At 63.1% G+C, this 110540-nt stretch carries 114 protein-coding genes, 2 tRNA genes and 2 pseudogenes (1 of these 118 running past the window's edge); 55 read left to right on the forward strand and 63 right to left on the reverse strand.

From position 1 onward, the window contains the following. Positions 1-173 precede the first annotated feature (173 nt). From NKI49_RS14925 to NKI49_RS14950, 6 genes are all read right to left on the reverse strand, one after another. Complete coding sequence (locus NKI49_RS14925) at positions 174-1784, reverse strand: NTP transferase domain-containing protein (RefSeq protein WP_352602315.1); 1611 nt, start codon at positions 1782-1784, stop codon at positions 174-176. Between the two features lie 84 nt (positions 1785-1868). Next, on the reverse strand, positions 1869-2606 hold the full coding sequence (locus NKI49_RS14930; protein WP_352602317.1) for an XdhC family protein: 738 nt from the start codon (positions 2604-2606) through the stop codon (positions 1869-1871). 6 nt (positions 2607-2612) lie between these two features. Beyond that, a complete protein-coding gene (locus NKI49_RS14935) occupies positions 2613-2951 on the reverse strand; it encodes an XdhC family protein (RefSeq protein ID WP_352602319.1) in 339 nt (112 codons plus the stop codon). 54 nt (positions 2952-3005) lie between these two features. Further along, complete coding sequence (locus NKI49_RS14940) at positions 3006-4256, reverse strand: vWA domain-containing protein (protein ID WP_352602321.1); 1251 nt, start codon at positions 4254-4256, stop codon at positions 3006-3008. Between the two features lie 7 nt (positions 4257-4263). Next, positions 4264-5193: an AAA family ATPase gene (locus tag NKI49_RS14945; protein WP_027028140.1), complete on the reverse strand. Its 930-nt coding sequence runs from the start codon at positions 5191-5193 to the stop codon at positions 4264-4266. Between the two features lie 25 nt (positions 5194-5218). Beyond that, positions 5219-5713, reverse strand: coding sequence for a flavin reductase (locus NKI49_RS14950; RefSeq protein WP_352602323.1), 495 nt, complete (start codon positions 5711-5713; stop codon positions 5219-5221). A gap of 179 nt (positions 5714-5892) precedes the next feature. On the opposite strand from NKI49_RS14950, the gene NKI49_RS14955 reads away from it, so the two are divergent. Further along, entirely contained in the window at positions 5893-6966 is a 1074-nt protein-coding gene (locus NKI49_RS14955; protein WP_352602325.1) for a branched-chain amino acid ABC transporter substrate-binding protein, read from the forward strand. Further along, positions 6966-7991 carry a P1 family peptidase gene (locus NKI49_RS14960; protein ID WP_352602327.1) on the forward strand — a complete coding sequence of 342 codons (1026 nt, stop codon included), beginning with the start codon at positions 6966-6968 and terminating at the stop codon, positions 7989-7991. The genes NKI49_RS14955 and NKI49_RS14960 overlap by 1 nt, the downstream gene beginning before the upstream one ends. Positions 7992-8006: 15 nt before the next feature. Here NKI49_RS14960 and NKI49_RS14965 read toward each other — a convergent pair whose 3' ends face one another. After that, the gene (locus tag NKI49_RS14965; protein ID WP_352602329.1) at positions 8007-8261 is read right to left on the reverse strand and encodes a DUF2171 domain-containing protein; all 255 of its coding nucleotides are present in this window, start codon (positions 8259-8261) and stop codon (positions 8007-8009) included. 131 nt (positions 8262-8392) lie between these two features. Here NKI49_RS14965 and NKI49_RS14970 point away from each other — a divergent pair. The 3 genes and pseudogenes from NKI49_RS14970 to purB all read left to right on the forward strand — a co-directional run. Beyond that, positions 8393-8599: pseudogene (locus NKI49_RS14970) on the forward strand (DUF2259 domain-containing protein); the annotation flags it as partial. A gap of 101 nt (positions 8600-8700) precedes the next feature. Beyond that, positions 8701-9165, forward strand: coding sequence for a hypothetical protein (locus tag NKI49_RS14975; protein WP_352602331.1), 465 nt, complete (start codon positions 8701-8703; stop codon positions 9163-9165). A 59-nt stretch (positions 9166-9224) separates the two neighbouring features. Next, positions 9225-10532 carry an adenylosuccinate lyase gene (gene purB, locus NKI49_RS14980; protein ID WP_352602333.1) on the forward strand — a complete coding sequence of 436 codons (1308 nt, stop codon included), beginning with the start codon at positions 9225-9227 and terminating at the stop codon, positions 10530-10532. A 51-nt stretch (positions 10533-10583) separates the two neighbouring features. Here the strand turns inward: purB and NKI49_RS14985 are convergent, their stop codons facing one another. Then, entirely contained in the window at positions 10584-11396 is an 813-nt protein-coding gene (locus tag NKI49_RS14985; RefSeq protein WP_352602335.1) for a VOC family protein, read from the reverse strand. A gap of 242 nt (positions 11397-11638) precedes the next feature. Here NKI49_RS14985 and NKI49_RS14990 point away from each other — a divergent pair, with 242 nt between their 5' ends. Both NKI49_RS14990 and NKI49_RS14995 read left to right on the forward strand, forming a co-directional pair. After that, positions 11639-12187, forward strand: coding sequence for an RBBP9/YdeN family alpha/beta hydrolase (locus tag NKI49_RS14990; protein ID WP_352602337.1), 549 nt, complete (start codon positions 11639-11641; stop codon positions 12185-12187). A 170-nt stretch (positions 12188-12357) separates the two neighbouring features. Further along, the gene (locus tag NKI49_RS14995; RefSeq protein ID WP_352602339.1) at positions 12358-13527 is read left to right on the forward strand and encodes an acyltransferase family protein; all 1170 of its coding nucleotides are present in this window, start codon (positions 12358-12360) and stop codon (positions 13525-13527) included. Between the two features lie 39 nt (positions 13528-13566). On the opposite strand, the gene NKI49_RS15000 is transcribed toward NKI49_RS14995, so the two are convergent. Both NKI49_RS15000 and NKI49_RS15005 read right to left on the reverse strand, forming a co-directional pair. Further along, positions 13567-14340, reverse strand: a complete 774-nt coding sequence (locus NKI49_RS15000) for an HpcH/HpaI aldolase family protein (RefSeq protein WP_352602341.1) — start codon at positions 14338-14340, stop codon at positions 13567-13569. Positions 14341-14444: 104 nt separating this feature from the next. Then, complete coding sequence (locus NKI49_RS15005) at positions 14445-14765, reverse strand: DUF1476 domain-containing protein (RefSeq protein WP_027028128.1); 321 nt, start codon at positions 14763-14765, stop codon at positions 14445-14447. Between the two features lie 274 nt (positions 14766-15039). On the opposite strand from NKI49_RS15005, the gene purC reads away from it, so the two are divergent. Genes purC through NKI49_RS15040 form a run of 7 tightly spaced genes read left to right on the forward strand, consistent with a single transcriptional unit; the run spans position 15040 to position 18823 of the window. After that, a complete protein-coding gene (purC, locus tag NKI49_RS15010) occupies positions 15040-15834 on the forward strand; it encodes a phosphoribosylaminoimidazolesuccinocarboxamide synthase (protein WP_352602343.1) in 795 nt (264 codons plus the stop codon). A gap of 29 nt (positions 15835-15863) precedes the next feature. Continuing rightward, positions 15864-16106, forward strand: a complete 243-nt coding sequence (gene purS, locus NKI49_RS15015; protein WP_352602564.1) for a phosphoribosylformylglycinamidine synthase subunit PurS — start codon at positions 15864-15866, stop codon at positions 16104-16106. An 18-nt stretch (positions 16107-16124) separates the two neighbouring features. Further along, positions 16125-16379, forward strand: a complete 255-nt coding sequence (locus NKI49_RS15020) for a hypothetical protein (RefSeq protein WP_352602345.1) — start codon at positions 16125-16127, stop codon at positions 16377-16379. Next, entirely contained in the window at positions 16376-17044 is a 669-nt protein-coding gene (purQ, locus tag NKI49_RS15025) for a phosphoribosylformylglycinamidine synthase subunit PurQ (protein WP_027028124.1), read from the forward strand. Before NKI49_RS15020 ends, purQ begins: the two co-directional genes overlap by 4 nt. 56 nt (positions 17045-17100) lie before the next feature. Then, positions 17101-17766 carry a glutathione S-transferase family protein gene (locus NKI49_RS15030; RefSeq protein WP_352602347.1) on the forward strand — a complete coding sequence of 222 codons (666 nt, stop codon included), beginning with the start codon at positions 17101-17103 and terminating at the stop codon, positions 17764-17766. A gap of 5 nt (positions 17767-17771) precedes the next feature. Continuing rightward, positions 17772-18170, forward strand: coding sequence for a hypothetical protein (locus tag NKI49_RS15035; protein ID WP_352602566.1), 399 nt, complete (start codon positions 17772-17774; stop codon positions 18168-18170). Positions 18171-18172: 2 nt separating this feature from the next. Further along, positions 18173-18823: a Pr6Pr family membrane protein gene (locus NKI49_RS15040; RefSeq protein ID WP_352602349.1), complete on the forward strand. Its 651-nt coding sequence runs from the start codon at positions 18173-18175 to the stop codon at positions 18821-18823. Here the strand turns inward: NKI49_RS15040 and NKI49_RS15045 are convergent. Continuing rightward, a complete protein-coding gene (locus NKI49_RS15045; RefSeq protein WP_352602351.1) occupies positions 18804-19055 on the reverse strand; it encodes a DUF1127 domain-containing protein in 252 nt (83 codons plus the stop codon). The genes NKI49_RS15040 and NKI49_RS15045 overlap by 20 nt on opposite strands. A gap of 93 nt (positions 19056-19148) precedes the next feature. Between NKI49_RS15045 and NKI49_RS15050 the strand changes: the two genes are divergently transcribed. From NKI49_RS15050 to NKI49_RS15075, 6 genes are all read left to right on the forward strand, one after another. Next, the gene (locus tag NKI49_RS15050) at positions 19149-20564 is read left to right on the forward strand and encodes an aminotransferase-like domain-containing protein (protein ID WP_352602353.1); all 1416 of its coding nucleotides are present in this window, start codon (positions 19149-19151) and stop codon (positions 20562-20564) included. A 163-nt stretch (positions 20565-20727) separates the two neighbouring features. Beyond that, positions 20728-22959, forward strand: coding sequence for a phosphoribosylformylglycinamidine synthase subunit PurL (purL, locus tag NKI49_RS15055; protein WP_352602355.1), 2232 nt, complete (start codon positions 20728-20730; stop codon positions 22957-22959). 70 nt (positions 22960-23029) lie between these two features. Further along, positions 23030-23563 (forward strand): hypothetical protein, encoded by a 534-nt coding sequence (locus NKI49_RS15060; RefSeq protein ID WP_352602357.1) that lies wholly within the window; start codon positions 23030-23032, stop codon positions 23561-23563. A gap of 121 nt (positions 23564-23684) precedes the next feature. After that, on the forward strand, positions 23685-23918 hold the full coding sequence (locus NKI49_RS15065) for a BolA/IbaG family iron-sulfur metabolism protein (protein ID WP_010909092.1): 234 nt from the start codon (positions 23685-23687) through the stop codon (positions 23916-23918). Between the two features lie 186 nt (positions 23919-24104). Then, a complete protein-coding gene (grxD, locus tag NKI49_RS15070; protein ID WP_010909091.1) occupies positions 24105-24440 on the forward strand; it encodes a Grx4 family monothiol glutaredoxin in 336 nt (111 codons plus the stop codon). A 140-nt stretch (positions 24441-24580) separates the two neighbouring features. Continuing rightward, a complete protein-coding gene (locus NKI49_RS15075) occupies positions 24581-25834 on the forward strand; it encodes a multidrug effflux MFS transporter (RefSeq protein ID WP_352695669.1) in 1254 nt (417 codons plus the stop codon). 5 nt (positions 25835-25839) lie between these two features. Here NKI49_RS15075 and NKI49_RS15080 read toward each other — a convergent pair whose 3' ends face one another. The 3 genes from NKI49_RS15080 to rpsD form a co-directional block, all read right to left on the reverse strand. Next, a complete protein-coding gene (locus NKI49_RS15080) occupies positions 25840-26667 on the reverse strand; it encodes an inositol monophosphatase family protein (RefSeq protein ID WP_352602362.1) in 828 nt (275 codons plus the stop codon). Continuing rightward, positions 26657-27550: a tRNA 2-thiocytidine(32) synthetase TtcA gene (ttcA, locus tag NKI49_RS15085; protein WP_352602364.1), complete on the reverse strand. Its 894-nt coding sequence runs from the start codon at positions 27548-27550 to the stop codon at positions 26657-26659. The genes NKI49_RS15080 and ttcA overlap by 11 nt, the downstream gene beginning before the upstream one ends. A 129-nt stretch (positions 27551-27679) precedes the next feature. Beyond that, positions 27680-28297: a 30S ribosomal protein S4 gene (rpsD, locus tag NKI49_RS15090; RefSeq protein ID WP_013895883.1), complete on the reverse strand. Its 618-nt coding sequence runs from the start codon at positions 28295-28297 to the stop codon at positions 27680-27682. Positions 28298-28673: 376 nt separating this feature from the next. Between rpsD and NKI49_RS15095 the strand changes: the two genes are divergently transcribed. Then, entirely contained in the window at positions 28674-28871 is a 198-nt protein-coding gene (locus tag NKI49_RS15095) for a hypothetical protein (protein WP_027042433.1), read from the forward strand. Positions 28872-28983: 112 nt separating this feature from the next. On the opposite strand, the gene NKI49_RS15100 is transcribed toward NKI49_RS15095, so the two are convergent. The 3 genes from NKI49_RS15100 to NKI49_RS15110 are packed head-to-tail and all read right to left on the reverse strand — an operon-like array spanning position 28984 to position 30933. Beyond that, positions 28984-29172 (reverse strand): DUF3008 family protein, encoded by a 189-nt coding sequence (locus tag NKI49_RS15100; RefSeq protein ID WP_352602367.1) that lies wholly within the window; start codon positions 29170-29172, stop codon positions 28984-28986. A gap of 59 nt (positions 29173-29231) precedes the next feature. Then, positions 29232-30020, reverse strand: a complete 789-nt coding sequence (murI, locus tag NKI49_RS15105; protein WP_352602369.1) for a glutamate racemase — start codon at positions 30018-30020, stop codon at positions 29232-29234. Further along, entirely contained in the window at positions 30013-30933 is a 921-nt protein-coding gene (locus tag NKI49_RS15110) for an RNA methyltransferase (RefSeq protein ID WP_352602371.1), read from the reverse strand. Before NKI49_RS15110 ends, murI begins: the two co-directional genes overlap by 8 nt. A 214-nt stretch (positions 30934-31147) precedes the next feature. Between NKI49_RS15110 and NKI49_RS15115 the strand changes: the two genes are divergently transcribed. Together NKI49_RS15115 and NKI49_RS15120 are read left to right on the forward strand one after the other, a co-directional pair. Further along, the gene (locus NKI49_RS15115) at positions 31148-32359 is read left to right on the forward strand and encodes an NADP-dependent isocitrate dehydrogenase (protein WP_352602373.1); all 1212 of its coding nucleotides are present in this window, start codon (positions 31148-31150) and stop codon (positions 32357-32359) included. Between the two features lie 21 nt (positions 32360-32380). Next, entirely contained in the window at positions 32381-33007 is a 627-nt protein-coding gene (locus tag NKI49_RS15120; protein WP_352602375.1) for a glutathione S-transferase family protein, read from the forward strand. Between the two features lie 241 nt (positions 33008-33248). On the opposite strand, the gene alaS is transcribed toward NKI49_RS15120, so the two are convergent. Further along, entirely contained in the window at positions 33249-35915 is a 2667-nt protein-coding gene (gene alaS / locus NKI49_RS15125; RefSeq protein ID WP_352602377.1) for an alanine--tRNA ligase, read from the reverse strand. Positions 35916-36178: 263 nt separating this feature from the next. After that, on the reverse strand, positions 36179-37276 hold the full coding sequence (gene recA, locus NKI49_RS15130; RefSeq protein ID WP_027028105.1) for a recombinase RecA: 1098 nt from the start codon (positions 37274-37276) through the stop codon (positions 36179-36181). 279 nt (positions 37277-37555) lie between these two features. Between recA and NKI49_RS15135 the strand changes: the two genes are divergently transcribed. Continuing rightward, positions 37556-38500, forward strand: coding sequence for a carbohydrate kinase family protein (locus tag NKI49_RS15135; RefSeq protein WP_352602380.1), 945 nt, complete (start codon positions 37556-37558; stop codon positions 38498-38500). Between the two features lie 75 nt (positions 38501-38575). Next, positions 38576-39493 (forward strand): pseudouridine-5'-phosphate glycosidase, encoded by a 918-nt coding sequence (locus NKI49_RS15140; protein ID WP_352602382.1) that lies wholly within the window; start codon positions 38576-38578, stop codon positions 39491-39493. Positions 39494-39605: 112 nt separating this feature from the next. Here NKI49_RS15140 and NKI49_RS15145 read toward each other — a convergent pair whose 3' ends face one another. Then, on the reverse strand, positions 39606-39929 hold the full coding sequence (locus NKI49_RS15145; RefSeq protein ID WP_352602384.1) for a TfoX/Sxy family protein: 324 nt from the start codon (positions 39927-39929) through the stop codon (positions 39606-39608). 92 nt (positions 39930-40021) lie between these two features. On the opposite strand from NKI49_RS15145, the gene NKI49_RS15150 reads away from it, so the two are divergent. Further along, the gene (locus NKI49_RS15150) at positions 40022-40519 is read left to right on the forward strand and encodes a GFA family protein (protein ID WP_352602386.1); all 498 of its coding nucleotides are present in this window, start codon (positions 40022-40024) and stop codon (positions 40517-40519) included. Positions 40520-40645: 126 nt separating this feature from the next. Here the strand turns inward: NKI49_RS15150 and sufA are convergent, their stop codons facing one another. From sufA to NKI49_RS15190, 8 genes are all read right to left on the reverse strand, one after another. Beyond that, on the reverse strand, positions 40646-41026 hold the full coding sequence (gene sufA / locus NKI49_RS15155) for a Fe-S cluster assembly scaffold SufA (RefSeq protein WP_352602388.1): 381 nt from the start codon (positions 41024-41026) through the stop codon (positions 40646-40648). Between the two features lie 112 nt (positions 41027-41138). Beyond that, complete coding sequence (locus NKI49_RS15160; RefSeq protein WP_027028098.1) at positions 41139-41531, reverse strand: SUF system Fe-S cluster assembly protein; 393 nt, start codon at positions 41529-41531, stop codon at positions 41139-41141. A gap of 5 nt (positions 41532-41536) precedes the next feature. Next, positions 41537-42778, reverse strand: a complete 1242-nt coding sequence (locus tag NKI49_RS15165) for a cysteine desulfurase (RefSeq protein WP_352602391.1) — start codon at positions 42776-42778, stop codon at positions 41537-41539. 45 nt (positions 42779-42823) lie between these two features. Further along, on the reverse strand, positions 42824-44092 hold the full coding sequence (sufD, locus tag NKI49_RS15170) for a Fe-S cluster assembly protein SufD (protein ID WP_352602393.1): 1269 nt from the start codon (positions 44090-44092) through the stop codon (positions 42824-42826). A gap of 40 nt (positions 44093-44132) precedes the next feature. Beyond that, positions 44133-44888 (reverse strand): Fe-S cluster assembly ATPase SufC, encoded by a 756-nt coding sequence (gene sufC / locus NKI49_RS15175; RefSeq protein WP_352602395.1) that lies wholly within the window; start codon positions 44886-44888, stop codon positions 44133-44135. Positions 44889-44968: 80 nt separating this feature from the next. Then, on the reverse strand, positions 44969-45310 hold the full coding sequence (locus tag NKI49_RS15180; RefSeq protein WP_352602397.1) for a GIY-YIG nuclease family protein: 342 nt from the start codon (positions 45308-45310) through the stop codon (positions 44969-44971). Between the two features lie 226 nt (positions 45311-45536). After that, entirely contained in the window at positions 45537-47054 is a 1518-nt protein-coding gene (gene sufB / locus NKI49_RS15185) for a Fe-S cluster assembly protein SufB (protein ID WP_352602399.1), read from the reverse strand. Between the two features lie 188 nt (positions 47055-47242). Then, complete coding sequence (locus NKI49_RS15190; protein WP_352602401.1) at positions 47243-48406, reverse strand: cysteine desulfurase family protein; 1164 nt, start codon at positions 48404-48406, stop codon at positions 47243-47245. A gap of 238 nt (positions 48407-48644) precedes the next feature. Here NKI49_RS15190 and NKI49_RS15195 point away from each other — a divergent pair, with 238 nt between their 5' ends. Further along, positions 48645-49319, forward strand: a complete 675-nt coding sequence (locus NKI49_RS15195; RefSeq protein ID WP_027028091.1) for an alpha/beta hydrolase — start codon at positions 48645-48647, stop codon at positions 49317-49319. A gap of 24 nt (positions 49320-49343) precedes the next feature. Continuing rightward, a complete protein-coding gene (locus NKI49_RS15200; protein WP_352602404.1) occupies positions 49344-49994 on the forward strand; it encodes an FMN-binding negative transcriptional regulator in 651 nt (216 codons plus the stop codon). Positions 49995-50064: 70 nt separating this feature from the next. Here the strand turns inward: NKI49_RS15200 and NKI49_RS15205 are convergent, their stop codons facing one another. The 4 genes from NKI49_RS15205 to NKI49_RS15220 form a co-directional block, all read right to left on the reverse strand. After that, positions 50065-50886, reverse strand: coding sequence for a phosphatase PAP2 family protein (locus NKI49_RS15205; protein WP_352602406.1), 822 nt, complete (start codon positions 50884-50886; stop codon positions 50065-50067). Between the two features lie 45 nt (positions 50887-50931). After that, a complete protein-coding gene (locus tag NKI49_RS15210; protein ID WP_352602408.1) occupies positions 50932-52581 on the reverse strand; it encodes an ArnT family glycosyltransferase in 1650 nt (549 codons plus the stop codon). Between the two features lie 96 nt (positions 52582-52677). Further along, positions 52678-53013 carry a lipid-A-disaccharide synthase N-terminal domain-containing protein gene (locus tag NKI49_RS15215; protein ID WP_027028088.1) on the reverse strand — a complete coding sequence of 112 codons (336 nt, stop codon included), beginning with the start codon at positions 53011-53013 and terminating at the stop codon, positions 52678-52680. Beyond that, a complete protein-coding gene (locus NKI49_RS15220) occupies positions 53006-53740 on the reverse strand; it encodes a glycosyltransferase family 2 protein (protein WP_352602410.1) in 735 nt (244 codons plus the stop codon). Before NKI49_RS15220 ends, NKI49_RS15215 begins: the two co-directional genes overlap by 8 nt. A 364-nt stretch (positions 53741-54104) precedes the next feature. On the opposite strand from NKI49_RS15220, the gene tyrS reads away from it, so the two are divergent. Further along, positions 54105-55358 carry a tyrosine--tRNA ligase gene (gene tyrS / locus NKI49_RS15225; RefSeq protein WP_352602412.1) on the forward strand — a complete coding sequence of 418 codons (1254 nt, stop codon included), beginning with the start codon at positions 54105-54107 and terminating at the stop codon, positions 55356-55358. Positions 55359-55642: 284 nt separating this feature from the next. Here the strand turns inward: tyrS and NKI49_RS15230 are convergent, their stop codons facing one another. The 8 genes from NKI49_RS15230 to NKI49_RS15265 form a co-directional block, all read right to left on the reverse strand. Further along, a complete protein-coding gene (locus NKI49_RS15230) occupies positions 55643-56200 on the reverse strand; it encodes a hypothetical protein (protein WP_352602414.1) in 558 nt (185 codons plus the stop codon). After that, the gene (locus NKI49_RS15235) at positions 56197-56988 is read right to left on the reverse strand and encodes a DsbA family protein (RefSeq protein ID WP_352695671.1); all 792 of its coding nucleotides are present in this window, start codon (positions 56986-56988) and stop codon (positions 56197-56199) included. Before NKI49_RS15235 ends, NKI49_RS15230 begins: the two co-directional genes overlap by 4 nt. 38 nt (positions 56989-57026) lie before the next feature. Next, on the reverse strand, positions 57027-57710 hold the full coding sequence (locus NKI49_RS15240; protein ID WP_352602418.1) for an SCO family protein: 684 nt from the start codon (positions 57708-57710) through the stop codon (positions 57027-57029). A gap of 57 nt (positions 57711-57767) precedes the next feature. Beyond that, a complete protein-coding gene (locus NKI49_RS15245; protein WP_352602420.1) occupies positions 57768-58313 on the reverse strand; it encodes a TlpA disulfide reductase family protein in 546 nt (181 codons plus the stop codon). Between the two features lie 6 nt (positions 58314-58319). Then, a complete protein-coding gene (locus NKI49_RS15250) occupies positions 58320-58760 on the reverse strand; it encodes a DUF411 domain-containing protein (protein ID WP_352602422.1) in 441 nt (146 codons plus the stop codon). 37 nt (positions 58761-58797) lie between these two features. Further along, positions 58798-60279: a multicopper oxidase family protein gene (locus NKI49_RS15255; protein WP_352602424.1), complete on the reverse strand. Its 1482-nt coding sequence runs from the start codon at positions 60277-60279 to the stop codon at positions 58798-58800. A gap of 92 nt (positions 60280-60371) precedes the next feature. Beyond that, a complete protein-coding gene (locus NKI49_RS15260) occupies positions 60372-60749 on the reverse strand; it encodes a hypothetical protein (protein WP_352602426.1) in 378 nt (125 codons plus the stop codon). A gap of 160 nt (positions 60750-60909) precedes the next feature. Further along, positions 60910-64308, reverse strand: a complete 3399-nt coding sequence (locus tag NKI49_RS15265) for a YhdP family protein (protein ID WP_352695673.1) — start codon at positions 64306-64308, stop codon at positions 60910-60912. 95 nt (positions 64309-64403) lie between these two features. On the opposite strand from NKI49_RS15265, the gene NKI49_RS15270 reads away from it, so the two are divergent. The 7 genes from NKI49_RS15270 to NKI49_RS15300 all read left to right on the forward strand — a co-directional run bounded on the left by NKI49_RS15270 (position 64404) and on the right by NKI49_RS15300 (position 71579). Next, a complete protein-coding gene (locus NKI49_RS15270; RefSeq protein WP_352602430.1) occupies positions 64404-64871 on the forward strand; it encodes a peroxiredoxin in 468 nt (155 codons plus the stop codon). 220 nt (positions 64872-65091) lie between these two features. Then, entirely contained in the window at positions 65092-66396 is a 1305-nt protein-coding gene (locus tag NKI49_RS15275; RefSeq protein ID WP_352602432.1) for a peptidoglycan DD-metalloendopeptidase family protein, read from the forward strand. Positions 66397-66672: 276 nt separating this feature from the next. Continuing rightward, complete coding sequence (locus NKI49_RS15280; protein WP_352602434.1) at positions 66673-67839, forward strand: ROK family transcriptional regulator; 1167 nt, start codon at positions 66673-66675, stop codon at positions 67837-67839. Next, entirely contained in the window at positions 67836-68600 is a 765-nt protein-coding gene (locus NKI49_RS15285; RefSeq protein ID WP_352602436.1) for an ATP-binding cassette domain-containing protein, read from the forward strand. The genes NKI49_RS15280 and NKI49_RS15285 overlap by 4 nt, the downstream gene beginning before the upstream one ends. A 39-nt stretch (positions 68601-68639) precedes the next feature. Then, entirely contained in the window at positions 68640-69680 is a 1041-nt protein-coding gene (locus NKI49_RS15290) for a sugar ABC transporter substrate-binding protein (RefSeq protein WP_352602438.1), read from the forward strand. A gap of 119 nt (positions 69681-69799) precedes the next feature. After that, positions 69800-70795: an ABC transporter permease gene (locus NKI49_RS15295; protein WP_352602440.1), complete on the forward strand. Its 996-nt coding sequence runs from the start codon at positions 69800-69802 to the stop codon at positions 70793-70795. Positions 70796-70808: 13 nt separating this feature from the next. Then, positions 70809-71579 (forward strand): SDR family oxidoreductase, encoded by a 771-nt coding sequence (locus NKI49_RS15300; protein WP_352602442.1) that lies wholly within the window; start codon positions 70809-70811, stop codon positions 71577-71579. Between the two features lie 65 nt (positions 71580-71644). Here NKI49_RS15300 and NKI49_RS15305 read toward each other — a convergent pair. Next, positions 71645-71720, reverse strand: a tRNA-Val gene (locus tag NKI49_RS15305). 217 nt (positions 71721-71937) lie between these two features. Here NKI49_RS15305 and NKI49_RS15310 point away from each other — a divergent pair. Next, a tRNA-Asp gene (locus tag NKI49_RS15310) sits at positions 71938-72014 on the forward strand. A 126-nt stretch (positions 72015-72140) separates the two neighbouring features. On the opposite strand, the gene rbsK is transcribed toward NKI49_RS15310, so the two are convergent. From rbsK to NKI49_RS15325, 3 genes are read right to left on the reverse strand one after another with little or no spacing between them, the layout of a single operon-like run. Continuing rightward, positions 72141-73061 (reverse strand): ribokinase, encoded by a 921-nt coding sequence (rbsK, locus tag NKI49_RS15315; protein WP_352602568.1) that lies wholly within the window; start codon positions 73059-73061, stop codon positions 72141-72143. A gap of 28 nt (positions 73062-73089) precedes the next feature. Beyond that, on the reverse strand, positions 73090-73542 hold the full coding sequence (locus NKI49_RS15320; protein WP_352602444.1) for an RbsD/FucU family protein: 453 nt from the start codon (positions 73540-73542) through the stop codon (positions 73090-73092). 28 nt (positions 73543-73570) lie between these two features. After that, on the reverse strand, positions 73571-74620 hold the full coding sequence (locus NKI49_RS15325) for an ABC transporter ATP-binding protein (RefSeq protein ID WP_352602446.1): 1050 nt from the start codon (positions 74618-74620) through the stop codon (positions 73571-73573). 268 nt (positions 74621-74888) lie between these two features. Between NKI49_RS15325 and NKI49_RS15330 the strand changes: the two genes are divergently transcribed. The 3 genes from NKI49_RS15330 to NKI49_RS15340 all read left to right on the forward strand — a co-directional run bounded on the left by NKI49_RS15330 (position 74889) and on the right by NKI49_RS15340 (position 78701). Continuing rightward, positions 74889-76553 carry an ABC transporter substrate-binding protein gene (locus NKI49_RS15330; RefSeq protein WP_352602448.1) on the forward strand — a complete coding sequence of 555 codons (1665 nt, stop codon included), beginning with the start codon at positions 74889-74891 and terminating at the stop codon, positions 76551-76553. 96 nt (positions 76554-76649) lie between these two features. Then, complete coding sequence (locus tag NKI49_RS15335; protein ID WP_352602450.1) at positions 76650-77771, forward strand: carbohydrate ABC transporter permease; 1122 nt, start codon at positions 76650-76652, stop codon at positions 77769-77771. Between the two features lie 12 nt (positions 77772-77783). After that, positions 77784-78701, forward strand: coding sequence for a carbohydrate ABC transporter permease (locus tag NKI49_RS15340; protein WP_352602452.1), 918 nt, complete (start codon positions 77784-77786; stop codon positions 78699-78701). A 190-nt stretch (positions 78702-78891) separates the two neighbouring features. Here the strand turns inward: NKI49_RS15340 and NKI49_RS15345 are convergent, their stop codons facing one another. Both NKI49_RS15345 and NKI49_RS15350 read right to left on the reverse strand, forming a co-directional pair. Continuing rightward, the gene (locus NKI49_RS15345; RefSeq protein WP_352602454.1) at positions 78892-79635 is read right to left on the reverse strand and encodes a creatininase family protein; all 744 of its coding nucleotides are present in this window, start codon (positions 79633-79635) and stop codon (positions 78892-78894) included. A 3-nt stretch (positions 79636-79638) separates the two neighbouring features. Further along, positions 79639-80205 (reverse strand): SIS domain-containing protein, encoded by a 567-nt coding sequence (locus NKI49_RS15350; protein WP_352602455.1) that lies wholly within the window; start codon positions 80203-80205, stop codon positions 79639-79641. Between the two features lie 160 nt (positions 80206-80365). On the opposite strand from NKI49_RS15350, the gene NKI49_RS15355 reads away from it, so the two are divergent. Continuing rightward, positions 80366-81388 (forward strand): aldo/keto reductase, encoded by a 1023-nt coding sequence (locus NKI49_RS15355; RefSeq protein ID WP_352602457.1) that lies wholly within the window; start codon positions 80366-80368, stop codon positions 81386-81388. A gap of 77 nt (positions 81389-81465) precedes the next feature. Here the strand turns inward: NKI49_RS15355 and NKI49_RS15360 are convergent, their stop codons facing one another. From NKI49_RS15360 to NKI49_RS15380, 5 genes are all read right to left on the reverse strand, one after another. Further along, on the reverse strand, positions 81466-81738 hold the full coding sequence (locus NKI49_RS15360; RefSeq protein ID WP_023674657.1) for an HU family DNA-binding protein: 273 nt from the start codon (positions 81736-81738) through the stop codon (positions 81466-81468). Between the two features lie 196 nt (positions 81739-81934). After that, entirely contained in the window at positions 81935-84346 is a 2412-nt protein-coding gene (gene lon, locus NKI49_RS15365; protein WP_352602459.1) for an endopeptidase La, read from the reverse strand. A gap of 273 nt (positions 84347-84619) precedes the next feature. Then, the gene (clpX, locus tag NKI49_RS15370) at positions 84620-85894 is read right to left on the reverse strand and encodes an ATP-dependent Clp protease ATP-binding subunit ClpX (RefSeq protein WP_013532190.1); all 1275 of its coding nucleotides are present in this window, start codon (positions 85892-85894) and stop codon (positions 84620-84622) included. A 296-nt stretch (positions 85895-86190) separates the two neighbouring features. Beyond that, the gene (clpP, locus tag NKI49_RS15375) at positions 86191-86820 is read right to left on the reverse strand and encodes an ATP-dependent Clp endopeptidase proteolytic subunit ClpP (RefSeq protein ID WP_013895939.1); all 630 of its coding nucleotides are present in this window, start codon (positions 86818-86820) and stop codon (positions 86191-86193) included. Positions 86821-87154: 334 nt separating this feature from the next. Further along, positions 87155-88258: an NAD(P)/FAD-dependent oxidoreductase gene (locus NKI49_RS15380; protein WP_352602462.1), complete on the reverse strand. Its 1104-nt coding sequence runs from the start codon at positions 88256-88258 to the stop codon at positions 87155-87157. 103 nt (positions 88259-88361) lie between these two features. Here NKI49_RS15380 and NKI49_RS15385 point away from each other — a divergent pair, with 103 nt between their 5' ends. Next, the gene (locus tag NKI49_RS15385; protein WP_352602464.1) at positions 88362-89612 is read left to right on the forward strand and encodes a cytochrome P450; all 1251 of its coding nucleotides are present in this window, start codon (positions 88362-88364) and stop codon (positions 89610-89612) included. A gap of 55 nt (positions 89613-89667) precedes the next feature. Here the strand turns inward: NKI49_RS15385 and NKI49_RS15390 are convergent, their stop codons facing one another. The 6 genes from NKI49_RS15390 to NKI49_RS15415 form a co-directional block, all read right to left on the reverse strand. Then, complete coding sequence (locus NKI49_RS15390; protein ID WP_352602466.1) at positions 89668-90015, reverse strand: cupin domain-containing protein; 348 nt, start codon at positions 90013-90015, stop codon at positions 89668-89670. 87 nt (positions 90016-90102) lie between these two features. After that, a complete protein-coding gene (locus NKI49_RS15395) occupies positions 90103-91383 on the reverse strand; it encodes an O-acetylhomoserine aminocarboxypropyltransferase (protein ID WP_352602468.1) in 1281 nt (426 codons plus the stop codon). A 158-nt stretch (positions 91384-91541) separates the two neighbouring features. Further along, a complete protein-coding gene (locus NKI49_RS15400; protein WP_352602470.1) occupies positions 91542-92063 on the reverse strand; it encodes a CoA-binding protein in 522 nt (173 codons plus the stop codon). Then, entirely contained in the window at positions 92060-92842 is a 783-nt protein-coding gene (locus NKI49_RS15405) for an AAA family ATPase (protein ID WP_352602472.1), read from the reverse strand. The genes NKI49_RS15400 and NKI49_RS15405 overlap by 4 nt, the downstream gene beginning before the upstream one ends. Continuing rightward, positions 92842-93264, reverse strand: coding sequence for a VOC family protein (locus NKI49_RS15410; protein ID WP_352602474.1), 423 nt, complete (start codon positions 93262-93264; stop codon positions 92842-92844). The genes NKI49_RS15405 and NKI49_RS15410 overlap by 1 nt, the downstream gene beginning before the upstream one ends. Before the next feature lie 16 nt (positions 93265-93280). After that, positions 93281-94102 (reverse strand): enoyl-CoA hydratase, encoded by an 822-nt coding sequence (locus NKI49_RS15415; RefSeq protein WP_352602476.1) that lies wholly within the window; start codon positions 94100-94102, stop codon positions 93281-93283. Between the two features lie 145 nt (positions 94103-94247). On the opposite strand from NKI49_RS15415, the gene NKI49_RS15420 reads away from it, so the two are divergent. The 5 genes from NKI49_RS15420 to rpsI all read left to right on the forward strand — a co-directional run bounded on the left by NKI49_RS15420 (position 94248) and on the right by rpsI (position 96555). Next, the gene (locus NKI49_RS15420) at positions 94248-94697 is read left to right on the forward strand and encodes a PaaI family thioesterase (protein WP_352602478.1); all 450 of its coding nucleotides are present in this window, start codon (positions 94248-94250) and stop codon (positions 94695-94697) included. A 48-nt stretch (positions 94698-94745) separates the two neighbouring features. Beyond that, positions 94746-94934, forward strand: a complete 189-nt coding sequence (locus NKI49_RS15425) for a type II toxin-antitoxin system HicA family toxin (RefSeq protein WP_352602480.1) — start codon at positions 94746-94748, stop codon at positions 94932-94934. Between the two features lie 22 nt (positions 94935-94956). Continuing rightward, entirely contained in the window at positions 94957-95355 is a 399-nt protein-coding gene (locus tag NKI49_RS15430; protein WP_352602482.1) for a type II toxin-antitoxin system HicB family antitoxin, read from the forward strand. A gap of 251 nt (positions 95356-95606) precedes the next feature. After that, positions 95607-96071, forward strand: coding sequence for a 50S ribosomal protein L13 (gene rplM, locus NKI49_RS15435; protein WP_010915638.1), 465 nt, complete (start codon positions 95607-95609; stop codon positions 96069-96071). A gap of 1 nt (position 96072) precedes the next feature. Further along, positions 96073-96555, forward strand: coding sequence for a 30S ribosomal protein S9 (gene rpsI, locus NKI49_RS15440; RefSeq protein WP_027028053.1), 483 nt, complete (start codon positions 96073-96075; stop codon positions 96553-96555). A gap of 229 nt (positions 96556-96784) precedes the next feature. Here the strand turns inward: rpsI and NKI49_RS15445 are convergent, their stop codons facing one another. Then, positions 96785-97843, reverse strand: coding sequence for a glycerophosphodiester phosphodiesterase family protein (locus NKI49_RS15445; protein ID WP_352602485.1), 1059 nt, complete (start codon positions 97841-97843; stop codon positions 96785-96787). A 95-nt stretch (positions 97844-97938) separates the two neighbouring features. Next, entirely contained in the window at positions 97939-98286 is a 348-nt protein-coding gene (locus tag NKI49_RS15450) for a hypothetical protein (RefSeq protein ID WP_352602487.1), read from the reverse strand. Here NKI49_RS15450 and speB point away from each other — a divergent pair. After that, positions 98270-99277 (forward strand): agmatinase, encoded by a 1008-nt coding sequence (gene speB / locus NKI49_RS15455; protein WP_352602489.1) that lies wholly within the window; start codon positions 98270-98272, stop codon positions 99275-99277. The genes NKI49_RS15450 and speB overlap by 17 nt on opposite strands. A 30-nt stretch (positions 99278-99307) precedes the next feature. After that, complete coding sequence (gene argC / locus NKI49_RS15460) at positions 99308-100234, forward strand: N-acetyl-gamma-glutamyl-phosphate reductase (RefSeq protein WP_352602491.1); 927 nt, start codon at positions 99308-99310, stop codon at positions 100232-100234. An 88-nt stretch (positions 100235-100322) separates the two neighbouring features. Here the strand turns inward: argC and NKI49_RS33385 are convergent. Beyond that, positions 100323-100403, reverse strand: a pseudogene (locus tag NKI49_RS33385) (aminoglycoside phosphotransferase family protein); the annotation flags it as partial. Positions 100404-100505: 102 nt separating this feature from the next. Beyond that, positions 100506-101597 (reverse strand): COX15/CtaA family protein, encoded by a 1092-nt coding sequence (locus NKI49_RS15470; RefSeq protein WP_352602493.1) that lies wholly within the window; start codon positions 101595-101597, stop codon positions 100506-100508. Between the two features lie 152 nt (positions 101598-101749). Here NKI49_RS15470 and NKI49_RS15475 point away from each other — a divergent pair, with 152 nt between their 5' ends. Then, positions 101750-101965, forward strand: coding sequence for a DUF2842 domain-containing protein (locus NKI49_RS15475; RefSeq protein WP_352602495.1), 216 nt, complete (start codon positions 101750-101752; stop codon positions 101963-101965). Positions 101966-101988: 23 nt separating this feature from the next. Here NKI49_RS15475 and NKI49_RS15480 read toward each other — a convergent pair whose 3' ends face one another. After that, a complete protein-coding gene (locus NKI49_RS15480) occupies positions 101989-103047 on the reverse strand; it encodes a polysaccharide deacetylase family protein (protein WP_352602497.1) in 1059 nt (352 codons plus the stop codon). Between the two features lie 90 nt (positions 103048-103137). Here NKI49_RS15480 and NKI49_RS15485 point away from each other — a divergent pair, with 90 nt between their 5' ends. Further along, entirely contained in the window at positions 103138-104364 is a 1227-nt protein-coding gene (locus tag NKI49_RS15485; RefSeq protein WP_352602499.1) for a GNAT family N-acetyltransferase, read from the forward strand. Positions 104365-104412: 48 nt separating this feature from the next. On the opposite strand, the gene NKI49_RS15490 is transcribed toward NKI49_RS15485, so the two are convergent. After that, positions 104413-106665 (reverse strand): GumC family protein, encoded by a 2253-nt coding sequence (locus tag NKI49_RS15490; protein WP_352602501.1) that lies wholly within the window; start codon positions 106663-106665, stop codon positions 104413-104415. A gap of 257 nt (positions 106666-106922) precedes the next feature. On the opposite strand from NKI49_RS15490, the gene NKI49_RS15495 reads away from it, so the two are divergent. The 4 genes from NKI49_RS15495 to NKI49_RS15510 form a co-directional block, all read left to right on the forward strand. Further along, positions 106923-107486, forward strand: a complete 564-nt coding sequence (locus NKI49_RS15495) for a polysaccharide biosynthesis/export family protein (protein ID WP_352602503.1) — start codon at positions 106923-106925, stop codon at positions 107484-107486. A gap of 10 nt (positions 107487-107496) precedes the next feature. After that, the gene (locus NKI49_RS15500; RefSeq protein ID WP_352602505.1) at positions 107497-108627 is read left to right on the forward strand and encodes a glycosyltransferase; all 1131 of its coding nucleotides are present in this window, start codon (positions 107497-107499) and stop codon (positions 108625-108627) included. Between the two features lie 95 nt (positions 108628-108722). Then, complete coding sequence (locus NKI49_RS15505; RefSeq protein ID WP_352602507.1) at positions 108723-110258, forward strand: undecaprenyl-phosphate glucose phosphotransferase; 1536 nt, start codon at positions 108723-108725, stop codon at positions 110256-110258. Beyond that, positions 110255-110540: the 5' portion of an O-antigen ligase family protein gene (locus NKI49_RS15510; RefSeq protein WP_352602509.1), read on the forward strand. Its footprint extends 962 nt past the window's final position; only the first 286 of its 1248 coding nucleotides appear in the window; the start codon lies at positions 110255-110257; the stop codon falls past the right edge of the window. The genes NKI49_RS15505 and NKI49_RS15510 overlap by 4 nt, the downstream gene beginning before the upstream one ends.

Here is a 110540-nt window from a genome sequence, read left to right on the forward strand (position 1 = left end):
CCCGCCCGCCCGGGGCCGCCGGCCGCCCCCCGCCCCCCCGCCCCCCCGCCCGCCCCCCCCCCCCCCCCCCCCCCCCCCCCCCCCCCCCCCCCCCAGGAGGGTAGAAGTGCAAAGGTGGACGCAAGGAAACGAATAGCCATGCCAGCAGGCATGCGTAATTCAGCTTGCGTTTGTCAATCCTGCAGCACGCCGCCGGCGTTTTCGAGCGCCTCTCGGGTGTCGACATCGACCGATGCCGCATCGCCGATCTCGATATCGATGACATCGAGCCCCTCGGCCTCGACCAGGTGGCGCGCGCCGGTATCGCCCTCAAGATGAGCGATGGCCCCAAAGAGCGAGCGCGGCAACAGAACAGGGTTGCCACGCTTGCCCCCGTGCGATGCGCGGACAACCGAAGTGCCGCCGGCCTTGCGGAACGCATCGATCAGCCTGTCGAGATCGTCGGACGAAACACCCGGCATGTCGCCGAGAACGATCATGGCGCCGGCGGCATCTTCAGGCAGACAAGCAATGCCCGCCTTCAGCGATGTCGACAGGCCGTCGGCAAAATCCGGGTTGTCGGCGAAGACCACATCAAGTCCGGCCAGCGCAGTGCGCACTCTCTCGTCCTGATGGCCGGTGACGACAATCGTGCGGGACGCCTCCGAGGCCACGGCGCGCTCGGCGGTGCGGCGCACCAGCGGCTTGCCGTCGAACAGCGCCAGGAGCTTGTTCGGCCCGCCCATACGGCTCGACCGGCCGGCCGCCAGAAGCACGATGCCGACCTTGAGTTGGTTTTTGCCCGGCAGCGGTTCGCGCGGCTGCGGCCGTGTCGGGATCTCCATCAGCAGACCGCCGACCCCCATGCCGGCAATATCCTTGGCGGTAACGTCGAGACCGGCAATCAACCGATCCAGCACCCAATCGAAACCGTTCTCCTTGGGGCTGCGGGCGCAGCCCGGCGCACCGATGACGCGCTTTCCGCCGAGCGTGCCGAGCACCAGAAGATTGCCGGGGTCGACCGGCATGCCTGCCCGGATGACGGTGCCACCAGCCTTCTCGATCGCCGCCGGAACGACATCCGCGAAATCGCTCATCGCCGAGGCGCCGAAGATCACCACGAGGTCGTTGTCGTGCGCAAGCGAGGCCGCGGCTTCCGCCACCGCCGCGATCTCGTGCGGCGTGCGGCGTTCCGCCGTCAGCCTGCCGCCCGAGCGCGCCAGCCGCGCTTCGGTGACACGCAGCGTCTTGTCGAGCACGCTCGGCTTGATGCCCGGCAGCACCGTCTGGATGACGCCGACACGCACCGCCTGCCAGGCGTTGACGGCAAAGATTTCGCCGCCGCCGCAAATCCTCGTCACGGCGTCGACCAGCACGGAGCCGACCGCGAAGGGGATGATCTTCACCGTGGCCACCATCTGCCCCTTCTCGACCGGCGCATGCTGGGGCAGCGTGGCGATGGTGATGGCGGGATCGATGGCGTTGATGGCGTCGATCATCGCGGCATCGACCGTAAAGATGCCGGACGACCGCGCATGAAGGTTGACGCGCCCGGTCGCCGCCGGCCTGGCCTCGATGCCGCGAACGATCATGTTCTCGGCAATTCTTTGGGCGGCGGAGTCCTCGTCCAGATCGTCGGCAGCGAGCACCGCCGCGACGACTTCAGAAATGCCCGCCGTCTTAAGTACCGCGACATCTTCGGCGCTCAGCCTGTGAGCCTTGCGAAAACGCCGCTCGCCGGCGGTGGTGGCATGCGCCAGCACGGCACCCTCGGCCGCCTCGATCGGGATCGGGCCGAATTTCACGCCGCTGCACCCGCAGGGTGCCGCGCGTCCTTCTGGACGCGCAAAGGACGCTCTACCGTTCTTTTGAATCTACGCATCGTGCTTTTACGCATCGTGCTTTTCCAAAATCGACTCCGATTTTGGAGCCGATGCGGCGGCGTCGAGGCCGCGCGAACGGAAGGCCTGGATGGTCTGCGCGAGAATGGCGACGGCGATCTCGGCGGGGCTGGCAGCTCCGATGCCGAGCCCGATCGGCGCGTGGATACGAGCGATCTGGTCGGCGCTCGCGCCGAGCGCCAGCAAGCGCTCGACCCGCTTGGCGTGGGTCTTTCTGCTGCCGAGCGCGCCGACATAGAAGCATCCGGCGTCGAGCGCCGCCTTCAAGGCGAAGTCGTCGATCTTCGGATCATGGGTTACCGCGGCGAGCGCGGTATAGCTGTCGAGCGGCTGGCGTTTCAGCACATCCTGCGGCCAGTCCGCATGCAGCGCCACATCGGGAAAGCGGTCCGGTGTGGCGAAGGCGGTGCGCGGGTCGATGATCTCCACGGGATAGCCGGCGATCTTCGCCATCGGCGCCAGCGCCTGGCTGATGTGGACAGCACCGATCACCACCAGGCGTGGCTGCGGCAGATGCGCATTGAGAAAGAAGGTCCGCCCCTCAGCCTCGACCGAACTCGAACTGCCTGATCGAAACGCCTTGGCGATCGCGGCTCCGAGATCTCCGGCGACCTGATCGCCCTCGCGCACGATGCGGTCGCGACCATCACCGAGATCGGTGACAAGGATCGCCGCGCGGCGGGCGCGGCGTTCGGCGTTCAAAGTTTTTAAGGCGTATGGATCCATCTGCGATCAGCCCAATCTTTCAACATAGACCTTGATGCGCCCGCCGCAGGACAGGCCGACCTGCCATGCGGTTTCGTCGGCGACACCAAACTCCAGCATCCTGGGCTTGCCGCTGTCGATCACGTCGATGGCCTCCGTCACCACGGCGCCCTCGACGCAGCCGCCCGAGACGGAACCATGGAAATTGCCGTCGGCGTCGATGACCAGGTGACTGCCTGCCGGCCGAGGCGCCGACCCCCAGGTCTCGACCACGGTGGCGACGGCCACATCCTTGCCTTCCTTCATCCAGCCTTCCGCGATGATCAGGGGGTCGCGGGCCTCATCGAGATAGATGCTGTTTTCCATGATCGCTTCTCCGAGAGTCTGTTTTTCCGGGAGTCTTTCTTCGCAAACATATGGTCATGCGGCGTGCCGTGCGCCAGCGTCCAACCATCGGCGCGGGTCGACGGAACGGGCCGATTTCTTGTCCAGCGAAGCACAGAGATCGGCGAGCGCATCGAGGTTGTGCACCGAGCGGAATTCATCGACATGCGGCAGCATCGCCTTGACGCCGCGCGCGCGCGCCTGGAAGCCGTCAAAGCGCAGCAACGGGTTGAGCCAGATCAGCCGCCGGCATGATTTATGCAGGCGCTCCATTTCCTCGGACAGGCCGGCGACATCATCGCGCTCGAGGCCGTCAGTGATCAGCAAGACCACAGCGCCTTGGCCCAGCACGCGCCGCGACCATGTCAGGTTGAACTCGGCGAGCGCGTCGCCGATGCGCGTGCCGCCCGACCAGTCCCTGACCGCAACGGAACAGTCCGCGAGCGCGGCATCAGGATCGCGATGGCGCATCTGCCGGGTCAAATTGGTCAGCCGGGTGCCGAAGACGAAAGTGTGCACGCGCCGGCGTTTTTCGGTCAGCGCATGCAGGAAATGCAGGAAGATGCGTGTGTACTGGCTCATCGAGCCGGAAATGTCGGCGAGCACCACCAATGGCGGATGGACCTCGCGCGGTGAGCGGAATTTCGGCAGGATCAGCTCTCCGCCGGTACGCGCGGCCGAACGCATCATGGCGCGCGGATCGATGCGGCGGCCATGTGCATCGGACTTGAAGCGCCGGGTCCGCACCAGGTCGAAAGGCAGCCGCAGCTGGGCGATCGCCCTCCTGGCGTCCGCCATTTCCGCGGCATCCATCTGGGCAAAGTCCTTGCCCCGCAGCACCTCGTTGCCGGAAAAGGTGAAGCGGGCATCGACCTCGATTTCGGGGGGTTCCTGCGCCGGCTGGTTCTTCCGGTGACCCTCGAACATCGCCTGGCTGACGCGATTTTCCGCAGGGCGCGGCTTTTGCTTTTCCCTGACATCGGGCGCCACCGGCGAGAACATCGCCAGCAGCTTTTCGATCAGTTCGCGCGATTTCCAGAATAGCCGGAAGGCTTCGTCGAAAATGGCGTGGTCTTCGTGACGCGACACCAGCACTGCGTGCAGCGTCCAGTAGAAATCATCACGCGAGCCGATGCCGGCGACGAGTACCGCCTCGATGGCGTCCTTGACCGATGCCGGTCCGACCCGCATTCCCGCCTTGCGCAAGGTGCGGCCGAAGTAGACGATGTTGTCGGCGATGCGCCCGTCCGCTGTCGCCATTTTCGGTTCGGCGCGGAAGATTGCCATGGCCCTACTACTCCGCCGCCGAGAGTTCGGCCTTCACCTCGTTGAGGATGCGCCTGCCCTCGCCCTCGCCGATACGGGCGATGTCGTCTTGGTATTTCAGCAGCACGCCGATCGTGTCGGACACGGTTTCCGGATCGAGCGCCACCTTGTCGAGTTCGGTCAGCGCACCGGCCCAGTCTATGGTCTCGGCGACGCCCGGCACCTTGAACAGCTCGATCTGGCGCAACTTCTGGATGAACGAGACCACTTCGGCCGAAAGCCGCTGGTTGGCCTGCGGCACCTTCCGGCGCACGATCTCCAGCTCGCGTTCGGCGTTGGGATAATCGACCCAGTGATAGAGACAGCGCCGTTTCAGCGCGTCATGGATCTCGCGGGTGCGGTTCGTGGTGATGATGACGATAGGCGGTTCCTGTGCCTTGATCGTGCCGAGTTCGGGCACCGTCACCTGGAAATCGGAAAGGATCTCGAGCAGGAAGGCTTCGAACGCCTCGTCGGTGCGGTCGAGTTCGTCGATCAGGAAGACCGGGGCAGCGCCCCCTTCGCCGGTCAGCGCGTCGAGCACCGGGCGGCGGATCAGGTATTTTTCGGAGAAGACATTGCGCTCCATGGCGGAGCGGTCGACCTTGCCGGCCGCCTCCTCCATGCGGATCTCGATCATCTGCGCGGCATAGTTCCACTCGTAGACGGCGGAGGAGACATCGAGGCCCTCATAGCATTGCAAGCGGATCAGCCGGCGGCCGAGCGCCTGCGCCAGCACCTTGGCGATCTCCGTCTTGCCGACGCCGGCCTCGCCCTCGAGGAACAATGGCCGCTTCATGCGCAGCGACAGGAACAGCACGGTCGCCAGCGACCGGTCCGCCACATAATCCGCGCCGGTCAGGAGATCGAGCGTCTCGTCGATCGTCCGCGGCACGGCTCGCGCCTTCAACTCGGCCATTCTCTCTCCGTGAATGCAACCATCGTCAGAGAACGTGATAGCCGCGGTCGTGATAGATCAGCGGCCGCAAATTATCGCCCATGCGCAGGCCTGTCACCTTGCCAAAAAGCACACGATGCGTGGCCAGATCCTTGGTGTCGATCAGCTCGCAGTCGAACACGGCGAGCGCGTCTTTCAAGGTTGGCGATCCCGTGGAGATGACGTCCCATTCGGCAAGCGCGAAACGCTCCCCGACCGGCAGGCCGGTGATGCCGGAAAAGCCGATCGACAGCGGCTCCTGGTGCGAAGCCAGCGTGTTCAGGGCAAATCTGCCATTCTTCACGAACGGTTCGTTCTTGGGATTCTCGCGGTTGAGGCAAACCAGAATGGTCGGCGGCGTATCCGATACCGAACAGGCAGCGATCACGGTCGCGCCGCGCTTGCCGGCGGGCCCGTCGGTGGTAACCACATGGACGTGACCGGCAAAATGGCTCATCGCGTCGCGATAGGCCTGCGGTCCAATATCATTCTTCTTCAGCAACAGAATTTTCCACGGCCAGAAACACCACCGCTATATATGGCGAGATATGACATGCCACAAGCGAAGTGCTTGGCCCATATCCCGAATTCGCGTGTTGCACCTAGAGCGGGCAGCCTTTAGGTCTTGGCGGGAAATGACGCTTGCGAAATGCCGCAGGCTTGGAGGAACACTTCAACAGGATGCGATCCGGGGCAACGATATCCGCCGCACTGGCCTGGCTGTTCCTGACCGGCGGCGCCAGCGCCCAGACGCTAACGGTCGGCGTCGCCGCCCCTTTGTCGGGACCATTGGCCATCCTCGGCAAGCAGATCGAGGCCGGTGCCGGGCTCGCAGCGGAAGCGAACGGCATCGATCTCAGGACCGTGGATGACGCCTGTACCGCGGATGGCGGCAGGGCCGCGGCCGGGGAATTCGCCGCCGCCAAGGTTAATGTGGTGGTCGGCTTTCTCTGCACCGAGGCGATCGAGGCGGCGATGCCGATCCTGAAGGACGCCAACATTCCCGTGATCACCGTCGGCGTGCGAACCGAAAGCCTGACCGACCGCCGCGCCAAGACCGGCTGGCCGGTCTATCGCCTCGGGCCGCGCGGCGACGACGAGCGCAAAGCCGTCGCCTCTAGCCTCACCCGCCTGTGGCAGAACGAATTGTTCGCCGTCATCGACGATGGCACCATCTATGGCCGCGAGCTCGCCGAGACATTGCGCGCCGCGGCGGAGCAGGCGGCATTGAAGCCGGTCTTCGTCGACACGTTCCGACCGCAGCTCGACAACCAGATCGGGATGATTGGCCGGCTGAAGAAAGCCGGCGCGACGCACGTCTTTGCGGGCGGCGACGGCGAAGACATCGCAATCATGGGCCGCGATGCGGCGCAACTCAACGCCGGCATGGTCTTTGCCGGCGGCGAAAACCTGCGCGCACCGCCCGGCGATGTGCCGTATGCGACGGGCACGTTGATGATCGCACCGCCCGAGTGGGCCGATGTCGCCGATCCAAAAGTACTCGGCGCCTTTGCCACGCAAAGGGTCGCGCCGGACGGCTACACATTGCCGGCCTATGCTGCGGTCGAGATCGCCAAAGCGGCTTCAAGCCTGGCCGAAAGTTCAGGCAAGCCGATGACCGACGCGCTGACCGGGCAGGATTTCACCACTGCAATCGGACCGATCCGCTTCGACGCGAAAGGTGACCTCAGCCAAAACCCCTACCGCGTCTTCCGCTTCGACGGCACGCGCTTCGCGCCATTTGAAAGCAACTGATGTTCCGTACCGGCCCGCGCAATCTGATCACCGACGTTGCCGGCCTGCGCGTCGGCAACGCTTCGGATGGCAAGCTGAAATCCGGCGTCACGGCGATCCTTTGCGACGAACCGGCGGTGGCTGGCGTGCAGATCCTGGGCGGTGCACCGGGCACCCGCGAGACCGATCTGCTCGAACCGCACAACTCGGTCGAGGCGGTCCACGCCGTGGTGCTTTCTGGCGGCTCGGCTTTCGGCCTGGACGCGGCGTCCGGCGTGCAGGCGGCGCTGCGTGAACGTGGCATCGGCTTCGAGGTCGGTGGTTTTCGCGTGCCGATCGTGCCGGCGGCGATCCTGTTTGACCTGCGCAATGGCGGCGACAAAGATTGGGGCCGCTATCCGCCCTATCGCGACCTCGGCTATGAGGCGGCGCAAACCGCCGCCCCCGATTTCCAGCTCGGCACGATCGGCGCCGGCACCGGTGCGCTCACCTCGGGGTTGAAGGGTGGCTTGGGGTCGGCTTCGACACTGCTCGACAGTGGCGTCACCGTCGGCGCCCTGGCCGCCGTCAATCCCACCGGCTCGGTGACCATCAGCCGAAGCCGCCATTTCTGGGCGGCGCCGTTCGAGATCGGCGACGAATTCGGCGGGATTGGCTATCCCTCGCCAATGCCGGTCGACGCAAAGAAGATCCTGCTGAAGTACCGCGACAAACATCTCGGAAGCCAGATGGAGACCGGCGGCAACACCACCATCGCCGTCATCGCCACCGACGCCGTCCTCACCAAGGCCGCAGCAAAACGCCTGGCGATCTCGGCCCATGATGGTTTCGTGCGCGCGATATGGCCCACGCACACGCCAGCCGATGGCGATCTGGTGTTTGCGCTGGCGACGGGGACGAGTGGGGTCGAACTCACGGCCGACGCGGCGATCGATCTCTATGCGATGGCCGGCGCCACGATGGCGCGCGCCATCAGCCGCGGCGTGTTTGCCGCGACGCCAGCCGCGGGTGATCTGTTTCCAGTCTGGTCGTCCCGCTCGAGGTGAAGCGAAGGATGCCGATCAGACCCGGCCGGATTTTTCTTCCTCGAACGTCACCGCGACATCGGCATTCGCCGACAGCCACACCTTGTTGCCATCGGCCTCGGCAATCAGGCTCAGGGGAATGTAGTGATGATGACCCTTGTGAGCGCCCTCGCCGCTGTCGACCTTGGTCAGCTTGATGCGCTCGCCCTCGATCCTGTCGACGGTGCCGACATGCACGCCATCGGCGCCGACGACTTCCATATGTTCACGAATTTTGCTGGTGTCGGTCATGGTGGTTCTCCATTGGGACTGCCGACAATAACAAATGACCGGCCGATTGGATGCATCGGCTTCGACCGCACGACGTTTCGATCCAGTCGTGGTAGGGGATTGCAACGACTACGGCTGCCGGAGTGAGAAGAATGCGACTGCTTTTCCTGTTCGCCCTTTCCCTGCTCGCACAGTTTGCAATGTCCATCGCCGTTCGTGCCGGCGATGTCGCCGAGCTCGAAATCCTGGGCTTCAACAAGAACAGCAGCGTGTTCGCCTTCGAGGAGTATGGCGTCCAGGACGGATCGGGCTTTCCCTACGCCAATCGCTATTATATCGACGTGCGCCAATATGGCTTCGAGGGGCCGGACTTTCGCTGGATCGCGGTGACCGGCCGCCCGTGATACCGCTCATCCAGCCCGCCAGGCGCCATCGCGCCCTGAACCGCCTCCGGAGCGCGGTGCCGAGGCTCCATACAGCGTTTTTCGGCGCCTTGTTGTGGGCCGTGGCGATGGGCGCCAGCGCGCTGGCCAACCTGCTGTTGGGCGACTGGGAGACGCCGGAGAAAATCCGCACCGTGTCGCTGCTTTTTGCGAGCGGCGGTGCACTCGCCTTTCCGGCGGGTTTGTTTGCGGCGCGGCTGGTCTCGCTCGGCAGAGGCTCGGAGGTCGGTTTCGCCGCGGCTTTCGCATGCCTCGCTGGCGCGACGGTCGGCCTGACCAGCGGGCTGTTTGCGCTGCAATACCGATCCTATTACGCCGAATGGCATGCACCTGCCTTCACCCTCACCTGGGGCTTCCAGTTGGTCTTCACGATGCTGGTGGCGCTCTACCAGTTCGTGGTGCTGGGCATCCGGCTTTATTTTCCGCTTGGTTTCGTCGCCTTGTTTGCCGCCAGCGTCTGGTTTGCGCGGCAGCAGCGTTGAGCATTTGGTCCACCTCTGTTAGGACGCGGGCTAACCCTCCGACACATCAGGACTGACCGATGATCCCTCGCTATTCCCGGCCGGAAATGGTCGCCATCTGGTCGCCCGAAACCCGGTTTCGCATCTGGTTCGAGATCGAGGCCCATGCCTGCGACGCGCTGGCCGAACTCGGCGTCATTCCGAAGGAAGCGGCAAAAACCATCTGGCAAAAAGGCGGCGCGGCGCAATTCAACGTCGAGGCGATCGACGAGATCGAGCGCGTCACCAAGCATGATGTCATCGCCTTCCTTACTCACCTTGCCGAATTCGTCGGACCGGACGCTCGCTTCATCCACCAGGGCATGACGTCTTCGGACGTTCTCGACACTTGCTTTGCGGTTCAGCTCACCCGGGCAAGCGACATCCTGCTCGCCGATATCGACGGCCTGCTTGCGGCGCTCAGGCGCCGTGCCTTCGAGCACAAGGACACCGTCACCATCGGCCGCAGCCATGGCATTCATGCCGAGCCTACGACCTTCGGCGTCAAACTGGCGCAGGCCTATGCCGAGTTCTCGCGCTGCCGCGAGCGGCTGGTGCATGCCAGGGAAGACGTCGCCACCTGCGCGATTTCGGGCGCGGTCGGCACCTTCGCCAACATCGATCCCTATGTAGAGGAACATGTGGCGGCAAAGCTCGGCCTGAAACCGGAGCCGGTGTCGACGCAGGTGATCCCGCGCGACCGCCATGCCATGTTCTTCGCCACGCTCGGCGTCATCGCCTCGTCGATCGAACGGCTCGCGATCGAGGTCCGGCATCTGCAGCGCACCGAGGTGCTGGAAGCGGAAGAGTATTTTTCGCCGGGCCAGAAAGGCTCGTCGGCGATGCCGCACAAGCGCAACCCGGTGCTGACCGAAAACCTCACCGGCCTTGCCCGCATGGTGCGCTCCATGGCGCTGCCGGCGATGGAGAATGTGGCGCTCTGGCACGAGCGCGACATCTCGCACTCCTCTGTAGAGCGGATGATCGGCCCGGACGCCACCGTGACGCTGGATTTCGCGCTGTCGCGGCTGACCAGCGTCGTCGACAAGCTGGTCGTCTATCCCGAGAACATGCTGAAGAACATGAACAAGTTCCGTGGCCTCGTGCATTCGCAGCGCGTGATGCTGGCACTGACCCAAGCGGGCCTGTCGCGTGAGGACTCCTATCGGCTGGTGCAGCGCAACGCCATGAAAGTGTGGGAGCAAGGCGCTGATTTTCTTGAAGAACTGCTGGCCGACAAGGAAGTGACTGCGGCGCTGCCCGAGGCGGAAATTCGCGAGAAATTCGACTTGGCCTATCACACCAAGCACGTTGACACGATTTTCAAGCGGGTGTTTGGGGAAGCCTGAGGTCCCCTTTCTCCCTGTTCACGGGAAGAAAGGGGCTGTCGCCACCTCCGCTCACGCCTTGCCAGGCACAGTCCTGATCACCGTACCCCAGGGATCCTCGCGGGTCGTCTCGCCGGTCACATTGTCCGAGCGCATTTCGACCCATGCTAGACCCGCGCGCGAGGCGTCTCGCCGGCCAGCACCTGGGCTGCGCCAGGCATTGGCGCCGATGTGGTGGTGATAACCACCGGATGACAGGAACACCGCCTGGCCACCGTATTTGGCCACCGTGTCGAAGCCGAATTCCTGGTTCCACCAGGCCTCGGCGTCTTCCGGCCTGCCGACGCGCAGGTGGACATGGCCGACAATGCTGTTTTCCGGCGCGCCCTGCCAGCCGGCATCGCCCGCCGGCACATCGGCGACGACGGAGGGAATGTTCAGCCGTTCGGTTGCCATGGCGATCTTGTCGCCATTCCATTTCCAGTCCTGCGGACGGCGGTCGGCATAGATTTCGATGCCGTTGCCCTCGGGATCCGTCAGGTACAGCGCCTCGCTGACCAGATGGTCCGAGGCACCCTCGATGGCGATGTTGTCGGCGATCGCGTGATTGATCCAGCGGCCGAGATCGGCGCGGCTGGGCAGCAGGAAAGCCGTATGGAACAGGCCGGCGCTCTGCGGATCGTCCGGCTTGGCCGAAGGATCCGCCTCGATGACCAGCAGCGGACGGTTCGCAGCGCCAAGCGTGATCGCACCACCGGCACGGCTCAATTCCCTGAGCCCGACGACGCTGCGATAGTAGGCGGCGAGACCCTCGGCGTCGCGCGCTTTCAGGCCGACGCGCGACACGCTGACCGGCGTGGTCGCGGCAAAAGGCAGTTCACTCATCAGACTCTCCGTTCGGCCGGCCCTGAAATTCCCAAAACCGGGAGCCCCGCGCCGCCGCTCATTATACGTCGTGTCAGTTCCAAAGGAGGATTCTGCACACGGCTGTTTCTTGTCTTGACGTAAATCGTCTATCGGCATCGTTCACACAAGGCTTGAAGAAGCGAACATCGTGTTCACTATTGTGATCAAGAGCGCGGTCCAGGACCGTTGCACGAAGCGATGCCGCTCGCTATCTCAGCGCCATGAAGGTCAAAGACGCAGATATTCTCATCGTGCCCGGCTACACCAACTCCGGACCCGAGCATTGGCAAAGCCGCTGGCAATCGAAACTGTCGACCGCGCGGCGCGTCGAGCAGGCGGAGTGGTCGAAGCCCGTGCGCGAGGACTGGACCGCAAGCGTGGCCAAAGCCGTCAATGAGGCCGACAGGCCGGTTGTCATCGTCGCCCACTCGCTTGGCGTCGCCGCGGCCGTGCAGGCCATCCCGCAGTTCGTGAAGCCGGTCGCCGGCGCCTTCTTCGTGGCGCCACCCGATGTTGCCAATCCCAAGATCAAGCCGAAGCATCTGATGACCTTCGGCCCCTACCCGCGCGAGCCGCTGCCTTTCCCTTCGATCGTGATCGCCAGCCGCAACGACCCGTTCTGCGCCTTCGATGTCGCCGAGGACATCGCCGGCACCTGGGGCTCGCTGTTCATCGATGCCGGCGAAACCGGCCATCTCAACGCCGATTCAGGCTTTGGCCCGTGGCCCGAAGGCTCAATGACCTTCGCCAAGTTCCTGACGGACCTGTGATACAGACTGCCAAAGTCTGCGCGGAGAGCACAGGAAGAAGTCTTTGGGCTCCAATAAACAATAATTTAAGGCGGATCGCCATAATCTCTTCAGACATAGCGCAATGTGTCTGAATAAATATGCGCTACAGCTAAAATAACAATTCTTCGCCGTCAAACAAAGGCCAACACGTGCGCAAGGATGCTTCCCTCGAACTCTTGAGAGGCGTCGCGGCGCTCGTCGTTGTGAACGGGCATACTCTGCGTGCTTTTGCGCCGTCGGCGGACGGCGCTGGAGACAAGGCCGCGCAATCGCTCAAAACAAGTCTCGCTTTCATCGCCTTCAATGGCAGCTCTGCCGTCTGCTTGTTCTTCGTCCTTTCGTCCTATGTGCTTGTGAAGCGTTATTTTCAGTCCCGCAAAGCAGAAGATCTTCTGCTGGGCGCGATCAAGCGCTTGCCGCGCCTGGCTGGTCCAGTGGTTGTCGCGGTTCTGTCGTCCTGCATCATCTTCAAGCTCGACCTGTACTTTTTCGAGGATGCGGCCGCTCTCACCCAGTCTGAGTGGCTGAGCAGCTTCGGCAATGCCTCAAAGGTGCTTTCGCGAGAGACCGCGAGTTTCGCCGACGCGTTCCTGCAAGGGGCCTGGCGGACGTTCGTTTACGGTGACCGGTATTATGACAGCAGCCTTTGGACCATGATGTTCGAGTTCTGGGGCAGCATGCTGACCTTCGCCCTCGCCCCCATTATCTTTTTCGTCCAAGACCGCTCGGCGCTGCTGTCCTGGTTCGGCATCGCAATAGGCATATTCCTGACGTTGCAAGTCAGTTTCTTTTTTTGCGCCTTTCCGGCCAGCCTCCTGCTCTATTCTTTTCTTGCCATGGGTTTTCGTCCGAATCGGTGGCTGTCAGGTGCCATGGTGACGTTTTCCCTGGCGCTTCTGGGCTATGCCGGGAGTTCTGTAGGCATATACAGCCCCTTCGCCGTGCTTGAGATTGCAGTTTCCGATGTAGGCTTGCGGCAAGCCTGCGTGGCCATCCCGGCAAGCATCATGTTGGTCTACGCCATGCTGAGTATGGATGACCCACCGTCATGGCTCTCTGGTAAGGCAGCACGTTTCCTGGGCGATCTGTCTTTCCCGCTGTACCTCGTGCATGTGCCGGTCATCTGCTCACTGGGATCATGGGTCCTGTTGACCAGCGGCTCCGCCGCACTCGGCGCCACCGCGGCCATACTGGGTTCGATCCTGGCGGCTTTGCCGCTGATGGCCTTCAACAACTGGTGGGTCCGGACGATCGCTGCCCCGTTCGACAAATTGAGACGCGACCGGTCCGTCGCAGCGGCGCTCGCGGCGAAGGCCTGACCACATGATACTCGCGGCGGCCGTTCGTCCGGTTCGGATTCAGGCTTCGATCGAGTCCCGAATGCCCTTCAGCAGGGTCTTTGCCCCCAGTGAAATCAGCGAATGCTCGGATCCGGTGGCCAGCAGGCGATAGCCCATCGCCACGACGCGGCCGGCGATGGCCGGTTCGATGACATAGATCGCCGCGTGCTTGCCGGCCTTGCGGGTACGCTCGGCGATCGAGCCCACGGTTTCCATCATGCTTTCGAGCGTCGAATTGACGGTTGCGCCGTTCGACCAGGCGATCGAGAAATCCGACGGTCCGAGGAAAATGCCGTCAATGCCCGGCGTGTCGAGAATGCCGTCGAGCGCGTCGAGTGCGGCGCGCGTCTCGACCATGGCGAAGGCCATGGTGCGCTGGTTGGCGTCGCGCAGCCACTCGGCCTGGTCGCCCTTGCCATGGCGCGGGAAGGCATAGGTCGGGCCCCAGGAGCGCTCGCCGAGCGGCGGATATTTCATCGCCGCGGCGAAGAGTTTTGCATCGGCGACCGAGTTCACCATCGGCGCGATGACCGCTTCGGCGCCGAAATCGAGCGCCCGGCTCGCCATATCGAAACGGCCGACGGGAATACGCACCAGCGCCGGCTTGCCGGTTGCCAGCACCGGCGCGAGCCCCCGCAGAACGCTGTCTTCGTGATGCCCGCCATGCTGCATGTCGAGGGTGACGGCATCGAAGTCCTGTCTGGCGAGGATCTCGACGGTCAAGGCGTCCGGTACGCCCGACCAGGCGGTGATCAGCGTTTCATCGGCGGCAAGGCGGGACTTCAGGGACATCGGAGCTTTCCTTGTTAATCACCGCAGTTTCAGCTTGAAATCGCGGCAAAGGCAAAGAAAAACCGCCCGGGCGAACCGGGCGGTCGATTGGTCCAGCGGCCGGATCAGGTGTTCTTGATCTGCTCGATCGCCTGCGCCATCAGTTCGTCCATGGTGCGGCGGATCTGATGATCGGACTGATCGACACCGGCGGCATCGAAATCCTTGCGGATCTTGCGGAACACGTCGTGGTCGCCTGCTTCCTCGATATCGGAAACAACCACTTCCTTGGCATAAGCGTCGGCATCAGCGCCGGATTTTCCGAGCTTTTCGGCGGCCCACAGGCCGAGCGCCTTGTTGCGGCGCGCCGCAGCCTTGAACCGAAGTTCCTCATCGAAGGCGAACTTGCGCTCAAACCCCTCTTCGCGATCCTTCATGCTGCTCATGGCGTCCCTCCGGGTCAAATCCGATTCGTTGAAGGCGAATATGTGTGTCGCCGAAGCACAAACCAAAAGGTCGCGAGCCGGTCAATATGCTTCATTGCATGCTGCGCTGCGGCATTTCAGTCCCGAAAGCGGTTGATTGAAAGGATTTGCCGATTGAGCAAACGGTGCGATTGGGATAGACCCGGCATTGAACCCTACCGTAGCCGCACTATTTCAGGCCCACGGACAGGAAATGGTTGCTTGCCGCCTGCCCGGAAATCCAGAGAAAAATCAGATGAAAAATCGCCGCCGCATTTATGAAGGCAAGGCCAAGATCCTCTATGAGGGCCCCGAGCCGGGCACGCTCATCCAGTTCTTCAAGGATGACGCGACCGCATTCAACAAGAAGAAACACGAGGTTGTCGACGGCAAGGGCGTGCTCAACAACCGCATTTCCGAGCACATCTTCAATCATCTTAACCGCATGGGCATCCCGACCCACTTCATCCGCCGGCTCAACATGCGCGAGCAGTTGATCAAGGAAGTCGAGATCATCCCGCTCGAAGTGGTCGTGCGCAATGTCGCCGCCGGTTCGCTGTCGACGCGCCTCGGCATCGAGGAAGGCACCGTTCTGCCGCGCTCGATCATCGAATTCTATTACAAGGCCGACGCGCTCGACGATCCGATGGTGTCGGAAGAACACATTACCGCCTTCGGCTGGGCAAGCCCGCAGGAAATCGACGACGTCATGGCGCTTGCCATCCGCGTCAACGACTTCCTCTCCGGCCTGTTCATGGGCGTCGGCATCCAGCTTGTCGATTTCAAGATCGAATGCGGCCGCCTGTTCGAGGGCGACATGATGCGCATCGTCGTCGCCGACGAGATTTCGCCGGACTCCTGCCGCCTGTGGGACGTGGCGACGCAGGACAAGCTCGACAAGGACCGTTTCCGCCGCGACATGGGCGGCCTCGTCGAAGCCTACCAGGAAGTTGCCCGCCGCCTCGGAATCATGAACGAGAACGAGCCGCCGCGCCCCATGGGCCCGGTGCTTGTCGCCTCGACCGAAGGCATCAAAGGCAAGCCGCACTGACCAGGGATTCGAACAGGAGCATGTCCAGCGTGATCAAGGCCCGCATTACCGTGACCCTCAAGAACGGTGTCCTCGACCCGCAAGGCAAGGCGATCGAGCACGCGCTGTCCGGGCTGGGGTTCGGCGGCGTCGGTGCGGTGCGCCAGGGTAAGGTGTTCGACGTCGAACTGGCGGAAAGCGACAAGACCAAGGCCGAGGCCGATCTGAAGGCGATGTGCGACAAGCTGCTGGCGAATACCGTGATTGAGAACTATAGTGTGACACTTACCTGAGGTTGTACCGGAGGCATGATGTCGGAAGTCACGAATGAATTGATGTTCGAACTTCTGAAGCGCGTGCATCACGAAGTCGCTGAACTCCGTCAAGATGACGCCAAGGTTAAGCGGGAGTTGAATGTGATACGCGGCCACATGGTCGCGACCCAAAACGATATCCATAACATATATGGCATTCTCACTCGTCACGACGATCGGATCGAACGCATAGAACGCCGTACCGACCTGCGCGAACGCGCCAAAGCCCAGAGGCCTTACGAACCACAATGAAATCAGCCGTCGTCCTCCTGCCTGGTCTCAACCGCGACCGCGACATGATCGCGGCGCTGACCAAGATTTCCGGAAAGCCGCCGGTCACGGTGTGGCAGACCGACACCGAGATCCCGGACGTCGACCTGATCGCCATTCCGGGGGGCTTTTCCTTCGGCGACTATCTGCGTTGCGGCGCGATCGCGGCACGCATGCCCATCATGCGGGCGGTCGCCGAAAAGGCAGCTGCGGGGGTGACGGTCATCGGCGTCTGCAACGGCTTTCAGATCCTGGTTGAGGCCGGCCTGCTGCCAGGCGCCTTGATGCGCAACACTTCGCTGAAGTTCGTCTGCCGGCAGGTGAAGCTTGAGATCACCAACGCCAACACCATGTTCACCCGCCGCTATCAGCCGGGCCAGATCATCCGCTCGCCGGTCGCCCATCATGACGGCAACTACTTCGCCGATGCCGACGCGCTTGCCCGCCTCGAAGGCGAGGGACAGGTGGTGTTCCGCTATGCGGAAGGCACCAACCCCAACGGCTCGATCAACGACATTGCCGGTATCATCAACGAACGCGGCAATGTGCTCGGCCTTATGCCGCACCCGGAAAACCTGATCGAAGCGGCCCATGGCGGCAGCGACGGTCGTGGGCTGTTCGAGAGTGCGCTCGGCATTGCCGCCTGACATCATTCCAGCCCGCTTCATTGGGCAAGTCCGTTTTATGGGGGAGAGAGACGGTCATGAAACTCTATTCGCGGCCGTTGTCGCCCTATTCATCCATCGTGCGGGCGCTGGCCTACATCAAGGACGTGCCGCTCAAGATCATCGCGCCGCCGCCCGGCTTTCCGATCCCCGAAGCGTTTCGCGCCATTTCACCACTCAACCGGATTCCGGTACTGATCACCGGCTCGGGCGAGACGATCGTCGAATCGGTGGTCATCGCCGAATATCTGGAAGAGCGCTTTCCCGAACCCGCGCTGCTGCCGCCCGATTCCAAGGACCGTGCGCTGGTGCGCATGTTCGCCCGCATCACCGATCTCGATGTGCTGACACCGACGATGAAGCTTTTCGAGCTGCATTTCGTGCCGAAGCGCGACAGCGCACAGATCGACGCCCAATTCGCCCGCCTGCATCACGGACTGGCGGCAATCGAGACGCGCATGGCGCAGGGCCCGTTCGCACTCGGCAACGACATCAGCTTCGCCGACGCATGGCTAACCCCGACGCGATTCATCTTGAACAATTTCCGCGCCATGACCGGCCGCCACGACCTGCTCGACGCCTATCCCAAATTCGACGCCTATGAACAGATCGCGTCGCAGCACCCGGCATTGTCGCGAGTGTGGGGGGAGATGACCGACGGCTTGAAGATCTTTCTGTCCGAACTCGAGATGGGTGCCGCTTGATCAAGATGAAGACGATCGCCCTCGTTGTCGCGGCGGGCTTCACCCTTGCATCCTGCCAATCGACCCCAAAGAGCGCACCTGTCCCTTCTGGCAAAAGTGCCTCGCTGCTCGCCATGGAACAGGTGGCGATATCAGCCCATAAATGCTGGATCGCCAGCAAGGACCCGGCCTTCAAGCAATATCAAATGGCCAACGAACTGAACTCTTTCAGCGGCACGCCGCGTTTCCTGCTGGTGCCGGCCAAGCACTATGGCGGCAAACCCTTGCTCGTCGTGCAGGCGCAAGGCAATTCGAGCCGCGTCGAGGCGTTCGGACCACTGATGAACGACCCGCTGGGCGCGCGCATCGGCTTGGACATCGCACGCTGGCAAACGGGCAATCCCGCCTGCGCCGCAGCCGCATAGCGGTGGGCCGCTTTCTGCAGGTCGCGGGCCTGGCCATAGGTCTGGCCGGGCTTGTCCTGCAGTTCTGCATCACCATTCCGGCGTCGATGGAAGCGGGCCGCGGCCTGCCTGGTTCGATAGTCTTCTATTTCAGCTTCTTCACTATCCTGACCAATTTCGGCGCGGTGCTGGTGCATATGTCGCTGCTGTCGCCAGCCGCGCACCCATGGCTGCCTGCCTTCGCCGGCCCCCGGATCCGGGCCGGAGTCGCGGTTTCAATCACTCTGGTGTTCATCGTCTACGCCACGGTGCTGGCCCGGCTCTGGCATCCGCAGGGCTTGTTCCTGCTCTGCGATGTCCTTCTGCACTATGTGACACCGGTGCTGTTCGTGCTGTGGTGGCTGACAGCGGGCGCAGACGGCAGGACCCGCTGGGCCGACATATCCTGGTGGATGCTCTACCCCATTGCCTATCTGGCCTATGCGCTGGCGCGAGCGCCATTTGCCGGCGAGGTGCCCTACCCGTTCCTCGATGTCGCCAGGAACGGAGCGGCCAGCGTCGCATTGGCGGCGCTCGCTATCACCGGGCTGTTCCTGGTGATATGCGTCGTCGCCGTTCCCGTCGATCACGGTGTCGCGCAGCTCAGGACCAAGGCTAATCCCAGAAGGGCCTGATGCCCTCCCGATGGGCATCGCAGCGCGAGACGCCGATATCCTTGAGCTGATCGTCGGTCATTTCGAGCAGCGCCAGCCGGTTGCGCCGACGATCAAGCATCGCGTCGATCCATCTCGCCAGCGACGTGAACACGCGCACCACGCGGCTGACAAAGCCTCGCCGGCCCGATGGGCGTACCGCTTGGCCCGACAATTCGGCTGTTGAACGGTGGATTGTCACAATTGTATTCATTTTCTTTCCGCCAGAACCTTCAATTGCGCCCTTTTTGATGCGATACTGATATGTATTGACTCCCAAATGCACGCAATATAGAAAATTGTCACCATGACAAATTGGATTCCAAACCTCACGGGCTCCGGGCCGCTGTACCAACGCCTGGCGGATGCAATCGAGACGGACATCGATCGGGGAACGATCGAGGCCGGAGCAAAGCTGCCGCCGCAGCGCGACCTCGCCTACGACATCGGCGCCACGGTCGGCACGATTGGCCGGGCCTATCAATTGCTGCGTGAACGCGGGCTGGTGAGCGGCGAAGTCGGGCGCGGCACCTATGTGCTCGGCCAGCGTGCCGACGGCGCGAAAGCGGATTTCCTGGTTCCGGAGGTTGCCGGCGAAGGCACGCGTTTCATCGATGCGCCGCGCGGCAAGCTGCGTTTCGACAGCACGGCAGCGCCCGATATCGGCCAGGGCGCTGATATCGCCGAGGTCTTGTCGCGCACGGCGCGGGATCACCCGCATGAGATTTCAAGCTACACGCGGGATTTTCCGGACCGCTGGTATGAAGCCGGCGCCCGCTGGCTGTCGCGAAATTCCTTCCGCCCAACCGCGGACATGATCGTTCCGACGCTCGGTACCCATGCCGCGGTCATGGCGGTGATCGCGGCATTGACCACGCCCGGCGATTATGTCGTCTTCGAGCACCTCACCTATTCGCAGATTTCCCGCAGCGCCGGACTGATCGGCCGGCGGACGGCCTTGGTGGCGTCGGACGACCAAGGCATCGATCCCGCCGATTTCGAGCGCGTCTGTGCGCAAAAGCATCCCAGGATGATGTTTCTGATACCGACGGCGCAGAACCCGACCCTGGTGACCTTGTCGGCGACGCGACGTGAGGCAATTGCGCGCGTCGCGCGCGAATACAACGTCATTGTCATCGAGGACGATCTCTATGGCGACTTGACCGATGACCCGACGCCACTGCTTGCCGAATATGCCCCGGAGAGAACGATTGTCGCCGGCGGCCTGTCGAAGTCGGTCGCAGCGGGCGTGCGCGGCGGCTGGCTCTCCTGCCCGCCTGCCTATCGTCATCGCATCCGGGTCGCCCACAAGATGATGACCGGCGGCATGCCCTTCCTGCTGGCGGAAGTGAATGCGCGGCTGGTGCTTTCCGGCCAGGCCAGCGACATCCGCAAACGCAGCATAGCCGAAATCAATGCCCGTACCGCGATCGTGCGCGATACCTTGGCCGGCTTTGAGTTCCGGTCGCACGATAACGTGCCCTTTGTCTGGCTGACCCTGCCTGATCCCTGGCTTTCCGGCACCTTCAAGAATGCCTGCCTCGGGCACGGCGTGCTGATCGACGACGAGGACGAGTTCAAGGCGGGCCGCTCCGAGCAGGTCTTCCACGGTGTTCGCTTCGGCGTTTCGCAGCCAAGTCAGCGCAAGGACGTTGCCGAGGGCGTCGCGGTCATCCGGCGGCTTCTCGATGAGGGCCGCGCCGGCTACGACAGCTTCTCCTGAGCCCCAGGTCCCTCGCTCGCGCAGGTAAGCCAGCCGCTCCGGATTGCCTTGTGGTTTTGTCCGGTTTTCACGCGTTTTTCGGTAATCCATGGGTGTATTGGCCTGTCGGCTTGCGATAAGACGGGACTCAAAATCCCAATGCACCCGGATAAAATCGCCACCCATGACAATTTCCAATTCCGTGCCGATCACCCCCGAGCTCATTGCCTCACACGGGCTGAAGCCCGACGAGTATCAGCGCATTCTCGATCTCGTCGGACGTGAGCCGAGCTTTACCGAACTCGGCATCTTCTCGGCGATGTGGAACGAGCACTGCTCCTACAAATCCTCGAAGAAATGGCTGCGCACGCTGCCGACCACCGGCCCCCAGGTCATCCAGGGTCCGGGCGAGAATGCCGGCGTGGTCGACATCGGTGACGGCGACTGCGTCGTCTTCAAGATGGAGAGCCATAACCACCCCTCCTTCATCGAGCCCTACCAGGGTGCCGCGACCGGCGTCGGGGGCATTTTGCGCGATGTCTTCACCATGGGCGCGCGGCCGATCGCGGCGATGAACGCGCTGCGCTTCGGCGCGCCGGACCATCCCAAGACCAGGCATCTCGTCGCTGGCGTGGTTTCCGGCGTGGGCGGCTATGGCAATTCCTTCGGCGTGCCGACGGTCGGCGGCGAGGTCAATTTCGACGCCCGCTATAACGGCAACATTCTGGTCAACGCCTTTGCGGCGGGCCTTGCCAGGACCGACGCGATCTTCCTGTCGGAAGCCAAGGGCGTCGGCCTGCCCGTCGTCTATCTCGGCGCAAAGACCGGCCGCGACGGTGTCGGCGGCGCCACCATGGCGTCGGCCGAATTCGACGACAAGATCGACGAAAAGCGCCCGACCGTGCAGGTCGGCGACCCCTTCACCGAAAAGTGCCTGCTCGAGGCCTGCCTCGAACTGATGGCCTCGGGCGCGGTCATCGCCATCCAGGACATGGGGGCGGCCGGCCTCACCTGCTCGGCTGTCGAAATGGGAGCCAAGGGCGACCTTGGCATCGAGCTCGATCTCGACAAGGTGCCGGTGCGCGAAGAGCGCATGAGCGCCTACGAGATGATGCTGTCGGAAAGCCAGGAGCGCATGCTGATGGTGCTGCGCCCCGAAAAAGAAAAAGAAGCCGAGGCGATCTTCCACAAATGGGGCCTCGACTTCGCCATCGTCGGCAAGACCACCGACGATCTGCGCTTCCGCGTGCTGCATCAGGGCGACGAGGTCGCCGATCTGCCGATCAAGGATCTCGGCGACAAGGCTCCGGAATACGATCGCCCCTGGGTCGAGCCGAAGAAACCGGCACCGCTTGCCGCCAACGACGTTCCGCAGGCCGACATCGCCGAGGCGCTGTTGAAGCTGCTCGGCGGACCCGATCTCTCCTCGCGCCGCTGGGTGTGGGAGCAATACGACACGCTCATCCAGGGCAATTCGCTGCAACTTCCAGGCGGCGATGCCGGCGTGGTGCGTGTCGACGGCCATCCCACCAAGGCGCTCGCCTTCTCCTCCGACGTGACGCCGCGCTACTGCGAGGCCGATCCCTACGAGGGCGGCAAGCAAGCGGTGGCCGAATGCTGGCGCAACCTGACCGCCACCGGCGCGCTGCCGCTCGCCGCCACCGACAATCTCAATTTCGGCAATCCGGAACGGCCCGAGATCATGGGCCAGCTGGTCGGCGCGGTGAAAGGCATTGGCGACGCCTGCCGCGCGCTCGGTTTCCCGATCGTCTCCGGCAATGTCTCGCTCTACAACGAAACCAACGGCCAGGGCATCCTGCCGACACCGACCATCGGCGGCGTCGGCCTGATCGCCGATTGGTCGAAGATGGTACGCGCCGGCTTCGCGGCGGAGGGCCAGATGATCCTGCTGGTCGGCGCGCCCGCTTCGTGGGGAACGCATCTCGGCCAGTCGGTATATATGCGCGATATTCACGGACGCACCGACGGCCCGCCGCCGCCGGTCGACCTCGAGCATGAAAAGCGCGTCGGCGACCATGTGCGCGCCCTGATCGCCTCCGGGATCGTCACGGCGGCGCATGATGTTTCCGACGGCGGCATCGCCGTGGCGCTGGCTGAAATGGCGATGGCGGCGGGCATCGGTGCGACCGTTCCCGGCCTTGTCGGCACCGATCCGATTCCGGTCTGGTTCGGCGAGGATCAGGGCCGCTATCTGCTGACGCTGTCGATCGACCCGCATGGTGATGAATGGGACGCCATCCGCAAGCAGCAAAATGAAGCCGGCATTTTCGCGCCATGGATCGGCTCCACCGGCGGCAACACGTTGAAGCTTGGCGAAGCACGGGCAATCCCGGTCAGCGACTTGACCGCCGCGCACGAAGGCTGGTTCCCCCGCTTCATGGACCAGGCCATTTGACCAGAGCATGATCCCGAAAAGTGGGAACCGTTTTTCTCGGACAAACGGAAAACCGTTTTGTCCAGAGATCATGCTCAATCACAGGAAACTGGCCGCCCGGGCGCTGCTCGCAGTCGTCTTCTGGCCGTCGCTGTTCTTCTTCTGGTTTCTCGGGCCGTTCGTTCTCTTCCTGCTGTCGACGACCTCGAGCGAGGTTTGCCCGCGGTTGGCAACGCGCGCGGAATTTCTTGACGCGGCCAACGGCACTATTCCGATGCTCCTCGCCCAGAACCTCATCTATGCCGTTCCGATCGTCTGCCTGGTGCTATGGGGTCGGATTTCGCCGGAGCCGGCGCGGGCAAGGCATATCGTCACCTGCATCAAGCTTTTCATCGCCGCGGCGGCCATAGGGGCGCTTTGGGAATACGGCTCTTCGCTTGCCTGCGATGGTTATGGCCAGCCCTTCTTCTCGCCTGCCTGGCGGATGACCGGCTATCTCCCGATTGCCAGCCTGGCGGTCAACATTCCGCTCTATGTGCTGGTCTTCAGCCTCGGCCGCGCCTTCTCGACGCGCGAGGATGACCCGACGGACGGCGCGGTTCATCCGGGCGAGACGATCTCGTAAAGCTCAATCACCCGACGCTGGACGGAACCGCTTCAATCCAGCCCAGAAAGGCTTTAGGCTTGACCCCGACTCTCATCGCACGGGCAGCCTCGTAGCGCCCGCCCGAAACAGGAATTCTGCCATGGCAATGGACGCCCACGACATCGAAAAACTTATCAAGGACGGCATTCCGGACGCAAAGGTGACGATCCGCGACCTTGCCGGCGACGGCGACCACTATGCGGCCGAGGTGGTGGCCGAGAGCTTTCGCGGCAAGAGCCGCGTCCAGCAGCACCAGATGGTTTATGACGCGCTGAAGGGTAACATGGGCGGCGTGCTTCATGCGCTGGCCCTGCAGACCAGCGTTCCCGACTAAGGCATTTCCGGCCCACCAAAAGGACCGCTCGCGAGCTACGGCGTCAAAAGCCGCTTGGCCCAAAACGACCCATCCTTTGCGCCATTTCGGTCCTGGCACGGCTAACGTCTTGTTTCGGGCAACCTATGGGTTTATTTGAGGGTTAATGTTTCGAGCCTGACTCCCACAGGCGGGAAAGGATATTCAATGAGCGGCATCAACGACTACATCGACAATGAAGTGAAGGGCAACGACGTCGTCCTTTTCATGAAGGGCACGCCCGGTTTCCCGCAATGCGGATTTTCCGGCCAAGTCGTCCAGATCCTGGATTATATCGGCGCCGACTACAAAGGCGTGAACGTTCTGGACTCGGCCGAACTGCGCCAGGGCATCAAGGACTATTCCAACTGGCCGACCATCCCGCAGCTCTACGTCAAGGGCGAGTTCGTCGGCGGCTGCGACATCGTGCGCGAAATGTTCCAGGCCGGCGAGTTGCAGACGTTCCTGGTCGAAAAAGGCGTGAGCGTCAAAGGCGCCGCCTGATTTCGGTCTGGGCATGTCGATGTCGACATGCCCAGGTGATCCGGGGCACCTCGGCAATTTTATGTCCCTGATGTCGGGGACCAGGACGAGCCAATGCGCCGGCCCGCCGGCGCGTTTTCGTTTGAGAGATCGGATTTGCCGTGGACCAGCAAACATCGGCGCCGCAATCGGCAAGCAAACTGCCTATTCCGCGCTGGGAATTCATTGCGTTGTGCGCTGCGCTGATGGCGCTGAACTCGTTGGCCATCGATATCATGCTGCCGGCGCTGCAGCAGATCGGCGCCTCGCTCGGCGTCGAGAATGAAAACCACCGGCAATATGTGATCACCGCCTACATTCTGGGGTTTGGCGGCGGGCAACTGTTCTTCGGGCCGATCTCGGATCGTTTCGGACGCCGCGCGCCGCTGGTCGCCGGCCTGATCATCTATGTGGCGGCGGCCGCCGCGGCCGCGATCGCGCCGAGCTTTGAGACACTTCTGCTATGCCGGGCCGTGCAGGGCATCGGTGCCGCCGCCACGCGCGTCATCGCCGTCTCGATCGTGCGCGATACGTTCGACGGCCGGCGCATGGCCGAGGTGATGTCGCTGATCTTCATGGTGTTCATGGCCATCCCGGTCGTGGCGCCGGGGATCGGCCAGTTCATCATGCTGTTCGCGACCTGGCATCTGATCTTCGTCACCATGGCCGTCGGCGCGCTGATCGTCTCGGCGTGGTCGCTGCTGCGCCTGCCCGAGACACTGCATCCGGAGTACCGCCGGCCACTGACGGTTTCATCCATCGTCGGTGGATTCCGCATCGTGCTCACCAACCGGATCGCGCTCTGCTATGCCTTCGCCAGCACCTTCATCTTCGGCGCCATGTTCGGCTTCATCGCCTCGGCGCAGCAGATCTACGTCAACATCTTCGATGTCGGCGAGATGTTCCCGGTCATCTTCGCTGGCGTCGCCGGCGTGCTCGCCTTCTCCAATTATCTGAACTCGCGCCTTGTCGGACGCATCGGCATGCGCCGCCTGTCGCAAAGCGCGCTGCTGCTGTTTTTGACCATCAGCCTCGCCTGGCTGGTCGTGTCGCTGGAAATGAAGATGCCGCTCTGGCTGTTCATCACCTTCTTTGCCTGCGCCATGCTCCCGTTCGGCGCGCTCGGCGCCAATTTCAACGCGCTCGCCATGGAGCCGCTCGGCCAGCTGGCCGGCACGGCGTCATCCATCCTTGGCTTCATGCAGACTTTCCTCGGCGGCATCCTGGGCACGCTGATCGGCCAGGCCTTCAACGGCACGGTGACGCCGCTCGCCGCCGGCTTCTGCAGCGTCTCGGTGGCAGCGCTGCTGATGATCCTGCTGGCCGAGCGCGGCAAGCTGTTCCAGCCGCAGAACCCGCCGGTCAAGGCTCTGTAGTTTTCTTATTTCGCCCAGAGTTCGCGGCGCAGCTCCTGCCAGCTTTCCTTGTCGGGCGCGACAAGCAGGCCCCCGCCGAGATGCGACGGCAGATAGGCGCTGCCGTCGGAGCGCGCGGCATGGCCGCCGGCTTCGGCGTGGATCAGCACACCGGCCAGGTGATCCCACGGCATCAGCTTGTTGTAGACGACGAAATGGGCATGACCGCTGGCCAGCAGGCGGTATTCATGCGCCGCGCAGCGATAGGCGAATTGCGACAGCATCTTCGTCTGGTTGCGCGCCAGCCGCGACCGCTCCGGCTCCAACATGTATTGCCAGGAGACGGAACCGGTCATTTGCGAAATCGGCCCCGGTGCCGCGACACGCACCTTTTCCAGGTCGCCGTGCGCATGCCTGATGTGGCTGCCGGCGCCCTTGGCGCCGATCAGCCAATCCTTGCCGACGGGATCGTGGATGATGCCGGCAACGGTCTCCCCCTTGGCCACCACCGCCAGCATGACGCCGAACAGCGGCACGCCGGACGCGAAGTTGAAGGTACCATCCACCGGATCGATGACGAAGGCCAGGTCGGCATCGCCCAGGCCATTCAACAACGCCGGATCGTCGGAACAGGCTTCCTCGCCGACGACCATTGCCGTGGGGTAGCGTTCGCGCAACCTGGCAGTGATCAGCCGCTCGGCGTTGACGTCGGCCTCGGTCACCAGGTCGGCGGCCGAGGTCTTCTGGCGGATGTCGCCGTCGCCCAGCCGACGGAAGCGCGGCATGATTTCGGCTTCGGCTGCTTCGGCCAAGATGCTGGCCAGCCAGCCGATCGCGGTGTCGTCAAACGTCATCGGAAATGTCTTGCCTGCTGGAGGGCGTTTCGTCGAGGCCGGCGAAATCGAATAGTTTCCTGTCGAGCAGATGCGACGGCCTGGTGTTGGACAGCGCACGAAGCATCGTGTCCTTGCGGCCGGGCATGCGCTTTTCGATGTCGTCGAGCATCGCCTTCATGGCGTTGCGCTGGAGGCCTTCTTGGCTGCCGCAGAGATCGCAAGGAATGATCGGAAATCGCATCGCGGCGGCGAATTTCTCCAGGTCGATCTCGGCGCAATAGCTCAGCGGGCGCAGCACCATGACGTCGCCTTCGTCGTTGAGCAGTTTTGGCGGCATGGCGGCGAGGCGGCCGCCATTAAACAGGTTCATGAAGAAGGTTTCGAGAATGTCCTCGCGGTGGTGGCCGAGCACCAGCGCCGAGCAGCCCTCCTCGCGCGCGATGCGGTAGAGATGGCCTCGCCTGAGCCGCGAGCACAGCGAACAATAGGTGCTGCCTTGCGGCAGCTTGTCGGTGACGACGGAATAAGTGTCCTGGTATTCGATGCGGTGAGGAATGGCGTAACTGTCGAGGTAGTCGGGCAGGATGTGTTTTGGAAAATTCGGCTGGCCCTGGTCAAGGTTGCAGGCCAGCAGCTCGACCGGCAGCAGGCCGCGCCATTTCAAATCCAGCAGCATGGCAAGCAGGCCGTAGGAATCCTTGCCGCCGGAAAGGGCCACCAGCCAGCGCTGGCCCGGTTTGGCCATCGAGAAGTCCTCGATCGCCTGTCGGGTCAGCCGCAGCAGCCGCTTGCGCAGTTTGTTGAACTCGACCGAGGACGGCACGTCGGCGAACAGCGGATGAAAACCGCCTTCGCCGTCGGCGACCGGTTCAAGCAATTGAGCGTCTGGCAGCATGTTCATGGCGTCAGTTCCAAATCCTGGAGCAACGGACGTTCTGCATTTCGTTGCGCCCGGGATTAGCGGACATGACCGACAAAGAAAAGGCCGCCTCGAGGGCGGCCTTTGGATGGCATCGCAAAATGCGTTCGATCAGCGCGAATAGAATTCGACGACCAGGTTCGGTTCCATCTGGACGGCGAACGGAACGTCCGCCAGGCCGGGGATGCGCGAGAAGGTCGCGACCATCTTGTTGTGATCGGCTTCGATGTAGTCCGGAACGTCGCGTTCGGCGAGGCCGACCGATTCCAGGACGATCACCAGCTGCTTCGACTTTTCGCGCACTTCGACGACGTCGCCCGGCTTGCAGCGGTACGAGCCGATGTTGACGCGCTTGCCGTTGACGTTGACGTGGCCGTGGTTGACGAACTGACGGGCGGCAAAAATGGTCGGCACGAACTTGGCGCGGTAGACGACCGCGTCCAGACGCGACTCGAGCAGGCCGATCAGGTTCTCGGAGGTGTCGCCCTTGCGGCGGTCGGCCTCTTCATAGACCTTGCGGAACTGCTTTTCCGAAACGTCGCCATAGTGACCCTTCAGCTTCTGCTTGGCGCGCAGCTGCAGGCCGAAATCGGAAAGCTTGCCCTTGCGGCGCTGGCCGTGCTGGCCGGGGCCGTATTCGCGCTTGTTGACCGGGGACTTCGGGCGGCCCCAGATATTTTCGCCAAGACGGCGGTCGATCTTGTACTTCGCGGATTCGCGCTTGCTCATCGCATTCCCTTTCAAAACAACATAACCCGGAACCTCATGGTCCGGGTGAAGGAAACGCGCCCTCCTCTGGCCTCCGTTTTCGAGACCTGACAGGGTTTTCCCACGCAACGCGGCGGAAAACCCACGGGACACGTCAGTTCAAACAGGATCAGAAACGACTGGGTGACCGATCCTGCGTATACAAAACAAACACCGGACATCGCTGCCCGGCGTTGGCGGCTGGTTAAACCGAGTTTTAACCGGTGTCAAGCTTGCGGCTGGATTTGGATATGGCGACGATATAGCGTTTGCCTTGTCCGATACAGTGCCGGATGTGGCGGGAGGTCGTTGCGCCAGCGGCACCAGGAAGGGCTGGAGCTAGAGGAGCGCAATTCTTATGAAGAAATTCTTCCTTACCCTGGCAGGCGCCGCGGTGCTTGCCGGTTCGATGGCGGTGGCGCCGGAACCGGCGATGGCGCGCCATTGGCACGGACACAAACAGGTCTGCCGCATCATCGTGAAGAAGAGAGTGGTGTGGCGGCATGGTCACCGCAGGGTGATCGTGGAGAGGATACGGCGCTGCCACCGCTGGTGATATAGGCGAAAACAAGTGCTTGAATGCGAAAGCCCGCGGTTCCGCCGCGGGCTTTCATCCGTTTGGAGCAAGTTTTTCGGGCACGGCGGCAAGAATCTTTCGACCAGCGAAATCAGTCTTTCGACTTCTTCTCCGGCAGCCCCTTTCGCTTGGTCTCGGCGAATTCCTCGAGCTGCTTTTCGCTCATCGATTCGTACATTCCCCTGGACGCGCCTTTGAGTTCGCGCTTTTTCGTCTCGCCGCGCTTGGCGGAGAGCGCTGCGCCGGCGGCTTTCTGCTGGGCTTTCGAAGTGGCTGGCATGGCTGGTTCTCCCTTCGCGACAGGAGACCAACGCAGTCCTTCTCCCTATGTTCCTGATATCAGCCGATCGTCAGCCCAAAACCCTGCATCAGCCGGCTCACGGCGAAATCCGCCTTGCCGGACGTGAAGACGGCGATATCGGGCGCGTTTTGCGGCAGCGCGCCGTCAATGGGCGGCAGCAGCGACAGGGCTCGCCGGGCAATCGCCTCCGCCGGATCGATCCAGTCGACCGGCCAGGGCGCGGTCTTGCGCATGCGATTGACCAGAAAGGGATAGTGCGTGCAGGCGAGCACGACGATATCGGTCCGCATGCCGTCACGCTCGATGAAGCACGGCGCGATTTCGGCCCGCACGGCCTCCTCGTCGACGAAGCCCTGGCGCATGTAGGCTTCGGCAAGCCCCGCCAGATTGTTGCTGCCGACCAGGCGGACATGGCATTTCTGCGCCCACTTGCTGATCAGGTCGCGCGTGTATTGCCGTTTCACCGTGCCCGGCGTCGCCAGCACCGAGACCAGTCCGGAGCGCGTGCGCTCCGCCGCCGGCTTGACCGCCGGCACGGTGCCGACAAAGGGGTGGCCGGGAAAAGTGTCCCGCAGCGCATCGATCACCAGCGTCGAGGCGGTGTTGCAGGCAATGACCGAAATGGCCGGCGTAAACCTCTCGAGCAACCTGGCGAACAGCTTGAGTATATGGGTCCGCAACGCCGGCTCTTCCCAGGCGCCAAAAGGGAAAGCCGCATCGTCCGCGACATAGATGAAGCGCCGGTCCGGCATCAGCACGCGCGCCTCGCGCAACACGGTCAGCCCGCCGACCCCGGAATCGAACATCAGGATCGGCCGCTCAGTCATTGTCGGTTCCCCTGCCGCCCAGCGGTGGCGTGTCGTTGTCGTCGCCATCGGCGGGGGGCGCCGGGCGATCGACTTCCGCCTTGCGGGCGCGAGCGGCCGCCGCAGGCAGCCGCCTCGGATCATCGCCTGGAGAGCCGTCCCCGCGCGGCATCGCCGGCGAGAACCTATCGAGCGAGGAAATGATGCCGCGCAGCACCTTCAGTTCAGGCTCGGCGAAGCCGGCCCGCGTCAGCACGGCGCGCAGATTGTCGACCATCTTCGGCTTCTTCGGCGCGGGGCGGAAATAACCGCGCGCTTCCAATGCGCCTTCGAGATAGGCGAACAGGCCGTGCAGTTCTTCCTTGCTCGCCGGCTTCATGTCCGGACCGGCAAAGTTGGTTCTGGTCTCGTCTTCCAGGCCGGACTTCATCCACTCGTAGGACATCAGCAGAGCGGCCTGGGCGATGTTGAGCGAGGAGAAATCGGGATCGACGGGAAAGGTGACGATCTCGTCGGCAAGGCCAACCTCGTCATTATAAAGCCCGAAGCGCTCGCGGCCGAACAGGATGCCGGTGCGCTGCCCCATTTCGTGACGGGCCCGGAGCACCCTGCCCGCTTCGACCGGGCCGCGCACGGATTTGAAGCCGTCGCGCTGCCTGGCCGTGGTGGCGAAAACGAAGTTCAGATCGGCAAGTGCCGAGGCCAGATCGTCGAAAACCGTGACGGCATCGATGACGTGGTCGGCGCGGCTCGCCGCGGCGCGCGCCTTCTCACTCGGCCAGCCGTCGCGCGGATTGACCAGGCGCAGCTCTGACAGGCCAAAATTGGCCATGGCGCGCGCGACCATGCCGATGTTCTCGCCAAGCTGCGGTTCGACCAGGATGATCGCCGGGCCGGCGGCGGACGTGATATCTGGATCTTTGGTGACGGGCATGATTTGTCAATGAACTGCTGTTTGCGGCATTTCAGCGTCCCCTGCCATATTCGGCCGCGAAAATGAAGCATTCGCAAACGATGGCGACTATGACCTCGCATTCGGGCCGATCGCCGTTTGCGCGGCCAAAAACGCTTTGATATACGGGCGCATCCCCGGCCGAACGCCACGCGGGCAAGGCCGTCCCCATTCCCAGCAACGAGGCATTCTTTCCATGGCGAAGATCAAGGTGGCGAACCCGGTCGTCGAACTCGACGGCGACGAGATGACCCGCATCATCTGGCAGTTCATCAAGGACAAGCTGATCCACCCTTATCTCGACCTCAAGCTCGAATATTACGACCTCGGCATCGAGCATCGTGACGCCACCAACGACCAGGTGACCGTCGATTCGGCGAACGCCATCAAGAAATACGGCGTCGGCGTGAAATGCGCCACGATCACGCCCGACGAGCAGCGCGTCGAGGAATTCAAGCTGAAGAAGATGTGGAAGTCGCCGAACGGCACCATCCGCAACATTCTTGGCGGCACGATTTTCCGCGAGCCTATCATCATGAAGAACGTGCCGCGCCTTGTGCCCGGCTGGACCAAGCCGATCATCGTCGGCCGCCACGCCTATGGCGACCAGTACCGCGCCACCGATTTCCGCTTCCCCGGCAAGGGCAAGCTGACGATCAAGTTCGTCGGCGAGGACGGCAAGGTGATCGAGCACGACGTGTTCGACGCGCCCGGCGCCGGTGTGGCCATGGCCATGTACAATCTCGACGAATCGATCCGCGAGTTCGCCCGCGCCTCGCTGAACTACGGCCTGCTGCGCAACTATCCGGTCTACCTGTCGACCAAGAACACCATCCTGAAAGCCTATGACGGCCGCTTCAAGGACATTTTCCAGGAAGTCTACGAGGCTGAATTCGAGGCCGAGTTCAAGGCGAAGAAGCTGTGGTACGAGCACCGCCTGATCGACGACATGGTGGCCTCCAGCCTGAAATGGTCGGGCGGCTATGTCTGGGCCTGCAAGAACTATGACGGCGACGTGCAGTCCGACACGGTGGCGCAAGGGTTCGGCTCGCTCGGCCTGATGACCTCGGTGCTGATGACTCCGGACGGCAAGACGGTGGAAGCCGAAGCCGCGCACGGCACCGTCACCCGCCATTACCGCCAGCACCAGAAGGGCGAGGAAACCTCGACCAATTCGATCGCCTCGATCTTCGCCTGGACGCGCGGCCTCGCCCACCGCGCCAAGCTCGACGACAATGCCGAGCTGAAGCGCTTCGCCGAGACGCTGGAAAGGGTCTGCATCCAGACGGTCGAGTCCGGTTTCATGACCAAGGACCTGTCGCTGCTGATCGGCCCCGACCAGCCTTGGCTTTCGACCGCCGGCTTCCTCGACAAGATCGACGAGAATTTGCAGAAGGCGATGGCGTAACCCGCCTCGTCCGGGAGCACCATGGGCAAGCCGGTCGTCTACGGAGCGGATTACAGCGTCTATGTCCGCATCGTGCGGCTGGCGCTCGAGGAGAAGGGCATCGATTACGAGCTTGTGCCGGTCGATGTCTTTGCCGCCGAGGGCATTCCCGCCTGGTATCTTGAGCACCACCCATTCGGCCGCATACCAGCTTTTGAACATGACGGTTTTCGCCTCTTCGAGACCAATGCGATCACTCGCTATGCCGATGAAGCGTTTGACGGGCCGGCGCTGCAACCGAAGGAGCCGCGCAGCCGTTCGCGGATGAACCAAATCATCGGCCTGCTCGATGCCTATGCCTACAGGTCGATGGTCTGGGATGTCGCCGTCGAGCAGTTGGAGAAGGCGGCGCCGGACGAGACGCTGATCGCGAACGGGCTTTCGCAGGCGCGCAAGGCGCTCCAGGCGCTGTCCTCGCTAAAAGCGCCGGGGCCATGGTTGCTGGGCGACCAGCTGACGCTGGCCGATCTGCACGCGGCGCCGATCATCGGCTATTTCCTCAAGGTCGCGGACGGGCGGGAATTGCTGGCCGAATTTTCTGAGATCCAGGACTGGTGGCACCGCATCGCCGCGCGCGCCAGCTTCGAGAGGACGGAGCAGATCGGCTGACGGCGATTAGCTCGGTGGGCAGGCAATCGCTTCGGGCTTGAATTCGAGGCGTTGGCGCTGCCCCTCATCTGGCTGCCGCCATCTTCTCCCCGTATAGTGACGGGGAGAAGGACGCTTTCGTCGATGATTTCGCCAATCGCCAGCGTCGCGGCATCTCCCTTCTCCCCGTCACTATACGGGGAGAAGTACCCGGCAGGGCGATGAGGGGCAGCGCCGACCTGGAATTGATGGTCTCCAGCGATCACGCCGCCTCGAGTGCCGCCCTCACCGCCGCGATCGCATCATCGGCCCTGGATGCATCGGGGCCGCCGGCCTGGGCCATGTCGGGGCGGCCGCCGCCGCCTTGCCCGCCAAGGGCGGCCGAGGCGACACGCACCAGGTCGACGGCGCTGAAGCGGCTGGTCAGGTCGTCCGTCACGCCCACGACGACACTTGCCTTGTTGTCCTCGCCGGCGCCGACGAAAACGACGATGCCGGAACCGAGCGACTTCTTGCCGGCATCGGCCAAGGGCTTCAGGTCCTTCGGCGAGACGCCGGAAACCGCCTTGCCGAGGAAACCGACGCCGGCAATGGTTTCGTTTTCGGCGGGCGCACCGGCTGGCGAGCGGTCGCCCAGCGCCAGTTTCTTGCGCGCCTCGGTCAGTTCCTTCTCGAGCTTCTTGCGCTCGTCGAGCAGCGCCTCGACGCGCGCCTGCACGTCGGCCGGCGAAATCTTGAGCGTCGCCGCGACCGATTTCAGACGCCGGTCCTGTTCGTCGAGATGCCGGCGCGCGGCCTCGCCGGTCAACGCCTCGATGCGGCGCACGCCGGCGGCAACCGCGCTGTCCGACACCACGCGCACAAGGCCGATATCGCCCGTCGCCCTGACATGCGTGCCGCCGCACAGCTCGACCGAATAAGGCCGGTTGGCCTTGGCGCCATGCAGGCCCGTGCCCATCGAAACAACCCGCACTTCGTCGCCATATTTCTCGCCGAACAGCGCCATGGCGCCCTCGGCAATGGCGTCGTCGACCGACATCAGGCGCGTGGTCACCGGGCCGTTCTGGACGACGATCTCGTTGGCCATGCGCTCGACCTCTTCGAGGTCCTCCGGCGAGATCGGCTTGTTGTGCGAAATGTCGAAGCGCAGGCGCTCCGGCGCGACCAGCGACCCCTTCTGCGCGACGTGGGTGCCCAGCACCTCGCGCAACGCCTCGTGGATCAGATGCGTGGCGGAATGGTTAGCGCGCAGCCTGGAGCGCCTGAGATGGTCGACCTTCAGCTCGACGGCAGCACCGGTCCTGGCCGTGCCGCTCGCCACCTTGCCCAAATGCACGAACAGGCCGTCGGCCTTCTTCTGCGTATCGGTCACCTCGATCGAGAACCCTTCGCCCGAAATGACGCCGGTGTCGCCCATCTGGCCGCCGGACTCGCCGTAGAACGGCGTCTGGTTGACGACGATCGCAACCGCTTCGCCCTCGCCGGCGCTGTCGACGGTCTTGCCGTCTCTTACCATCGCCTGGATGAGGCCTTCCGCCTGCTCGGTCTCGTAGCCGAGGAACTCGGTAGCGCCCGCCTTCTCGCGGACCGCGAACCACACCGTCTCGGTGGCCGCATCGCCGGAACCCGCCCAATGGGCGCGCGCCTCGGCCCTCTGCCGCTCCATCGCATTGGTGAAGCCGGCAAGATCGACAGAGATGCTGCGCTGGCGCAGAGCATCCTGCGTCAGGTCGAGCGGGAAGCCGTAAGTGTCGTAAAGCTTGAAGGCCGTTTCGCCATCCAGCATGTCGCCGGCATGCATTTTTTCGGTAGCCTCCGAAAGCAGGCCCAGGCCGCGCACCAGCGTCTTGCGGAAACGGGTTTCCTCGAGCTTCAGCGTCTCGGTGATCAACTGTTCGCCGCGCACCAGTTCAGGATAGGCCTGGCCCATTTCGCGCACCAGCGCCGGCACCAGGCGCCACATCAGCGGATCGCGGGAACCCAGCAACTGCGCATGACGCATGGCGCGGCGCATGATGCGGCGCAGCACGTAGCCACGGCCTTCATTCGACGGCAGCACGCCGTCGGCGACCAGGAAGGAGGACGAGCGCAGGTGATCCGCGATGACGCGGAAGGATCCTACCGTCTCCGCGTCCGGAGCACGCCCGATCGCGGAGGATGCGGCGTCGATCAGGTGGCGGAACAGGTCGGTCTCGAAGACGCTTTCCACGCCTTGCAGAATCGACGCCATGCGCTCCAGGCCCATGCCGGTGTCGATGGACGGCCGCGGCAGGTCGACGCGTTCGTCCTTCGTCACCTGCTCATACTGCATGAACACCAGATTCCAGAATTCGAGGAACCGGTCGCCGTCTTCCTCGGGGCTGCCCGGAGGGCCGCCCCAGATGTGTTCGCCCCGGTCGATGAATATCTCGGAGCACGGCCCGCAAGGGCCGGTGTCGCCCATGGCCCAGAAATTGTCCGATGTGGGAATGCGGATGATGCGGTCGTCGGAGAGGCCGGCGATCTTCTTCCAGAACCCGGCTGCCTCGTCGTCCGTATGATAGACGGTGACCAGCAGCTTGTCCTTGTTCAGCCCGAACTCCCTGGTGATCAGGTTCCAGGCAAGTTCGATGGCGCGCTCCTTGAAGTAGTCGCCAAAGGAGAAATTGCCGAGCATCTCGAAGAAGGTCAGATGGCGCGCGGTGTAGCCGACATTGTCGAGATCGTTGTGCTTGCCGCCGGCGCGAACGCTCTTCTGGGCGGTGGTGGCGCGCGAATAGGGCCGCTTCTCCAATCCGGTAAAGACGTTCTTGAACTGCACCATGCCGGCATTGGTGAACATCAGCGTCGGATCGTTGCGCGGCACCAGCGGGCTCGACGCCACGATTTCGTGACCCTCCTTGCGGAAATAGTCGAGAAATGTCGACCGGATCTCGTTCACGCCACTCATGAAATGCTGCCTTTTCGAGAGAACCGCCGGGGCGGAAAATGGACATGGCCTTTTAGCGGTCGCACCGCACCCTGTCCAGAAACACGGAATGGGCCAATTGGCGGCTTCCGCCAGCAGTTGGAACCGCCTCTACCCCGCCAAAACGCAAACCGCCGGCACGAAGCCGGCGGTTTGAAACACAACAACACAGAACTCAATTACATAAGCCCGAGATAATAGAGCAGGATTATGGCCGAACTCCGGCGGGTACCCTGCCCGGGCCGTTACATGGCGCCGGCTTCATCCTCGAACCCATCGTCGCCACCTTCGGAACCGCCATTCTCGAGGAATTTCTCGGCGATCAGCCCGGCATTCTGCCTGAGCGCAAGTTCGATCTCGCGGGCGGTATCGGGATTGTCGCGCAGGAACAGTTTGGCATTCTCGCGGCCTTGGCCCAGACGCTGCGAATTGTAGGAAAACCAGGCGCCTGATTTCTCGACCACGCCGGCCTTGACGCCGAGGTCGACCAGTTCGCCGGTCTTGGACACGCCCTCGCCATACATGATGTCGAACTCGACCACCTTGAAGGGCGGCGCCAGCTTGTTCTTGACCACCTTGACGCGGGTCTGGTTGCCGACGACCTCGTCGCGATCCTTGACCGAGCCGATACGGCGGATGTCGAGACGGACAGAAGCATAGAATTTCAGCGCGTTGCCGCCGGTGGTGGTTTCGGGCGATCCGAACATGACGCCGATCTTCATGCGGATCTGGTTGATGAAGATGACCATGGTGTTGGAGCGCGAGATCGAGGCGGTCAGCTTGCGCAGCGCCTGGCTCATCAGGCGGGCCTGCAGGCCCGGCAGAGAATCGCCCATCTCGCCTTCGATTTCAGCGCGCGGCGTCAGCGCCGCGACCGAATCGACCACCAGCACGTCGATGGCGCCGGAGCGCACCAGCGTGTCGCAGATCTCCAGCGCCTGCTCACCGGTGTCGGGCTGCGAGATCAGGAGGTTTTCCAGATCGACGCCGAGCTTGCGGGCATAGACCGGATCGAGCGCGTGCTCGGCATCGACGAAGGCGCAGATGCCGCCCTTCTTCTGGGCTTCCGCCACCGTGTGCAAGGCAAGCGTCGTCTTGCCCGAGCTTTCCGGCCCGTAGATCTCGATGATGCGGCCGCGCGGCAGACCGCCGACGCCAAGCGCGATGTCGAGGCCAAGCGAACCGGTCGGCACCGTTTCGATCTCGACGACCTGCTCGTTCGCGCCGAGCCGCATGATCGAGCCCTTGCCGAAAGCCCGCTCGATTTGCGACAGCGCCGCATCCAGAGCCTTTGATTTGTCCACTGCCTTATCCTCTACAAGCCGCAAAGTATTCTGAGCCATGATACATCACCCCTTGGTCGTCAATGAAGGCCGGACAATCCGTTATCCCTATCTGTTTGTACCTTTTTTGTTCTCATTTGTCAAGATGCACCAACTTATTGAAAAACAACCAACATCCTGATTTGTTCTTTTTTTGTCTCGCGATTTCGCCCCGGGACACCCCTGAATCCGCCAAACTCGGTTGCCGTGCAGGCCTCGCGAATCGCCGCCCTTGGCTGCGAAGCTCCGCCGCACGGCATGGCGCTTGTGCGTGACGGCCAACAAAGGTCATATCGGCACATGGTGAAATCTCCAAGAATCCTGGCGGTCGGCGGCGCCCATATCGACCGGCGCGGCCAGGTGTCCGGACCCTACGTGCCGGCCGCCTCCAACCCGGGCACGATGCGCGAGGATGTCGGCGGCGGCGTCTTCAATGCGCTGCGCAGCACGGTGCGGCGCGGCGTCTCGGCCTCGCTGCTGTCGGTGCGCGGCGGCGATGCAGCCGCCGATACGGTTTCGCGAGCCATCGCCGAAGCAGGCATTGCCGATTTGTCGGCTGTGTTCCTCGATCGCACGACGCCGAGCTATACGGCTCTGATCGACCGCGAGGGCGAATTGCTCGTCGGCTTTGCCGACATGGCGCTCTATGAGCTGGCGTTTCCCAAGCAGATCCGCCGGTCCAGGGTGCGGGAGGAGATCGCCGCCGCCGATGCCATCCTGTGCGACGCCAACCTGCCATCGGCGGCCCTGGAGCGGCTGGTATCGCTTGCCGCCGGCAAGCCCGTGTTCGCCATCGCCATTTCACCGGCCAAGATCGTGCGCTTGAAACCCGTCCTCGGCGATCTGGCCCTGGCCTTCATGAACAGGCGCGAAGCGGTCGCACTTGCCGGGCTTGACGATGCGGCCTCCCGGCAAGACATCGTCGACGGGCTGAGAAGCGCCGGCCTCGTCAGCGCGGTGGTCACGGCGGGAGGCGGCCCGGTGCTGGGCTTCGATCGCGACGGCACCTTTGCCGTCATTCCGCCCCCTCCAAGAAAGGTGGCCGACGTCACCGGCGCCGGCGATGCGCTGGCGGGCGCGACAGTCGCCGCCTTGCTGCGCGGGATGGCCTTGCGTGCGGCGCTGCGGGAAGGCGTCGCCGCCGCGACGCTTGCCGTCGAAAATGCCAATGCAGTGCCGGATTTCACCGCGGCGGCGTTCACCGAAGCGCTGGCTCTTGTGCCCGATGCGCAGGAAGTGGCATGAGACCGGCCAGTTCATAGTGCCCGGTGCCGCTGAAGCGTCCAAAAGGATGCGCCGCACACCGGATTGGAGATCCAGATGACCCCAGAGACCGCCCGCCCCTTCATCGATGTCCACGCGCCGGTGGCGCAAGCCCTGGCCGCCGGGCAGCCTGTCGTGGCGCTGGAAAGCACCATCATCACCCATGGCATGCCCTATCCCGACAATGGCGCCATGGCGGCGGACGTCGAAAAGATCATCACCGATGGCGGCGCGGTGCCGGCGACGATCGCCGTGGTCGGCGGCCGCATCAAGATCGGCCTCTCCGACGGCGAGCGCGAATCGCTGGCCATGACCGGCGATGCCATGAAGCTGTCGCGCGCCGATCTCGGATTTGCCGTGGCGCAAGGGCGCACCGGCGGCACCACGGTCGCCGCCACAATGATCGCGGCGCATATGGTCGGCATAAAAGTGTTCGCCACCGGCGGCATCGGCGGCGTGCACAAGGGCGCGGAAAAGAGTTTCGATATTTCCGCCGACCTCGACGAACTGGCCCGCACGCCGGTCATCGTCGTCTCGGCCGGCGCCAAGGCCATCCTCGACATCGAGAAGACCTTGGAGGTGCTGGAGACGCGCGGCGTGCCCGTGGTCGGCCATGGCTGCGAAACGATGCCGGCCTTCTGGTCCAGGCATTCGCCGTTCCGCGCGCCGCTGACCTTGCAAAAGCCGGAAGACATCGCGCATTTCTACCTGACGCGGCAGGCGCTGGGGCTGGCGGGCGGCATGCTGATCGCCAACCCGGTGCCCGAGGGCCACGAAATCCCGGCCGACGAGATGGCGGGCTATATCGACGCGGCACAAAAGGCCGCCGAGGCTCTCAACGTGACCGGCAAGGCGGTGACGCCGTTCCTGCTGTCGAAAATCCTCGAACTGACCGGCGGCAGGAGCCTGAAGACCAACATCGCGCTGGTCGAGAACAACGCCAGGCTGGCGGCGCGGATTGCGAAGGCGCTGTAGTACTCGGATATTCAAGCGGCAGCACATGGCCAATCGCGACTGCCGCGTTCCGTCACGTCCCTCGGCATTTCCGAAAAATTCGGTACAGCCGGAACGCTCGAAAGTCTCCGTGTCACTTCCCCGCTCGCCGCCCCGCCTCGTAAGCGCGGCGCGCCCAGACCGTCATCTCGTCGGGATCGTCAAAGGCGCTGTCGGGAATGCTCCAGTAGGGCATGGAGACGAGCTTGCCGTGGCGCGAGCCGGTATAGGTCCATTGCCGGCAGCCGGCGGCTTCGAAGTCCGGCACACTTTGCTCGTCGGCCTTCAGCATCAATTCGCCGCGCAGCACGATGGCGACGATGACGCCGTCGAAATAGATGCCCTTGCCGCCGAACAGCTTGCGGATGCTGACGGCGCCCAGGCCCTCGAAAAGTTCGGCGATGCGTTCATTGTCCATGCCGCGATCATGTCATCGCTGCCGGCGCTTGTCATCGCCGCAACCAAAACGCTGCTGACAGGTTGAAAGACCGTCGATCGGAGTCTCCCATCATGCCTGTTCTGCTCAAGGGGTCCTGCCGCTGCAATGCCGTTCGTTTCGAGGTGGAGAGCCACACGCCGGTGCCGTTCATGCTGTGCTACTGCTCGATCTGCCGCAAGCAGCAAGGCGGCGGCGGTTTCGCCATCAATCTCGGCGCCAACTATGAGACGCTGAACGTCAGGGGCAAGAGCAGCCTCGGCGTCTACCGGGCCGAGATCGAGGATGACGAGCATCCGCGCTGCGAGATATCGACCGGCGAGCGCAATTTCTGCCGCAGATGCGGATCGGCGCTGTGGCTCTACGACCCGACCTGGCCGGAACTCGTGCACCCCTTCGCCTCGGCGATCGACAGCGACCTGCCGAAGCCGCCCGAAAAGGTGCATCTGATGCTGAAATACAAGGCGAACTGGGTCGAGCCCGACGTCGGACCGAACGACAAGGTGTTCGACGTCTACCCGGAGGAACCCATCGCCGACTGGCACAAGCGAACGGGAATGTGGGTGGAGTAGCGCTCTTCGCCCCGTTCACGGGGACAAGATTCCCGGCAGCGGTGCGGCGCGAACTAACGAGAGCTGGCGCCGCCCCTCATCCTGCCCTTCGGGCCACCTTCTCCCCGTAAACGGGGCGAAGGAAGGTCAGGCGGAGGCGCGTGCTTCGGCCAGGGCCTTGAGATCGGCCGGCTTCAATTCGACGGATTCACCGCAGCCGCAGGCCGAGCTCTGGTTCGGGTTGCGGAAGGTGAAGCCGGTACGCAGCGTCGTCTGCTCGAAATCCATCTCGGTGCCGAACAGGAAAAGGGCTGCCTCGGGCGCGACATAGACATGGGCGCCGTCGCGTTCGATATGGTCGTCCTTGGTGTTGGGCTCGGTCACCAGATCGACCGTGTATTCCATGCCGGCGCAGCCGCCCTTTTTGATGCCGAGGCGAATGCCATGCGCATTGTCGCGCGTGGCGACGATCTCGCGCACACGGTCAGCGGCCTTTTCGGTCATCGTGATGACGGCAAAGCGTGCCATGTCTTTTCCTTTTCCATTCCATGCAGGTTCAAGGCCTGCCGAATGATTCCTCACCTAAAATGGTGAAGTTTTTCCACTGGCGCAAGTGCGCCGATCTTTGTCAGGCTCGACGCTAATACCAGCCTACCGCCACCTGCGCCTCTTCCGACATGCGGTCGGGCGACCAAGGCGGATCGAAGGTCATGTTGACCTCGACGCCGGAAACGCCTTCCACGGCGCCGACGGCATTTTCGACCCAGCCGGGCATTTCGCCGGCGACGGGGCAGCCCGGCGCGGTCAGCGTCATGTCGATCTTGACCGAGCGGTCGTCCTCGATATCGATCTTGTAGACGAGGCCGAGTTCGTAGATGTCGGCCGGGATTTCCGGGTCGTAGACCGTCTTCAGCGCCGAGACGATGTCGTCGGTCAACCGCGCCAGTTCATCGGCGGGGATGGCCGTCGCGGAAACGACGCCGTTGGCGGCGGTTTCCGGGGTGGTCTCGGCAGCGGTGCTCGCATCTTCCATGGTCGTCACCCGAAAAACTTGCGCGCTTTTTCCAGCGCATCGGCCAAAGCGTCGACTTCGGCCCTGGTGTTGTACATGCCGAACGATGCCCTGCATGTGGAGGTTACGCCGAAGCGTTTCAACAGCGGCTGGGCGCAATGGGTGCCGGCGCGGACGGCAACGCCTTGCCGATCGATCACCATCGACACGTCATGGGCGTGAATGCCTTGCAGCTCGAAGGAGATGATGGCGCCCTTGTCAGGCGCATCGCCGAAGATGCGCAGCGAATTGATCGAACGCAGCCGCTCATGCGCATAGGCCTTGAGATCGGCTTCGTGGGCGGCGATGCGCTCGCGGCCGACCTTGTCCATGTAGTCGAGCGCCGCGCCCAGCCCGATCGCCTGGACGATCGGCGGCGTGCCGGCCTCGAAGCGGTGCGGCGGCTCGTTGTAGGTGACGATGTCTTCCGTCACCTCCTCGATCATCTCGCCGCCGCCCATGAACGGGCGCATGCCCGCAAGAATGTCCTTCTTGCCGTAGAGCACGCCGATGCCCGACGGGCCATAAACCTTGTGACCGGTGAAGACGAAGAAATCGCAGTCGAGATCCTGCACGTCAACAGGCATGTGGACGGCGCTCTGGCTGCCGTCGACGAGGACGGGAATTCCACGCGAATGCGCGATGCGCACGATCTCCTTGATCGGCGTCACCGTGCCCAGCGCATTCGACATCTGGGTGATGGCAACCAACTTGGTGCGGTCGGTCAGGCGCTTTTCGAATTCCTCGATGTGGAAGACGCCGAGATCGTCGACAGGCACCCAGACCAGCTTGGCGCCCTGCCGTTCGCGGATGAAATGCCACGGCACGATGTTGGAGTGGTGCTCCATGATCGACAGCACGATCTCGTCGCCCTCGCCGATATTGGGCATGGCATAGCCATAGGCGACCGTGTTGATGGCCGACGTGGTGTTCGAGGTGAAGACGATATTGTCGGTGCTTGGCGCGTTGAGAAAGCGGCGCACCGTCTCGCGCGCCTTTTCATAGGCGTCGGTGGCGGCATTGGACAGGAAATGCAGGCCACGATGGACGTTGGCGTATTCCTGAGAATACGCGTGCTGGATGGCGTCGAGCACGGCCTGCGGCTTCTGCGCCGAGGCGCCATTGTCGAGATAGACCAGCGGTTTTCCGTACACTTCCCGCGACAGGATCGGGAAGTCGCGGCGGATCGCCTCGACGTCATAGGGGATGTTTTCGACTTTCTGGTCCATCACAAGCTCTCTCGAGGCATCGCCTCATTCCGTCCCCTCATGCCATTAGCCGTGCGTCAAAAACCAGCCGTCGAGCCGCGTCTCCAGCGCCTCGACGATCGCCTCGTCGTCCAGTTCCTCGATCACCTCGGCGACGAAGGCTTTCACCAGCAACCCCCGCGCGGACTTCTCGTCGACGCCGCGCGCCATCAGGTAGAACAGATGGTTGTGATCGATTTCGGTGACGGTGGCGCCATGGCCGCAAACGACGTCGTCGGCGAAGATTTCGAGCTCGGGCTTGGTCGAAAACTCGCCATCGTCGGACAGCAGCAGCGTGTTGCAGGCCATCTTGGCGTTGGTCTTCTGCGCGTATTGATGGACGTTGATGCGACCCTGGAAGACGCCGCGCGCCTTGCCCGTCACCACATTGCGGATGACCTCTGTCGAGGTCGTATGCGGCACGGCATGGTCGAGCACCATGGTCACGTCGGTATGGGTGTCGCCGGCCAGGAGATTGATGCCACGCAGTTTGAAGTCGGCGCCTTCGCCGGTCGTCCTGACCACGATCTCCTGCCGAACGAGCTTGCCGCCGGCGTTCATGATGAACAGCGTCAGCTTCGCGTTCTTGCCGAGATGGGCCTTGAATTGCGCCAGATGCGTCGCCGTTTCCGGCTGCTCCTGGACGATCAGCCACGTCACCTCGGCATCCTCGCCGAGTACGAGCTGGCTGACCGAGCTCGTCAGCGCCGCACCCTCGCCGGCCTGGCGCTCGACGATGACGGCCTTGGCGCCGGCACCGACGCGCACCGGCAGGCGCACATGGGTCTGGCCGCCGGCCTGCAAATTCTGCAGCTCGATCGGCTTTTCCAGCTCGGTGCCATCGGCGATGTCGACAAAATAGCCGTCAGCGACGAAAGCGGTGTTCAGCGCGCCGATGGCATCGTCGCTGCCATAGCGGTCGAGCCCCGGCGCGATGCTTCCGTCGATCAGCTTTTCCGCCAGGCTTTGCACGGTAACGCCCGCGACGGCCGGCAGCTTCGTGCCGGACTTGCCGTTCAGGATCGGCAAAACGGTCGAGCCTTCCACGATCGGCGCAATGGCCTTGGCCAGCGCGGTCGGATCGAAGTCTGGGATCGCATTCAAGAGCCGGCGCAGGTCCGTGTAGTGCCAGGATTCGATGCGCCGCGTCGGCAGGCCGTGCTTGATCGATTCTATCGCGTCGTCGCGCTTCAGCATCACCGCGCCGTCGCCCGGCAGCAGCGACAGCCGGTCGCCGAACGCGCCGATCAACGCTGTTTCGGCCGGTGTCCGCTGCGGTTGTGTGTGCATGTTCATCAGTTTTGCCCCGCCTTTTGGCACAAAATGGCCCGGCATCTCACGCGGCTTGCCCGATCACGCCGGCATAGCCATTGGCTTCGAGGTCGAGCGCCAGCGACTTGTCGCCGGACTTGATCACCTGGCCCTTGTAGAGCACGTGCACACTGTCCGGCACGATGTGTTCGAGCAGGCGCTGGTAGTGGGTGATGACGACGATGGCCCGGTCGGGCGCGCGCAGCGCGTTGACGCCGTCGGAGACGATCTTCAGCGCATCGATGTCGAGGCCGGAATCGGTTTCGTCGAGCACGCAGAGTTTCGGTTCCAGGAGCTTCATCTGCAGGATCTCGGCGCGCTTCTTCTCGCCGCCGGAGAAGCCGACATTGAGCGGCCGCTTCAGCATCGCCATGTCCATGCTCAGCGAGGCGGCGGCTTCCTTCACCCGCTTGAGGAATTCCGGGATTTTCAGCGGTTCTTCGCCGCGCGCCTTGCGCTGCTCGTTCATCGCCACTTTCAGGAATTCCATGGTCGCCACGCCCGGTATCTCCATCGGATACTGGAAGGCGAGGAAGATGCCCGACGTGGCGCGCTCGGCCGGATCCATCTCGAGGATCGACTGGCCGTTGTAGAGGATGTCGCCTTCGGTGACCTCATAATCCTCGCGGCCGGCGAGGATGTAGGACAGCGTCGACTTTCCCGAACCGTTGGGCCCCATGATGGCGGCGACCTCGCCGGCTTTCACCGTCAGGTTCAGGCCGCGGATGATTTCGGTGCCGTCATCGACGATGCGGGCGTGCAGGTTCTTGATCTCAAGCATTTCCATTAGTCCTATCCGTAGCCGTCTGCCCGGCTAAACAATCAGCTTCTGCGCCCGACCAGTAGTACTCAAACGGTCTCTCAATTGTAGTCATGCCACATTCTCGTATTCGGATGAGGCCGATAGACATTCTCAATCTCATCAATGCTCTCATACAGATCCAGCCAAGTCGGGTTCAGGCCTTCAATCAGATTCGTCTTCCATTCACGGCGATAGCGCTTCAACGACTTTTCGCGCTGAATCGCGAGAATGATATTCGGGTGCCGTTCGAACCAACTCAGATTCTTTGCCTTGTATTTCGAGGTAAAACCTCGGTGCACATCATTACGGTGTTCCCATACTCGCGCATGCAAATCACTGGTTACACCAATGTAGATAACTCCACGCGGCTTATCGGACATCATGTAAACAAAGCCGGTCATTTTCCTGCGGATGACCGGTGCAAGGCGCCGGCATCCTTAAACTTGGCACCGTCATCCTCGGGCTTGTCCCGAGGATCTACCCGCCTCTCAATACCGATCGCGCCATATCCTTGTTGGACAGCAGATCCTCGGGACAAGCCCGAGGATGACGGCGCGGAACTCAGAGATGACGGCGCCAAATCCGAGCCTGACAGTGCTAAGCTCAGAGATGAAAAGCCAGAACTCATCATCCCACACTCCCCTCGAGCGAAATCCCTATCAGCTTCTGCGCCTCGACGGCGAATTCCATCGGCAGCTGCTGGATGACGTCCTTGACGAAGCCGTTGACGATCAGCGCGATCGCTTCCTCTTCGGGGATGCCGCGCTGCATGACGTAGAATTTCTGATCCTCGGAAATCTTCGAGGTCGTCGCTTCGTGCTCGAACTGCGCCGTCGAGTTCTTGGCTTCCATGTAAGGCACGGTGTGCGCGCCGCACTGGTCGCCGATCAGAAGCGAGTCGCAATTGGTGAAGTTGCGGGCGTTGGTCGCCTTGCGGTGCGCCGAGACCTGGCCGCGATAGGTGTTCTGCGAGTAGCCCGCGGCGATGCCCTTGGAGATGATGCGGCTCGACGTGTTCTTGCCGAGATGGATCATCTTGGTGCCGCTATCGACCTGCTGATAGCCGTTCGACACGGCGATCGAATAGAACTCGCCGGAGGAATCGTCGCCGCGCAGGATGCAGCTCGGATACTTCCAGGTGATCGCCGAGCCGGTCTCGACCTGCGTCCACGAAATCTTCGAGCGGTGGCCACGGCAGTCGCCGCGCTTGGTGACGAAATTGTAGATGCCGCCCTTGCCCTCGGCGTCGCCGGGATACCAGTTCTGCACCGTCGAATATTTGATCTCGGCATCATCGAGCGCCACCAGTTCGACGACAGCTGCATGCAGCTGGTTCTCGTCGCGCTGCGGCGCCGTGCAGCCTTCGAGATAGGAGACGTAGGCCCCCTCCTCAGCGATGATCAGCGTGCGCTCGAACTGGCCGGTGTTCTTCTCGTTCATACGGAAATAGGTCGACAGCTCCATCGGGCAGCGCACGCCCTTGGGCACGAAGACGAAAGAACCGTCGGTGAACACGGCTGAATTCAGCGTGGCGTAGAAATTGTCGGAGGTCGGCACCACGGAACCGAGGTACTTCTTCACCAGCTCCGGATGCTCGCGGATGGCTTCCGAGATCGAGCAGAAGATGACGCCGGCCTGCGCCAGCTCCTTCTTGAAGGTGGTGACGACGGACACGGAATCGAACACCGCGTCGACAGCGACGCGGCCCGATTTGTAGACGTTGTCGCTGACTTCCTCGAGTTCCGAAGCGTCGGTCTTCTGCACGCCGGCGAGGATTTCCTGCTCCCTCAACGGAATGCCGAGCTTTTCGTAAACCTTCAGCAGCTCGGGATCGACATCGCTGAGCGAGGTCGGGCCGGGCGTGCTCTTCGGCGCCGCATAGTAGTAGAGGTCCTGGAAATCGATCTTCGGATAGTGAACGCGCGCCCAGGTCGGCTCGTCCAGCGTCAGCCAGCGGCGATAGGCTTCCAGGCGCCATTCCAGCATCCAGGACGGCTCATCCTTCTTCGCCGAAATGAAGCGGATAATGTCTTCGCTAAGCCCCTTTGGGGCTTTGTCCATCGCGATTTCGGTCTGGAATCCATATTTATACTGATCGACGTCGATCTTTCGGACCCGATCGATCGTGTCCTGCACAGCAGGCATAAGCGTTCTCCATCCACGCCGGGGTCAAGGCCCGACAGTTTTCAAACTATGGCACCGCCGGAATCGAACACCGAAACGGCATCCGCGGCAGCGTAAGTTTCATATAGTGCATTTCGACCGGAAATTCACCCGGCCAGCATGAAACGCACGGCTCTACCAGGCCGAAAGGCCCAAAATCGTCCAACCGCCTAAGCGGCCTTTTCCTTGTCCGCCCTGCGCGCGGCTATCCCGGCAAGCGCTTCGCGGAACAGCTCGATGTCCTCGGCGCCGGTCACCCGGCCGATCGACACCCGCAAGGCGCCAAGGCCGTCACCGTGCCCCATGGCTTTCAGCACATGGCTCGGCCCGACCTTGCCAGACGAGCAGGCGGAGCCGGCCGACAGCGCGACGCCGGCCAGATCGAAGGCGATCTGCGCGGTTTCGGCCTTGATGCCGGGAATAGCGAAGAATGTCGTGTTGGCAAGCCTTGGCGCACCGGTTCCAAAGATTTCCGCCTCCGGTACCAGCATTTTCACGACGGCTTCGATCTCGTCGCAACGCAGCCGCACCGCCTCCATGGCCGGCAGGCCGTCAAGTGCCTCGCGCGCGGCCGCGCCAAAACCAGCGATGGCGGCGAGGTTTTCCGTGCCGCCGCGATGGCCCTTTTCCTGGCCGCCGCCATTGATCAGCGGCTTCGGCATCATCAGGTCGGCCGCGGCGACGATGGCGCCAACCCCCTTGGGGCCGCCGATCTTGTGCGAGGACAGAATGAGGTAATCGGCGTAACCCGCTGACATATCGATCGAAACGCGGCCCGCGGCCTGAACGGCGTCGACCACGAGAACACCGCCCGCCGCCTTGACGATTTCGGCGATGCGATCGATCGGCTGGATGACGCCGGTCTCGTTGTTGGCGGCATGGATGGCAACCAGCGGCAGGCCGTCGGCCTTGTCATGACGGGCAAGTGCCCTCGCCAAAGCGTCGAGGTCGGCGATCCCGTCGGCGTCGACGCCGATCCGCGTCACCTCTGCCGCCGGGAAGCGACCGCCATTCAACAGGCAGGGATGATCGGCCTCGGACACATAGAGCCGGCTCATGCGCACGCTGCCGCGGCCCATCCGCCAGTCTGGCGTCAGCAGCGTCGAGGCGGCTTCCGTCGCGCCGGAGGTGAACACGACATGCTCGGCCCTGGCATTGACCAGCGCCGCCACGTCGCGCCTCGCGGTCTCGATCAGGCGTCGCGCGGCGCGACCTTCAGCGTGAACCGACGACGGATTGGCGGCGACGTCCAGAGCCGCGACCATGGCCTCGCGCGCCGCGGCAAGCAGCGGCGCACTGGCATTATAGTCGAGATAGGCGCGCTTTCCGGCCATTTTCGTCCAGTTAGTCCCTTCCGAAGCCATTCCGCTGGCTTATCGCGTTATTTCCTTGAAATTCCAAGGTGAGCCGTCCTATTTACGCGGCTTGCGGCGCGGGTGGCCGGCTCGATGTCTGGCCACTCAGTTTTGAACAGTTCTAAACTAGCTTCTAAGAAGACGCTCGCCCTGCGTCAAGGCCAGAGGAAAGACATGTTCCGGGCGCCGCGCATTCGTATACCAAGTGGAGTATTTCATGCCTGAGGTCATTTTCACCGGTCCGGCCGGCCGCCTGGAGGGACGCTATCAGCCCTCGAAGGAAAAGAGCGCGCCGATCGCCATTGTGTTGCACCCGCATCCGCAGTTCGGCGGAACAATGAACAACAAGATCGTCTACGATCTCTTTTATATGTTCCAGAAGCGGGATTTCACCACCCTTCGCTTCAATTTCCGCGGCATCGGCCGCAGCCAGGGCGAATTCGATCACGGCACCGGCGAATTGTCGGATGCGGCCGCAGCGCTTGACTGGGTGCAGTCGCTGCACCCGGATTCGAAGAGCTGCTGGGTCGCCGGTTATTCCTTCGGCTCGTGGATCGGCATGCAGTTGCTGATGCGCCGGCCCGAGATCGAAGGTTTCATTTCGATCGCGCCGCAGCCCAACACCTATGATTTCTCCTTCCTGGCGCCCTGCCCCTCCTCCGGGCTGATCATCCATGGCGATGCCGACAAGGTGGCGCCGCCAAAGGACGTGCAGGGCCTGGTCGATAAGCTGCACACGCAAAAGGGCATCACCATCACGCAGAAGACCTTGCCCGGCGCCAACCATTTCTTCGCCAACGACGCCGACGTGTTGATCGAGGAATGCGCTGACTATCTCGATCGCCGGCTGGCGGGCGAGTTGTCGGATCCGCGGCCGAAGCGGCTGAGATAGACAAGGTAAGGCGTGAGCAGGGATATGTACGAGCCTCCTCATTTCCAGGAAACACGGCCGGAAGTGCTGCACGGCCTGATCAGGGCGTATCCGCTCGGCATGCTTGTCTCGAATGGCCCCGACGGTCCGGTCGCCAACGCGGTTCCGTTCCTGCTCGACGCTGACGCGCAACCCAACGGCAGGCTGCGCGCCCATCTGGCCCGGGCCAACCCGCAATGGCGCCTCATCGCCGACAATCCGGCATCGCCCGTGCTGATCGTCTTCCAGGGCACCGATGCCTATGTGACGCCGTCCTGGTACGAGACCAAGCGCGAGACCGGCAAGGTGGTGCCGACCTGGAACTATGCCATCGTGCAGGTGCGCGGCACGGCCAAAGTGATCGACGACCAGGACTGGCTGGCGCGGCAGATCGCCGACCTGACCGCGTCCCAGGAAGGCAGCCGCGAGGCGCCCTGGGCGGTGACCGACGCGCCCGCGCCCTTCATCCAGTCGCAGATCAAGGGCATTATCGGGCTGGAGATCGAGATCAGCGAAATCCACGGCAAGTGGAAGGTCAGCCAGAACCGTCCGGTCGCCGATCGCGCCGGCGTTGCGCAAGGGCTTGAAAGCGAGACGATCAATTCGTCCGACATGGTTCGCCTGGTAAGGTCCTACGGCGGTCTGGACGGCAATTAAGGCGGTTGTTGACCCAACTCCGGACGGAAAAAAGCGTTTCGCACTTTTCCTGGAATGCTCTGGCGGCCGTCTATCTTTCTGGGGCAATCAGCCGGAAGGACGCTTTGCGAACCGGCAAGCCCGACGCTGCCGGGCGGAAGATGAAGCCGAGCCGGGCAAAGACTATGCCGCAGACCAGTGCGAAGGCGCAGCCGAGGCCGAAGCCGGCGACGGTGTCGCTTGGGTAATGCGCGCCGACGAAGACCCTGGTCGAGGCGATGCAGGCGGTGATCGCCAGCGCGACGTACCAGCGCCGCGGAAACAACAGCAGAAGAATGCCGAACACGGCGCCCATCGTCGTGGCATGGCCGGACGGAAAGCCGGCGAAGCGGGCGTCGAAAGCGAAGGGACGCAGCGACAGCACGCCGAAATCCTGGAAGTAGAGCGGGCGAGCCCGGCCGATCGCATATTTCAGCAAATTGACCGTCAGCCCGGACAGGCCGACGGCGCTCAGCACCAGAAAAGCCAGGCAGGTCCAGTTGTAGACCAACATCAGCGATCGTCGCGACAGGCTTCGCCAATCGGTCAGATTGGCCGCGGCGAGAAAAAGCGCCGACGGGATGAGATACCAGCCGCCAAGGCCGAATTGCGTGAAGAAGTCGGCAAGCCGAGCGAAATTTGCCGACCACTGGCCGTGAAGCATCCCGGCCGGCGTGTCGAGGCGAACAAACGCCAGCGCCGTCAGCAAGACCCAGACCAGCCCCCAGACCTGCCACACGATGTTCGGGTATCTGGCGGGACGAGACGCAAAGCGCCCCTTCGCGATCCGCATCGTATCGCGAAAATTGTCGAGGGATCGGCGCCCCACCCCAAGGAGCAGGCCGGAAACGGACGGGCGCGATTTCACCAGCATTGGAAACTCGACCCCATTGTTGCCGTCATGGGCATCGACGAGCCGTCATTGGGTCACACGATAGAGACCGAGCGTCAGTTTGTCTCCCGAGGAATAGTTAAGCCCATCGATTTGGGTCAGGCGGTTCGCCGATTTGCCCTGTGCCGCCAGCAGTCCATTCAATTTCTGCTCGTCCCCGATCTGCGCCAGCGCCAGCGCACAGGCGGGGTCGGCAAGCAGATGCCTGGCGACGCCATCGACATCGGTCAGGACCGTTTTCGTGCCCACCAGGAACACCAGGCTCGGTTCATGATATTCCGCCGAGGCCAGCACCGTGGTGTCGCAAGGCTTGTTGGCGCGCATCGCTTCCTCGATCGCCGGGCTTAGCCAGATCGGCTTAAGGGACGGCGCAATGACGCCGAACAGTAAGGCATAGGTGATGCCCGCACAGACCGCGACCGCGCCGATACGGCGCAGCGGCACCTGCAACTGCCAGGAAAAAGCGAAGTAGCCGGCGCCGAGCGCTGCCGCGGCAGCCGGAATGCTCCACCAGGAGAACGTGCCGGCGAGATAGAGCGGTGCTCCGACGCAGACCGCCGCCAGGCCGAGGCTGACCACGACCAGGCCGAATGCGGTCGACCACCACAGCCAATCCTGCCAGCGCTTGAGCGGCGCGTTGGCGTCCTGCGGCGACAGTGTCAGCAGCCAGCCGATCAGCAACGCCATGCCGGGATAGGCCGGCAGGACATAATGCGGCAGTTTGGTCGGGATCAGCTCGAACACCAGCCAGAACGGAATGTACCAGGCCAGGCAGAAGCGCAGCCGGGGGTCGTCGCGCAACCGGTTGAGGGCCTGGAGCCCGGCGCCGACCGCTATCAGCCCGAACGGCCACATGAACAGCGAATAGGTCAGCATGTAGAAGCCGGGCGGCAGGCCATGCGATTCCTCGCCCGACGCGACCTTGCCGAGCATGTCCTTGCCGACGGCCTGCTGCAGGAAAGCGCCATGGCTTTTCCAGGTGATCAGGGCAAGCCAGGGCAACACGATCAGCACAACAAGCGCCAGGCCGCGCCCAATCCTCAGCTTCGACAGCCAGCGCCCGTCGCGCTCGAAGGCGAACAGCACCGCGATGGTCAGCGCCGACAGCAGCGGGCCGATCGGCCCCTTGATAAGGATCGCCGCGCCCTGCGCTATCCAGAAGATCCACCAGAGATGGCCGGCGGCCGGTTCGTTGCGGCGCGATGCCAGGTAGATCTGCGCCAGCGCGCCTTGCGCCGCCACGCAACAGGCCAGCAGCATCGCATCGGTCTTGGCGTCGCGGCCCTCGAAAGCGGTGGCGAAGATCGCGGCCATCACCAGACCGGCGGCGATGCCGGCACTGGCTCCGAACAGATTGGTGCCGGTCCAGGCGATGGCCAGCACCGCAATGGCGATGCCAAGCGCCGAGACCGTGCGGTAGACCCAGATCGGTGCTTCGGCGCCCTTGCCGCTCAGCATCACGGCCGCCGATTGCAGCCAGTAGATGCCGATCGGCTTCTGGTAGCGCGAGGCATCCTGAAAGCGGATGTCGACATAGTCGCCGCTCTCGACCATCTGCTTGGTGGCCTGGACGAAGCGTGGCTCGTCGCGGTCGAGCGGCGGCATGGATGCCAGTCCCGAAACCATCATTACCAGGCTGAACAGGAAGAGAAGGATGTAATTCCTGTTTAACGCCATGTTTCAGCCTCTCCGATCATTTGCGTCATGCATGTCGCCCAAAGTGTGCAGCGGTTTGGCAAAGCGACATGCAAAAAGAATTATCTGACGGGCTGCTCAATCGACCTTGGTCATCGCCGCCGCCTTGCGCTCGTTGGCGATCAGCCAAAGATTGCGGATGTAAATGAACATGCCCAGAGCCTGGCCGGCGATGAACACCGGATCCTGCCGCTGAATGGCATAGATCAGCAGCAGGCCGCCACCGAACAGCGAAAAGAACCAGAAGGCGACCGGCACGACGCTGCGCTTGGCCTTTTCGGAGGCGAGCCACTGCACGACGAAACGCATGCTGAAGAAGAACTGGGCGACGAAGCCGAGCAGGACCCACGCGTCGAATTGCTTGATGAAGACCTGGTGAAGCCAGGTCGCCAATTCCTGAAGCACGCTACCCATGCCTGATTTCCTCTACTTTTGGCATCCTGCGGCGCCGGCGGCGCAGCCACCAGACACCGCCGAGATCGAGCGCGCCCTGCAGGCCGCGATCGAAAATGCCGTAGTTCGACTTGCCGTGCCGGCGCGAGCGGTCGATGACGTCGCAATGCACGACCCGGTACCCTTCCTGGATGACCAGCGCCGGGACGAAGCGATGGGTGCCGTCGAAGAACGGCAGTTTGCGCAAGATGTCGGTATGAATCGCCTTCAGGCCGCAGCCGGTGTCGCGCGTCTCGTCATGCAGGATGGCGTTTCTCAGCCAATTGGCGAAGCGTGACGCCAGTTGCTTGACCTTGCTGTCGCGCCGCTTGAGGCGCTGCCCCTGCGCGGCGCCGAAATCGGGGCCGGCCCGCCGAAGCGCATCGACCAAGACCGGAATGTATTGCGGGTCGTTCTGGCCGTCGCCATCGATCGTGGCGACGATGCCGCCGCGCGCCGCCCAGGCGCCCGAACGCACCGAAAGGCTCTGGCCTGCGGAGTTCCGGTGCCGCAATTCCCGCACGGGAAAGGGCCGAAGCGCCGACTGCTCGGCCAGCACGGCAGTGGTTTCGTCGGTCGAACCGTCATTGACGATGATCAGTTCGAAGTCGCGCCCGGCCATCGCCGCCTCGATCTCGTCGATCAGCAGCGGCAGGTTCGCCGCCTCGTTCCTGCAAGGAATGACGATGGATATCAATGCGTCCGGCATGTCGCGTGGGGCTCTGTCGTCGGATATGGCATTGGGTCGATGCCGTGCGGTGCCGCTTGAGGTCGTGGGCTGCAAGGACCTTTTGGCGCGCGCCTCATTACGCCAGCCGAAACAATGAAGCAAGCATTCGCGCCGGAAGGCGCGTTGCAGCGTTTCAACAACGGGTGATCGCCTCCGCGTCCTACAACCTCGGCGCCAGATCCAACGCAAAACCGGATTCCACTTTTGCTGATCGCGACCCCTCGTCGACGCGCGATCCAACGCAAAACCGGGATTCCACTTTTGCTGATCGCGCTTGGATGCTAAACGCGCGCGTTCACATACGCCCGCGCCGGACCGGCCGGGCGCTTTCGGGAAAGAAAACATGCCTGCCTTCAAGTCCGATTTCCTGCGCACGATGAACGAGCGCGGTTTCATCCACCAGACTTCGGATGATTCCGGCCTCGACAATCTCTTCGCCACGGAGACGGTGACGGCCTATATCGGCTTCGACGCGACCGCCAAGAGCCTGCATGCCGGCTCGCTGATCCAGATCATGATGCTGCACTGGCTGCAGCAGACGGGTCATCGGCCGATCGCGCTGATGGGCGGCGGCACCTCGATGATCGGCGACCCGTCCTTCAAGGACGAGGCTCGCAAGCTCCTGACCCCGCAGGATATCGACGACAATCTCGCCGGCATCCGCCGCAACTTCATGCCGTACCTCAAATTTGGAAGCGGCCCGAATGACGCTATCATGGTCAACAATGCCGACTGGCTGATGGAGATCAACTACGTCAATTTCCTGCGCGACGTCGGCCGTCACTTTTCCGTCAATCGCATGCTCGCGTTCGATTCCGTCAAGCTCCGGCTCGATCGCGAGCAGTCGCTGTCGTTCCTCGAATTCAACTACATGATCCTGCAGGCCTATGATTTCGTCGAGCTCCACAAGCGCCTCGGCTGCCGCTTGCAGATGGGCGGCTCCGACCAGTGGGGCAACATCATCAACGGCATCGATCTCGGCCGCCGCATGGAGGACGCGCAACTCTATGCGCTGACCACGCCGTTGCTCACCACCTCATCCGGCGCCAAGATGGGCAAGTCGGCCTCGGGCGCGGTCTGGCTCGATGCGGACATGCTGAGCCCCTACGAATTCTGGCAATACTGGCGCAACACCGAGGATGCCGACGTCGGCCGTTTCCTGAAACTTTATACGACGCTGCCGTTGGGCGAAGTCGCGCGCCTGGAGCAACTCGGCGGATCCGAGATCAACGAGGCGAAGAAGGTGCTTGCCACCGAGATCACCGGCTTGCTGCACGGTCGTGCTGCCGCCGAACAAGCCAGCGACACGGCGCGCAAGACGTTCGAGGAAGGCGCGCTCGCTGAAACCCTGCCGACCGTCGAGGTGGACAAGGCAGCGCTTGAAGCCGGGCTTGGCGTGTTGTCGCTGCTCGTAACCGCCGGGCTGGCGGCGTCGAATGGTGAGGCGCGGCGGCATGTGCAAGGTGGCGCCGTGCGCCTGAACGACCAGCCGGTCAGCGACGAGCGCCGGCTGGTGACATCTCAGGATTTGAGTCCGGAAAACGTCGTAAAGCTTTCACTCGGCAGGAAAAAGCACATTCTGGTGCGGCCGGTCTGAGCCAAATTGGATCAGCTTCGCAGGTATTTGACCAGCGCGGCTATACCGAGCACAAGCGTGATGAAAACCAGGACCCAAATGAGCGCCATGCCGCCCATCATCTAAGCCGAGCCATCCATCATGGCAATCATCCTCCATGGGTGACGAGAGCCAGCCTCGCCGGCGCGCTTCGGCGATTGCAGGGTGAACTAGGTCGCCGCGCAAGCCCGTCAAGGCGACGAGGATTCCGGTTGGCGAGCGGCGGCGCTCAGCGGGCGGAATGCCATCTTCCCGGCAAGCCTACATTACATCGCTCCGCCGCAGCCGTCGGAAAGATCCCACACATCGACGATCTGATTGCCGTCGAAGCCATGCTCGTGGATCAGGTATTTCGCCAGTCCGCCGTACACCTTCCAGCGCCAGCATGGGCAGCAGCAGGGACCTTTCTCCTCGGAATTGGCCATCGCGTAGTCGTAGCTCTTCTGCTCATCGCCGGTGAGCTTGAGATCGTAATACGGCAGCATCTGCTGCGCTGTCGCCGCCGGTATGTCGTATGGATCAGTGGGGATCATCGGGATGGATCGATATTTGACCAGCCCTTTCACCTGCTCGCCATAGCGCTTCAAGTCCATCGGGCTGCAGCACGACCCTTTGATGCGCGCCATCGGCGGCATACTGGCGATCGACTCCGTGAACTTGGCAGAGCAGGTACTGTTGCCGTTCTGGCTTAGATCCCTGAAGCGCTTTGCTAATTCCCGATCCTCGAAGGCGACGGCCGAAGCGGGTCGCGCCAGAAAGCCCGCAGCCGTAGCAACGCCAAACACGCCAAAAACAATGGTGCGCCGACTTGGGGTGTTGATCATTTTCCGGTCCTCGCTTGTTCGACGAGTTGCTTCAGCGTCGCAAGATCGGTCGCGCCGGGAAATATCCGGTCGCCGGCGACGAAGCCCGGCGTTCCTGAGATTCTCAGCGCCTGGGCCAGTTCCGTGTTGCGATCAATCATTGCCTGGATGTCGGGCTGCCGCATGTCCGTCTTCATGCGCTCGACGTCCAGCCCGGCCTTGTCGGCGACCCTGAGCACAACCGCCTCTGTCACTCTTGTCTTCGCTCCGTAGAGCGCCTTGTGAAAGGCCGCGTACTTGCCTTGCTTGTCGGCGGCGAGCGCCGCCTTGGCCGCGAACACCGAATCCGGACCGAGAACGGGGAATTCCTTGTAGACGATCCTGAGTTGTGGATCGTCGGCCACCGCCTGGTCCATGATCGGCGCCATCACACGGCAGTAAGGGCAATTGTAGTCGAAGAATTCGACCAGGGTGACATTGCCTTGCGCATTGCCGCCGATGGGGCTTTGCTTGTCGCGGAAGATGTCGTCCGCGCGTTCCTTAAGCACCTTCCTGGCCTCGGCCGCATCCGCTTCGCGCTGGCGCTGGTCCAGGCTTTGCAATGCCTGCACGAGAACTTCCGGATGCGCGAGGATATAGTCATGGATCCGCTGGTCGAGCTGGTCCTGGAACGTTTCGCCGGCTGCAAGCGCCGATCGTTCGAAGCTCTGAACGCCTGGATTGAGCAGAAACCATCCTGTCACGCCCGCAATCAGGATAGTGCGGAAGATGCGTCCGAAAAACCGGCTCGTGTGCGCCTTGGTCAACATATGCTTCCCTTTCCCTTTTCGAAAGCGGTGGGCCTGCCTCACAGTAAGTTCTTCAGTTTCGCCAGCCAGCCCTCGTCCTGCTCGTGGTGCGTGCGCTCGAGGTTGTTGGTCAGCGCGTTGACGAGGGTGACGAGGTTGAGCGGAGCGAAGTTCAGCCCGTGGAAATTCGCCCTCCACCGGCCCTCCGCGTCGATCACATGGGTGACGATGCCGTGCATCTGGTAGCCGTCTTCGGTGAGGGTGAACTTGTGTCCAAAGGACTCCGCCAATTTGCGGGTCGCATCTTCCGGCTGGCCCAGGGCGGTGGTCAGGAACAGCCAATTGACCGGGTCGAGCCCATGCGTCGGCCCATAGGTCTTCAGCACCTCGGGCGTGTCTTTCCGCGGGTCGGTGGTGATGCTGATGAAGACAACTCGATCCTTCATCGGCGTCGAGTTCACCATTTTCTGGACTTCGGCGATCTTCTCGGCATGCAGCGCGCAAACGTCTGGACATGAGGTGTAGATGAAATGGAGCACGACAACCTTGCCGGCGAGATCGGCCGGCCGCACCACGCGCCCGTCGGCGCTGCGCAGCGTGAAGTCCGGCATCGTCTTGTCGATCGGCTGGAAATATTTCTCGTCGCCCTGCAGCATGGCGTCGATGTCGGCCAGCGAATGTGCCCGGGCGCCGTGGACGAAGCCGACGGCCGCGAGCGCGATCAGGCCAAGCAGCAAGCGCATGCAACCCGGTAAGCGACAACGATCCGCCGGCTTGTGCCGTGTCCGAACAAGCATCGTTCATTTTTCCTTCTGATCGGCGGCGATGCGGCCGCCGATGAACTCGACTATGTCGGGTGCGTCCCATTCGGCCGGGCCGATCAGCCGGCCGATTTCCTTGCCGCGCCGGTCGATCAGCAGCGTCATTGGAAGGCCGACGGCGCCAAGCGTGAACATCGCCTTGGCCGAGGTGTCGATGTTGAGCGCGAGGTGCGTGACGCCGGTCTCGGCGAAGAATTTCCTCACGGCGTCGGGACCTTTGCGGTCCATCGACAGCGCAACGACCTCGAAATCCGGCCCGCCGAGCTTGGCCTGCAGCCTGTCGAGCGTCGGCATTTCCTGACGGCAGGGCGCGCACCATGTCGCCCAGATGTTCAGCAGCACCACCTTGCCGGAATAGTCAGCGAGCGTCCTCGGCTGGCCGGCGGCGTCCGCGAAGCCGATCTCCGGCACGGCGGCGGGCGTGTCGAGAACGGCGAAGTTCTGCGGCGCCTCGACCGCCGTTGCGGGCAGCGAGGTCGCGAGCAGTATCGCCGATAGGGCCAGGGCCAGTTTGCGTGCGGTCATGGGCGCTCATTGCGTCGCATAGACGGTCGGCGCCTTGCCATCCTTGGTGAAGGCGTAGATCGTCCAGGTTCCATCCTTCTCGCCACCCATGCCGGGCGCGCCGGCCGGCATTCCGGCGAGCGTGATGCCGGCAATGGCCGGTCTTTCGGTAAGCAGCTTCTTGACGACGTCGACCGGCACCAGGCCATCGATGACATAGCCGTCGACCATCATCGTGTGGCAGCCTTCGAGATCGGCCGGCACGCCGGCGTCTCCGCTGATCTGGGAGAGATTGTTGACAGGCTTGACGTCGACCTTGAAGCCGTTCTGCTCGAGATAGGCGGCATAGGCCTCGCAGCAGCTGCATTGCGGATTCTTGTACATCACCGCTTCGATCGTCGCGGCAAGCGCCGGCAGCGGCATTGCGATTGCGAGGCCAAAGGCGGTCAGCGCGTAGGTGAGTTTCATTTTGCAGTTCTCCTTGGTTGATGGGTTGGATTGAAAATCAGGTCACCCGGAACACGGTCATCAGGCCAGCCATCTGGTGGTCGGCGACATGGCAATGCAGCATCCAGTCGCCGGGATTGTCGGCGACGAAGGCGCACTCGACCGTATCCTTCGGCGCCAGCAGCACCGTGTCCTGCCATTGCCGGTGTGGTACCGGCGAACCGTTGCGAGTGAGCACCGACAGGCTGAAGCCGTGGACATGCATCGGGTGCCACCAGGCGGTTTCGTTGCGCATGGTGAGGCGACAGGTGGTGCCGCGTTCGAGCGTGAACTGCGGCGCCATGCCGGCATGGCCGTCGCCGGTCATCGACATGCCGTTGATCGCCCAGGCGGCTCCGCCGTTCATGCCGGGCATGCCCATGCTCATCATGCCGCCCATCCCGGCGAGCTTGCCGCCACCCATCATGCCGCCCTGCAGCACGATCTCCTGGCGCACGGCTTTGGCGAGGTCGGGCGCTGACAGTGGATTGCGTGGCAGGCCGACAGGCGCATCGAGCCGGTGCGCCCTGAGCGGGGGCCCCTTCTCATAGGCAAGATTGACCAATGTGTAGGCAAGGCCGTCGTAGAAGTCGTCGATCGTGGCGTGGCGGCTGCCGGGGTCGCCCTGCATGTCGAGCACGATATCGACGCGCATTGCCGGCGCCAGCACGACACGGCCGTTCTCCGGCTCGTGCGGGACGCAGGGTTGGCCGTCGACGGCGACGACGACCGGCCGGTGTCCTTCGAAGCGCAGCGCCATCAAGCGGGCAACCGAGGCATTGGCAAGCCGCAGCCGGACGCGTTCGCCGGCCCTCACGGCTTGATCGGGCTGCGCCTGCCCGTTGACGGTGACGAGGTTGCCAACGCGGCCGGACATCGAGGCATCCATCATGCTGCCGAAGCCGCCGGCGACCTGGCCGTCTTTAGTAAGCCGCCAGTCTTGCAGCAGCCACAGCAGGTCGCGGTCGAAGGCGACGGGCTCGGCCTCCTCGACGATCAGCGGGCCGGCCAGCCCGCGACCGATCTGTACCAGGCTGTCGGCATGCGGATGATACCAGAAGGTGCCGGCATCCGGCGGCGTGAACTCGTAGACGAAGCTTTCGCCGGGCTTGATCGGCCTCTGGGTGAGCCCCGGCACGCCGTCCATGGCATTCGGCAGGCGGATGCCGTGCCAGTGGACGGTGGTCTCCTCGTCCAGCCCGTTCTCGACGGCGATGCGGACCGGTTGGCCTTGCCTGAGCCGCAACGCCGGACCGGGAACGGTGCCGTTATAAGTCCAGACGGCGGTGGAGGGATTGTCCACGCCGTTCAGCCGGGCTTCGCCGGGCGCGATCTTGATTTGGCGTTCGTCGACGGCGGAGGCGCGGGCGGCGCGCATCGACGCGGATACGGCGGCACCCGCCACGGTCGCCAGAAACCCACGGCGCGACATAGTGCAATGGAAATCGTGATTCACTTCAAACCCTTTTGCGATCTCGACCGATGGCGAGCGGTTCGGCATCGAACTAGACTGCTATGCGCGCCCGCGGCGCGAGAGCGCGCAACGCAGGCGATCAGGCGCCGGGGATCAGCCGTGTTGCGGCTGAAACGGCGTCAGGCGCCGGGTCTGGGAGGGAATGGGTCGGGCGGGGAACTTCGCCCGTGCAGGAACGGGGTGGGCTGCGCCGACAGCTGCTGCGGGCGCAGCGCCATCGTCACGGCAAGATCTTGCGGTAGCACACCGAGCATCGGCGCAATGCAGACAGGTGGACACTGCTTGAGGCTACCTTTGTCAGCCATGTCCTTGAGGCACGCGTTGCAATCGCCCTTCATTGCGCCGCCGGCGCCCATGCCGGCATCGGCGGCCATGGCCATGCCGCTTGCCATGGTAGCCGACATGAGGCCAGCTTGAGCAGCAGACAGACTGAACCCCGCGGCCAGAAAGACCGCGAGGAGCATGACAGCGAGATGTTTTGGCGAAAGCCGTGCCATTGTCGGCTCAGGCTGACGGCAAAGTGCGGCTTTTGCAAGTCCCGAGCCCGTGATCGCCCCCTGCTGCGGCATTTAAACCAGGCTCATGCCCTCTTCTTGTTGCTCAGTTGGTCAAGGGTTCCGATGCTGGCTCCTGTAGGCATGCTTTGGGCAACCGGCCTCACCGGTACTCGAAGATCGACCTGAAAATCCCGGGCGCGATGACCGAGAGCGGATTGATGTCCAGCAAGGGCTTGTTGGCATTGCCCCTGAGCCGGTAGGTGACGCCGATCAGGCCGCGGTCGCGGCCATTGCCAAGCAGCGCGCCGACGATGGGCAGTTCGCCGAAGATGCGGTTGAGGCCGTAGACCGGCATGAAGGTGCCGGTCATGTCCATGTTGTTGTCCTGGTCGTAGAGCGTGCCCTGGAACGTCGTGCCGATGCGGGGGCCGCGCAGCACGCCATTGGCCAGCTTGAGGTAACCGCCGCCCTTTTCGATTTCGGCGTAGCCGCGCTCGAACTTGACCCGCGAGGTGTCGAGATTGCCCTTCACCGCCTGGTTGAGGCTGCGGTTGTCGCCGGCCGGCGTGGTGGAGACAATCGAGGCGAGCTTCGGCTCGTTGACGATAAAGAAGTTGCTGGTGTCGACCTTGCCCTTCATCGGCCCGTCGGTGGCTCCCGCCAGCGCCAGCGTGATCGACCCGCCTTCCATATGCTCGTAGACGTTGAGGAATCTCAGGATTGCGCCAGCGTCCGCCGACTGCACGTTGAGCGCGCGTCGCCCATTGCCGGTCGTATTGTTGATGGTTATGGCGGCACCGGAACTTGCCGTGGCAGTGACCTTTAGCCCGTTCACCCTCGAGCCCGCCGCGCTGTAGTCGAGTTTCAGGTTGGACAGTTGCTCGTCGTGGAAGCCAGTCAGCCGATCGACATCGGCGCTGACGGAAATGGCGTCGGAACCCGTGGTCTTGGTCGCGGTGTCGACGTCCGAGGTGAACTGCTTGATGAGCGAGCGGGCATCGAGCGCGCTGCCTGATATGTCGACCGCATAGCCCTTGCCCGATCGCTTCACCGACACCGCGACATCGTCGCCCCTGTTCAGGGTGACCTTGCCGAATCTTGCCGACGACAAGGCGCCGTTGACCAACACGACGCTGCCGTGGACGGAGAAACTCTTGCCGTCGAGGTCGAAGTGGGACAGCGTCGTGGTATCGCCGGATTTGGTCATGACGAATGCGACGTTGGCGGGGACCCCTGCCCCCTTGCTCCAACCCGCCCAGGGGATGTCCAGCCGGGCGTTGGTGAGATCGGCCGAGACGTTCTGGTCGCCATTGCCGCTCTTGTCGATTGCGACCTTTATTGTCCCGGAAAGCAACGGCGTCAGGCCGGGCATCGCCGCGGCACGGATCTTATCGTCGATCACCAAAGCCACCTTGCGGCTGCGCGCCGGTCCATCGTCTTCCAGCGGCTCCACCAGGTCGAGTTCGGCCGGGATGCCGTTCAGCAATGCCTTGGCGGAGATCACGGCCTTTTCGCGATCGACCGTGATCGAGCCGTCGGCATCCGTCACGGCCTGCCCCTCGAAGGGCTTGGCCAGGGACAGGCCGCTATAATTGAGCGACACCAGCCAATCGAGCTTCGAGCTGTCGACGCCGGACTGCAACGGTATATCGGCCTTGACATGGCCGGTGACGCTGCCGGAGAGGTCCTCCGGCAGCAGGCCGACATGACGCATGGCGTTGATCGGATCGTAGGACGCCAGTTCGGCGACGGCCGACGCTTCGCCTTCGACGTCGATGTCGAGCGCGCCGACGACCGGCGGACGGTTGGCCGCCTTGACGGTCAGCGTGCCGTTGCTGGCCGCCACCGTGCGCCCGCTCGGCATGAAGACGGTGCCCGAGGACAGGGAGATGTCGACGTCGTTGCCGTGGAAGGCGACCATACCGACCGCATCGCGGATCGGCGGAATGCGGCCAGCCGTGTCGAAACGCGATCCCTCGATCTGAAAGCGGCCGAACACTTCGTCCGCCGAAAGGGGCACGCCGTTGCCAAGACGGTCCGGCACGACCTGGAACTGAAGATTGGCGTCGACGACGCGCCCGCCGAACAGATTGTTCAGCACCCAGAGCCGCGCATTGCGCGCCGAAAACCACGGCCAAAGCTGCTTGACGTGCGAGACCGGCATGTTGTGGATGTTGAGCGCCACATTGATTCCAGGCGCCTTGCCGTCGACGAGTTTCACCGCTGCGGTTCCCAGCACCTCGCCGCTGGAATCCGAACGAATCGCGATCTGCTCGGCCACAACCTTGTGGCTTACGGGCTGGTAGACGCCGGCAATGCGAGCGAGGAAAGTGAGCGCGGGCTCCGGCGATTCCGATGGCGCGAGCTTCGAACCGTCGCTGGTCAGGTCGTAGCGGTAGGAGGCCTCCTCACCCGCCGCCCCCGTCGCAGGCTTCGGGCCGACCGAACCGGCAAAATCGAATGTCGATCGGCCGGTCTTCAGCAGCAGCCTGTCCACCTGGATCTTGTTGCTGCCATGGACAAGCGTGGCATTGACATCGACGTCGGCCGGCAGCAGCCCGCGTGTGCCAAGATCGAGCACGGAACCGGTCGACGACAGACCGGCCGTCAGCCGCGAGACATTGGCGCCCGATCCTTCCGATCCCGTCAGCTTCAGCGTAACCGCACCCAGCCTGCCGGCGCCGGCCTTGGTGCCGCCGGCATCCACCAGATCTTTGGCATCCGCCAGATCGATATCGGCATCCAGCGCCGTTATCCGGTGCGCGGCGATATCGCGGCTGGCGGAAGCGGTAACGGCAACCGTCCTGCCGTCGACGTCCACTTCGGACGAAAACTCCATGCCGCCCGGCCCCGATTGCTCGACGGTGGCGTCGGCGATCCTGACCATCTTGACCGCCCCGCTGTCGGGCAGAACGAATTCGACATTGCTGAGATCGATCCGGCGCATCGAATCTTCCCGCACGGCGTCGAGCGCGCGATGGACGTTGCCGAACACCGCATCGGACAGTTTCTCCGGATCGATGAGCCCACTTTCGTTGCGCAGGGCGGCGGTCCAATCGCCGCCGGAAGGCATCGCCGCCACGACGATGCGCGCATCGGAGATCCTGGCGCTGGTCAGCCGCACATCGCCCCAGAGCAGCGGGATCAGGCGCACGCCGAAGCGCACGCGGCCGGCATTTGCCATCGGCTTGCCATTTGCCGTTTTCAGGCTGACATCGCTGACCTGCAAGGCCACGAAACTCGACCCGTCAAGGGTGATGCGCGCCGGACCGACCGAGACGTCGACATCGACGCCGGCGAGTTTCTCGATGGCGGTTTCCGCTTCGGCCTGAAGGCGATCGGAGCCGACGCCGGAAACACCGACCATGTAGACAAGGACCGCCACCAGCAAAACCAGGCTGGCGAAACCGGCGAACACACGCGCCAGGATGCGAAAGCCGCGTCCGATCCGTGCCTGGCCGAGCGGCGGGATCCGGCAGGCGGACGGCAAGGCCCCCAGGTCGGTAATTTCATCCCGCCTGAACCTGATCTTTTCGTGCTGCGGTTGCTCCTGATCCACGCCATCTTCCGTTGTACGAATTCGCTCGTGGACGAATCCCCGCTCGACACTATATCGGTGTGGCTTCGCGCGTAACCTCAAACAAGGGCATCGGTATGGCTGACCTCGACGTAGGCGACCTTGCGCCGCAGTTCGAGCTGCCCCGGGATGGCGGCGGCTCGCTCAACCTGGCGGCATGCGCCGGAAAGCCCGTCGTCCTCTATTTCTATCCGCAGGACGACACGACGAGCTGCACGCAAGAAGCAATCAGCTTTTCGCAGCTGAAGCCGGAGTTCGAGAAGGCCGGAGCCGTGGTGATCGGGCTGTCGCCCGACAGCGCCAAGAAACATGACAAGTTCAAGTCGAAATACGATCTCACCATCGACCTCGCCGCCGACGAGGAGCGCAAGGTGATCGAAGCCTATCATCTGTGGGTCGAGAAATCGATGTATGGCCGCAAGTATATGGGTGTCGAGCGCGCGACGTTCCTGATCGGCCGCGACGGCCGGATCGCCAGGATTTGGCGCAAGGTCCGGGTCAAGGGTCATGCCGAGGAAGTGCTGGAGGCCGTCCGCGCGCTTTGACGCATCCTGCGGCGTCGCGCGATTTCAAGGCGCTGCGGACAAGCGGCGATTGTCGAAGTCGGCACCGGCGCTCGGAAGCCGATTGGCCAACGTGAAGCGATAGCCGCCTGCAACCTCGTCTCGCGAGCATTCGTTACCGACCGACCGGTCCCGCAAAACTTTGTTAACCTTAATAATGTGTAGTCCAGCTGTCGTGGTGTCGTAACGAAAGCTTGGTCCCGTGAACGTAACCGGTCAGTCAGCGGTCTTCGGCAGGCGCAAGGAGCCGCATACGGTCATCATCGCCCGGGGCAACGAGATCAGGCACTTCACGATCCGGCCGTGGCTGGCGGCATTCATCGGTTCGGCACTGGCCGCCATCGCCATCGGCTACCTCCTGGCTACTTCCTACCTCGTCTTGCGCGACGACTTGATCGGCGCCACCACGGCGCGGCAGGCACGCATGCAACAGGCTTACGAGGACCGCATTTCCGCGCTTCGCGCCCAGGTCGACCGCATCACCAGCCGCCAGTTGCTCGACCAGCAATTGATGGAAACCAAGGTCAGCGAACTGCTTGAACGCCAAAGCCAGTTGAGCCAGCGCCATGGCCGCCTCGGCCCGCTGCTCGAACGCGCCGAGGGTGAAGTCGGAACGGCGCCGGCCGAGGATCCGGCAGCGGCCGGAAAACCGGACAAACGCGCCGAAGTGACCGGCAGCATCGATCAGCCTGCTCGGAACTACGCGCTGGCAAGCCTGAGCGCAGCCCCTAGCGCCGGCGACACCAGGCCGTTCTCATTGTGGTCGACCCGCTCCGATCCACTACCCAGCGATTCGGCCGCCGATCGTGCCGACAGACTGTTCGTCTCGATCAACCAGTCGCTGAAATCCATCGAGAGCGAGCAACTCAGCCGCATCAGCACGCTTGCCGACAACGCCTACAAGAGCGCTGACGCGATTACGCAGGCGCTCGCGGCGGCCGGACTGCCGGTCGACAGCGATTTCGGCAAGAACGATACCGATGTCGGCGGACCGCTGATCCCGCTCGACAGTTCGATGGTCTTCGACAGCAAGGTCAAGGAACTGGACGAGGCGCTGGACGCGCTCGACCACCTCAAGAAGGAAGCACGCCAGCTGCCGCTTGCCAATCCAGCCCCCGGCCACTCCGTCACCAGCCCGTTCGGCGTGCGCACCGATCCCCTCCTCGGCACCGCCGCGCTGCATTCGGGAATGGACTTCAGGGCGCCGATCGGCATGGCCGCCAAGGTCACGGCGCCCGGCATCGTCACCAAGGCCGGCTGGAACGGCGGCTATGGCCGCATGGTGGAAGTCGATCACGGCAATGGCTTTGCGACGCGCTACGGGCATCTCAGCGAAATCGACGTGACCGCCGGCGAGAAACTGGACGCCGGCGCCGTCATCGGCAAGACCGGCAGCAGCGGCCGCTCGACCGGCCCGCATTTGCATTATGAAGTCCGTCACAATGGCGAAGCGATCGATCCCTTGCGCTTCCTCACCGTCGGCAAGAAGGTCGCCCAGTATCTCTGAGCCACGCAGGCCGGGATCTGGTCGGCGCCCCCGTATTCAGAGACCAGCGCTGTCCCGGCTCCCAGGCAATCCAGATGGGCCACGTCCTCGCTGCCTCATTCTTTTTTTCGGTTCGCTTGGATAACCGCGGCTTTTCCTGGCCATGGCTCACAGGCACCTGGATTTCGGTTGACGGCATCCAAGTTGCACGCATTGTCCAACTGCAAAAATATTTTTGAATTCCATTTGACTGAATAAATCTTTGGTGCGAACCTTGCGTCAGCTGGGGGCGCAAGCATGGCATTGCGAGGGACCAATCAGGAGTTCGGGCGGCCGTACAACCGGCGCATCGTGCTGGAGTCCATCCGCCGTCACGGTCCCATTGCCCGAGGCGATATCGCCACGCGCGTCGGGCTCACCGTGCAGACCGTATCGACCATTGTCCGCGAGCTCGAGGAACAGGGCTACATCCTGTCCGTGCGCGAGGAACCCAAGGGCCGCGGGCTGCCGCCGGCGACGCTGCGCATCAATCCGGAGGGCGGCTACGCCGTCGGCATCCATCTGACGCCGCTCGGGATAGATGCGGCACTCATCAATCTTAGCGGCGACGTGATCGAGAGCGCGCATCGCGACGCCCCCAACGCGGCGCCCGATCACGCGTTCGAACAGATCGGCGCCATGGTCCACGATCTCACGGCGAAGCGTGCCGGCGGCCGTGTCATCGGCATCGGCATGGCGCTTCCCGGTCCGTTTGGCGTCGAGTCCATGAGCTTTGTCGGCCCGACCACGATGACCGGCTGGAAGGACGTGGCGCTGCGCGAGCGGCTGGCGGCCTCCACCGGACTGCCGGCCTTCTTTGAAACCGATATGGCGGCCGCGGCCATGGGCGAGCGCCTCTACGGCCTCGGCGCTGATTTTTCCGAATATTACTATCTCTATTTCGGCGTTGGCCTTGGCGGCGTGATGGTTCATGACGGCGGCGCTTTGCGCGGCGCCTGGGGGAACGCCGGCGAAATCGGACATATCCCCGTCGTCCCCGGCGGCGAACCTTGCCCCTGCGGCAATAGCGGCTGCCTCGAAAGATACCTCTCGCTCGAAGCGCTTCGGCGCTGGAATGGCAGCGAGGCCGATTGGGTCACCGAAGTCGGCAGGATTTTTCACAACGCCATCGCCATCATCGAGAATCTGTTCGACCCTGAAACAGTCATTCTTGGCGGGCTGGCGTCCACCGACCTGCTCGAACGGCTGGCTGGTTCGGCGGCAGGCCTGCACAACTCCGTCTCCGCGCGCAAGGACCGCACGACGCCGCGCATCATGGTCGCTCGCGGCGGACAGCATTCGGTGTTGCGCGGCGCCGCCGCCCTTGCGGTTTCCGGAGTGCTGTCGCCGCGCTTCGGCCAGATGTTCACCGCCGGGCGCGAACGCGGGCGCGACCTCCTGACGGCCAAGGAGATTGCCGCATGAGCGAACCCCTGCTGGTGCTCGACAACGTCACTAAGAACTATGGCGCGATCGAAGCGCTGAAGGGGATCAGCTTCTCGATCGGCAAGGGCGAGGTCGTGGCGCTGCTCGGCGACAACGGCGCCGGCAAGTCGACGCTGGTCAAGATCATCGCCGGCGGGCTGGAGCCGACCTCGGGCCGCATGCTGTTCGAGGGCAAGGAGTTCCTGGCCAAAACGCCGGCAGAAGCCAAGGCCGCGGGCATCGAGACGGTCTACCAGGACCTTTCGCTGTGCACCAATGTCGATGTGGTGGCCAATTTCTTCATGGGCCGCGAAATCACCAGGAAGGTTCTTGGCGTTCCGGTGCTCGATGAACGCGCCATGGAGGCCGTCGTCGAAAAGGCGCTGGCCAGCGCCGGCACCCGCATTCCCTCGCTGCGCACCAATGTCGAGCACCTCTCGGGCGGCCAGCGGCAGGCCATCGAACTCAACCGGTTCGTGCACTGGGGCGGCAAGCTGGTCCTGCTCGACGAACCGTTCGCAGCGCTCGGCGTCGAGCAGACGCGGCGCGGCCTCGACATGATCCGCCAGGTGGCGAACCAGGGCATCGGCGTCGTCATCATCACCCATATCATGCAGCAGGCTTTTCAGGTCGCCGACCGGATCGTGGTGATCCGGCAAGGTGTCGTGGCGGGCGACGTTGCCCGCAACAAGACAAGTCCCGACGCGGTGATCAACATGATCACCGGAGAGACGCTCGCCGGTGCCGGACCGGCGGGCTGAGGGACAAAGAGGGGTCCGGCTCAACAGGGAGCGAATGACATGAAGCGAATACTTCTTGCTATCTTCGGTATCCTGGCACTGGCCTTTGCCACGCTCACGCCGGCATTCGCCCAGTCCAAGGGGATCGTCTACTATATGGTGCCGACATTGCTCGATGAGTTCCAGACCGGCTCGGTCAGCGCGCTGGAGCTGTTCCTGAAGCAGGTCGGCTACGAAATGAAGACGCTGAACGCAGACAACAAGACCGACGCTCAGCAGTCGCAGATGAACGACGTCATCGCGCTGAAGCCGAAGGCGATCATCCTGGCCGCCGTCGATTTCAACGCGCTGAAGCCGTCGATCGAGGCCGCGCGCGCCGCCGGAATCCCGGTGGTCGAGTTCGACCGCCAGATCACGTCGACGCCGTCCGACTTCACCTCGGTGGCGGGAACGGTCGAAATCGGTTACGTCGCCGCTGACCAGGCCGAGAAGCTGCTCAAGGCGAAGAACGGCTCGGTCAAGGGCAAGGTGCTGCAGGTGCTCGGCGATCCCGGCGACCCTTACACGCTCGACATCCAGAAGGGCTTCGAGGAGAAGATGAAGGCGTTCCCGGACGTCAAGATCATCTCGCTCCCGGCCATGCAGTGGGAAGCCAGCAATGCCGGCACGATCGTCGCCGACCAGATGCTGGCCAACCCCGACATCGACCTGATCTTCAGCCATGCCGCGCACCTGTCGGTCGCTGCCGTCGCCTCGCTCGAGGCCGCCGGCAAGAAGCCGGGCGACGTCATGCTGATGAGCTCGAACGGCGCGCCTGTTGGCCTGGACCTGATCCGCAAGGGCTGGCTCAACGTCGAAGTCGAGCAGCCGCTCTACGCGCAAGCCGCGGCTGTCGCCATGTTCATGGACAAGGTCGCCAACAAGCAAGAGATCAAGCCCGGCGAATATGATGTGCTCGGCCTGAAATCGACCGTCACCAAGGAAGCCTGGGGCCCGAACATCAAAATCCCCGGCGCTGCCATCACCAAGGAAAACGTCGACAATCCAGCTTTCTGGGGCAACCAGAAGCCGCCGACGGACACCGTCAAGCCGGTCGAATAGGCACGTCGCCGAATGCTCCGGGCCGGCGGCCCGGAGCCATTCTCCACAACTCCAATCCGCGCATGATTTTTTCCGAAATCGAACCGATTTCGGGGGCATGCGGCCAGCCGGACCAGCTCATGAACCCCCGCACGCGCCACGCCCTTGAGTTCATTCTCGACAATCTCGTCTGGTTCATGCTGGTCTTCGTGCTGGTGATGTTCTCGCTTTTCATTCCCAACTATTTCCAGCTCGGCATCTTCGCCAACATCATCGAGGCTTCCAGCGTGCTGGGCGTCATGTCCATCGGCCTGGCGCTGGTCATCATTGCCGGCCACATGGACCTGTCGGTCGAATCGGTGGCGGCGCTCAGCGCCATGGCGGTCGGCATCCTGTTCTGCTCGTCGGGCATCGGCATGGGCGTGCAGTTGCATCCGGAGTGGCTGATGGTTCCGGTGTCGCTGCTCGTTGCATTGGCCGTCGGCGGCCTCATCGGCGCGTTCAACGGGTTCCTGGTCGTCAAGGTCAAGATGAGCGCCTTCATCATCACGCTGGCGTCCTACATCTGGGTGCGTGGCCTGGTGCTGGTCATTTCGGGCGGCCGCTCGGCGCAGGATCTGGCGCCGGCCATCCGCTGGTTCGGCATCCAGCGGCTGATCGGCCTGCCGCTCACCGCCTGGATCGCCATCGCCTGTTTCGTGGTCTTCTCGCTGATCATGGCCAAGACGCCGTTTGGCCGGCATCTCATCATGATCGGCGGCAACGAGACTGCGACCTTCCGCGCCGGCATCCGGGTGAACCGCAATCTGGTCATCGCCTTTGTGCTCGCCGGCGCCATCGCCGGCCTCGCCGGCTGGCTGCTGGCGATCCGCACCTCGGGCGCCACCGCCAATCTCGGCGTCGGCCTTTTGTTCAACGCCTTCGCCGCTGTCGTCATCGGCGGCGTCAGCCTGAAAGGCGGCGTCGGCACCCTGCCCGGCGTCTATGCGGGCGTGCTTTTGCTGTCGGCCATCAACACGGCAATCAACCTGATGGGCCTGCCCGCCAATTTCACCCAGGTCATCCATGGCCTGCTGGTGCTGGCTGCGGTGCTGCTCGACGCGTTCAAGCAAACCATTCGCCAACGACTCGCATGACAGGACGGCTCGCATGACCAACCGGCTACAGGACAAGGTCGCGCTGATCGTCGGCGGCGCGCGCGGCATCGGCAAGGGCATCGCGCTGCGCTTCGCCGAAGAAGGAGCAAGGCTGGTGCTGGCCGACACGGAGGTCGAGGCCGGGCAGGCGACCGCCGACGAACTCGGCTCTCCTTTCATCCGCACCGACATCTCGCTGATGGCCGACGCCGAGGCCGCCGTGGCGCTGGCGCTGGCCCGCTACGGCCGCCTCGACATCATCGTGCAGAATGCCGGCATCTATCCCTGGCAACTCATCGAAAACACCAGTCCGGACGACTGGGATCGCGTCATGGCCGTCAATCTGCGCGGCACCTTCAACGCCACCCGCGCCGCCCTGGTGCCGATGAAGGCGCAGCGCTTCGGCCGCATGCTCTACACCTCCTCCATCACCGGCCCGCACGTCACCAGCCCGGGGCACGGGCACTACGCAGCGACCAAGGCTGGCATAAACGGCTTCATCCGTTCGGCGGCGCTGGAATTCTCCGGCTACGGCATCACCGTCAATGGGGTCGAACCCGGCAACATCCTGACCGAAGCGATCGAGCTGCATCGCGGCGCCGCCTACATCAAGAACATGGAAGACTCCATTCCGCTCGGCCGCCTCGGCAGCCCGCGCGACGTGGCCAATGCCTTCCTGTTCCTGGCCTCCGGCGATGCCAGCTACATCACCGGCACGACGATCGTCGTCGATGGCGGGCAGTTGCTGCCCGAAGGTAACGATTTTCGGATGGTGCCGCCTTGATCACGGCTCCGCGTCGCGAGCGACTCGGCTTTGTGTCTGGGCGATGTTGGAATGTGGGGCTGGAATGGTGGGCGATGACGGGCTCGAACCGCCGACATCTTCGGTGTAAACGAAGCGCTCTACCAACTGAGCTAATCGCCCGCTCCGGGCCGGAGCTTTAAGCGGTCGGAACCGGCTTCGCAAGGCCAAATGAACAGGCGACGTCCTGTTTGCAGGCCGGTTTTGCCGACAAAACGCCGGCTGTCAAAAAACCTTCTCCAGTTTGCCGTTATGATGGTTTCGTGCGCTTGACACCCGGTGGCGAACCCCTTATCCACCGGCCCAACGACGAACACGGCTGACACGTGCTCGTCAATGCGCGGGTGTAGCTCAGTTGGTTAGAGTGCCGGCCTGTCACGCCGGAGGTCGCGGGTTCGAGCCCCGTCACTCGCGCCATTTCTCTCAAGGGATACAAACCCTTGGTATAGGAGAAATGTCGACGTTATTGTCAAAAAATCTTCCTTGCACGAGGCCTGAGGTAAATCTGGCCCTTTCGAGCTTGAGTTCGACTTCTCGGCCTTGTCAAAGGTTTGCCAGCAGCGCCTCGACCTCTTGCAGCGTCGGCATCGACGGCGCCGTGCCTAGCCGCGTCACCGAAATGCCAGCGACGGCGCAGGCGAAGCGCACCGCTTGCAGCGGCTCTACGCCTCGCGAAAGTGCTGCGGCAAAGCCGCCATTGAAGGCATCGCCGGCGCCTGTCGTTTCGACCACCGGTCCCGCACTGATGGCCGGGACATGCTCGGAGCGATTCTTCGTGTGCAAAAGCGCGCCCTTGTCGCCGAGCGTGACGATGACGGTGCCGACGCCCTTCTCAAGCAGTTTGTCCGCGGCAGCGCGGGCATCGTCGACCGAGGAGACCTTCATTCCGGTCAATTCCTCCGCCTCCGTCTCGTTGGGCGTGAGGTAGTCGCACAGTGTGTAGATGCGGTCGGGCAGCGTGGCCGCCGGAGCCGGGTTGAGGATGGTCGTTACCCCTGCCCCGCGCGCGATCTCCAGCGCCCGCAGCGCCGCATCGATCGGCTGTTCGAGCTGCGTGACGAAGACGCCGGCAGTGCGGATCAGCTCGGCATTGGCTTCGATGTCTTCGGGTGAGATCAGCATGGCGGCACCCGGGCTGACGATGATGGCGTTGTTGCCGCTCCCCTCCTCGACGAAGATGTAAGCCGCGCCGGTATAGCTGTCCGGCGTGTCGATGACGGCGTCCTTGACGCCTGCCTGCGCCCAGGTCTGCCTCGCCATGTCGGCGAAGGGATCGACGCCGAGGCGGGTGAGGAACGTGACGTCGGCGCCCAGCTTGCCGGCGGCGACCGCCTGGTTCGACCCTTTGCCGCCGGGGCCGAGCTTGAAGGAATTGCCAAGAATGGTCTCGCCCATGCGCGGCTGCCGCTGCGCCCTGTAGGCGGTGTCGGCGACGAAGACGCCCAAGATCACGACAGGCTTCATGGCGACCGGCTTGCCCGAGGCCACGCCCCTACTCCGCGTCCGGCGGCACGACGCCCTTGCGGAAGGCGAAGCAACCATAGAAGCGGCGCTCGCCGGTCTGGATGACGCAATACGCCTGCTTGGCGCGTTCGTAGAAGGCATAGCGCTCGACCGGCAGCATCGGCCAGGACTTGCCCTCGGCCGTATCGATCTCCTTCTGCACTTCCTTCTGCACGGCCGGAATCTCGTCCGGCTTGCCGACGATCTCCATGCGCGCCGCGGAATCATCGACGAACGTGTCCAGCGGGTAAAGCGACAGCACCGCCCTGACCACATCGGCCGCCGGCGCATCGATGCGCAGCAGGCGGCCAAGCGCCGTCTGGCGCGCCACCGAATCGGACGGGAAGTTGGTGTCGGCGATGATCAGGTCGTCGCCATGGCCCATCGCCCGCAATGCCTGGAGCACGTCGGCATTAAGCAGAGGATCGATCCCTTTGAGCATGATATTCCTCGTGAAGTCCGTTTTGAGATCAGAGACGCTTGCCCGTCTCGGCGTCGAACAGGTGGATGTGGTCGAGCCTTGGCCTCAGCTTGAGCGTGTCGCCGGGTTTGAAGTCGTGGCGCTCGCGGAACAGCGCCACCATCTCGCCGTCGCCAAAACGCAGGAAGACCAGCGTCTCCGAGCCGGTCGGCTCGACCACCGAAATCTTCGCCGGCACGCCATCGGGATGGATCTCGAGATGTTCCGGGCGCACGCCATAGACGACGCCGCGCCCTTCCTCAACCGCGCTGCTGGGAGCGACCGGGAACATCGTTCCGGCGATATCGACGCCGCCCTTGCGCGCGACGCCCTTGAGCAGGTTCATCGACGGCGAGCCGATGAAACCGGCGACGAAAAGATTGGCGGGCCGGTCGAACAGTTCCAGCGGCGCGCCGACCTGTTCGATGCGGCCGTCGCGCATGACCACGATCTTGTCGGCCATGGTCATGGCCTCGATCTGGTCATGAGTGACGTAGATGGTGGTGGTCTTCAGCCGCTGGTGCAGTTCCTTGATCTCGGTGCGCATCTGCACGCGCAGCTTGGCGTCAAGATTGGAGAGCGGCTCATCGAACAGGAACACCTGCGGGTTGCGCACGATGGCGCGGCCCATGGCCACGCGCTGGCGCTGGCCGCCCGAGAGCTGCCGGGGATAGCGTTTGAGATACGGGGCGAGATCGAGAATGTCGGCGGCGCGCTTGACCCGCTCGGCAACCACGGCCGGATCGGTTTTGCGCAGCTTGAGGGCAAAAGCCATGTTCTGCTCGACCGTCTTGTGCGGATAGAGCGCGTAGTTCTGGAACACCATGGCGATGTCGCGCTTGGCCGGCGGCAAATGGTTGACGACGCGGTCACCGATGGCGATCGTGCCGCCGGAGACGGTCTCCAGCCCGGCCACCATTCTGAGCAGCGTGGACTTGCCGCAGCCCGACGGGCCAACCAGCACCACGAACTGACCGTCTGCGATGTCGACGCTGACTTCGTGCAGAACCTTCACGGTTCCGAACGCCTTGGCCACATTGCTGATCGCGACTTGAGCCATTGCCCCCCCTTTCGTTGCGGTGAAGCTAGCCAACGCGAACGGCAAGGGCAAGTCGGTCCCTTATAGATAAAAATCCATCCTCGTTGACACGCCATCCCGTTGCGAGAATAGTGACGGTCGCTGATCCGAATGCCGGACCTCATCCGGAAAACGGAACTCCAGGCGACGCAGGGTGGGGTCCCACGTCCTCTATTATCGAAGAGACCGCTGACGTTTCGGCGTCCGAGAGATTGGCAATTCAATTCATGGCTGTTGGGAGGAATGGTAGATGAGAGTCGGTCTTTACGAAAAAATGATCCGTGCGGGAGCGACCCGGCGTGACATATTGAAGGGCGCGGCCAGCATGGCCGCGATTGCCGCCGCGTCCGGCGCCGGGCTTGGCGCGTTGACGCGTCCAGCGTCCGCCGCCAGCGAGCTGCGCTCGAAGATCCTGCAGATCCCCGGTGTCGGCAAAGGCCAGCCGACGGATGCCGACTTCCAGAAGGTCGGCGAACTCTGCCTCGAAGCAACCAAGGCCAACGTCAAGGAAGGCGAGTTCGCAGGCGTCGAACTGACCTTCATGGGGTTGAACAACCAGAACCTGCACAACGTGCTGTTCCGTGGCTTCCTGAAGCCGTGGGAGACCTATACCGGCGCCAAGATCAACTGGATCGACCTGGCGCAGGCCGACTACAATGCCCGCCTGCAGCAGTCGATCGCCACCGGCACTGTCGATTTCGACATCATCGAGATGGGCGCGCCGTTCGAAGGCGATGTCTGCGGCAAGGGCCTGACATCCGAGATGCCCGACTGGGTCAAGACCCAGATCGATTTCGACGATCTTGTCAATTATCTCAAGCCGCCCGTCGGCACCTGGAACGGCAAGCAATATCGCGTGACCGTCGACGGCGACGCGCACAACTTCAACTACCGCACCGACGTGTTCGCCGATGCAGATCTCGCCAAGGCCTGGAAGGACGGCGGGGAGACAAGCGAATGGGGCGTGCCGAAGACCTGGCAGCAGGTCCAGGCGGTCACTAAGTTCCTCAAGGGCAAGCAGGTCAAGGGCCAGGACGTCTACGGCTATCTCGACGCGCCAAAGCCCTGGGGCGGCTTCGGCTTCTATTTCCTCGGCAGCCGCGCCACCGCCTATGCCAAGCACCCCGACGACAAGGCCTGGCTGTTCGACGCCGACACGATGAAGCCGCGCGTCAACAATCCGGCCTGGGTGCGTGCCATCCAGGACGTCATCGACGCGCTGCCGTCCGAACCCGCCGACCAGATCAACGCCGACCCCAACACGACTGCCTTCCAGCAGTTCCTGGCCGGCACGGGCTCCATGGTCACCTGGTGGGGCGACGTCGGCTCGAACGTCAAGACCAATGACTCGTCCGTCATCGGCGATGTCACCGGCTTCTCGATCCTGCCGGGCTCGGACGATGTCTACAATTCCAAGACCGGCAAGTGGGACAAGCTCGCCAGCGGGCCGAACTACGCGCCGAACTGCGCCTATCTCGGCTGGGGCGTCTATGTCATGGCCCGCGTCGATGCCGACGAGAAGAAGAAGAAGGCGGCATGGTCCGCCGCCGCCCATCTCGGCGGCAAGGACCTGTCGATCTGGACGGCAATGTATCCGTCGGGCTTCCAGCCCTACCGCAACTCGCATTTCGACATTCCCGAATGGGTGGCGGCCGGCTACGACGAGGCGTTCATCACCTCGTACCTCAAGTCGGAAGGCGACAGCTACAACCATCCCAACGCGGCGATCGAGCCACGCATCCCCGGCATCTTCCAGTACTATTCCGCCGCCGAGGACATCCTGGCCAACACCTTCGCCGGCAAGATGAAAGCGCAGGAAGGCGCCGACGCCATCGCCGCGGCCTGGGAGAAGCTGACCGACCAGATCGGCCGCGACAACCAGGTCAAACTCTATAAGGCCTCGCTCGGCTTGTAGGCAGGCCCATGATAGGATCGCGGCCCGGCGACACGTCGTCGCCGGGCCGTGTTTTGACCGGCTCCCGCCGGTTTTTGCGCAGAAGAGGCGAGAGGCGTGGCTGACCAGACTTCGACCACGAATGCGTGGCCGGCAAATTCCGCACCGATCGATCTGATCCCGCCTGGCCGCAAGCGCCTCGGTTGGGGCCTGATGGCAGCGGCGACCCTCGGCCTCCTGGCAACGATCCTGGTTCAGATCCTCTACAAGAGCGAGGTCGACACGATCGGCTTCGAGACCTGGCGCCCCGTCGTCTATGCCTATGTGCTGTGGGGCGTGGCGGTCGGCATCGGCCAGGTGCTGACGCGCGGCGAGGACGGCCAGCGCGCGCTGTTCCTGCTGCCGGCGCTTCTGTTCACCATCGCCATGGTGATCTTCCCGACCTTGTTCGGTTTCTACATCGCGCTCACCGACTGGAACCTGAGTTCGTTCGCGGGCCGCAAGTTCAACGGGCTCGACAATTTCTGGCAGATGCTGAGCGATCCCTACTACCGCAATGCGCTGTTCAACATGGTGCTCTACGTGCTGGCGGTGCTGGTCGAATATATCATCGCCTTCGGGCTGGCGCTGCTGCTCAACGCGCAGATCCGGGCGCGTAAATTCTTCCGCGTGGTCTTCCTGATGCCGCTGATGCTGTCGCCGGTCGCGGTGTCGTGGATGATCGGCAAATCGCTTATGGAATACCGTTTCGGGCCTGCCGCGACGCTGGCGCGCCATCTCGGGTGGGAAAATCCCGCCTTCTTCAGCGACCCGATCATCGCCCGCATCTCGATCATGATACTCGACGCCTGGACGTTCATTCCGTTCATGATGATCATGCTGCTCGCCGGCCTTCAGGCAATGTCGCGCGAAGTGCTGGAGGCGGCGCGCGTCGACGGCGCCACGGCGTGGCAGACTTTCTGGCAGGTCACGTTTCCGCTGATGCTGCCGGTCTCGGTAACGGCGGTGATCCTGCGCATCATCTTCAAGCTGAAGCTTGCCGACATCATCATAACGGTCACCTCGGGCGGCCCCGGCGGTGCCACCGATTCCGTCTCCAGCTTCATCTACCGCGAATACCGCGACCGCTCGAATGTCGGCTACGGCACCATGCTGGCGATGGCCTATCTGGTCATCATCGTGGTGTTCGTCACCTGGCTGCTGAAGGTCGCAAACCGCTTCGTGCGCAACGTCAACTGAGCTTCCGGAATCATGAGCGTCCAGACCACCGACTATACCGTTTCCGAGATCCGCTCGCCGGCGAGCTTCCTCGCCAGCCGCGTCTTCATCTATGGCGCGCTGGTGTTCTGGGCCTTCGTCTGCCTGTTTCCGATCTACTGGACGATAACCACCTCGTTCAAATCGGCGGTAGACGTCACCCAGGGCCATCTGATCCCCTTCGTCGATTTCCAGCCGGACTGGAAGGGCTGGCGGTCGCTCGGCCTGTCGCCGGATTCGATCTCCCAGACCTCCACGGTGCGCGACGAGTTTTTCAAGCGCTTCATGAATTCGGTCATCACCTCGGTCGGCGCATCGAGCCTGGCCATCATCATCGGCAGCCTGGCGGCCTACGGCCTCACCCGCTATCGCTACCACTTCGCCTGGTTCAAGAACGAAGACATCTCGTTCTTCTTCCTGTCGCAGCTCATCCTGCCGCCCGTGGTCCTGGCCCTGCCCTTCCTGGTGCTCTACCGCGAAGTCGGGCTGCTCGACACCCGCATCGGGCTGATCCTGCTCTACACGCTGATGGTGCTGCCGATCGTCATCTGGATCATGCGCGACCAGTTCAACTCGATCCCGGTCGAGCTCGAGGAAGCAGCGCTTGTCGACGGGCTGTCGATCTGGGGCGCGTTCTTTCGCATCGTCATGCCGATCGCGCTGCCAGGCATGGTCGCGGCCTTCATCCTGGCGATGGTGCTGTGCTGGAACGAATATTTCTTCGCCGCCCTGTTGACCTCGACCGACGCCAAGACGATCCCTGTCATGGTGGCGAGCCAGACCGGCTCGCAAGGCATCAACTGGTGGTCGATGGCTGCCCTCGCCACCGCGGCGATAGCACCGCTGGCGGTCATCGGCATCGCGCTCGAACGCTACCTGATCATGGGCATGACCGCGGGAGCGGTGAAGTAGGGCGGGACGGCGCTCGCAGCGTCGTCATCGCAGGCACTGAGGGTGAACAGTCTTGCCAGCGGGACAGCGCCCCCTCTGTCCTGCCCGTCCTCCGCAGCTGCTGCGGAGGGTGGACCGGACATCTCCCCCACTTGCGGGGAGATTGGCAGCTTCGGCGGCTGCAATACCGGCAATGGAGCACTGCGCTCCGTTAGCGGGACAATATCGCGCGCAGGTGCTCCATGATCATGGCGACACCCTGGTGACCGAGTTCCGCAGAGGCATCCCTGGCGCTCGCCGTGTACCAGCTCGTATTGTCGGCGAAGCGGGCGCCATCGACGGCCTCCGGGCACAGCGCCAGCATCAAGGATGTCTCGCCGATGCCGGCATGGTCGAACGGGTACTTGCCGTTCATCGCCGCCGGCATCAGCGGATGCACCTGCACCCAGTTGAAGAAGTTTTCACCCGCGGCGTGGCCGGCATAGTAGTCGGCCATGGTGTCAGATCCCCACCAGCCTTCGCCGCGCTGCTTTTCGAGGAAGCGGAAGATGGCCTGGCGGCCGGCGGTCTTGAAGGCGAGATCGGTCGGCATGCCGGCGGCGAAGTTCTCGGTCTGGTGATGGACGATGGCATGGATGTTGCGAAAGCCGATGCGCAGCAGGCTGTAGAACAATTCCTCCGCGAAAGGCGCCAGTTGATTGCCGCCGACCTGCACCGAACCGCTGCCTTCCGGCGGCGCTACCGCGTAGCTCGCCGCGCCATAGTAGAAGGGCGGCAGGATGACGATGTCGCTCTCCTTCTCGAACAGCTCCAGCGTCTTGACGACCGCCAGCGTGTCCATGCCGACGGCCATGTGCTCGCCATGGTATTCGAGCACGCCAAGCGGCAGTGCGACCGGCCAGTTCTCGGCGATCGCCTTGCGGATCTGGTGGGGCAGCATCAGTTCGTAGCGCATGAACTATTCCATATTGGTGTGGCGGGCGCGCATGGCTTCCGGCGACGTGCCGGTCAGCGACTTGAGTTTCAGCACCATCACCTCGAACAGCAGGAACAGCGCGCCTTCGAATACCGAGCCCATCGGCAGCACCGATGTCTTTTGCGAACCCTGGTCGTCGGCCATGGTTTGCGCCGGGATGAGGAGCGTGAAATCGGCGTGCCTTGCGGCGCTGCTCTCGAGCTGAGCGGTCACGAGCAGGTTGGTTGCGCCGGCGTCGTGGGCAACCCGCATCAGGGTCAGCACTGTCGACGTTTCGCCCGGCCCGGAGCTGACGAGGAAAACATCCCCCTTGCCCAGCGGCGGCGTGGTCATGTCGCCGACCACCGAGACCGGCAGGCCGAGATGATAGAGCCGCATGGCAAAACCCTTGACCTGCAAGGCTTCGCGGCCGCAGCCATAGACGACGATCCGGCCGGTCCCGGCCAGCATCCCGCAAGCGGCGTCGATCCGGCTTTCATCCACGCGCGCCAGCACGCCGCCGAGTTCGCCAAGCGCGGTGTTGAACAGGTTTTCGTTCCGATCGCTCACGGCAAGCCTCCTCAAAATCGTCCCGGGATTTTCCCACGAACAGCTTGATTTCGTTCATGCTAGCAACCGCGAAAATGCGTGTCCAACGCTGCGCGGCGCTTTTGCCGGGCGACAGGCATGATAGTGTCGACTCGGACAAATCGAACCGGGAATGGCAGATATGAAGACACGGCATTTCGACCGCATCGGCAATGGCGGCATCAGCTTTACGGAGCTCGGCTTCGGCACCGCGCCGCTCGGCAATCTCTACCGCGCCGTTTCGGACGAGGACGCCAATGCCACGCTGGAAGCGGCCTGGGCGACCGGCTGCCGCTACTACGACACCGCGCCGCTCTACGGGCTTGGCCTGTCGGAAACGCGGCTCAATCCCTTCCTGCGCTCGAAGAAGCACGACGACTACGTGCTGTCGAGCAAGGTCGGCCGCATCATGCGCGCCTGCCCGCCGGAAGAGCGCACGGGCATCGGCAAGTTCTTCGACACGCCGTCGCGCCGCGAGGTGTACGACTACAGCTATGACGGCGTCATGCGTTCGTTCGAAGCTTCGCTCGAGCGCCTGGGCGTCGACCGCATCGACATCCTCTTCGTGCACGATGTCGACATCTTCACCCATGGCAGCAAGGAGGCGTCCGACCGACGCATCGATGAGTTCATGCGCTCGGGCTATTACGGGCTGCTGGCGTTGCGCGACCAGGGCGTCATCAAGGCATTCGGCGGCGGCATCAACGAATGGCAGGTCGCCCAGACATTGGCCGAGCGCGGCGACTTCGACCTGTTCCTGCTTGCGGGGCGCTACACGCTGCTGGAGCAGGAGGCGCTGACATCCTTCCTGCCGCTCTGCCAGGCGCGCGGCATCGGCATCGTCCTCGGCGGCCCCTACAACTCCGGCATACTGGCGACGGGGCCGAAGCCCGGCGCCTACTACAATTATTCCGAAGCGCCCAAGGACATCCTCGACCGGGTCGCCGCCATCGAGAGCGTCTGCAAACGCCATCACGTGCGTTTGATCGAGGCGGCCCTGCAATTTCCGCTGCTGCATCCGTCGGTCGTCTCGGTCATCCCCGGCGGCCAGCGGCCGAGCGAGGTCGAGAGCAATCGATCGCTGCTCGACGCGAAGCTGCCAGCGGCGCTTTGGGCCGACCTGAAGAAGGAAGGTCTGATGCGTCCTGAAGCACCGACCGCATAGCCCGTCCGCTTCGGAGTCCACCTGCACAAAAAAGAAAAGCCGGGGCAAGCCCGGCTTTTCTGAACTCTGAAATGGTCTTAGTTGACCGCGTCCTTGAGGCCCTTGCCGGCCGAGAACTTCGGCACGGTGCGTGCCGGGATCTTCACTTCGGCGCCGGTCTGAGGATTGCGGCCGGTCGAGGCCGCACGCTGTGACACGGTGAAATTGCCAAAGCCGACAAGCCGGACATCGCCGCCCTTCTTCAGTTCGCCGGTGATGACGGAGAATACCGCATCGACCGCCGACTGCGCGTCACCCTTCGAGATGCTCGCGGCGTCGGCGACAGCGGACACCAATTCGTTCTTGTTCATAAAAATTCCCTTCCATGAGAACACCGGAACTAACGACTCATCCGGCAGGAAACGGACTTTAGAAAGAAGCGTCTCCACAACCAAGTCGAAATGCCCGAGAAAAAGCGGAAAAAGCCCGGAATTCCGGGGTTTTTCACATGAAAAAGCCGGGCATGAAGCCCGGCTCTCTGTTTGTGCGGCGCAACCTTAGCGATTTTTAATGCGCAAGCGTTTTGCCGGCCTCATCCACGGCGTCCGTCGTGGCCGGAGGATTGACAGGTTCGACCCACTCGATCGGCTCCGGCATACGCACCAGCGCGTGGCGCAACACCTCGCCGACCCGCGCGACCGGAATGATTTCCATGCCGTTCTTCACGTTGTCGGGAATATCCGCCAGATCCTTGGCGTTGTCTTCCGGGATCAGCACCTTCTTGATGCCGCCGCGCAATGCGGCAAGCAGCTTCTCCTTCAGCCCACCGATCGGCAGCACCCTGCCGCGCAGCGTGATCTCTCCGGTCATCGCGACATCGGCCTTGATCGGAATGCCGGTCAGGACAGAGATGATCGCGGTCGCCATCGCCACGCCAGCCGACGGTCCATCCTTGGGCGTAGCGCCCTCCGGCACGTGGACGTGGATGTCGCGCTTGTCGAACAGCGGCGGCTCGATGCCGAAATCAAGGGCGCGGGAGCGGACATAGGAGGCCGCCGCCGAGATCGATTCCTTCATCACGTCGCGCAGATTGCCGGTCACCGTCATGCGGCCCTTGCCGGGCATCATGACACCTTCGACCGTCAGCAGCTCGCCGCCGACTTCCGTCCAGGCAAGACCAGTGACGACACCGACCTGATCGTCGGCCTCGACCTGACCGAAGCGGAAGCGCGGAACACCGAGGTAATCGGCGAGGTTCGCCGCCGTGATGTCCACCGTCTTCTTCTTCGTCTTCAGGATCTCGGTCACCGCCTTGCGCCCGAGCTTCATCAGCTCGCGCTCCAGGCTTCTGACGCCCGCTTCACGGGTGTAAGTCTGGATAATGGCGCGGATCGCGTCCTCGCCGACGGAGAACTCCTTCGGCTGCAGCGCGTGATCGCGGACCACCTTCGGCATCAGGTGCCGCTTGGCGATTTCGATCTTCTCGTCCTCGGTGTAGCCGGCGATGCGGATGATCTCCATGCGGTCCATCAAGGGCGCAGGGATGTTCAGCGTGTTCGCCGTCGTCACGAACATCACGCTCGACAGGTCGTATTCGACCTCGAGATAGTGGTCCATGAACGTGGAGTTCTGCTCGGGATCGAGCACCTCGAGCAGCGCCGACGACGGATCGCCGCGGAAATCCTGGCCCATCTTGTCGATCTCGTCGAGCAGGAAGAGCGGATTGGACTTCTTCGCCTTCTTCATCGACTGGATGACCTTGCCGGGCATCGAGCCGATATAGGTGCGCCGATGGCCACGAATCTCGGCTTCGTCACGCACGCCGCCAAGCGCCATGCGGATGAATTCGCGACCGGTCGCCTTGGCGATCGACTTGCCGAGCGAGGTCTTGCCGACGCCGGGAGGGCCGACGAGGCACAGGATCGGCCCCTTCAGCTTCTTCTGGCGGCTTTGCACGGCAAGATACTCGACGATGCGGTCCTTGACCTTGTCGAGACCGAAATGATCGGTGTCGAGCACGTTCTGCGCGAAAGCCAGGTCCTGCTTGACCTTGGAGTTCCTGCCCCACGGGATCGACAGCAGCCAATCGAGATAGTTGCGCACCACGGTCGATTCAGCCGACATCGGCGACATCGTCCGCAGCTTCTTCAATTCGGCTTCCGCCTTTTCGCGGGCCTCCTTGGAGAGCTTGGTCTTCTTGATGCGCGCCTCGATCTCGGCCGCCTCGTCGCGGCCGTCCTCGCCCTCGCCGAGCTCCTTCTGGATCGCCTTCATCTGCTCGTTGAGGTAGTATTCGCGCTGCGTCTTCTCCATCTGGCGCTTGACGCGCGAGCGGATGCGCTTCTCCACCTGCAGGACGGAGATCTCGGCTTCCATGAAGCCCATCGCCTTTTCCAGCCGCTCCTTGACCGAGAGCGTGGCCAGCATTTCCTGCTTTTCGGGGATCTTGATGGCAAGATGCGAGGCGACCGTATCGGCGAGCTTGGAATAATCGTCGATCTGGCTGGCGGCGCCCACCACTTCGGGCGAGATCTTCTTGTTCAGCTTGACGTAGTTCTCGAAGTCGGTGACGACGGAACGAGCCAGCGCTTCGACCTCGACCTCTTCCTCTTCCGGCTCGACCAGCGCCGTGGCGCGGGCTTCGTGGAAGTCGGGACGGTCAGTGAACGCGGTGATTTTCGCGCGCGAAGCGCCTTCGACCAGCACCTTGACGGTGCCGTCGGGCAGCTTCAGCAATTGCAGCACATTGGCGAGCGTGCCGATGTCGAAGATTGCATCAGGCTCGGGGTCGTCGTCGGCGGCATTCATCTGGGTGGCAAGCAGGATCTGCTTTTCCTGACCCATCACCTCTTCGAGAGCCTTGATCGATTTCTCACGCCCGACAAAGAGCGGAACGATCATATGCGGGAACACCACGATGTCGCGCAGTGGGAGGACTGCGAAGACGCCGTCGCTGGGAGCCTTGGATATTTTGGCCATTGTCCAACCTTTCATATCGCGGCCGCCAATCAGCCAACCGCGAATCTCATATTAACGACCGGGGATCGTTCCGCCTACCACCGTTTGTGACGGGAGTTTTACAGCACAGAAATCGGGCACCTCGGCCTTCTGCTGTTAGGTGGATGCAAGCGTGCCAAAGATCAAGGGTTAACATGGTCCGCACATCCGCTCCGTCACCAGCCTGCATGCCCTTCACAGCAAAACGGCGCCCTCGAGGCGCCGTTCCACAAAAATATCGGAAAAGATGCCATCTCAGGCGCTGACATTGCCCTTCTTTTCCTTCTGTTCGGAATAGATGTAGAGCGGCCGGGCGCTGCCGGTCACCACCTCTTCCGAAATCACCACCTCGCGCACGCCTTCGAGCGCCGGCAGTTCGAACATCGTGTCGAGCAGGATCGCTTCCATGATCGAACGCAGGCCGCGCGCGCCGGTCTTGCGCTCGATGGCGCGCTTGGCGATAGCCGACAGCGCGTTCTCGTGGAAGGTCAGGTCGACATTCTCCATCTCGAACAGTCGCTGGTACTGCTTGACCAGCGCGTTCTTCGGCTCGGTCAGGATCTGGATCAGCGCCGGCTCGTCGAGGTCCTCCAGCGTCGCCAGGACCGGCAGACGGCCGACGAATTCTGGGATCAGGCCGAATTTCAGCAGATCCTCGGGCTCGACCAGGCGGAAGACGTCGCCGGTGCGGCGATCTTCTGGCGAAGCGACGACGGCGCCGAAGCCGATGGACGTCTTGCGGCCGCGATCCGAGATGATCTTGTCCAGCCCGGCGAAAGCGCCGCCGCAGATGAACAGGATGTTGGCGGTGTCGACCTGCAGGAACTCCTGCTGCGGGTGCTTCCTGCCGCCCTGCGGCGGCACGGAGGCCACGGTGCCTTCCATGATCTTCAACAGCGCCTGCTGCACGCCCTCGCCCGACACATCGCGGGTGATCGAGGGATTGTCGGACTTGCGCGAAATCTTGTCGATCTCGTCGATATAGACGATGCCGCGCTGGGCCCGCTCGACATTGTAGTCGGCCGACTGGAGCAGCTTTAGGATGATGTTCTCGACATCCTCGCCGACATAGCCGGCCTCGGTCAGCGTCGTCGCGTCAGCCATGGTGAACGGCACGTCGATGATGCGGGCCAGTGTCTGCGCGAGCAAGGTCTTGCCGCAACCGGTCGGGCCGATCAGCAGGATGTTGGACTTTGCCAACTCGACATCGTTGTTCTTGCCGGCATGGGCAAGGCGCTTGTAGTGGTTGTGGACGGCCACCGACAGCACGCGCTTGGCGTAAGGCTGGCCGATGACATAATCGTCGAGAACCTTGAGGATCTCCTGCGGCGTCGGCACGCCTTCGCGCGACTTCACCATCGAGGTTTTGTTTTCCTCGCGGATGATGTCCATGCACAGCTCGACGCACTCGTCGCAGATGAAGACCGTCGGACCGGCGATCAGCTTGCGTACCTCGTGCTGGCTCTTGCCGCAAAACGAGCAATAGAGCGTGTTCTTGGAATCACCGCTGTTGTTGCCGACCTTGCTCATCTTCATGTCCTTTCATGGCCGCCCGCCGATGGTCTGGCTGAAAGGGCGCAAACTTCAATCTATCGCGGGAATCCGCCGCCGCCAGTGTCCCGGCTCCCGCAACGTATTCCGTACGAAACACAAATCAGAAAACGTGGCAATGATTCGCAGCAACCCCACACAAAGCTAAGCCGTCGAAAATCAACATAGCCTTAACGTAGGCAATCCCGACCGTCGAGGGAACAGCCAAATGTGGCCGAAATGCCGCAAGACGCGCCAAAAGCGCGTGATACCGCCAGCCAACTGCCGATAAGCCCTTATGCCAGTGCCCCTTCGGCCGCCTCGCGCGACGAAATGACCTTGTCGATGAGGCCGAAATCCCTGGCTTCGTCCGCAGTCATGAAATGGTCACGGTCGAGCGTCTTTTCAATCTCTTCGTAGCTTTTTCCGGTGTGCTTGACGTAGACCTCGTTGAGGCGGCGCTTCAGCTTGATGATGTCCTGGGCATGGCGCTCGATGTCGGAAGCCTGCCCCTGGAAGCCCCCGGAGGGCTGGTGAACCATGATGCGGGCGTTCGGCGTGGCGAAGCGCATGTCCTTGTGGCCGGCGGTCAGGAGCAGCGAGCCCATCGAGGCCGCCTGGCCGATGCAGAGTGTCGACACGGCCGGCTTGATGAACTGCATGGTGTCGTAGATCGCCATGCCAGAGGTGACGACGCCGCCCGGCGAATTGATATAGAGGTTGATTTCCTTCTTCGGATTCTCGGCTTCGAGGAACAGCAGCTGCGCGCAGACCAGCGTCGCCATGCCGTCCTCGACCGGACCGGTGATGAAAATGATGCGCTCCTTGAGGAGGCGCGAGAAAATGTCGTAGGCCCGCTCGCCGCGATTGGTCTGTTCGACCACCATCGGAACGAGGTTCATGTAGGTTTCGACGGGGTTCTTCATCAGTTATCTCTTATCTCGCGGTGGGGATTCCGGCGCCGGGAAGGCAGGCAATTCGGACAGAATCGGTTCTGGATCGTTATTGCGTAAATAGGATGCCGGCTCATCCTTGTGCAAGGCCGACCCGTCCTAGCCATCTGGGTAAGTCGAATCAAGCTTTTGGACAAGGATTCGCTTCGGCGGGTGGCTACACTGGCCGACGCCCGCTCATCGGGGCCGATTTGCGTAACAATTTCTTAACCGCGTCGCTTAACGAAATGCGCCGAGCTACGACGGAAGCGGCCATCTTAGGTCTGCCAAATTGGTCTTCGTTGAAGTGTTTGATATGGAATGCCCGTTAGGCCACCTCCGCCCGCAGCCATTTCTTCAGGCCGACGACGTCGCCGTCACCAATAGCGGCCGCAACGCGCCGGCCGACCGCCGCGCCGAACTTGTAGCCATGGCCCGAGCAGGCCGAGACAACAAGGCATTTGCCCTTCTCATGGGCGAGGAATTTCTCGTCTTCGGTGAAGGTGTAGGCGCAGGTGACGACCTCGGTCACCTCATAATCCTCAATGCGCGCGATCGGCGGCGAGAACAGGTTGCGGATCGCCTCGCCCTCGCCCGGTACTGGCTGACGGTTCCAGTCGGCGTCGCTGGTCGGTACGCGGTGCAGCCCGGAACCGAATTTCATGCCGGCGCCGCCGGAGGGTGGGATCACGTAGCCGTCAGTCTTGCCGCCGACGTCGAGAACAACGGGCGCGGCGTCCCAGGCCGCCTTGAGATCGGCCGGCGGCTCGACATAGGCAAGCGCGGTTCGGTACGTCTTCAGTTCGCCGCCCAGTTCGGGAAACAGTTTCAGCACCCAGGCGCCCGCAGCGACCACGATGCGGTCGGCCTGCATCGTCTCGCCGGACGCGAGCACGATGTTGCCTGCCTCGGCATCGATCTTCGTCACCTTGCTGTGCTCGTAGACGTTGGCGCCGTTGGCGCGCAGCCATGCTGCCAGGCCGGAAGCGATCTTGCGGCAATGCAGCGCGCCGCCTTCCGGCGAAAAATAGGCATAGCGGAATGTGCCCGGCTCCAGGAAAGGCCAGCGCTCGGCTGCGGCGTCGGATTCAAACAGTTCGAATGGAAAATTGCCTTCTTCCAGGCCCTCGCGGTATTCCTCGGCCTCGTCGCCCGGCTCGCGCGAAATGCACACAAATCCGCGCGCATCGAGATGGTTCTCACCGAGGTCGCCCCACATCTCTTCCCAGGCCTCATAGGCTTCGGTGATCAGCCGGCCATAGCCGGTTCCCGCCCGGTACGCGCGGCGGATGATGCGGTGGTGGTCGCCCGAGGCGGCCAGCGGATTTGGGATCGGCCCCTGCTCGACGATGGAAACGCTGTGGCCGGCCTTGACCAGCGACCAAGCGGTGGAAAGACCGGCAATACCGGCGCCGACAACAATCACATTCATCAGATGGACTTTCCGCAGCCGCACTGGCTGGCTCAATTCTTGGGTTATCGGGCGCCAACATACGGTCTGGAATGAGGCTGGCAAGCCGCGCTATGGATCTGGCATGACCAAATTGACGCTCCCTTATCTCGCCTTTGATCCAGCCACGCGCCACCTCAGGCTTGACCCGCACGAGCCGGCTTTCTTCCAGAACCCCTACGAGGCCTACGGGTTTCTGCACGGCGCATCGAATGCATTCTTCTGGGAGGAATTCGGCTTCTGGTGCTTTGGCGGTTTCGACGACGTCAACCGGCTGCTGCGCGACCGCCGATTCGGCCGCCAGAACCCGGCCCGGATTCCCGACAGCCGCGGCGCCGGCCAGGACCGGACCCATCTCAGCGCCTTCGACGGCATCGAGGCTAATTCGATGCTTGAGCTGGAACCGCCCGTGCACACGCGGCTGCGGACGCTGGTCAACCGCGCCTTCGTCTCGCGGCAGGTCGAACGGCTGCGGCCGCGTGTCGAGGTACTGGCCAATGAACTGATCGACGGCTTCGATCCGACCGGACCTGTCGACCTGTTGCCCGCCTTCGCCGCCCCTTTGCCGATCACCATCATCGCCGAAATGCTCGGCGTGCCGGTCGAAATGGGACCGCAACTGCTCGGCTGGTCGCACAAGATGGTGGCCATGTACATGCATGGCCGCACGCGCGAAACCGAGGAGACGGCCAACCTCGCGGCGAGCGAATTCGCCGATTTCCTGCGCGGCTACGTCACCGATCGGCGCCGGAACCCCGGCGACGATTTGCTGTCGCTGCTGATTTCGGCGCAGGAGGACGGCCAGAAGCTGACCGAGGACGAGATGGTGTCCTCGGCGATCCTGCTGCTCAACGCCGGCCATGAAGCGACCGTGCATCAGACCGGCAACGCGGTCCGCTCGATCCTGGCGCAAGGCGGCGACCCACGCCGTTTCTTCACCTCACCGGAAGCGACCGCGGCAACGGTCGAGGAATGCCTGCGCTTCGACGCCCCGCTGCACATGTTCATGCGCTATGCCTATCAGGAGATCGAAATCGCCCCCGGCATCGTCGTGCAGCCGGGCCAGAAGATCGGTTTGCTGCTTGGCATGGCCAATCATGACCCCGGCGCCTTTGCCGAACCGCTGGTCTTCCGGCCGGATCGTGCGGACCAGAAGAATGTGTCGTTCGGCGCCGGCATCCATTTCTGCATCGGTGCGCCGCTCGCCCGGCTCGAATTGCAGGTATCGCTGAAAACCTTGTTCGATCGGCATTCGAAGCTCCATCTTGCCGAACAGCCCCGCTTCCGCGACACCTATCACTTCCATGGGCTGGAAACGCTCGCCGTCGGCTTGTGAGCAGTCACGAGCCTGCGACGAGACTGTCTTCATAAGGGTGGGCGCGGCAAAGTGATCAAAGCTTGATCACATACTCCTTGCGAGTCGTTTCAAGCACTTCCCAGCTGCCCCTGAAGCCGGGCCTCAGCACGAAGCTGTCGCCGGCCTTGACCGTGCGCGCTTCGCCGCCCTCCTCCGTGATCACCGAAACGCCTGACAGGATGTGGCAGAATTCCCATTCGTCATAGACGATGCGCCACTTGCCGGGAGTCGATTCCCAGATGCCGGCGTAGAGGCCGCCGTCCCGCTCCTCGACATTCCAGGTGCGGAATTTCGGGTCGCCGGAGATCAGCCGGTCCGGCGCCGGGGCGCCGGATTCGGGTTCGACGGCGTCGGTCGATATTGCCTGATAATGCGCGGACAAGAACCTGTCTCCATCAAAAGCCGGGGTTGGGGCGGCTCACCCCAACCCGGCGCTGCGCGCCGCTCCCTAAAGGGGGACGGTGAAAGATCAGACCTTGGCGAGTGCCTGTTCGAGGTCGGCAACGATGTCGGTGACGTCCTCGATGCCGACGGAAAGCCGCACGGTGTCCGGGCCGGCTCCGGCCTTGACCTTCTGCTCGTCGGAAAGCTGGCGGTGCGTGGTCGATGCCGGATGAATGACCAGCGACTTGGTGTCGCCGACATTGGCCAGGTGCGAGAACAGTTCCAACGCCTCGACGAACTTGATGCCGGCCTCATAGCCGCCCTTGAGGCCAAAAGTGAATACGGCACCGGCGCCTTGCGGCGAGTACTTTTTCTGCAAGGCATTGTTCTTGTCGCTCGGCAGGCCGGGATAGTTCACCCAAGCGATCTTGGGGTGGTTGGATAGCCAGCCGGCGACCGTAATCGCGTTGTCGCAGTGACGCTGCATGCGCAGCGGCAAGGTTTCCAGCCCGGTCAGGATGAGAAAGGCGTTGAAGGGCGAGATCGCCGGGCCGAGATCGCGCAGGCCGAGCACCCGCGCGGCGATGGCGAAAGCGAAATTGCCGAAGGTTTCATGCAGCACGAGGCCGCCATATTCGGGACGCGGTTCCGACAGCATCGGGTATTTGCCCGACTTCGACCAGTCGAACGTGCCTCCATCGACGATGGCGCCGCCGATGGAATTGCCGTGGCCGCCGATGAACTTGGTCAGCGAATGGACGACGATATCGGCGCCGTGCTCGATCGGCCGGATCAGGTAGGGCGAGGCCAGCGTGTTGTCGACGATCAGCGGCAGGCCATGCTTGCGCGCGATGTCGCCGATCTTCTCGATGTCGACGAAAGTGCCGCCCGGATTGGCGAGGCTCTCGATGAAGATCGCCTTGGTCCTGTCGTCGATCTGGCTTTCGAAGGTCGAGATGTCGTTGGTATCGGCCCAGTGCACTTCCCAGCCAAAGTTCTTGAAGGCATGGCCGAACTGGTTGATCGAACCGCCATAAAGCTTGTTGGCGGCGACGAAATTGTCGCCCGGCTGCATCAGATTGTGGAACACGATCACCTGCGCGGCGTGGCCGGACGCGACCGCAAGCGCGGCCGTTCCGCCCTCGAGGGCGGCGATGCGCTCTTCCAGAACGGCCTGCGTCGGGTTCATGATGCGGGTATAGATGTTGCCGAAGGCTTTCAGTCCGAACAGCGAGGCCGCGTGATCGGCATCGTCGAAGACGAAGGAAGTCGTCTGGTAGATCGGCGTGGCGCGCGCGCCGGTGGCCGGATCGGGTTTGGCGCCGGCATGGACGGCGAGCGTGTTGAAACCAGGCGTGCGGGTCACTGAAAAACCTCCCTCAAAAACCTTCTGAAATTCGCCGGGCATTCTTGGCGAAGGCGGACCCGGAATGCAAAGAAGAAAATACCCTTCGGCGTCGAACCTTCGATCAAGCAGAAGGAAAATACGGCGCTGGCCGGAATAATTTTGCGCCTTCGCCTCGCCTACTTCTGGCGCACGCCGAAACTCTGGAATCCCTGGCGCATCAGCGGCTTCTTCGACGACAGCACGCCGGAATTGACGCCGGTCCAACCGATCTCGCCTGAAAGCTTGCCGTACTCGATCTTGGGACAGCGGTTCATCACCACCTTGACGCCGGCGGCTTCGGCGCGCGCGGCGGCTTCGTCATGGCGTATACCAAGCTGCGTCCAGACGACTTTCGGCAAGGGATCGAGCCGCAACACCTCGTCGACGACACCAGGCACTGCCGCGCTCGCACGGAAGACATCGACCATGTCGATCGGTTCCGGAACATCGGCAAGCCTGGCATAGGTCATCCGGCCGAGGATTTCCTTGCCGGCCTGGCCAGGATTGATCGGGAACACCTGATATCCCTTGGCCAGCAGGTATTTCAGCACGAAATAGCTCGGCCGCACATCATTGGCTGATGCACCGACCATGGCGATGGTCTTCACCGAATTGAGGATGCCGGCGATGTAGGCGTTGTCGTAACTATCGTGGTTCATGCCCTGTCCTCATACAACGCCTCGGCCAGAAAACCATCTGGGTCATTGCTGAAATCGCGCATCATTCGGAAGTGGTCCGTATCACGAAAATCGGTCGGGTCGAGCCCGAAGCCACTGATGCGGAACAGCCGCGCGCCGGGACAAGCCATCAGCAGCGGCGAATGCGTCGCCATGATCACCTGCGCCGTGCATGACTGATCCATACGCCGCAGCATCTTGAGCAGTTCGATCTGGCGAGACGGAGAGAGCGCACTTTCGGGCTCGTCGAGAATATAGATGCCTTGCCTGCGGCAGCGCTCCTCGAAGAAGCGAATAAATCCCTCGCCATGCGACCAGGACAGGAAATCCGGCGGCGGTGGCCCGAAGGGGTCTTCCAGCGCAGCCTGGTCGAGATAGCGGGCGACGGAATAGAAGGATTCGGCTCGAAAGAACCAGCCGGCGGTGACCTTCGGCAACCAGTGGCCGCGGAATGTATTTGCCAGCGCGGCGCCGCTTGTGTCGATGGCGCCGGAATGGTCGACCGGGCGGTAGCCCTTGCCGCCGCCTGCCTCATCATAGCCGGCCAGCGCGCCAATGGCCTCGAGCAGCGTCGATTTGCCGGTGCCGTTCTCGCCGACGATGATGGTGATCGGCGTGGTGAATTCGAGTTCGAAATCGCGGCTTCGAAACAGCGGCAGGTTCCAAGGATATTTTTCCCAATCCTCAACCCGCGCCGGGTCAAGCAGGATACGCTTGAGATAGGGTGACTTGAGCCGCGTCAGCTGCTTGCGGTAAGCCATCAAGCGGGCAGCGAAATCGTGCCGTCTTCCGCGATCGGGAAGGCCGGATTGTGCGCCACTTCCCAGACATGCCCGTCGGCATCGGCGAAATAGCCGTACCAGCCGCCCCAGAAGGCGCGGCCGGCCGGCTTGACGATGCGGCCGCCGGCCTTCTCGGCCATCGCAAGCACCTCGTCGACTTCCGCGTCGGAGCGGGTGTTGTAGGCGAGATAGACCGCCGACGGCGCCTCGGCGAAGGCGATGCCGGAATCCTCCTCGGCGCTGGCGCGCGGGAACAGGCCGAGGATGACGCCGCCCATCTGGAAGAAGGCGACGCCTTCCGTGATACCGGCATGCCGTTTCAGGCCCATCGCCTCGTAGAAACGCACGGCGCGGTCGAGATCGTCGGTGGCGATGGTGATGATGGAGATGCGCGGTTCCATAAATATTCCTCCCGTATTACTCCTCCGTCCATTCGGGCTTGCGCTTGCCGATGAAGGCGCCGATGCCTTCCTCGGCGTCGCGCGCGAGCATGTTCTCGACCATGACGCGTCCGGTATAGGCATAGGCGTCCGCCAGCCCCATCTCGGCCTGCGCGTAAAACGCTTCCTTGCCGGTCTTGACCACCAAGGATGATTTGGAAGCAATGGTTTGCGCGTATTTGGTGACGATCTGATTCAGGTACTCGCGCGGCACGACGCGGTTGACCAGGCCGAATTCCTTGGCGGTCGCCGCATCGATCGTCTCGCCGGTCAAAAGCATCTCCATCGCATGCTTGCGGGAGACGTTGCGCGACAGCGCCACCATCGGCGTTGAGCAGAACAGGCCGATGTTGACGCCCGGTGTGCAGAAGGTCGCCTCATGCGAGGCGATCGCCAGGTCGCAACTGGCGACCAGCTGCAGCCCCGCCGCCGTCGCCAGGCCGTCGACCTCGGCGATGACAGGCAAGGGATGCCGCACGATCGCCTGCATCAGCGCGGCGCAGGCGGCAAAGGTCGCTTCGAAGAATGCCTTGCCATGATCGGCGTCGGCGCGCCGCGCCGTCATTTCCTTGAGATCATGGCCGGCGCAGAACACCTTGCCGGCCGCCGACAGCACGATGACGCGCACGGCCTTGTCGGCCTTGGCGCGTTCGAGCTCCGCCGTCAGCGCCGTCATGACCGCCAGCGACAAAGCGTTGGCGGGCGGATTGGCAAGCGTCAGGCGCAGCACGCCCTTGTCCAGCCTTGCTGCGACAGGACCCTCGACAGCGGCAGGCTTGATGGCAAGGATTTCGGCCATGGATAAGGTCTCCGCGATTCCGGTCGGGCTGGCAGGATATCTAATATCGGATCGGGTTTCGTCCAACACTCATTGCTTGCGCCGGGAGGTGTTGCCAGAAACACTCCGCTACGCTCATACAGGCTGGCCCAAAAGAGGGACCGACATGCCCGCCCAGACCAACCTCAAGCCGGTGCTGACCGCATCACAAGTCAACACGCTGATGGAAACCGTCTACCCGCAGCTCAATGAGCAGTTCAAATATTACGAGACGATCGACGTGTTCCCGGGCGGCTGCATTGTGCGGCTCAATGCCGGCGAGCGGCATCTGCGTCCTGGCGGTACGGTATCCGGCCCGTCGCTGTTCACGCTGGCCGACATCGGCGGCTATGCCTGCGTGCTCAGCCATGCCGGGCCGGATGCGCTCTCCGTCACCACCAATCTCGACATCAATTTCGTCCGCAAGGCCGAGGCCGGACCAATTGATGGCCATTGCCGCATCCTGAAGCTGGGCAAGAGCCTGATGGTGTTCGACATCGACATCGTCGCCGGGCCTGAGGGACATACGGTGGCGCATGCCACCGGCACCTATTCGATCCCGCCGAAGCGGTCGTGACGATTGAACTTTCGTTTAATGTGTATATATATGCGCATGAGGTGACTTTTGTTCGAACGCGACAGCCGTAAGATCGTCAGGCGCCTCAAGGCGGACGGGTTTGAGCTAATTTCCGTACGCGGCTCGCATCACAAATTTCGGAAGGGCGAGATCGTGTTGATTGTTCCGCATCCCGAAAAGGATCTGCCGACCGGTACTGCTCGCGCGATCGCCAAGCAAGCTGGTTGGATCAGATGAGTTGAGCGTCCTGGAGACAGTAATGAAGAACTATTTCGCCTTGGTCGACAAAGATCCCGACAGCGCGTTCGGTATCCGATTTCCGGACATTCCCGGCTGCTTTTCGGCTGCCGACGCGGCGGAAGACATCGTGCCCAACGCCGTTGAAGCCTTGCAATTGTGGGCGGAAGATATGTCCGTTCCCGAACCATCCAGCCACGAAACGATTGTCGCCCTCCCCGACATACGCAATGCGCTTGCCGAAGGCGGCTATCTGGTCTCCGTGCCGCTCATCGACAATGACAGCGCAGTCGTCAGGGCGAACGTGACTTTCGAGCGTGGCGTTTTGCGCGCGATCGACGCCGCCGCCCGCGAGCGTGGCATTACGCGATCAGCGTTTCTTTCCAGCGCGGCTCGCAAGGAAATCGAGGCAAAGCACTGAACCCCAGGCAGTCATCGGGAGTCGATGTGGTAAAATAATACCGTCTATCCAAGACGTTGTTTCTACTGAATTTTATCTGCGACCAGACTTTCCGCACGCCTTGACGCGACACCAACCCTCACCTATAAGCCCCTCACGAAGCAGCGGCCCGCAAAGGCCGCCGTTTTGTTATTGGCGGCGGGCAACCTTCGCCAATCCAAGCAACAAGAAACGCCTTCCCTTATGAAGGTCCGAACCGAAAGCAGAAAACCATGACAACCTTTTCGCAGAAGCCTGCGGATGTGGTGAAGAAGTGGATCCTGATCGACGCCGAGGGTCTCGTCGTCGGCCGTCTCGCCACTGTCATCGCCAATCATCTTCGCGGCAAGCACAAGCCGACCTTCACCCCGCATGTCGACGACGGCGACAACGTCATCGTCATCAATGCCGACAAGGTGGTGTTCACCGGCAAGAAGTTCACCGACAAGGTCTATTACTGGCACACCGGCCACCCCGGCGGCATTAAGGAGCGCACCGCGCGCCAGTTGCTCGAGGGTCGTTTTCCCGAGCGTGTCGTCGAGAAGGCCGTTGAGCGCATGGTACCGCGTGGCCCGCTCGGCCGCCGCCAGATGAAGAACCTGCGCGTCTATGCAGGCGCCGAGCATCCGCATGTCGCCCAGCAGCCAGAAGTCCTCGACGTGGCCAAGCTGAATTCCAAGAACAAGAAGGTCGCATAAGATGGCTGAGCTTTCCTCGCTCGCAGAACTGGGCGCCGCAACCGGCAACACCAATACGCAGGCCGCCGCCCCCGTCCACGTCCAGAAGCTCGACAAGTCGGGCCGCGCCTATGCCACCGGCAAGCGCAAGAACGCCATCGCGCGCGTCTGGGTGAAGCCGGGTTCCGGCAAGATCGTCGTCAACGACAAGGAATTCGCGAGCTATTTCGCGCGTCCTGTCCTGCAGATGATCCTCAACCAGCCGATCATCGCCTCCAACCGTTCGGGCCAGTACGACATCGTCGCCACTGTCGTCGGCGGCGGCCTCTCGGGCCAGGCGGGCGCGGTGCGTCACGGCATCTCCAAGGCGCTGACCTACTACGAGCCCGCGTTGCGCGCCGTGCTCAAGAAGGGCGGCTTCCTGACCCGCGACAGCCGCGTCGTCGAGCGCAAGAAGTACGGCAAGGCGAAAGCCCGCCGGTCGTTCCAGTTCTCGAAGCGCTAAGCGCAACGCAGCTTCAGACAGTCGAAAGGCCGCCTCCGGGCGGCCTTTCCTTTTTAGCGTTCACCAATCACCCGACCCGCGCCTGCGGTGCGACCTCCCCGTCAAGGGGAGATGCGAGGTCGCGCCCTGGATTCAGACCATTGGCAGCTGTCAGCATTGCAGAATGATCGCAGGGCGGATGGGGACGTCGGCGCGCAGCGCCGGTGGGGTGAAGCATTCACGTCGAATATCAGTTGATGCTCGCCGTATTCGCGGGCTCAGCCGACCGTGAACCATCGCCATAAGGCACGCGGTAGCCGTTCGCCGCCAGCCATTCGATGGCCGCCTTCGGTTCGTCGGTCTGGATGATGGTGGCGCCGCGGTCGGCCCAGAAGCCCCAGGCTTCGCGCGGCAGACTGGCCTGCACCGCCAGTTCGTCGCCGCGGCCGCCCGCCAGGAAACCACCGGGCTTGTTCACGATGGCATAAGTGTCGGCCCAGATGTGCCAGTCGCCTCGCACCGCGGCGGCGCGCATGCGCGTGCTGAACAGCGGTCCGCCGGTTTCGGTCAGTTTTTCGGCACCCGCCCGCCAGTTGATCAGTTCGATCGCGCGCGATGAGAAAGCGCGGTCGACCGCCTCGGCAAAACCAGAATCATGGACCGCGTCGTCGGCGATGATCGGCATGAACTGGAAGCCGACGCCGATCGCGTCCATGGCGGCTTTCACCGTCGCAATCCGGGTAGAGCTCCAGAGGTTCTCCTTGACGATGACCTGTTCGGCCATGGCGAGATCGCGAGCGACCGCGATCATGCCAGAGAGGTCGCCAACATCGAGCTTGTTGTCGAGATTGATGAGAATCCTGCCCTTGGCCGCGATCAGCATCTCGCGCAGCGTCGAAACCGTCTCATTGGTGACAATTCCGGTGCCTTCGATCACCAGCCGGCATCTCCTCAATTCGGCCAGCGTGCGCTTGGCCACCTCGCCCTTGCAGGTCGTGGTGCGGTCGAGCCAGCTGTCATGCATGACGACGAACTCACCGTCCCTGGAGCGCCTGATGTCCACCTCGATGATCTCGGCACCCATGGCGATCGAGCCCTCCACGGCGGCGAGCGAATTTTCCGCATAAAGCGTCTTGCCTGCCTGCATGCTGCCGGCGCGATGCGCGGCGACCATTACATGGTCGCGCCACTGGTTTGCGTGTTCGAAGCGATCGAGGATCCGGCTGGCGCGGGTTTCACCCGCCAGTGCTTGGGTGACGGAGACCGCAAGTGCGGTTGAAAGCAGAAGGCTCAGCCAAAGGGTCCGCATCGAGAATCGCTCCTTGCCGGATCGAGCCGGGGATAGGCGATGCCCGTGACATCCAGGTGAACGAAGCCGGCTAGGATGTTCGTAATGCGTTCGCGTCAGATGCGTTTCGAGAGCCGGCGGAACCAGGCCATGGCCGGCATTTCAATGAAGCGCCAGGTGACCCAAGAGGCAGCGATGGTGGCGACGAGCATGACAAGGATTGCCGCCACGCCCATCCAGCCGGCACCGAAACCCGTCGCGGGATCGCCGGCTTGGGTCGACATCACGGCATGGGGAGGATTAAGAAACGCCGTCTGCGTCATGATGATACAAATCCTGTCTTGCCGTGGCGCCTGGGCGGCCGCGCTTCGTCTCCCCAGACTGTGACTGGCATCTTCCTTGCCGGTTCTGTAGTTGTTGCACCCCGATGAAAAACGAGGATCCTTAATGGCGACCAAGAACATCGACCACGCCTTCACCGCCCGTTCCAAAACGGGCGGCGCCCTTGAGCCGACCTATTCCGGCGCGCTGTCGTTCATGCGGCGCAAATACACGAAGGACGTGAAGGGCGCGGACGTGGTGGTGTGGGGGATCCCGTTCGATGCCGCCGTCACTAACCGGCCCGGCGCCCGTTTCGGGCCGCAGGCTATACGCCGCGCCTCGGCGATCCTCGACAATGACCCGCAATACCCGTTTTCACGCGACCTGTTCGAGCATCTCGCGGTGGTCGACTATGGTGATTGTCTGCTCGACAGCGGTAACCACCAGAAGACGCCGGGAACGATCGAGCGCGAAGCGGCGAAGATCCTGAAGTCGGGCGCCTTCCTGCTGACGCTGGGCGGCGATCATTTCGTCACCTGGCCGCTGCTGAAGGCGCATGCCGCCATCCACGGCCCGCTCGCCCTAGTGCAGTTCGACGCGCATCAGGATACATGGGAGGATGACGGCAAGCGCATCGACCACGGCTCCTTCGTCGGCCGAGCGGTCAAGGAAGGCATCATCGATCCGGACCGTTCGATCCAGATCGGCATCCGCACCCATGCGCCCGACACGTTCGGCATCAAGATTCTCCACGGCCATGAGATCGAGGAGATGCGCGCGTCGGACATCGCCTACGCCATTGTCGACCGCACCGGCGGCAAGAAGACATATCTGACCTTCGACATCGACTGCCTCGATCCGGCCTATGCGCCCGGAACCGGGACGCCGGTTGCTGGCGGGCCGTCGTCGGCCAAGATCCTGTCGACGCTGCGCCAGCTCAACCAGATCGACATTGTCGGAGCCGATGTCGTAGAGGTTGCGCCGGCCTATGACCACGCCGATATAACGGCGATCGCCGGCTCGATGGTGGCCATGCAGTATCTCGGCCTGCTGGCGGAGCGAAAGGCCCGGCAGGAAGAGCTGAACAACGGCAACCATAACGGTGCCGCGGTGAATCAAGGTCAAGGCATATAGCCTTGAAATACCAGGGAATTTGATCAGGCAATGAAACCGAAAATCTTCATCGACGGCGAACACGGCACCACCGGCCTGCAGATCCGGGCGCTGCTTGCCGAGCGTGGCGACCTGGAGATCATTTCCATTCCCGTCGAGCGCCGCAAGGAAACAGCGGCGCGCGCTGAGTTCCTCAATGCCGCCGATATAGCGATCCTGTGCCTGCCTGACGATGCGGCGAAGGAAAGCGTTTCGCTGATCGCCAACGGCACCACCAAGGTCATCGATGCGTCGACCGCGCATCGCGTGGCCGAAGGCTGGGAGTACGGCTTCGCCGAAATGGACAAGGGACAGGCGAAGAAGATCGCCTCGGCCAAGCGCGTCGCCAATCCCGGCTGCTGGCCGCAGGGACCGATCGCGACGCTCAGGCCGCTGGTTACCGCCGGCCTGCTGCCGGCTGATTTCCCGGTCACGGTCAATGGCATTACAGGCTATTCGGGCGGCGGACGGCCGATGATCGAGGACTATGTCGCCAAGGGCGAGGACGCTTCGGAGTTCCTGCCCTATGGCCTCACCCTGCAGCACAAGCATGTGCCCGAACTGAGGGCCTATGCCAGGCTTTCGCATGATCCGATCATGCAGCCGGCCGTCGGCAACTTCGCGCAAGGCATGATCACGGTGGTGCCGCTGCAGCTCGGCGGTCTTGACCATGTGCCGACGGGTGCGGAGCTCCATGCGGCCATCGCCGACCACTTCGCCGCCATCGAGGGTAGCGTGGTCGAGGTGGCGCCTTATGTGCATCTGGAGCGCGTCCCGGAGATCGACCCGGAGGTCTACAACGGCACCAACCGGATGAAGGTCTATGTCTTTGCCAACGACAAGCGCGCGCAGGCGCTGCTGCTGGCGGTCTACGACAATCTCGGCAAGGGTGCCTCGGGTGCGGCTGTCCAGAACATGGACCTGATGCTCGGCCTCTGATGGAAGTGCGTCTGGCCGAGCGTTCTGGCAAATGTCTCGGCCATATGCGCGACGCGCCGCGGATCGAGGCAGAGATCGTCCGGTCGAGCGGGTTGTAGAACATGTTCGCGGCGTCGAAGCCGGGGTCGCCGAGAACACGCTTTGGATCGATCGCCAGCCAGCCGCGCGGCGTCCTGGCATCACGAGGACGACAATGCGGTCGAGGAGAATCGCGAGCTGTCGCCGCGGCGGTCCGCGCGGTGCGGGCAAGCTTCTAAGCTCCGAAAAAGCCTCAGCTTCTCAGGGCTATTTGTGTCGGCAAGGGATAGGCGCCCTTGGTGCCGCGCCAATGCGCGGCGGCGAAGCCAAGTACGACAAGCGCGAACCCCTGATGCGCCAGAGCCATGTGGAGCGGCACCTGCATCAGCAGCGTACCGATGCCGATCGAGGCCTGCACCAACACCAGCAGAAACAGCAGCGTCGCGCGGCGGGCGTGTGTTGAGCCAGGCAGGCGCAAACGCGTGGCAATCATGTGCCAGAGCACCACGGCGAAGATCGTATAGGCGCCGAGCCGATGAACGAACTGCACCGTTTTCGGGCTTTCGAAGAAATTGCGCCACGCCGGGTCGAGGATCAGCAGGTCGCCGGGAATGATCTTGCCGTCCATCAGCGGCCAGGTGTTGTAGCTCATGCCGGCGTCGAGCCCGGCGACAAGGCCGCCGAGATAGATCTGGATCAGCGCCAGAAGCACGATGAAGCCGGCCAGCCTCTGCGTCCGGCGATCGGCGGCGGGCTCGGAATGCGGCGCCAGCCCTCGCGCGACGACCATGGTGGCGGTGAAGATCAGCGACGCTAGCGTCAGGTGCGTGGCCAGCCTGTATTGGCTGACCGACACGCGGTCGACAAGGCCAGACGCCACCATCCACCAGCCGATGACGCCCTGAAGGCCGCCGAGAAGCAGAATGCCTACCAGTTTTGGCTCAAGGCCGCGCTCGATGCGGCGCGTCACCCAGAAGAACAGCAGCGGCAAGGCAAAGACCAGGCCGACACCGCGGGCCAAGAGACGGTGTGCCCATTCCCACCAGAAGATGGACTTGAATGCCTCGACGCTCATGCCCTTGTTGAGCTCGGCATATTGCGGGATCTGCTGATAGAGCTGGAATTCCTCCTGCCACTCGGCGTCGTTGAGTGGCGGAACGATGCCATGGATCGGCTGCCATTCGGTGATCGACAGGCCGGATTCGGTAAGCCTGGTCGCGCCCCCTACCAGCACCAGCGCGAACAGCACCAGAAGCACGACGTAGAGCCAGCCGCGCACCAGCGCCCTGTTGCGCAGGTCGCGGTCGCGGATATCGTAAGGCGCGGCGGCAGTGATGGCGGCCATGGATTATCCCGGCAGGTTGAATGTCGCGGATTGGTGGACCATCGTACCGGTGGTGGCAAGACCATGCGGCGCGGCACGCCGTCGCGCCGCCCGTCGCGGGTTGCGCGCGTCTTGCGTTCGGCCTAAGCGATAGCCGTCAACGAGACCGTGCCATGCCCATTCGCCTGAAAAAACTGATCGGAATGTTGCTCCTGGTGGCGCTGGTCGTCATCTATGCGCTGGTCGCATCGATCTTCGCCGTCGCCCGGCTGTCGGATGCCGGCCCATGGGTGCATTTCCTGTTTTTCCTGCTGAGCGGCCTGCTCTGGGTACTGCCGGCCATGGGCATCATCAAATGGTTGATGCTGGAGCCACGGGCCAAGCGCTGAGGCGCGGCCCCGCACAATCGCCGTCAGACCGTAACCACCCGCTTGCCGGCATTAGCGAGCGGCGTCGTCACGCCCGACAGCATGGTGCGGATGTGAGCGAGGCTCTGATAGCGGCCGTTGACTGAAATGCGCGGAAGCGCATGCAGGAAGCCGGCATGTTCGGCGCGCAGCACGCCATGGCGGGTGGTCACGGCCGAGGTATAGCCGGCGTCGCGGGCAAAGCCCACTTCGCGACAGCCGACGGCGCTTGCATAGCCGTAGGGATAGGCGAAATGGCGCGGCTCCTGGCCAAGCTCGGCCCGCAGCATGCCCTTCACGGCGCCGATCTCGTGCCGCGCATGGGATTCGGAAAGCCGCTTCAGATTGGTGTGATTGATCGTATGGGCTCCGATCGTCACCAGCGGATGCGCAGCGATGCTGCGGATCTCGTCCCAGTTCAACAACGTCTTGAGGCGTGGCCGTTCCACGTCGACGCCATTGGCATCAGCCAATTGGCGCAGTACGGCGCGCTGGTCTTCCTCGCGCACTTGCGTGGTGAGATAGGCGTACAACCGGGCGATGGCCTGGTGTTTCCTGGCAGCGGTCGCGCAATCGATCACGGTTTGGCCGTTCGGCGTCGACAGGGTCAGCCGGTCGCGCGCATTGACGATATCTTCGACCACGTCCCACCACAGGTCCGCGGTGCCGTTGATCAGCCCGGGCGCGACATAGATGGTGATCGGCGCGCCATGCTTCTCAAGGATCGGCAGCGCCTCGGTCATGTTGTCGCGATAGGCGTCGTCGGCGGTGATAGTGGCGAACTGGCCGCCCTTGCCGCCTGCCTTGATACGCTCGACCGCCTCGTCCATCGACACGAAGGCGTAGCCGTCCGCCTTCATGCCGGCGACCACGGCGTCGAGGAAGCTCGGCGCGATGTTGAGATGCCGGTTGACGCTGTCGGGCTTTTCGGGAGTCGCCGTCACACGGTGCAACATCAGGATGGCACCGATGCCGCCGACAAACGGCTTGGCCAGCGGTGCGAGGCCTGTATAGCGGGCGACGTTGAGCGCCAGCTTCCGGAACGCCTCCCCACCGTCGATCATTCATTCACCTTTTGCGCCTAGGCTGATCCAAGCACGGAATCGCCAAAGCGAACCCCCAAATGGGGATGAATAAGCCTTAAGGATTGAGGTATGGTTGACGCCACGGCGCCATTTGACGGCAATCGTGTCGCCGCAACGGAAGCTTCGCCACGTGCCCTGACGAAGGATGCGGCGGGATCGACGGTGTCCGTCGCGGCCGCAGAAGGCCTCGCGGCCTATGCAGGTTTCTGTCGCTCGGCGCTCCACGCGCCGGCACAGAGCGCCGCATGGATCCAGAACTGGGCCGCACAGATCAAGCCGGACGCGCTCGTGGCGACGCTCAGCCTCGAAGGCCGGCCGGTTTTCGCGCTGGCGCTGGAGGTTGTCCGTCGCGGTCCGTTCCGGGTCGCCCGCTTCATGGGCGACCGCCACGCCAATGGCAATTTCGTCGCCGCCGATCCGCAATGGCTGGCCGGGGCTGATATCGCGGCCATTCGAACGATGCCGGCAGCCATTGCCAGGGCCTGTCCCGACATCGATCTCGTCGCGCTCGAAAGATTGCTGCCAGACCTCGAAGGCGTTGCCAATCCGCTGGCATCTTTTCCGCATTTTTCCAGCCCCAATCTGTCGCTGGCCGTCGATCTGGCGGGCGGCTTCGACGCGCTGCTCTCCCGCGCCAGCGGCAAGCGCAAGCGCAAGAAACACCGTTCGCAGATCCGAAAGTTCGAGGCCGTCGGCAGCTATCGGCGCATCGAAGCCGCTACCCCCGACGAGGTGAACAGGCTGCTCGATGCCTTTTTCGAGATGAAGGAATTCCGTTTCCGCAAGATGGGCATCGCCAACGTCTTCGGCGACGATCAGACGCGTGCCTTCTTCCGGGCGCTGTTCACGCAGGCGCTTGCCGAGGACAGGCCCTCTTTCGTCCTGCACGGACTGGAGGTTGCCGGCAAGCTGCGTGCCATCACCGGGTCAAGCCGTTCCGGCAAGCGCCTGATCTGCGAGTTCGGGGCGATCGCCGAGGACGATCTCGCTCACACCAGCCCGGGCGATTTTCTGTTCTTCGACAATATCCAGGAAGCCTGCGAAACCGGTTTCGCCGTCTATGATTTCTCCGTCGGCGACGAGTCCTACAAGCGATTGTGGTGCGATATCGAAACGCAGCATTTCGAGGTGCTGGTCCCGCTGACGCCGAAGGGCCGCGCACTGGCGCTGACGCTTCGCCAAGGGGGGCGGCTGAAAGCCTTCGTCAAGAACAGCCCGACGATCTGGAAGCTGACCAAAATGCTGCGCCGCAGGACGGTCGGACAGACCACGCCCACGGGCGAGGATCAGGGCTAACCCGGCTGGGGACCTGAGGTTTTCGGGAATTCGCCCAGTCGAGAGATCTCAGGCAGCGGAGCGCCGTCCCGGCACCGGGGTTCCCGGCGGTTGGTGGCCGATCGGCGTCACCAATGTCAGGTCGGGATAGCCGCTTTCGATCAGCTTGACCGCGGCCTGCGTCACCTCGTCGTCCGGTTCCAGCATGGAGAGGAACACCTCGGTGGCATCGCCACCCAGACGGCTGATGCCCTGCGCGTCTGCTGGCCCGCACTCGACCACGACCAGATCATAGGCGGTGGTCAGCGATTGCATGATGATCGGCAGCCGGTCGGCGGCGCGCATGGCGCGGACGGGATCGGCGGTGCCGACGGGAATGACATGGCAGTCGGAATAGAGATCGGCATGGATCACGTCGCTGAACTGCGCCTGCGAGGCGAGCAGATTGGTGATGCCGGGGAACAGACCGCTGTCCAGCATCGGCCGCGAAGCGGCGCCCGAGGCGGTGAGGTCGAGCAGCAGGACGCGCAGGCCGGCATCGGAAACCTCGCGTGCCACCAGGATCGCCGACGCCGCGGCCTCGTCGCCTTCTGGCGAAACGAATATCGCGCGTGAGGCTCCGCTGGCGATCAGCTTTTCCGCAGCGTTCTCGACGTCGATCTCGCCCAGCACCGAGCGCGGCGGACGGGCCACGGCGACAGGCTCTGGTTCCGGCTCGGCGACAGGCGCGGGTTCGTCAATGGACTCTGGCTCGGCAGGGGGCCCGGCGACAGGCTGCGGCCGAGCGGCAATGTCCGGCTCCGCAATCATTGGAGTTCGCGCCTCCTCGGTGGCACGATCATAGAACTCATCGGCGACCGCCGGCTCCTGTCGGGCCGCCGCGGGCATCGCCACCTCGTCGATGGGCTCAAAGCGAGCACCGGTGGCCGGGCGCATGGCGCGGCCAGAAAACAGCTCCCGCAGCAGCGTCGCCACCGCCATCAAAAGCAGCGAAGCGACAAAGGCGGCACCGACGATCGGCAGTATCTTCGGAAAATATGGTTCGGAGGGGACGACGGCCCGCGAAAACACACGGGCATCGACCGGCAGGTAGTTGCGGTCCTTGCGCGACGAAGCTTCGCGGAAGCGTGTCAGATAGGATTCGAGCAGCTGGCGCTGGGCGGTCGCTTCGCGCTGCAGCGCATCGAGTTCGACCTGCTGCTCGCCGGCGCGCGCCGAAGCGGCCTTGAGCGTGTTGACGTCCGCGACCAGCTGATTCTCGCGCGCCTGCGCCGTCTGCGCCTGCGTCATCAGCCCTTTCATCAACTTTTCCGCTTCGTTGCGGATCTGGCCGTCGAGATCGGCAAGTTGCGATCTCAGTGCCCGAATGCGCGGGTGATTGTCGAGCAAGGTGGTGGAAAGATCGGCAATATTGGCCCTGAGCTCGACCTGCCGTTCGCGCAGGCGCTGGATCAGGTCCGACGACAACACCTCGGGAACCGAATCCAGAGAGCCACCATTCTGCAACGCCTTGCGCACGCTGTCGGCGGTTGCTTCCGCGGCGGCGCGATTGGCGCGTACCTTCGACAGCTCGCTCGAGAGTTCCGAAAGCTGCTGGGTGGCCAGCACCGAATTGTTGCCGCCCATCAAGAGGTCGGACTGCGAGCGGTAGTCGGCCACCTTGGCCTCGGCATCCTTGACCCGCTGAGACAGGTCGGCGATTTCGGGAGCCAGCCAATCGGTCGCCGCCGAATTCGATTCGAGCTTGGCGTCGCCCTGGACGGAGATATAGGTCTCGGCGATGGCGTTGGGGATGTCGGCCGCGAGCCTGGGGTTCTCGGATGAGAACTCGATGACGATGACGCGAGACTTTTCAACACGATAGACGTTGAGCTTCTCGCGCATCTTCTTCAGGACGCGCTCTTCCGGCGGAATCTCGTTTGGATCGCTCTTCAGGCCCGCGATGACGAGCAGCCGGCTCAGCGCCGACATATTCTGCGTCTCGTCGAATTCGGCCAATTTCGACAGGCTGAGCTTCTGCGCCACCTGCTTGAGAATGTCGGTGGAGGAAATGACCTCGACTTGGCTGGTCACGCCTTCCTCGTCGAGGATCGGCTTGTCGTTGTCATTGGTGCCGTCGGGGCGCGTGAAGACAGATTCGCGGGTTTCGATCAGCAGCCTCGTCTCGGCCTTGTAGTGCGGCGTGGCAAGCCAAGCCAGCGCGAACGCCACGCCGGTGACGATCAACGAGACGACGAGGATGCGCAGGAAGTTCCTCGCCAGGCTGGCGAAGAGCTGCCTGAGATCGATGTCGACGTCGGCGGCCGCGGACTGAACGGACATGCATCCCTACTCCGAAACTGGGTCAGGATGCACCGTAAACAACTATGGTAACTCAGCGGTTAAGATCACGGTAAGAGTCCGTTAGGCTTTACTGGCAGGCGACAAATAAGCAGATCGAAATCGTAAAACCATCGCCGGTTCTGGCCGTATCAGCCGCCGCCTTTACCGGCCATTAACCCTAACAGGATGATAACGGACCTCGATCTCAGATGTTTGCCGCAACGCAGCAGCGGCCAGCCGAAGGTACGTATCCGGTCATGAAGAGCACTGCTTCCCTGTTTCGCGCGCTGCTTGCCGTATCGATGCTCGCCGGCTGCTCAAGCTACCGGCCGACGCCGGCGGCTTTCCACGAGGTGCTCGACCAGCCCTACCGCCTCGGCGCCGGCGACCGTGTCCGCGTCACCGTGTTCGAGCAGGACGGACTGACCAACACCTACAGTGTCGACCAGTCCGGCTATCTCTCTTTCCCGCTCGTCGGCTCCATACCGGCGCGCGGCCACACCGCGCAGCAGATGGAAAAACAGATCGCCGACAAACTGCGGCAAGGTTATTTGCGCGATCCCGACGTTTCGGTAGAGATCGACCGCTACCGGCCGATCTTCGTCATGGGCGAAGTGGGCGCTGCCGGCCAATATTCCTACGTCCCGGGCCTGACGGTGCAGAAGGCCATCGCCATAGCCGGCGGCTTCACGCCGCGCGCCAACCAGGAAAGCGTCGACATCACCCGCGACATCAACGGCAAGGTGATGACCGGCCGCGTGGTCACCTCCGACCCGCTGCTGCCCGGAGATACGGTGTACGTCCGCGAACGACTGTTCTGACTGATACCACGTGGCGGACAAGCTCAGGATCGTCCACTGCTTTCGTTCACCCGTCGGAGGAATCTTCCGGCATGTGCGCGACCTGACCGAGGCGCAGGTCGCCGCCGGACATTCGGTCGGCATCGTGTGCGATTCGACCACCGGCGGCGAATTCGAGGAGCGCCTGTTCGAACGGATGAAGGATGTCCTGGCGCTCGGCATCCATCGTACGCCGATGCAGCGTCATGTCGGGCCGGGTGACGCGGCATCGGCGTGGCGTACCTACAGGATCATCAAGGAATTGCGGCCGGACGTGTTGCACGGGCACGGCGCCAAGGGTGGCGCCTATGCCCGTCTGTTCGGCTCACTGTTGCGGGTATCAAGGTCTCGCGTAGCCCGCCTTTATTCGCCGCATGGCGGCTCCCTTCACTATGACGAAAGCACGGCAACCGGAAAACTGTTCTTTGCCCTCGAGCGCTTTATGGCTCGTTTCACCGATTGCCTGCTGTTCGTCTCCGACTATGAGCGGGGCACATATCGCCGGAAGGTGGGCGAGCCGCCCGTCCCCAATGCGCTGGTCTATAACGGCCTGCGCGCCGCCGAGTTCGAGCCGGTGGTCATGGGACCCGAGGCGGCCGACCTGCTCTACATCGGCATGATGCGCGACCTGAAAGGGCCCGACATATTCATCGACGCCCTGGCTACCGCCGGCGCCCGGCTCGGTCGCGCGCTGAGCGCGGTGATGGTCGGCGACGGCGACGACCTGCCGCGCTACCACGGGCAGGTAAAGCGCCTTGGCCTCGAGGGCCACGTCCGCTTCCTGCCGCCAATGCCTGCCAGGGAAGCCTTCGCGCTGGCAAGGCTCGTCGTCGTTCCTTCGCGCGCCGAGGCCATGCCCTATATCGTCCTGGAGACGCTTGCCGCGGGAAAGCCGATGATCGCCACTTCCGTCGGCGGCATACCCGAGATTTTCGGCGCCGGCTCCCCTGCCCTGATCCGGCCCGACCCGGCCGAACTCACCGACAAGATGAGCCAGGCGCTGGCCGATCCTGCCGCCTATCGCAAACTCATGCCCGATGCCGCCAGCCTTGAGGCGCGTTTTGGCGCCGACGTGATGGCCGCGGAGATCGAGAAGGCCTACTTCGCCGCGCTCGACAGGTAGATCCAAGCCCCAGGCCGTTCCAAAGCCACCTGTTGTTTCAAGGGTTTCTTAGCTCTCTTTTGCTATTCACCGCAGCGAAGCCTGCGGAAAGCCCCATGAACGAGATCGATCCCGCGCACCGCTTTTCAGCAGAGGCGGTGCGTAAATTCGACGGCCCGGCCGGAGGCGACGCGCCCGGCGGCATGAACGATGTCGCTCGCCAGGTCGCTTCGCAATATCGGCGCGATACGATGTCGCCGATCATGGTGAGCGGCGTCCTGCGCATGGTCGAGTTCGGCTTGCTGTTCCTGTCCGGCCTTGCCGTCTATTTCCATTTTGTCGGGTTCTTCAACTATCTGGCCTGGCAATATCCGCTGACGATCGCCGCCGCGTCGTTCCTGGCGGTGATACTGCTTGATGTCTCGGACTGTTTTCAGGTCGTCTCCCTTATGCGGCCGATCGCCAATTTCGGCCGCATCCTGCTGGTCTGGGCCGGTACCTTCGCGCTGATGGCGTTGACCGCCTTCGCCATGAAGATGTCCGAGGACTATTCACGCCTGCTGTTCGGCACCTGGTTCGTCGTCGGCTTTGTTCTCCTCTTTGGCCTCAGGCTGGTGATGTCGAAGCTGATCCGGCGCTGGGCGCGCGACGGCCGCATGGAACGGCGCGCCGTCATCGTGGGAGGCGGCAAGGCGGCGGAAGTCCTGATCCGCTCCGTGGAGAAGCAGCCCTACAACGACATCCGAATCTGCGGCATCTTCGATGACCGCAGCGACAAGCGCTCGCCGCCCATTGTCGCCGGCTACCCCAAGCTCGGCACGATTTCCGAACTGATCGAGTTCGCCCGCATCGCTCGCATCGACATGCTGATCGTGTCGCTGCCGCTGACCGCGGAATCGCGCGTGCTGCAGCTGTTGAAAAAGCTTTGGGTACTGCCGGTCGATATCCGGCTGTCGGCGCATTCGAATGCACTGCAGTTCCGCCCGCGTGCCTATTCCTACATCGGCGCGGTGCCGATGCTCGACATTTTCGACAAGCCGATCAACGACTGGGATTCGGTCGCCAAGCGCGCCTTCGACATCGTCTTCAGCGTCATCGGCATCGTCGTGTTCTCACCCGTGATGCTCGCCACGGCAATCGCCATCAAGCTCGACAGCAAGGGTCCGGTGCTGTTTCGCCAGAAGCGGCACGGCTTCAACAACGAGGTGATCGAGGTCTACAAGTTCCGCTCGATGTATGCCGACAGGTCTGACCCGACCGCCAAGCAGACGGTGACCAAGAACGACCCGCGCGTCACCCGCGTCGGCCGCTTCATCCGCAAGACCTCGATCGACGAACTGCCGCAGTTCTTCAACTCGCTGCTGGGTTCGCTGTCGCTGGTCGGTCCACGCCCGCACGCGATCGCCGCGCAATCGCACAACCTCCTCTACAACGAAGTGGTCGACGGCTATTTCGCCCGCCACAAGGTCAAGCCCGGCGTCACCGGCTGGGCGCAGATCAACGGCTGGCGCGGCGAGATGGACACCAACGAGAAGATCCGCATGCGGACGGAATACGACCTCTATTACATCGAGAACTGGTCGCTGCTGTTCGACTTGCGGATCCTGTTCCTGACGCCGGTCCGGCTGCTCAACACGGAAAACGCCTATTGAGCGCAATGGTCCATGAGGTGCCGCGCGCGGCGGTCAACGCCAAGCTGATCGCGTTGGTCACTTCCGGGGCGGTCGGGCTTGGCATCCTGCTGTCCGGCTTCGTCATCAGCGAGCCGGCGCCCTATGAAATCTACATGGCCGGGCTCATCGCCATCTGGGCGCTTTTCGGCTTGCGGATTTCACGTGCGGCGGCGCCGCTGCTGGTGCTGCTGGTGACGATGAACATCGGCGGCATGATCTCCATGACGCAGATGGCGGATCTCGCTTTCACTCCGCTTTACC

This window comes from Mesorhizobium sp. M0587, assembly GCF_040320945.1.
GTDB lineage: Bacteria > Pseudomonadota > Alphaproteobacteria > Rhizobiales > Rhizobiaceae > Mesorhizobium.

Excerpts from the sequence above, each read along its gene's own strand:
- NKI49_RS15100 (WP_352602367.1), bottom strand. The coding sequence starts at position 29,172 with ATGCCAGCCACTTCGAAAGCCCAGCAGAAAGCCGCCGGCGCAGCGCTC.
- NKI49_RS15485 (WP_352602499.1), top strand. The coding sequence starts at position 103,138 with ATGGTTGACGCCACGGCGCCATTTGACGGCAATCGTGTCGCCGCAACG.
- NKI49_RS15490 (WP_352602501.1), bottom strand. The coding sequence starts at position 106,665 with ATGTCCGTTCAGTCCGCGGCCGCCGACGTCGACATCGATCTCAGGCAG.
- alaS (WP_352602377.1), bottom strand. The coding sequence starts at position 35,915 with ATGAGTGGCGTGAACGAGATCCGGTCGACATTTCTCGACTATTTCCGC.
- NKI49_RS15300 (WP_352602442.1), top strand. The coding sequence starts at position 70,809 with ATGACCAACCGGCTACAGGACAAGGTCGCGCTGATCGTCGGCGGCGCG.
- NKI49_RS14945 (WP_027028140.1), bottom strand. The coding sequence starts at position 5,193 with ATGGCCGAGTTGAAGGCGCGAGCCGTGCCGCGGACGATCGACGAGACG.
- NKI49_RS15035 (WP_352602566.1), top strand. The coding sequence starts at position 17,772 with ATGAAGACGATCGCCCTCGTTGTCGCGGCGGGCTTCACCCTTGCATCC.
- NKI49_RS15240 (WP_352602418.1), bottom strand. The coding sequence starts at position 57,710 with ATGCGCTTGCTGCTTGGCCTGATCGCGCTCGCGGCCGTCGGCTTCGTC.
- NKI49_RS15380 (WP_352602462.1), bottom strand. The coding sequence starts at position 88,258 with ATGAATGTGATTGTTGTCGGCGCCGGTATTGCCGGTCTTTCCACCGCT.
- NKI49_RS15065 (WP_010909092.1), top strand. The coding sequence starts at position 23,685 with ATGGCAATGGACGCCCACGACATCGAAAAACTTATCAAGGACGGCATT.
- NKI49_RS15505 (WP_352602507.1), top strand. The coding sequence starts at position 108,723 with ATGAACGAGATCGATCCCGCGCACCGCTTTTCAGCAGAGGCGGTGCGT.
- NKI49_RS15245 (WP_352602420.1), bottom strand. The coding sequence starts at position 58,313 with ATGACCGCACGCAAACTGGCCCTGGCCCTATCGGCGATACTGCTCGCG.
- sufB (WP_352602399.1), bottom strand. The coding sequence starts at position 47,054 with ATGCCTGCTGTGCAGGACACGATCGATCGGGTCCGAAAGATCGACGTC.
- grxD (WP_010909091.1), top strand. The coding sequence starts at position 24,105 with ATGAGCGGCATCAACGACTACATCGACAATGAAGTGAAGGGCAACGAC.
- NKI49_RS15495 (WP_352602503.1), top strand. The coding sequence starts at position 106,923 with ATGAAGAGCACTGCTTCCCTGTTTCGCGCGCTGCTTGCCGTATCGATG.
- NKI49_RS15360 (WP_023674657.1), bottom strand. The coding sequence starts at position 81,738 with ATGAACAAGAACGAATTGGTGTCCGCTGTCGCCGACGCCGCGAGCATC.
- NKI49_RS15410 (WP_352602474.1), bottom strand. The coding sequence starts at position 93,264 with ATGGAACCGCGCATCTCCATCATCACCATCGCCACCGACGATCTCGAC.
- speB (WP_352602489.1), top strand. The coding sequence starts at position 98,270 with ATGGCGACCAAGAACATCGACCACGCCTTCACCGCCCGTTCCAAAACG.
- NKI49_RS15110 (WP_352602371.1), bottom strand. The coding sequence starts at position 30,933 with ATGCCCGTCACCAAAGATCCAGATATCACGTCCGCCGCCGGCCCGGCG.
- purB (WP_352602333.1), top strand. The coding sequence starts at position 9,225 with ATGATCCCTCGCTATTCCCGGCCGGAAATGGTCGCCATCTGGTCGCCC.
- NKI49_RS15260 (WP_352602426.1), bottom strand. The coding sequence starts at position 60,749 with ATGGCACGGCTTTCGCCAAAACATCTCGCTGTCATGCTCCTCGCGGTC.
- NKI49_RS15210 (WP_352602408.1), bottom strand. The coding sequence starts at position 52,581 with ATGGCGTTAAACAGGAATTACATCCTTCTCTTCCTGTTCAGCCTGGTA.
- NKI49_RS15160 (WP_027028098.1), bottom strand. The coding sequence starts at position 41,531 with ATGGAAGATGCGAGCACCGCTGCCGAGACCACCCCGGAAACCGCCGCC.
- NKI49_RS15080 (WP_352602362.1), bottom strand. The coding sequence starts at position 26,667 with ATGACGTTTGACGACACCGCGATCGGCTGGCTGGCCAGCATCTTGGCC.
- NKI49_RS15480 (WP_352602497.1), bottom strand. The coding sequence starts at position 103,047 with ATGATCGACGGTGGGGAGGCGTTCCGGAAGCTGGCGCTCAACGTCGCC.
- NKI49_RS15220 (WP_352602410.1), bottom strand. The coding sequence starts at position 53,740 with ATGCCGGACGCATTGATATCCATCGTCATTCCTTGCAGGAACGAGGCG.
- argC (WP_352602491.1), top strand. The coding sequence starts at position 99,308 with ATGAAACCGAAAATCTTCATCGACGGCGAACACGGCACCACCGGCCTG.
- NKI49_RS15235 (WP_352695671.1), bottom strand. The coding sequence starts at position 56,988 with ATGTTGACCAAGGCGCACACGAGCCGGTTTTTCGGACGCATCTTCCGC.
- NKI49_RS15325 (WP_352602446.1), bottom strand. The coding sequence starts at position 74,620 with ATGGCTCAAGTCGCGATCAGCAATGTGGCCAAGGCGTTCGGAACCGTG.
- NKI49_RS15205 (WP_352602406.1), bottom strand. The coding sequence starts at position 50,886 with ATGCTGGTGAAATCGCGCCCGTCCGTTTCCGGCCTGCTCCTTGGGGTG.
- rplM (WP_010915638.1), top strand. The coding sequence starts at position 95,607 with ATGACAACCTTTTCGCAGAAGCCTGCGGATGTGGTGAAGAAGTGGATC.
- NKI49_RS14990 (WP_352602337.1), top strand. The coding sequence starts at position 11,639 with ATGAAGGTCAAAGACGCAGATATTCTCATCGTGCCCGGCTACACCAAC.
- purL (WP_352602355.1), top strand. The coding sequence starts at position 20,728 with ATGACAATTTCCAATTCCGTGCCGATCACCCCCGAGCTCATTGCCTCA.
- NKI49_RS15470 (WP_352602493.1), bottom strand. The coding sequence starts at position 101,597 with ATGGCCGCCATCACTGCCGCCGCGCCTTACGATATCCGCGACCGCGAC.
- NKI49_RS15420 (WP_352602478.1), top strand. The coding sequence starts at position 94,248 with ATGCCCGCCCAGACCAACCTCAAGCCGGTGCTGACCGCATCACAAGTC.
- NKI49_RS15285 (WP_352602436.1), top strand. The coding sequence starts at position 67,836 with ATGAGCGAACCCCTGCTGGTGCTCGACAACGTCACTAAGAACTATGGC.
- NKI49_RS15330 (WP_352602448.1), top strand. The coding sequence starts at position 74,889 with ATGAGAGTCGGTCTTTACGAAAAAATGATCCGTGCGGGAGCGACCCGG.
- NKI49_RS15135 (WP_352602380.1), top strand. The coding sequence starts at position 37,556 with ATGGTGAAATCTCCAAGAATCCTGGCGGTCGGCGGCGCCCATATCGAC.
- rpsD (WP_013895883.1), bottom strand. The coding sequence starts at position 28,297 with ATGAGCAAGCGCGAATCCGCGAAGTACAAGATCGACCGCCGTCTTGGC.
- purQ (WP_027028124.1), top strand. The coding sequence starts at position 16,376 with ATGAAATCAGCCGTCGTCCTCCTGCCTGGTCTCAACCGCGACCGCGAC.
- NKI49_RS14960 (WP_352602327.1), top strand. The coding sequence starts at position 6,966 with ATGTTCCGTACCGGCCCGCGCAATCTGATCACCGACGTTGCCGGCCTG.
- NKI49_RS15120 (WP_352602375.1), top strand. The coding sequence starts at position 32,381 with ATGGGCAAGCCGGTCGTCTACGGAGCGGATTACAGCGTCTATGTCCGC.
- NKI49_RS15045 (WP_352602351.1), bottom strand. The coding sequence starts at position 19,055 with ATGAATACAATTGTGACAATCCACCGTTCAACAGCCGAATTGTCGGGC.
- sufA (WP_352602388.1), bottom strand. The coding sequence starts at position 41,026 with ATGGCACGCTTTGCCGTCATCACGATGACCGAAAAGGCCGCTGACCGT.
- NKI49_RS15000 (WP_352602341.1), bottom strand. The coding sequence starts at position 14,340 with ATGTCCCTGAAGTCCCGCCTTGCCGCCGATGAAACGCTGATCACCGCC.
- NKI49_RS15145 (WP_352602384.1), bottom strand. The coding sequence starts at position 39,929 with ATGGACAATGAACGCATCGCCGAACTTTTCGAGGGCCTGGGCGCCGTC.
- NKI49_RS14965 (WP_352602329.1), bottom strand. The coding sequence starts at position 8,261 with ATGACCGACACCAGCAAAATTCGTGAACATATGGAAGTCGTCGGCGCC.
- NKI49_RS15295 (WP_352602440.1), top strand. The coding sequence starts at position 69,800 with ATGAACCCCCGCACGCGCCACGCCCTTGAGTTCATTCTCGACAATCTC.
- NKI49_RS15180 (WP_352602397.1), bottom strand. The coding sequence starts at position 45,310 with ATGACCGGCTTTGTTTACATGATGTCCGATAAGCCGCGTGGAGTTATC.
- NKI49_RS15020 (WP_352602345.1), top strand. The coding sequence starts at position 16,125 with ATGTCGGAAGTCACGAATGAATTGATGTTCGAACTTCTGAAGCGCGTG.
- NKI49_RS15415 (WP_352602476.1), bottom strand. The coding sequence starts at position 94,102 with ATGGCCGAAATCCTTGCCATCAAGCCTGCCGCTGTCGAGGGTCCTGTC.
- rbsK (WP_352602568.1), bottom strand. The coding sequence starts at position 73,061 with ATGAAGCCTGTCGTGATCTTGGGCGTCTTCGTCGCCGACACCGCCTAC.
- tyrS (WP_352602412.1), top strand. The coding sequence starts at position 54,105 with ATGCCTGCCTTCAAGTCCGATTTCCTGCGCACGATGAACGAGCGCGGT.
- NKI49_RS15445 (WP_352602485.1), bottom strand. The coding sequence starts at position 97,843 with ATGCGGACCCTTTGGCTGAGCCTTCTGCTTTCAACCGCACTTGCGGTC.
- NKI49_RS15290 (WP_352602438.1), top strand. The coding sequence starts at position 68,640 with ATGAAGCGAATACTTCTTGCTATCTTCGGTATCCTGGCACTGGCCTTT.
- NKI49_RS15405 (WP_352602472.1), bottom strand. The coding sequence starts at position 92,842 with ATGGCTTACCGCAAGCAGCTGACGCGGCTCAAGTCACCCTATCTCAAG.
- NKI49_RS15280 (WP_352602434.1), top strand. The coding sequence starts at position 66,673 with ATGGCATTGCGAGGGACCAATCAGGAGTTCGGGCGGCCGTACAACCGG.
- rpsI (WP_027028053.1), top strand. The coding sequence starts at position 96,073 with ATGGCTGAGCTTTCCTCGCTCGCAGAACTGGGCGCCGCAACCGGCAAC.
- NKI49_RS15355 (WP_352602457.1), top strand. The coding sequence starts at position 80,366 with ATGAAGACACGGCATTTCGACCGCATCGGCAATGGCGGCATCAGCTTT.
- NKI49_RS15190 (WP_352602401.1), bottom strand. The coding sequence starts at position 48,406 with ATGGCCGGAAAGCGCGCCTATCTCGACTATAATGCCAGTGCGCCGCTG.
- NKI49_RS14935 (WP_352602319.1), bottom strand. The coding sequence starts at position 2,951 with ATGGAAAACAGCATCTATCTCGATGAGGCCCGCGACCCCCTGATCATC.
- NKI49_RS15250 (WP_352602422.1), bottom strand. The coding sequence starts at position 58,760 with ATGAAACTCACCTACGCGCTGACCGCCTTTGGCCTCGCAATCGCAATG.
- clpX (WP_013532190.1), bottom strand. The coding sequence starts at position 85,894 with ATGAGCAAGGTCGGCAACAACAGCGGTGATTCCAAGAACACGCTCTAT.
- NKI49_RS15195 (WP_027028091.1), top strand. The coding sequence starts at position 48,645 with ATGCCTGAGGTCATTTTCACCGGTCCGGCCGGCCGCCTGGAGGGACGC.
- NKI49_RS14985 (WP_352602335.1), bottom strand. The coding sequence starts at position 11,396 with ATGAGTGAACTGCCTTTTGCCGCGACCACGCCGGTCAGCGTGTCGCGC.
- NKI49_RS15050 (WP_352602353.1), top strand. The coding sequence starts at position 19,149 with ATGACAAATTGGATTCCAAACCTCACGGGCTCCGGGCCGCTGTACCAA.
- NKI49_RS15140 (WP_352602382.1), top strand. The coding sequence starts at position 38,576 with ATGACCCCAGAGACCGCCCGCCCCTTCATCGATGTCCACGCGCCGGTG.
- NKI49_RS15030 (WP_352602347.1), top strand. The coding sequence starts at position 17,101 with ATGAAACTCTATTCGCGGCCGTTGTCGCCCTATTCATCCATCGTGCGG.
- NKI49_RS14955 (WP_352602325.1), top strand. The coding sequence starts at position 5,893 with ATGCGATCCGGGGCAACGATATCCGCCGCACTGGCCTGGCTGTTCCTG.
- clpP (WP_013895939.1), bottom strand. The coding sequence starts at position 86,820 with ATGAAGAACCCCGTCGAAACCTACATGAACCTCGTTCCGATGGTGGTC.
- ttcA (WP_352602364.1), bottom strand. The coding sequence starts at position 27,550 with ATGAACATGCTGCCAGACGCTCAATTGCTTGAACCGGTCGCCGACGGC.
- recA (WP_027028105.1), bottom strand. The coding sequence starts at position 37,276 with ATGGCTCAGAATACTTTGCGGCTTGTAGAGGATAAGGCAGTGGACAAA.
- NKI49_RS15400 (WP_352602470.1), bottom strand. The coding sequence starts at position 92,063 with ATGAACCACGATAGTTACGACAACGCCTACATCGCCGGCATCCTCAAT.
- NKI49_RS15150 (WP_352602386.1), top strand. The coding sequence starts at position 40,022 with ATGCCTGTTCTGCTCAAGGGGTCCTGCCGCTGCAATGCCGTTCGTTTC.
- sufC (WP_352602395.1), bottom strand. The coding sequence starts at position 44,888 with ATGCTTGAGATCAAGAACCTGCACGCCCGCATCGTCGATGACGGCACC.
- NKI49_RS15115 (WP_352602373.1), top strand. The coding sequence starts at position 31,148 with ATGGCGAAGATCAAGGTGGCGAACCCGGTCGTCGAACTCGACGGCGAC.
- NKI49_RS15345 (WP_352602454.1), bottom strand. The coding sequence starts at position 79,635 with ATGCGCTACGAACTGATGCTGCCCCACCAGATCCGCAAGGCGATCGCC.
- NKI49_RS14940 (WP_352602321.1), bottom strand. The coding sequence starts at position 4,256 with ATGGCAATCTTCCGCGCCGAACCGAAAATGGCGACAGCGGACGGGCGC.
- purC (WP_352602343.1), top strand. The coding sequence starts at position 15,040 with ATGAAAAATCGCCGCCGCATTTATGAAGGCAAGGCCAAGATCCTCTAT.
- NKI49_RS15430 (WP_352602482.1), top strand. The coding sequence starts at position 94,957 with ATGAAGAACTATTTCGCCTTGGTCGACAAAGATCCCGACAGCGCGTTC.
- NKI49_RS15095 (WP_027042433.1), top strand. The coding sequence starts at position 28,674 with ATGAAGAAATTCTTCCTTACCCTGGCAGGCGCCGCGGTGCTTGCCGGT.
- NKI49_RS15060 (WP_352602357.1), top strand. The coding sequence starts at position 23,030 with ATGCTCAATCACAGGAAACTGGCCGCCCGGGCGCTGCTCGCAGTCGTC.
- NKI49_RS15475 (WP_352602495.1), top strand. The coding sequence starts at position 101,750 with ATGCCCATTCGCCTGAAAAAACTGATCGGAATGTTGCTCCTGGTGGCG.
- NKI49_RS14930 (WP_352602317.1), bottom strand. The coding sequence starts at position 2,606 with ATGGATCCATACGCCTTAAAAACTTTGAACGCCGAACGCCGCGCCCGC.
- NKI49_RS15165 (WP_352602391.1), bottom strand. The coding sequence starts at position 42,778 with ATGGACCAGAAAGTCGAAAACATCCCCTATGACGTCGAGGCGATCCGC.
- NKI49_RS15005 (WP_027028128.1), bottom strand. The coding sequence starts at position 14,765 with ATGAGCAGCATGAAGGATCGCGAAGAGGGGTTTGAGCGCAAGTTCGCC.
- NKI49_RS15340 (WP_352602452.1), top strand. The coding sequence starts at position 77,784 with ATGAGCGTCCAGACCACCGACTATACCGTTTCCGAGATCCGCTCGCCG.
- NKI49_RS15255 (WP_352602424.1), bottom strand. The coding sequence starts at position 60,279 with ATGCCGAACCGCTCGCCATCGGTCGAGATCGCAAAAGGGTTTGAAGTG.
- NKI49_RS15230 (WP_352602414.1), bottom strand. The coding sequence starts at position 56,200 with ATGATCAACACCCCAAGTCGGCGCACCATTGTTTTTGGCGTGTTTGGC.
- NKI49_RS15215 (WP_027028088.1), bottom strand. The coding sequence starts at position 53,013 with ATGGGTAGCGTGCTTCAGGAATTGGCGACCTGGCTTCACCAGGTCTTC.
- sufD (WP_352602393.1), bottom strand. The coding sequence starts at position 44,092 with ATGAACATGCACACACAACCGCAGCGGACACCGGCCGAAACAGCGTTG.
- NKI49_RS15320 (WP_352602444.1), bottom strand. The coding sequence starts at position 73,542 with ATGCTCAAAGGGATCGATCCTCTGCTTAATGCCGACGTGCTCCAGGCA.
- NKI49_RS15200 (WP_352602404.1), top strand. The coding sequence starts at position 49,344 with ATGTACGAGCCTCCTCATTTCCAGGAAACACGGCCGGAAGTGCTGCAC.
- NKI49_RS15270 (WP_352602430.1), top strand. The coding sequence starts at position 64,404 with ATGGCTGACCTCGACGTAGGCGACCTTGCGCCGCAGTTCGAGCTGCCC.
- NKI49_RS15385 (WP_352602464.1), top strand. The coding sequence starts at position 88,362 with ATGACCAAATTGACGCTCCCTTATCTCGCCTTTGATCCAGCCACGCGC.
- murI (WP_352602369.1), bottom strand. The coding sequence starts at position 30,020 with ATGACTGAGCGGCCGATCCTGATGTTCGATTCCGGGGTCGGCGGGCTG.
- lon (WP_352602459.1), bottom strand. The coding sequence starts at position 84,346 with ATGGCCAAAATATCCAAGGCTCCCAGCGACGGCGTCTTCGCAGTCCTC.
- NKI49_RS15450 (WP_352602487.1), bottom strand. The coding sequence starts at position 98,286 with ATGTTCTTGGTCGCCATTAAGGATCCTCGTTTTTCATCGGGGTGCAAC.